This is a genomic window from Azospirillum sp. UENF 111221 (genome assembly GCF_058780625.1).
On record NZ_JBSNCH010000005.1, the window covers coordinates 1,242,128 to 1,354,332 of the forward strand.

The following is a 112,205-nucleotide window of genomic DNA, read 5'->3' on the forward strand; positions in this document are numbered from 1 at the left end:
ACTGTTCGCCCACGGCCTGATAGACGCCGACGGCCGGCCGACGACGGCACGCGCGTGGGCGGATGCGCGCAAGAAGGTGCTGGAGAGCGTCTGACGTCTCCGAAAAGGCTGGCAGCTGGACCGAAAAACGCCCTCTCCCACACAATGCGGGAGAGGGCGTTTTTCGTTTTACCTCACCGCCACACCCCCACCATCACGCCGCGGTGATGCGGGTGATGAAGGCTTCGATCTCATGGTCGAGGCGGTTGAAGCTGCGCGACAGTTCCTCGGTCGTGTTCTGCACCGATCCGGCGGAGTGGCCGGTGGTTTCGGCGGCTTGCTGGACCAGACGCATCTCCTGCATCACCGCCATGGTGTCGACGGCGGCACGCTGGGACCGGGCGCTGATGTCGCGGGTGGCGGCATCCTGCTCCTCCACCGCGGCGGCGACGGTGCCGAGGGACTCGTCGACCTGACGGATGGTGCCGACGATGGCGCGGATGGCGCCGACCGCCGCATGGGTCGCGGCCTGGACCGCGGCGATTTCAGCACCGATCTCCTCGGTCGCCTTGGCGGTCTGGTTGGCGAGGCTCTTCACCTCCTGGGCGACCACGGCGAAACCCTTGCCCGCCTCGCCGGCGCGCGCCGCCTCAATGGTGGCGTTCAGCGCCAGCAGGTTGGTCTGGCCGGCAATGGACTGGATGAGGCCGACGACCTCCTCGATCTTGCGGCTGGCTTCGCTCAGCCCCTGGACGATGCTGTCGGTGCGGCCGGCCTCATCCACCGCACCACGGGCGAGCAGCGCCGACTGGCTGATGGAGCGGGTGATCTCGTCGATGGAGGCGCGGAGCTGTTCGGCACCGGCCGCGACGCTTTCGACCTCGCTGGTCGCCTCCTGCACCGAATGGGCGACGCTGTCGCTGTGGTGGCTGGTCTGCTTGGCGTTGTCGAGCATCGAGTTGGCTTCGTTGCGCATCGACGTCGCCGACCGCACCACCTCGCCCATCATCGCCTTGACCGATGCCTCCAGGTCGTTGGCGAGCGCCGTCATCGCCTGCCGCCGCTCCTGCTCGTTGCGCAGGCGCATCGCCTCCTGCTCCCGCGAGAGTTCCTGCACGCGGACGGCGTTTTCCTTGAAGACCTGAACCGTGCGGGCCATCTGGCCGATCTCGTCGCCGCGCTCCGCAGCGGGGATGTCCGCCTCCAGGTTGCCGCGGGCCAGCCGCTCCATCACGTCGGTCAGGCGCACGATCGGGCGGGCGATGTTCATGCCGATGAACAGCGCGACGCCGACCGTCACCAGCAGGGCCGCCGCGGCCACCGCCATGAAGGCCTGGGTGGTGTTGTCGACCGATGCGTTGACCTCGGCGTAGGCGTCGGTCGACACCTTGCGCTTGTAGGTCAGATAGTCGCGGCTGGTTCCCTGCAATCGCGTATAGGCGGCCTGGACCTCCTGCAGGAAGTCCAGCGGATCGACGCCCATCTTCAGCAGGTCGAGGAAGCTGCCCACCTTCGCCAGATAGGTGGCGGCGTCGGCACCGAACCGCTCGAAGAACTTCGCCTCCTCGTCGGTGTCGGCGGTGGCGCCCTTCAGCGCCTCCGACTGGCCCTTCAGCTTGCCGAGCTGGTTGCTGAGGGCCTTCATCTCCTCTTCCACCGCCTTCGGCGAGGCGTTCGCGCTGCTGAGGATCACCGTCCGGTACATGCCGGCGTGGGCCACCGTCAGGGTGTCGGTCAGCCCCTGGATTTCCGCTTCCCGCGTGAAGGAACGGTTGAACAGGGCGTCGAGCAGCGTCGACTGCTGGGTGATCGCCGACCAGCCGAGCAGCGCGATCACCAGCATGCCGATGATCGCCGTCGTCGCCGGAATGGCCATCTTGACGGGGATGTGGAAGTTGTTGAGGAGGGTCATGGGGCACCTGCGTCGGCCGGCTGTCCGTGGCGCGAACGATCCGGTATGGCATTGGGGCGGAGGAACGTGCGGCGGCCGCGCGACGCCGCTCCGGTCGATGAAAGCCTGCGGGGACGGACTCCCGCGCCGGTTCCGGGAATGGCATCGAGGCGGCCTGCCCGCCGGCACGGCCATCGCTGCGCCATCTCACCCGGAAAATCTTTTGCAATGATTAACGCGCTTATTTTTATGCGAGTCTTTGATATGACACAATTGCTATCAATTTTCTTCGGTCCTGAAGCGTTCAGAGTCTTGAGCATACTATGATATGCGACAGAAGAGGCGGATTTATTGTTATCCGGAAAGATGCCGGCCAGTTCCCGCTGCCGAACCGGCGGCTTATCATATTCCGTGTTCTGGAAGATCAAGACACAGCCTTACCGATATCATGATGCTTAGAAATTCATACAATTAGAGGCTAACAGGATTTTTCTCTCCCATCAATGGCGGTAACAGCGGCCACACTGCCGCATGCGGCGTGGAACACGCCGCCGCCCCCTTCGGATGGATCGACGGACCCATCAAGTAAATTCAGCGTATTTGAAATTTCTCCGGCAATACCCGTGGGTCGTTCCGGTCCGGCGTCATCCTGCGGACGACACCATGAAGGCAATGGAGATCGACACCGGCGACAGCAGGGTTGAGATCAGCAGAGACATCGACACTACCTCGCGCCCGGCATTGTAGCGCTCCGCGAAAACATAGGCGTTGATGCCGATGGGCAAGGCCGCGGCGGTCACGGCCGGGGCGACCCACAGTGGCGGCAGGTCGAAGACCTGGGTGGCCAGCAGCCAAGTCAGCAGCGGGTGCAAGCCGGTCTTCAACAGCGCCACCACGGTGGCCGGCAGCACCGCGCCCGAGGCCGGGCTGAGCGCCAGCGACGCCCCCAGCGTGAAACAGGCACAGGGAAGAACCGTCTGCGCCATCATGGTGAAGCTCTTCATCACCATGGGCGGGATCGCCAGATGGATCAGATTGGCGGCCAGCCCCAAAATGACCGACACCACCAGCGGGCTGGTCAACGTCGCCTTGGCGGCGTCCAGCGTCGCCTTCACCGGCCGCCCGGTCCGACCGTTGCGCGCCGATCGCTGGGTTTCCGCCAGCATGGTGGCCGAGGTGAACAGCAGGGGCGATTGGAAGACGATCAGCAGCATCACCGGCACCGCCACGGTCGGCCCATAGGCCTCCATGATGATCGGCGATCCCAACAGCGCGATGTTGGAAAAGGAACTGGCAAGGCCGATGGGAGCGATCTGCTCCCGCCGGCCGGCCATCCGCATCCACAGCCCGCCGACCAGGAAGACCGCGACCGCCGCGATGTAGAAGGAGCCCAGCACCGCCCATTCCAGCGGGTCCGGGATGTCCGCCCGCGCCATGTTGGAGAACAGCAGCGCCGGCAGCGCATAGATGCCGAGGAAACGGGAAAGCCCCTGGACCATCGCAGTGCTGAAGCCACGGTAGCGCGCCGCCCAGAAGCCAAGGGCGATCAGGCCGAACATCGGCAGGACGATCTGGAAAATCAGCGACATGGACTCGGCACCATGGGGGCGGGGTCGGCAGCGGCCGGCAGTACGGCCGACGATGCGGGGGCTTTCCTTTACACGGTTCCGCTCAGTCGGCGGGAACGATCTCCAGCGGCGGGACGCCCAGCACGTCCACCAGGGTGGCGCCGGCCTCGATCTGCTCGGTCCATCTGCGCTCGCGCTCCAGCAGGGCGAGGCTCTGGGTCAGGGCGGCGTCGGCGAAGGCCAGCGGCACCACCACCACGCCATCCTCGTCACCCAGGATCAGGTCGCCGGGATTGACCGGCACGCCGCCGATGGCCGCAATGACGTCCATCTTGCCGCCGAAATTCTTGTGCGGGCCGCGGGCCACGGCACCCTTGGCGAAGACCGGCAGGCCCAGCCCGCGGATCTCGTGCAGGTCGCGGACAGAACCGTCGACAACCAGACCGCCCAGCGCACGCCGCTTGCAGCAGCGCACCACCCATTCGCCGGCCAGCGCCACGTCGTCCAGGCCGCCGCCGGCCACCACCACCACGTCACCCGGTTCCGCCAGGCTGACGGCGTGGTGAACCATGCTGTTGTCGCCGGGCATGGTGACGACGGTGCGGGCCTGACCGCAGATGCGCATACCGGGGACCATCGGCTTGATCCGCGAATCCATGCTCTGACACCGGTTCATCGCGTCGGAGGCGACACTGCTGGGAACCGACGACCATTTGGCGAGGGCATCGGTGGACAGCCGGGGATAGTCGACAAGATAGCGCTGCATAGCCATGACGGTTTCCTTTCCTGGTATCTGGGTCTTGGTATCCGGGCTTCGCATCCGGGTCGGGAGGTCGGGGTCGAAGTCCGGAGAGGCGGAGGTCGGCAGAGGCCCCCGGTGAGGGACCGTCTCTCGAGTCCGGCGAGGTTGGACGGAGGTGGGGCGGGGGCGGAGCCGAACGGTGCTTTCAGCCATCCCGAATTCCTGCGCCGAATTCCTGCCGGAACCACGGCGGTGAAGCGGTGCCGGCCGGGCGAAGGCAAATGGCCGGAGCATCCTTTCACGGGAATGTTTCTGAATTTTGACCCGATTTTCCGCAGAGTGTTTTCGTTCGCTACAACCCCCGGAGCCTTAGACGCTATTTATTTAGATTTTGAAGTGTACCTTCCCATGCGGTCATACGCAAGGAGGTTGACAATCTGTAAATAGGTCATAGGAAATTTTGCATCCCCTTTCGGGTTATACAAACACGGTGTACAGCCTAAACGAGAAATCATTGGAAAATCGCAACGGTCACTGACAACGGGCACAACTGCGGCCATGCTGGACGGCCTTTGGCCGGAATGGGAGGAACATCATGCTGTTTCACTCCGACCAGCCGCCTACAATTGTATGATGATCGGGCTTTGACTTGCCGCAATTGAAAGCTGAAAGAATGAGATGGATCGTCGATCCCGCCGGTCAGCGATCCCATGGGCGATCATCCCCCCACGGAGGGCTTGTGGACCGCAAGCCGGCAAGTCCGGATGGACTGAAAACAGGGGGGAGAAAATGCGAAAGGCCGGCACCCGAAGGTCCGGCCTTTTGAAATCGCATACTCCAGCTTGAAGTCTGGAGGAAATTGGAGCGGGCGAAGGGATTCGAACCCTCGACCCCAACCTTGGCAAGGTTGTGCTCTACCCCTGAGCTACGCCCGCGCTCCATTCCATCGTCCGGCGTTTCATCGGTTCAGACCGTTGTCGCTGCCGTCCGGCGGTGTGCGGCGGACTATACTCATCGGCCGACGCAATGCAAGGGCCTTGTTTCAGTTTTTTTCACCGGCTGGACGATTTTCCGCGCACCCGGTACAAGGTCTGTCATGGACACCGCATCGACCTCCCGTCCGGACGCCTCCCTTCCCGATGGGGACGCGCCGCTGCCGACCTCGCCGGATCAACTGCTGGCGCGGCTCGACGCGCTGGGCATCCAGGCGACCACGCACAGCCACCCGCCACTGCACACGGTGGAGGAGAGCAAGGCCCTGCGTGGCGCCCTGCCCGGCGGCCATTGCAAGAACCTGTTCCTGAAGGACAAGAAGGACCAGCATTGGCTGGTGGTAGCGCTGGAGGACGCGAAAATCGACCTGAACCGGCTGGACAAGGCCATCGGGTCGGCGCGGCTGTCCTTCGCCTCGGCGGAGCGGCTCTGGCGCTTCCTCGGCATCCGGCCGGGATCGGTCACGCCCTTCTCCCTGGTCAACGACACCGGACAGAAGGTGCGCGTGGTCCTGCAGCAGGCGATGATGGAGCATGACCTGCTGAACTATCACCCGCTGCTGAACGACCGCACCACCGCGATCCGGCGGGACGATCTGATGCGGTTCATCCGCGCCTGCGGTCACGAACCGGCGGTCGTCGAGTTCGGCCGCACGCAGGAGTGACGGGCCGGCGCCTCTCCGCAGCGCCTGTCCACACAATGCTTGCCCACGCAATGCTTGCTTGAGCCGCCCTGCGCGCTCACATATGTCGCCAACGATGAGGATCCGGGCCGGCCGGATCGGCAACTCCATGGCCCACCGGGATGTCCTAATGGGCCAGGCATCACCAACGGGACCGAAACACGCCATGTTCTCCATGCCCCCCGCCAATGGCTCCAAGCCCGCCGCTCCTGCCGGTGCCGCCCCCGGTGCCGCTGAGATCGTCAAGGACACCACCGACCGCGCCTTCATGGCCGACGTGATCGAAGCCTCGCGCGATGTCCCGGTGATCGTCGATTTCTGGGCGCCCTGGTGCGGCCCCTGCAAGCAGCTGGGCCCGATCATCGAGAAGGTGGTGCGCGCCGCCAAGGGCGCGGTCCGTCTGGTGAAGATCGACACCGACGCCAACCCGATGATCGCCTCGCAGCTGCGCGTGCAGTCGATCCCAGCGGTCTATGCCTTCTTCCAGGGTCGCCCGGTCGATGGCTTCATGGGCGCCGTGCCCGAATCGCAGGTGAAGGCCTTCGTCGACAAGCTGGTGGCGCTTGCCAAGCAAGCCGGTGTCGGCGGCGACGACATGCTGGAGGAGGCCTTCGCCCAGGCCAAGGAGATGCTGGAGGGCGGCGACCTGCAGGGCGCGCTCGACCTCTACAGCCAGATCCTGCAGGCCGAGCCGGAGAATGCCCAGGCCTATGCCGGCATCGTCCGCTGCCTGATCGCCGCCGGCGACTTGGAGAACGCCAAGCAGATGCTGGCCCAGGCTCCGGAAGCCGTCGCCAAGGATAAGGAGCTGGCCAATGTCCGCGCCGCTCTCGACGTGGCGGAACAGGCCGCCAACGCCGGCCCGATTCCGGAGCTGATGGAGAAGGTCGCCCACGACCCGAACGACCATGCCTCGCGCTTCGACCTCGCCATGGCGCTGTTCGCCGCCGGCAAGCGCGAAGCGGCGGTGGACGAGCTGCTGGAGATCTTCAAGCGCGACCGGACCTGGAACGACGACGGCGCCCGCAAGCAGCTGGTGAAGTTCTTCGAGGCGTTCGGCCAGAACCGACCCGCTGACGGTGAAGACCCGCCGCCGCCTGTCGACCATGATGTTCAGCTGACGCTTTTTCCGAAAAAAGGACGGCTGTTCCACCGGCGAAGGGGTTCTATCTGATTGGCATGACCAGAAACCCCTTCGACCCCGAGTTCAGCCAATTGCCGGCGATGATGCCGATCTTCCCGCTGGCCGGCGTCCTGCTGCTGCCGCGGGCGCGGCTGCCGCTGAACATCTTCGAGCCCCGCTATCTCGCCATGGTCGAGGATGCGCTGGGCAGCGGCCGCATGATCGGCATGATCCAGCCCCTCGACCCCGCCGGGCGGGAACGCGAGCCGGCCGTCTATTCCTGCGGCTGCGCCGGCCGCATCACCAGCTTCTCCGAGACCGACGACGGCCGGTGCCTCATCACCCTGACCGGGGTCGCCCGGTTCGAGATCGGGCGGGAGGTGGAAGGTGCGCGCGGCTATCGGCGGGTCGTGCCCGACTGGCGCCCCTTCCGCGCCGACCTGGAACCCGAGTCCTGCGGCGACATCGACCGCACCCGGCTGCTCGGCGCCCTGAAGACCTATTTCCGCGTCCAGGGCCTGTCGGTCGACTGGAAATCCATCGAATCGACGCTGGACGAACGGCTGGTCAACTCGCTGGCGATGATCTGTCCCTTCACGCCTGGTGAAAAACAGGCGCTGCTGGAGGCGCCGACCCTGGCGGACCGTGGGAAGCTCTTGATCGGGCTGGTCGAGATGGCCATTCTCGACAGCCATGACGGGGACGGTCCGCCGCCCAAGCATTGATTCCTTCCAATCACCACGAGACACGACATGGCGACGCCCGAGGACAAGAGCAGCGAAGCGAAAACCAACGCCCGCGTCGATCCGAAGCTGCTGGAGATCCTGGTCTGCCCGCTGACCAAGGGTCCGCTGCGCTATGACGCCGAGCGTGCGGAGCTGGTCAGCGAGCGTGCCGGTCTGGCCTATCCGATTCGCGACGGCATCCCGATCATGCTGATCGACGAGGCCCGCAGCCTGGACAAGGCGGGGGCGGCGCGATGAGTGCAGGGGCCGAGACAGGAGACGGGTTCGGCACGGTCCACTGGCCGACCGAGATCCGCCTGAAGAAGGAGGAAAAGCGGCTGGAGGTCGATTTCGACGACGGCCGGACCTTCTCCTACCCGGCGGAGTTCCTGCGCGTCGTCAGCCCCTCCGCCGAGGTGCAGGGCCACAACCCCAGCCAGAAGCAGACGGTGGCCGGTCGCCGCCATGTCGGCATCATGCGGCTGGAGCAGGTCGGCAACTATGCCATCCGCATCGTCTTCGACGACCTGCACGACAGCGGCATCTTCACCTGGAAATATCTCTACGAGATCGGCACCGAACAGGAAGCCCTGTGGGCCGAGTATCTTGAAGAGTTGCAGTCCAAGGGCCTGAGCCGCGACCCGCGGCGCTGATGGACTCCCTCTCCCGACCCAGGCCGGGAGAGGGTGGCCCGCTCATTTCTTCCAGATCGGCTTTCCGCTGCCCGGCAGTCCGTACAGGTCCCATTTCCGGCTGACCGCGTCGACGACCTCCTCGGTCATGTGCAGCTTCTCGCCCCACTCGCGCTTGGTTTCCGGCGGCCATTTGTTGGTGGCGTCGAGGCCGACCTTGCCGCCCAGCCCCGATTCCGGGCTGGCGAAGTCGAGATAGTCGATAGGCGTGCCTTCGATCACCGTGATGTCGCGGGCCGGATCCATGCGGGTGGAGATCGCCCACATCACGTCCTTCCAGTTCCGCGCGTCGATGTCGTCGTCCACGACGATCACCCACTTCGTGTACATGAACTGGCGCAGGAAGGACCAGACGCCCATCATCACCCGCTTGGCATGGCCGGGATAGGCCTTCTTCATGCTGACCACCGCGATGCGGTAGGAGCAGCCCTCCGGCGGCAGCCAGAAATCGACGATTTCCGGGAATTGCTGGATCAGCAGCGGGATGAACACCTCATTCAGCGCCTCGCCAAGCACCGACGGCTCGTCGGGCGGCCGGCCGGTGAAGGTGGACAGGTAAATCGGCTTGCGCCGCATCGTCATGGCGGTGACGGTGAAGACCGGGAAGGGCTCGACCGAATTGTAATAGCCGGTGTGGTCGCCGTACGGCCCCTCGTCGGCATACTCGTCCAGGCTGACATGGCCTTCCAGGACGATCTCCGCCTGGGCCGGCACCTTCAACGGCACCGTCTTGCACTCCACCAGCTCCACCTTCTTGCCGCGCAGCAGGCCGGCGAACTGGTATTCCGACAGGGTGTCGGGCACCGGCGTCACCGCGGCCAGGATGGTGCCGGGATCGGCCCCCAGCACGACGGCGCAGGGCAGCGGCTCGCGCTTGCCGCTGGCGGCCCAGCGGTGATGGTGCTGGGCGCCGCCGCGGTGTTTCAGCCAGCGCATGATCGTCTTGTTCTTCCCCAGCACCTGCATGCGGTAGATGCCGAGGTTGAAATCATCCTCCCGCTTCCCCGTCGGCCCCTTGGTGACCACCAGCGGCCAGGTGATCAGCGGCGCCGGCTCGCCCGGCCAGCAGCTCTGCACCGGCAGGCGGCCGAGGTCGATGTCGTCGCCGGTCAGCACCACCTCCTGGCAAGGGGCCGATCCGACCGTCTTCGGCTTCATCGACAGCACGGTCTTGGCGAGCGGGATCAGCTCCAGCGCCTCGCGGAAGCCGCCCGGCGGTTCCGGCTGCTTGAGGAAGGCCAGCGTCTCGCCGACCGCGCGCAGCTGGTGCGGCTCGCGGTCCATGCCCCAGGCGACCCGCTCGACCGTGCCGAACAGGTTGACCAGCACCGGCATCTCCGAACGCGTGCCGTCGGCCTTGATGACATTCTCGAACAGCACCGCCGGGCCGTTCTCGGCCAGCAGGCGGGTTTGAATCTCGGTCATCTCCAGCACGCTGGACACCGGCTCCTTCACCACCACCAGCCGCCCCGCCTTCTCCAGCCGGTCGATGAAGTCGCGCAACGAGGTGTAGGGCATCGCAGGGTGTCCAATGTGGTGGTGCGTCCGAAATGGACGATAACCTTCAACTCGGCGGCCGGTCCGTCAAGTGCGGTGGAGGCTAATGCAAAAACAAAACCCCTTCCCCACCCCGGGTGGACCAGGGGTCCGGACAGGGGCGGGAAAGGGGCTTCGTCAAACCTCATGAACCAGGGTGCGAGACCCGGTCCGGGATCAGTACATGTGCTGGCCGCCGTTGACCGACAGGGTCGAGCCGGTCATGAAGCCGTTGTCGTCGTCGACGAGGTACAGCACGGCCTTGGCGATCTCCGACGCACGGCCGAGACGGCCGACCGGGATGCGGGCGACGATCTTCTCCAGCACGTTGGCCGGCACCGCGCGCACCATGTCGGTGTCGATGTAGCCCGGCGCGATGGCGTTGACGGTGATGCCCTTGGCAGCGCTTTCCTGCGCCAGCGCCTTGGTGAAGCCGTGGATGCCGGACTTCGCCGCGGCGTAGTTGACCTGACCGTACTGGCCGGCCTGGCCGTTGACCGAGCCGATGTTGACGATGCGGCCGAACCCACGCTCGCGCATGCCGTCGATGACGTTGCGGCACATGTTGAAGCAGGAGGAGAGATTGGTGTGGATCACCTTCTCCCACTGATCGTAGGTCATGCGGTGCATCACGCCGTCACGGGTGATGCCGGCGTTGTTGATGAGCACGTCGACCGGGCCCAGGTCGGACTCGATCGCGGCGATCCCCTTCTTGCAGGCGTCGAAGTCCGCGACGTCGAACTTGTAGGTCGGGATGCCGGTGCGGGCGGTGAATTCCTCGGCCGCCTGATCGTTGCCGGCATAGTTGGCGGCGACCTTGTAGCCGGCATTCTTCAGGGCGACGGCAACCGCCTCGCCGATGCCGCGGGTGCCACCAGTGACGACTGCAACACGAGCCATAGTTCTTCTCCCCAGATTTAGTGATGGTTGGTTGGTTTCTTTGACTTTTTATTGTTGGGCATGGGACTCCCTCCGCAGGTCCGGCGGATGTCCCAAGCCTTCGAGCGAAGCGGGCCGCTTCCGTTTCCAAAAGCGGCCCGTCCGGTCCTCAGTCGCGCTGGACGCAGAGGGCGATGCCCATGCCGCCACCGATGCACAGGGTGGCGAGGCCCTTCTTCGCATCACGCTTCTGCATTTCAAACAGCAGCGTGGTCAGCACGCGGGCGCCGGAGGCGCCGACCGGATGGCCGAGCGCGATGGCCCCGCCATTGACGTTGACCTTGCTGGTATCCCAGCCGAGGTCCTTGTTGACGGCCAGCGCCTGGGCGGCGAAGGCCTCGTTCGCCTCGATCAGGTCGAGGTCGTCGACGGTCCAGCCGGCCTTTTCCAGCGCCTTGCGCGAGGCCGGGATCGGGCCAGTGCCCATGATCGCCGGATCGACGCCGGCGGTCGCCCAGGAGACGATGCGGGCCAGCGGGGTGACGCCGCGCTTGGCCGCGTTCTCCGCCGTCATCAGAACCAGGGCGGCGGCGCCGTCATTGATTCCCGACGCGTTGCCGGCGGTCACCGTGCCGTCCTTCGAGAAGGCCGGGCGCAGCTTGGCCAGCGATTCCTCCGTGGTGCCGTGCTTCGGGTACTCGTCGTCCGAGACGACGACGTCGCCCTTGCGGCCCTTGATGGTGACCGGGACGATCTCGTCCTTGAAGCGGCCGGCCTTCTGGGCGGCTTCCGCCTTCTGCTGGCTGGCGGCGGCGAAGGCGTCCTGCTCCTGCCGGGTCAGCTGCCACTTCTGGGCGACGTTCTCTGCGGTGGTGCCCATGTGATAGCCATGGAAGGCGTCGGTCAGGCCGTCGCGCAGCATGGTGTCGAGCAGTTCGGCGGAGCCCATCTTGGTGCCGTTGCGCAGGTGCATGACGTGCGGCGCCATGCTCATGCTTTCCTGGCCGCCGACGACCAGGACATCGGCATCGCCGTTCTTGATCGCCTGATAGCCGAGCGCGACGGTGCGCAGGCCCGACCCGCAGAGCTGGTTGACGCCGACGGCGGTCGCCTCAACCGGGATGCCGGCGTTGACGGCGGCCTGACGGGCCGGGTTCTGCCCCTGGCCGGCGGTCAGGATCTGGCCAAAAATCACCTCGTTCACTTCCGCCGCATCGGTCTTGGCGCGGGCCAGCGCTTCGCGGATCGCGACCTCGCCCAGGACATGGGCGGGAACGGCGCTGAGGGCGCCGTTGAAGCTGCCGATGGGCGTACGGGCGGCACCGGCGATGACAACCTCGGTCATTGAACGCTCCTCGAAATAGGACAGTTTTATTATAGCGCTGGTGGGACGCTCGGAGTGATTCTTACCTTAAGTCGGGCAATATGATGGGTGCAAGCTGGCTGAAGGTCGCGGCGCTAACCTGTCGCAGCAAGCCATTCGGCCAGAGGATTCCACACTCCGGTTTCGGCACCGGCGCTCACCACCATACCGATATGGCCCAGCGGCGGCCTCAGGATTCTGGCGCCGGGAATCGCGGCGGGCAGCGCCAGGGCCGAGGCCGGCGGGACGATGCGGTCGCGCTCCGGGATGAGGGCGAGCGTCGGCACGCGGATGGCACCGGGATCGACCGGCAGCCCGGCGACCATCCAGGCCCCCGCCATCGTGTCGTTGCGCCCGTACCAGCCGGCCAGCGCGTCGCGCGCCACACCGGCCACCAGCGGCACCCCGTCGTTCAGCCAATCCTCCAGCGCGACGAAGGCGGTGGCGGCACGGGAGCCGGGCGCCATCCGGGCGAAGCCCGAGAATTTCTTCAGCGCCAGCAGCGGGTCGAGCTGGGCGAACAGCGCCTGCAGGGCGTCGGTCGGCAGTTCGCCCCAGCGGTCCAGCACCGGTCCCCAGGGCTGGATGAAGGTCGCCACCCGGCGGGCGGTCGCCGCATCCTCCGCATGGAAGTCCCAGGGCGTCGCCATCAGCCCCAGCCCGGCGAGCGAGCGCGGCCGGCGCTGCGCCAGCGCCGCGGCCAGCAGCCCGCCCATGCAGTAGCCGACGACCGGCACCGGCGCGCCGGCCGTCTCCACGGCGAAGTCCAGCGCGCGTTCCAGCCGTCCGGCGATGTAGTCGGTCAGGGTGAAGCGCCGCTCCAGCGGCCCCGGCCTGCCCCAATCGAGCATGAGCGGCCGGAAACCATGCGCCGCCAGCCAGCGCATCAGGCTCTTGTCGCGCGACAGGTCGAGGATATAGGCGCGATTGACCAGCGACGGCACGAACAGGACCGGCCGCCCGCCCCCTCCCTGGCCGTAATCAAGCAGGCGCGATCCGCCTTCCGTCCAGACCGCCGGCGGATCGGGCAGGTCGCGGCGGTAGGGGTGGCTGCGGTAGCGCTCGATCCCGGTCAGGACGGCGTCGATCCGGCGGCGAACCTCGCGGTCAACCTCCCTTGCCAGACGGTCGCCGGGACCTTGCGCCCTTTCCCACGTTCGGTTTTCCCACTTTTGGGCGCTCTGCAGCCGGTCCGCCCGCGCCATCTCCTCCCGAAGCGCCGCCGCCCGGCTCCGCAGGGCCGGGTTCCAGGGAAGCGAGCCGTTCCTCAAGTGCGGCAATGCGGCCGAGGAGCTGAGCAAGCTGGCCAGAGCCGCCGTCAGATGCAGCGCCAGCGGGCGCGGTCCCTGCCGTTTCACCGGTCCCGCTGCCGGATTGGGCGGAGCCTCGCCCGTCTGCCTGTCGTCCGCCAGACGCTCGCTCATCGGAAGGCTGTCCGTGTTGGGGGGAGCCGCTGTTCGGGAATGGCCAGGGGTGGGGGTCCCAGCCAGTGCCGGGCATGGAACCGCCGCCGAACGCACCGAACCCCGCCTGACCGAAGCCGAACGGCCCCGCCCCCTGCCCCATCATCTGGAACATGCGGGTCATCATGTCGGCCATTTCCGGATCGGCGGCGCAGGCCGTCCATTGGTCCTGCCACAGGTCCAGGTAGCGGCGCGCCAGCGTTTCGTAGGAAGGCGGGTCGGCGGCGGACGGATCGGAGGGTCGGTCTGGATTCGACGGGTCGGCCATGGCCGGAGTATAGGGGCCGCCGGGCCGGCTTGACCAGTCCGGCATGGCCCCTTACCTGACCTTTCGGGTATCGGCGGTAGGCAGCCGCTTGCGCACCGATCCTCCATCCGCACCACCGGGCCGGGCGCAACCGCGGCGCTATGCCGCGGCGCAACGCTGGACAAATTGCTATCCCTTCGAGTAGTCCTAATGACGGAACAATTTCCGCCGCCAGTCACGCGTGTTCCGGAACTCCATGACCTGGAACGTGACCTGGAACGCGTCCCTTCTTGAAAGACTTAGCGATGGCCGACAAGGAAGACCAGAAGTCCGCTCCGATCACGATCAAGAAGTACGCCAACCGGCGGCTCTACAACACCGCCACCAGCAGCTACGTCACGCTCGACCATCTCTGCCAGATGGTGAAGGACGGGCTGGACTTCGTGGTCTATGACGCGAAGACCGGGGAGGACATCACCCGGTCCGTTCTGACCCAGATCATCGTGGAAGAGGAAAGCAAGGGGCAGAACCTGCTGCCGATCAGCTTCCTGCGCCAGCTGATCGGCTTCTACGGCGACAACATGCAGTCCGTGGTGCCGCGCTATCTGGAATATTCGATGCAGGCCTTCTCGCGCAATCAGGAGCAGATGCGCGACTATTTCCAGAACACGCTGGGCGGCATGTTCCCGTTCGGCCGGCTGGACGAGGTCAGCAAGCAGAACATGGCGATGTTCGAGCGCGCCATGCGCATGTTCACCCCCTTCGGCACCCCCGGCGCCGGGGACGAGGTGCCCGGCGCGCAGCGCCCGGCCGGCCAGCCCGGTCAGGGGGGCAACGCCGCGCCCGCCGCCAATCCGGGCGGCGCCACCTTCGACGAATTGCAGAAGCGGATCGACGAATTGCAGAAGCAGATTGCCAGCATCGCCATTCCCGGCAGCAAGTCGGACACGAAGTGACGGGCAGCCGGAACCGTCCGGCAGATTAGGGTCCCGGTCGACGGGAGGCGAGAAAGGCGGGGTCATACCCCGCCTTTTTCATTGCGCATGCGGGATCGGGCGCGCAGGCTTTCCCCCGTGCATAGGGGGCACCTTCTCGTCCGCGGCGCCGGTCCGGCTGATTTTTTGGATCGACCGGCCCGTCCAACCGTCAGGAGGGAACCGACCATGACCACCGAACTGACCGTTTCGATCACCATGGCCAGCGACGATCCGCGCGAGGTCGCGCGGTTTGAAAACCTTCTGCGCGATTGGCTCAGCCATCAGCCCGGCGTGGCCGGCATGGCCATCGCCGACCGCGGCAACGATGCGGCGGCCGAAAGCATCTGGCGCGCCGCCCGCAAGGCGACCTTCGGCCCGGCATTGAAGAACCCGTTCGCGCCCTGATGGGTTGTCGGGACAGTCGCCGAAAAATCGGCCCCTAAATCAGCCTCTGAACAGGTGCGGGACCATCGCCGCGTCCGGCCCGACACCGGACCCCAGCCGCGGGTCGGTGGATTCCCGCACCGCCATGCCCAGGCACTTGTCGCCGACGATCCAGGCGTGCAGGACGGCGCGGGTGTCCTCCTCCCTGAAACAGGACGGGGTTTCCAGCCAGACGGCACCATGGGCCGCGACATCCTCGCCGATGTCCGGCCCGTCGTCGGCAATCACCTCCCCATGCCGCAACATCCGGGTGGGCGCACCGTCCAGCCCGTGCAGGGCGCGCGCGGTCACCATCTCGGCACCGGCCACGCCGCTGGGATCCAGCGCCGCACGGCACAGGTTCGGGTGGCGCGGATACAGGTGGGACAGCACCGCCAGCAGGCCGTGGTTCGACCACAGCCAGCACCACAGCGGCGACAGCACGCTCATGCCGCTGCTGCGCAGACGCTGGAGAAAGCCGTCGTCGGCCAGCCCGTCCCACGGATAGAGCTTCGCCAACCAGGAGATCGGCTGCCCCTCGTCGTCGAGGAAGCGGCGGCCGTCCCAGGCGATGGAATGGAGCGGCAGCAGACGGGTGTCGATGCCGGCCTCCGCCGCGGTGGCGGCGAGATAGACCAGTTCGCCCTCGCGCACCGGGTCGGGGGTGGCACAGGTCGCATGCATGCGGCCGCGGCCGGGCACGCCCGTCGCCAATTCCTCCCAGCGCTCCACCAGCGCCTCGTGCAGGCCGTTGAACTGGTTGGCATCCGGCGCCATCGCCTCGCGCCAGTTGCGCTGGATCATCGAGGCGGCGAACAGCCCTTCGGTGGTGTCGTAGTTGCACCCGAGCAGCTTGACGCTGTCTCGCCCGTCATAGGCCAGCGTCAACCGGCCGGCCAGCCCACCTGCCCGTTCGTTGCGCCGTCCGCCGGCCCAGTAATCGACCCAGGACGCCTCCAGCATGCGCGCCAGATCGCCACGGATGCCGAGGGAGGCGAACAGCTTGTGCTCCATCACATGGCGCACGGCGACGGCGATCATGCTGTGCAGTTCGTCCGCCACGCTTTCGATCAGGTCGATCTGCGAGGCGGTGAACTCATAGACGGTGTCTTCCCGCCAGCCTGCCCCGGCCGACATGGCACGCACACCATAGGGGAATTTGCGGAGACCCGGGCGCCAGTCGGCCCGCGGCTTCATCGTCGTCCTGCGCATGCCGCCCCGACCGTCAGTGCCGGCAAGCCGCGCGGCACGTAGCCGAGGCGCGGCATATGAAAAGCCACAGGGAAAAGGTGACGGGCGGCAGGCTGGTCAACTGTCCACTGGTCAACGGTCAACTCCGGGGGAGGCCAATCCGACGCAGACGCGGATGCTCGCGACGCAATCGCTGCGACGCAAGCGCAGCCTTGCGTATGTAGCCTGCCGCGCCGCAGCGCGCCAGCACGCATCCGCAATAGTCCTCCCCAAGTGCGCGCACCGCGGCCGCATGAGAGGGGCCGCATGGGACTGGGGTCAGCCACGGACCCTACTCCGGGGCGCCTGCCGCGCAACTCCGGCCGCTGCGGTGAAAGGCAGCGGCGGCCCCTTGCCGGCGGGAACCGGTCGCCGGCACGGGACCGCTGCCTGTCAGCCAGCGCGCGTCAGATCAGCGGCGCCGACGGATGCCGTGCCAGCGAGCGCATCGCCCACAGGGCCAGACGGCCGCGGCGCGGCTTCATCGCAGCAACCGCCCGATGCAGCGACGGCAATGGCGGAACCGCCGACAGGCCGGGAACCAGCACCGGGCCATCGTCACGCGAGCCGCCCATGCGCTGGAGACGGCGGGCCGACAGCACGATGCGCAACACCTCTTCCTCGGACAGGCTCCGGCGGGCCGGGCCGGACGCGAGGCTTGCGGCCTCGCTCAAGGCCGCCCGTTCGGCCAGCAGCCCGGTCAGGCCCTTGGCAGCCGCCGTCAATGCAGCTTCATCGTAAAGGGCGAGGACAAGCGTCCTCAACCCGTGTTCCATCCGTGTGGACATGGTGGGCGCTCCGGAAAAATCGGAATGGCGTGCGATGTGGGTGCGTGTTTGCGTCGAAGCGTGCAGAAGAGAGTTTGCGGTTCGACAGGCGCGATTATCCGTGCGCGGCACCCGTTCGGCCATGCGCCCCAAGGTGGTAACACCCTGTCTGCGCCTTCCTGATGCGGAAAGGCCACAGTGGCTGTACCGATAAAGATCCCGGCTGGTTCGGCTCGGATCTGGATGAATTTTAACGATCGGGGATTGGCCGGGATTTTCCCGCCCCGGCAGACGGAAGAGAATGGTGGAGCCAAGGAGGATCGAACTCCTGACCTCTACAATGCCATTGTAGCGCTCTCCCAGCTGAGCTATGGCCCCACTATACTTCTCTTACTCTTCACCAACACTGAAAGTGTTGGTGCGCTTGGAGGGACTCGAACCCCCACGGCCTTTCAGCCACTAGGACCTGAACCTAGCGCGTCTACCAATTCCGCCACAAGCGCATCCGCGTTTCTTGGGGTCACGCGGGGCGCTCTATGTACCCAGGGCAGCCGCCGCGCTCAAGTAAAAAAATGCAATCGCGCAAAAGTTTTTCGGGAGACACGGCCGGGAGCTGACGCCCCCTACTCCGCCGGCTTGATCGCATAGAAGCGGTAGACCCGCACGCCGGCCTCGATGGCAGCGACGCGGCGGGCCCACAGTTCGACCTCCTCCATCACCGCCAGCTTGGTCGGGGTGTCGAGCTGGAATTTCTCCAGATGCTCGACCAGCCCCTGGATGGCGGACAGGATCAGGCCGCGGTGGGTGTCGGTGATGTCCTCGGCGATGCGCAGGTCGAGGTTGCGCTGGGCGAACGCATTGGCCATGCGGTCCTTGGGCCAGAGGTTCGGGGTCAGCGGCTCCTTGTCGCACCAGCTCTGCACCGCCTTGGCGCCCATTACATCCGCTTCGGCGATGTAATCTGTGATCAGCAGATGGCCGCGCGGCTTCAGCGCCAATTCCATCCCGTCGAACATCTGCTCCTTGTCGCGGACGAAGAACAGGCCTTCCTTGTAGACGATGGCGTCGACGCGCTTGGGATAGCCGAAATGCTCCGGATTGAAGGTCTCGACCGGCGCTTTCTTCTCCAGCCCCAGCTTGAAGGAGCGGACCATGCCTTCCTTCGCCAGCAGCTCCGACGCCTCCAGCCCGGTGACCCAGCAGCCGTATTTGCCGGCCATGGTGCGGCTGGTGCCGCCCAGCCCGGCGGCGAGATCCAGCACGCTCATCGCCGGGTTCAGGCCCAGCGGCTTGACCAGATAAGGGATGTGGTCGGCGCCGCCGGGGGTGTTGAAGCCCTCGCCCCACATCTTCTCGGCCACCTCGATGCGAGTGGCTGTCCACAGCGGCTTACCCCAGCGATTCATGCCTGGACCGGGAGCGGCGGGCTGCGGTTGCTCCGGTGCAGGCGCCGGCTCATCGCCTTTCTTCGCCTTCATGCCGGACAGGTCATAGCCTTCCCACCACGCGTACAGGCGCGTCTTCAGGCTCGGTCCGTGTCCGGACGCTCCGTCCTTGTCCGTCATTTCCGCATATCCGTCATCGCCGTGGCACCCCATCCGCCGAACGACTCCCGGTACCGCCGATCACCCCCGACCGGCAGCACCCGGCACAGCATCCCTGCGGTTGTCCGGCATGGACCGGACACACCATCCGCAAGAATCTGGCCAGTCTCAGGTTAGACGGACGCTAATTGCATGCAAGTGGAAAAATTTCTCCGCGGAAACACGCCAACCCGTCAGCGCGCGGCCTTGGCCGGCGCCGCGGCGGTATCGGCCAGCGACGCCATGCGGGTGCCTGCCGCGTTCAGCACAGGAGCGCAGGCTGCCGGCATCTTGCGGACCACCCGAGGCTCGGGCTTGTATCCCGGCGGATGCTCGATGGCGGGAGCGGCGCTGTCCAGCCAGGACATCAGCTCGTCCCCGCAGCCGTCGCCTTCGGGCTGGGCATCCTGCTGCTCGCACTGCGGACTGCCGGCGGGGCAGCCCAGCCGGATGTGCATGTGGCCGTCATGGCCGTGCCAGGGCCGCAGCTTGTTCAGGAAGCTGCGGTCGGCCCAGCTGCGCTGGCACATCGCCAGCTTGATCGCCGGATTGACGAAGATGCGGGTGACACGGGCATCGCTGGCGGCGATCTGGACCATCTTCGCCTGCCGGTCCGACCAGTCGCCGCTAACCCGCATGCGGTCGTAATCGACATATTTGATCTCGTCCAGCCGCTCGCGGCCGGAGCGGCCCATCGGCGGCAGATCCAGACGCAGCCAGACGTCGGCATCCAGGCCGATCTGGTGGCTGGCATGGCCCGACGGCATCGGCCCGCCACGCGCCTGTCCCATGTCGCCGATCAGCGCGGTACCCAGCCCGGCGAGCGCCACCCGCTGTCCGAAGTCGCGCAGCATGTCGACCAGCACCGGATGGCCGTAGTTGCGCTGGCGCGACAGGCGGATCACTTGATAACCGACACCCTCCGGCGGCAGGGCACGGGCTCCGGCGATGCAGCCGGCGGCATAACCGCCGATGGATTTGGCGGCCCCCAGCGAGGGGCCGGTCACCGCCCCCCAGGCGACGCTGGTGGCATAGGCCGGGATCGGCGCCGGCTTTTTCTTCCGGGACTTGGCGTCGGCCTCGCCCGCCGCCAGCAGCGCAACGGCCAGCCCGACGGCCAGCCCGACGTGGGCGACCAGTTTGCAGGCACGTCCGCCAAAAGCGCGAAAACCCATCTCTGCCCCCCGCATCGCCGTCGCCAGCACCGCCACTGTTACGGCTATAGCGGAGTCGTGGTTAAGGAATGATGGAGGAGGCACCCGGGCGGCACAACCGAACGGACAGGCGCAAAGCCGGGCCATCGGTGGTGCGCCCCATGGCGGTTCCTGCGGCTCAATCCAGCGTCTGGCGATAGCGTTTCAGCGCCACCACCGTGACCACCGTCAGGAACAGCGCCAGCGCCAGCACCTCCGCCGCGATCTCGGCCAGCCCGTTCCCCTTCAGCAGGATGCCGCGGACGATTCGCAGGAAATGGGTCAGCGGCAGGATCTCCCCCACCGCCTGCGCCCAGCCGGGCATGCCCCGGAAGGGGAACATGAAGCCGGAGAGCAGCATCGACGGCAGGAAGAAGAAGAAGGACATCTGCATCGCCTGCAACTGGTTGCGCGCCAGTGTGGAAAAGGTGAAGCCGACGGCCAGGTTGGCGGCGATGAACAGGATCAGCACGGCGGACAGCAGGCCCAGGCTGCCGACGATTGGCACGTCGAACAGCAGCCGCGCCGCCACGACGATCAGCAGCACCTGGACATAACCGACGACGACGAAGGGCACGATCTTGCCCAGCATCACCTCGAACGGGCGCACCGGCATCGCCAGCAGGTTCTCCATGGTCCCGCGCTCCCGCTCGCGGGTGACGGCGAGCGCCGTCATCATCACCATGGTCATGGTCAGCACCACGCCCATCAGGCCGGGCACCACATTGTACTGGGTGATGCCTTCCGGGTTGTAGCGGCGGTGGACGCGCAGTTCGACCGGGTCGGGACCGGTTCGCATGCCCGCCAGCGGACCGGTCAGGTCGGGGTTCAGCGCCTGGCGGGCGATGGCGGTCAGCGCCGACAGGGCGTTGCTGGTCGCCGCCGGGTCGGTGGCGTCGGCCTCCACCAGCAGGACCGGGCGGGTGCCGCGCTGGAGGTCGCGGGCGAAGCCGGGGGGATGGTGACGGCGAACTGCACCTCCCCTTCCGCCAGCAGCCGGTCGATCTCGACCTCGGACGCGGCGCTGCGGGTGATGGCGAAGTAGCGGGAATTCTCCATCGCCGCGACCAGCGTCCGGGCGAATGGGCTGGAGTCGGCGACCAGAAGCGCGGTCGGCAGCGCCTTCGGGTCGGAGTTGATGGCGAAGCCGAACAGGATCAGCTGCAGGATCGGCACCCCCACCATCATGGCGAAAGTCAGCCGGTCGCGCCGCATCTGGATGAACTCCTTCACCATCACCGCCATCAGGCGGCCCGCCGATATCCGCGCCATCGCACTGCCTCATGGGGGCTGGGGATGGCGGCAAGGGTAGCGCGGTCGGCCGGAGGCGTCGATGCGCCCTTACGTCCCCCTACGCCACCCCGTCCGCGCGGTCGAACTGCAATGCCGCCAGCCTTGCATAGAGGCCGCCCTGCGCCACCAGCTCGCCATGGGTGCCGGTCTCAACCACGCGGCCCTTGTCCATCACCACGATGCGGTCGGCGTTCAGCACCGTCGCCAGCCGGTGGGCGACGATCAGCGTGGTGCGCCCATGCATCAGCCGGTCGAGCGCGTCCTGCACCATCCGCTCGCTTTCGGCATCCAGCGCGCTGGTCGCCTCGTCCAGCAGCAGAACCGGCGGGTCGCGCAGGATGGCGCGGGCGATGGCGAGACGCTGGCGCTGGCCGCCCGACAGCCGCACGCCCTTCTCGCCCAGGAAGGTGCCGAACCCCTCCGGCAGCGCATCGAGGAAGTCCAGCGCATGGGCGGCCTCGGCGGCGGCGCGCACCTCGGCATCCGACGCGTCGGGTCGGCCGTAGCGGATGTTCTCCCAGGCGTCGGCAGAGAACACCACCGGGTCCTGGGCGACGAGGCCGAGGCGTCGGCGCACATCCACCGGATCGGCGTCGCGCACATCGACGCCGTCGAGTCGCACCGAACCGGCCTGCGGATCGTAATAGCGCAGCAGAAGCTGGAACACCGTCGACTTGCCCGCCCCCGACGGGCCGACCAGAGCCACCCGCTCGCCCGGTTTCACATTTAGCGAGAAGCCTTCCAGCGCCGCCCAATCGGGGCGCGACGGGTAGTGGAAGCGGACAGCGTCGAAGGACAGCGCCCCTGCCGCCGGGCTGGGCAACGGCTTCGGGATGGCCGGTGCACGGATTTCCGACTCGACGGACAGCAGGCTGAAGAGACGCTCGGTGGCGCCGGCCGCGCGCTGGAGGTCGCCGATCACCTCGCTGATAGCGCCGACCGATCCGGCGACCACCACGGAATAGATGACGAAGGCCGACAACTGGCCCGGCGTGATGCGTCCCGCCACCACGTCATGGCCGCCGATCCACAGGATGATGCCGACCGCACCGAACACCAGGACGATGACGATCACCGTCATCACCGCCCGCACCCGCACGCGGCGGATGGCGACGTCGAACGCCTCCTCCACCCGTTTGCCGAACAGGGTGCGGTCGATGGCCTCATGGGTGAAGGCCTGGACCGTGCGGATGGCGGCCAGCGTCTCCTCGACGAAGGAACCGATGTCGGCGATGCGGTCCTGGCTGTCGCGCGACAGCTTGCGCACCCGCCGGCCGAAGAAAATGATCGGCGCCACCACCAGCGGGACCACCAGCGCCACCAGCCCGGTCAGCTTGGGCGAGGTGATCAGCAGCATGCCGGTACCGCCCAGGAACAGCAGCGCGTTGCGCAGCGCGATGGAGGCGGACGAGCCGACCACCACCTGCAACAGCGTGGTGTCGGTGGTCAGGCGCGACAGGATCTCGCCGGTCTTGGTCGTCTCGAAGAAGCCTGGCGACAGTGTCAGCACATGGTCGTAGACGGCGCGCCGGATGTCGGCGACCACCCGCTCGCCGATCCAGCTGACCAGATAGAAACGGCCATAGGTCGAGGCCGCCATCAGTGCGATCACCGCCAGCAGCACCAGAAGCGAGCGGTCGAGCAGCGAGGTGTCGCCGCCGGCGAAACCCTGGTCGATCAGCACCCGCATCCCCTGCCCCAGCCCCAGCACGGTGCCGGCGGCCACGGTCAGCGCCACCATGGCGCCCAGGATGCGCCACTTGTAGGGAAGCAGGAACGGCACCAGCCGGCGCAGGGGACCGAGGTCGCGGCGGCGGGCATCCGCCTCGCCACGGGCGGAGGCGGCGATCATGTCGGGGGAGGGTTGGCGAGCCACGCGGTTCCCGCTTGTCTGTTGGGGTTATTGATGCGGATCGGTGGCATATAGCGCGGTGCGGCGACGCCAACAAGGCGATGGACGGGCGAAACCGCCGCGGAAATGGCCTTGGAACCCGCCCGAGACTCCCCGAACAGGGCTCGATTCCGGGGTTGCACCGGCGAAGGCGTTTTGGTATAGACGCCGCTCGCTTTGCAGGAACCCCGGCCATGAAGACTGACATCCATCCCGACTATCACGAGATCACCGTGGTCATGACCGACGGCAGCTCGTTCACGACCCGCTCCACCATGGGCAAGCCGGGCGACACGCTGCGCCTCGACATCGACCCGAAGTCTCACCCGGCCTGGACCGGTGTGCAGAAGCTGCTGGACACCGGCGGGCAGATCGCCAAGTTCAACAAGCGCTTCGCAAACTTCGGCCTCAAGAAGTAAGCGTTACCGCACTTCTATCCTGCCGATGCGAAAAGGGCGTCCGACCGGTTCGGGCGCCCTTTTCGTTTGTGCTTTTCCGTTTGCGCATGGGGCGGTGGCTGCCTTCCCCCACCGCAAGCTTATCCGACAGCGGCGGCGGCGGCCTCGCGCTCCACATCGGCGCGGACCATGGCGTCGAGCCGGTGGACACGCATGTAGAGGCTGTGGCTGCGTTCCAGCAGGCTGCGCAGGCCGGACGGCAGTTCCTCGTTGTCGGGGCCGCTGGGATCGGAGCAGATCTCGCCGCCGGACAGGGCGAAATCCTCGCTCGCCGCCTGCTCCTTCGACATCTCGCCCGCGTGAACGGCCTTCTGCGCCAGCAGCCACGCCATCACCTGGGTCAGGCGGCTGGTCACCCGCATGGATTCGTAGGAGATCTGCAAGCGGACCTGCGGCGGCAGCTTCCGGTGCTCGGCCGCATCGTGATAGGCGATGTAATTCCGCGCCTCGATCAAGAGGGCCATGGTCTCGTCGTAGGGACCGTTGAAGAAGAAGGTGTGCAAAGTCATGGTCGTCGGCCCCCTCCCGCGGACTTACGGCCCTAGCGTGAGCCTTGCCGCAACTGATTAACAATTGGTGACTGGGCGGTACCCGGCAACCCCAGGCGGGGTCTGGCCGGCGTTTGTGCGACCGCCCTCTTGAACAGGGAAAAGCGTCGATTATCTCTCGCTCGTCAGGCGGATGCCCATACGGGGTCCGCCTCCAACCCCACCTTCGAGGACCGACCAGACCGTGGTCCTCGATGGCCGTATCGCTCTTTCGGAGGATATGTCATGCGTAGCTACGACCTTTCGCCGCTGTTCCGTTCCACCGTCGGTTTCGACCGCCTGTCGCGTCTGCTGGAGACCGCGACCACCGGTGACGAGGCGGCGTCCTATCCGCCCTACAACATCGAAAAGCTGAGCGAGGATTCGTACCGTATCACCATGGCCGTTGCCGGCTTTGGTCTGGACGACCTCAACATCGTCGCTCACCAGAACTCGTTGACCGTCACTGGTAAAGCTAAGAAGGACGAGCCGACCGGCCAATTCCTCTACCGGGGTATCGCCGGGCGCGCGTTCGAGCGCCGCTTTCAGCTGGCAGATTTCATCAAGGTGACCAGCGCGTCTCTTCAGAATGGCCTTCTGCACATCGAGCTGGCGCGCGAGGTACCCGAAGCGATGAAGCCGCGGAGCATTCCGATCGTCACCGCCGCCGGCAACCAGGCGGTGGAGGTCGAGACGCCCGCTCCGGCTCCCGCCCTGACCCAGCAGGCGGCCTGACGCCCTGACACGGTCCGTCCGCTTTTGAAGCGGACATGAGAACGGCGCCCCGGACCATCCGGGGCGCCGTTTGCTTGGTCGAACCGCCGCTGTGGGTGGCGCCTATTGGCCCAGCTTCGCGGTGTCCAGAACGATCATCGCAACGCCGATCTTCTGCTTGCCGGCCGGGTCCATCACCGGAACGCTGGCCTCGGTCAGCATGGCGCCGGTCTTGTCGTCCGTCTCCGGGTCGGTCATGTAGAAATCGGCATTGCCGGTGAAGATCTTCTGCCATTTCGGCTCGTCGCCCTGCCAGAAATCGGAGGTCCCGGCGGTCTGGCCGACATTCAGCCCATGATCGTCCATCAGAAGGATTTCGACGATCCGGCCGTTGCTGCCGGCGACGACCTGCTTCAGCTGCTTGGACAGCGCGTTCGACGAGACCTCATCGAAGGCCGGATTGGCGCCTCCCGCCTTGGCCGCCGCCTTCCATGTGTTGTCCATCTCGTCGATCTTGGCCTGGGCGATGCCGGCATTCTTGCTGTTCTGCGATTTCACCGCCCCGACCACCGCCGGATCGGCCAGCCAGGGCTGGGCCTGCTGGCTGACCGCCTTGCGCACCGCGCCCTCCAGGGCGGGATCCGCGGCGGACGCCATCGAGAGCGTGCCTGCGCACAAAAGGGAAACCGCGCAGCCGGCGATCCAGTATCGAGCCTGCGTCATGTGATGTCCTCCCAGTCGTTTGGCCCAGTCATGGGCGGGGCGATGGTCGGACTCCCGATGCCGGCGCCACAGCGTCGGGCCTTGTTTTTCCGTCAAACGGAAGATCCGTGATACGGATCAAATGCCGGAGATCACTGGCGCGGAAAGCTCTCCGGCGGCGCCAGCACCCACTCGGCGTAACCGGCGCGCAGCAGTTCATAGGCGGCGACCAGCCCGGCGGCCCCGGCATAGGCGGTGACCAGCACCTGTTCAGGCGACACCTGCGCCCCGAAGACGATCAGCAACGCGCCGAGGAAAGGCCCGCCCAACAGGAATGCCGCCAGCCACAGCGGTTCGGCCGACAGCCATGCGTTGAGAACCGCACGGGTCCGTTGCGACAGGCGCAGCAGCCCGCCGGCCTTGGCGTCGAGCGCTTCCAGGCTGCCGGCGCGCAACTCTGCCAGCCGCCGGCCGTCGCCGTCGATGAAGATCACCTCCACCTTCATGCCATGGCGGCGGACGGAGGCGCGCACCGAGTCGCCGAGCCGCGTCTCCAGCAGGATCGCGTTGCCGCCCAGCGCCGGCAAGGCGTCGCGCACCTCCTCCGGCGGCTCGCCCCATTCGCGCAACGCCGCCAGGATGACACGGGGGTCGTCGCAGGGAATCGCATCCATATGGATCACCCGCCCCTGCGGCGCCGTCACCTTCAGGACCAGCACCTGCTCCGCCGGATCGTGGGTGCCTTCGACGCGCAGGCCACCGTCGACGACATAGGAGAAGCGCAGGCACCCATCGTGACGGCCGAGCGTGTTCATGGCGGCACCCCTCCGGTCGCATCCCTGGCGGATCGCACCGAAGGGATCTGGGCGTTGGCGTTGAGATGACCAACAAACCAGCCGGGGGAACGGCCATCGCGACGGTCCGGAGAAAAAGGAGATGCCCAACCGGAAAAGACCGGGGCGGCCGGGAGAAAGGCAGCCGAGGCAAAGCCGGCCGGAAGCCGGACAAGAAAAAAGCGCCTAGCCGGTCCGGCTGGCGCTTTGCAATTTACTCTCCCGTGAGAGAGAATGGCGGATGGGGGGAGATTCGAACTCCCGATACCCGTGAGGGTATGCCGCATTTCGAGTGCGGTGCATTCAACCGCTCTGCCACCCATCCGCTGCCCCGTTTGGCGGGGTGGGCGGAACCTATATAAACGCCTCCGGCCGCGCAAGCCTTTTTTGCAGAAAAATGCGAAGCTTTTCGGCCGTATCCCTGTTGACTCTCAGGCCACCTTGAGTATAGATCGTCGCTCCCATGAACGGGCTTGCGCATCGAACGGTGGGCGAGAAGCCCGCCGTTTGTTTTGACATAGGCAGTGACGACAATGTTTGCAGTGATCCGCACCGGCGGCAAGCAGTACAAGGTCGCCAATGGCGACGTGATCCGTGTTGAGAAGCTCGAGGCCGATGCTGGCGCCTCCATCACGCTCGATGACGTGCTGATGGTCGGCGACGCAGGCAACACCACCATTGGCACCCCGACCGTGGCCGGCGCCTCGGTTGTCGCCGAGGTCGTCGCCCAGGATCGCGGCCCGAAGATCATCGTCTTCAAGAAGAAGCGCCGCCAGAACTACCGCCGTAAGAACGGCCACCGCCAGGACCTGACCGTCCTGCGCATCACCGGCATCAACGGCGCGGCCTGATCCGGGTCTTCCGGTCAAGCTTCCAGGCGCATCTTCAGTATTAGGAGCAACACCCCATGGCACACAAAAAGGCAGGCGGCTCGTCCCGCAACGGCCGTGACTCCGCCGGTCGCCGTCTCGGCGTGAAGCGTTTCGGCGGCGAGAACGTCGTCTCCGGCAACATCATCGTCCGTCAGCGTGGCACGAAGTTCCACCCGGGCGAGAATGTCGGCCTCGGCCGCGACCACACCATCTTCGCGATGGCCGACGGTCAGGTCTACTTCAAGCACAGCTCGAACGGCCGCACCTTCGTGAACGTCGTTCCGGCCAACGACCAGGAAGTTCCGGCCGTCGCCGCCGAGTGATCGGGCCGAACAACCAGTAAGGTCGTTGCGCGGCCTGTGTCGCAGGCCTGCACGCTTGTGGGATAAAATCGGGGGACCGGGCGACCGGCTCCCCGATTTTCGTTTTCAGTCCGGTGCCGTCCCGCCGCCGGTTTCCCTTCCGTTTACGGGCAAGGTCCCCCGATGAAGTTTCTCGATCAGGCCAAGGTGTTCTTGAAGAGCGGTGACGGCGGCCCCGGTGCCGTGGCGTTCCGGCGCGAGAAGTTCATCGAGTTCGGCGGCCCGGACGGCGGCGACGGCGGTCGTGGCGGCGACGTGATCATCGAGGCGGCGGACGGCCTGAACACGCTGATCGACTACCGCTACAAGCAGCACTTCAAGGCGCAGCGCGGCCATCACGGCATGGGCAGCAACCGCAACGGCGCGCGTGGCGAGGATGTCGTCCTGAAGGTGCCGGTCGGGACCCAGAATCCTGGACGAGACCCAGGAAACCGTGCTGTGCGACCTGACCGAGGCCGGACAGCGCCGCGTCTTCCTGCGCGGCGGCGACGGCGGGCACGGCAACGCGCACTTCAAGACGCCGACCAACCGGGCGCCGCGCAAGTTCCACCCCGGCTGGCCGGGGCAGGAGCAGTGGGTGTGGCTGCGGCTGAAGCTGATCGCCGATGCCGGCCTGCTTGGGCTGCCCAATGCCGGCAAGTCGACCTTCCTGGCCGCCACCACGGCGGCCAAGCCGAAGATCGCCGACTACCCCTTCACCACGCTGGCTCCCAACCTGGGCGTCGTCCGCGCCGGTGACGAAGAGTTCGTCATCGCCGACATTCCCGGCCTGATCGAGGGCGCGCACGAGGGCCATGGGCTGGGCGACCGCTTCCTCGGTCACGTCGAACGCTCGCGCATCCTGCTGCATTTGATCGACGGCACGGCGGATGACGTCGTCGCCTCCTACCGCACGATCCGCAACGAGCTGGAAGCTTATGGCGGCAACCTCGCCGACAAGCTGGAGGTGATCGGGCTGAACAAGGCCGACGCCCTGCTCGACGAAGAGATCGAGGAGAAGAAGGCGGCCTTGGAGGAGGCATCGGGCGCCGAGGTCATGGTGCTGTCCGGTGCCACCGGCCAGGGCGTGAAGCAGGTGCTGTACCGCCTGCTGACGGTCATCAAGGAATCGAAGGAAGAAGAGCCGGAGGTCATCCACGCCCCCGCGACCCGGTCCATCCCGCGCCCGCCGGTCGGCCAGAAGCTGCCCGACGACGGCGAGATGCAGTGGGACGATGAAACCGGCGAGTGGGTCGGCGGCGAGGAAGACAATCTCGAGGACGAGGACTTCGAAGAGGACCTGGAAGAAGGCGATCTCGAAGAGGGCGAGGAGCTGGACGGCGAGGAGCAGGAAGGCGACTCGGACGAAGCTCTTGACGGAGAGGAGCCGGAGGGCGAAGAGGACGGTTCGGACGACGATACGGACGGAACCTCCCGCCATGGCGCTTGACGCCCCTACCCTTCTCGAATCCCGCCGGCTGGTCGTAAAAATCGGCTCGGCCCTTCTGGTCGACGGGGAGACCCGGCAAATCCGCCGGGATTGGCTCGACGCGCTGGCCGACGACGTCGCCGCCTGCCGCAAGCGCGGACAGGAGGTGGTTATCGTCACCTCCGGCGCCGTCGCCTGCGGGCGGGAGCATCTTGGCCTCGTCGGCCGGGCGCTGAAGCTGGAAGAGAAGCAGGCCGCCGCCGCCACCGGCCAGATCCGCCTTGCCCACGCCTACCAGGAAACGCTGGCCCGCCATGACGTCACCGTCGCCCAAGTGCTGGTGACGCTGGAGGACACGGAAGAGCGGCGGCGCCACCTGAACGCCCGCAACACCATCGACACGCTGCTGAAGCTGGGTGCAGTTCCCGTCATCAACGAGAACGACACCGTCGCCACCGCCGAAATCCGATTCGGCGACAACGACCGGCTGGCCGCCCGTGTCGCGCAGATGGTCAGCGCCGACACGCTGGTGCTGCTGTCGGACATTGACGGCCTCTACACCGCCGACCCGCGCAAGGACCCGGACGCCCGCCACATCCCCACCGTGCGCGAACTGACGCCGGAGATCGAGGGCATGGCCGGCGAGCCGCCCCCCGGCTACAGCAGCGGCGGCATGGTGACCAAGATCGCAGCGGCGCGCGTCGCCCTGTCGGCCGGTTGCCGGATGGTCATCGCCAAGGGCAAGCGCATGAACCCGCTGGCGGCGCTGGAGCAGCGGCCGGAGGATGGCGGCGCGCTCTGCACCTGGTTCCTGCCGTCGGCCGAGCCGACCAGCGCCCGTAAGGCCTGGATCGCCGGGCATGTCAACGCCACCGGCGTGCTGGTGGTCGATGACGGCGCCATGCGCGCCCTGTCCCACGGCGCCAGCCTGCTGCCCGCCGGTGTCACCGCCGTGCAGGGAGACTTCGACCGCGGCGACGTGGTGATCGTCCGCACGCAGGAGGGGCGCGAGGTCGCCCGCGGCCTCGTCGCCTACAGCGCCGACGACGCCCGCAAGATCCTGCGCCACAAGAGCACCGAGATCCCGGAGATCCTGGGCTATCAGGGACGTGACGAGATGATCCACCGTGACGATCTGGTGGTGCGGTGACCGCGATGTCGCGCAGCCCGATCCGCGCCATCCTGTGGGACATCGACGGCACGCTGATGGACAGCGAGCCCTGGCACCAGCAGATCACCGTCGACGTCTGCCGCGGCTATGGCCATGAGCTGAGCGAGGAGGACTGCCGGTCGATGCACGGCGTGGCGTTCCGCGAGATTTACGCCGCCCTGCATGCCCGCCGCCCCTTCCCCATCGACCTGAAGGTCTGGGCCGACGAGATCAACGCGCAGTATGTCGCCAACGTCGATCGCGTCCGCCCGCGCGAGGGTGCCTTCGCCCTGGTGGAAGCCTTCGCCGCCCGCGGGCTGGCCCAGGCCTGCGTGTCGAACGGCGGGCGCATGATCGTCGACGCCAACATGCGGGCGATGGCGATCCCGCATTTCCGCTTCAGCATCGCGCGCGAGGACGTTGCCAACGGCAAGCCCCATCCGGAGCCCTACCTGTTGGCGGCGAAGATGCTGGGATTGCCTCCGGAAGCCTGCGCGGTGATCGAGGACAGCCCCACCGGCGCCCGCAGCGCCAAGGCCGCTGGCATGCTGACCATCGCCTGGCCCCAGCACCCCGCCGTGGTGTTCGACACGGTGGACCATCTGGTGGAGGATCCGGGGTCGCTGGATTGGGATGCGCTTTGCGGGTGAGGAAGACGGGGGGTCGGCGACCGACCCTCCCTGAGTCCGTCATTTCTGGATATTGACCACAGCCGACACCGGGGCCAGCGCGATGCCACGATCGGCGAGAGCGGTCATCCAAAGATTTCAGACGCTCGATCGTCGTCGGATAGGGGGAAGCGAAGCCGACGGCGGCACCGTTGGCCTTGGCAAGCTCCTCCAACTCGCGCAGCTGGTCGTCGATGGCGCCGCGCGACAGGTCGCGGTCGATGACCCGGTCGCCCAGCGCCCGCGGCACGCCGGCCAGATTGGCGAGCGGCCCGGCGACGCTCTTGGGGTTGGCGCGGGCATCGACCAGCAGCAGGCCGCGGGCCTTCAGCGCGTCCACCACCGGCTGCATCGCCGCCGGGTTGGCGGTGAACTTGCTGCCGGTGGTGCTGGTGATGCCGACATAGCCCACCGCCTTGCCCAGCGACCATTCCAGCCGCTCCACATTGCGGTCGGGGCCGAGCATGGTCAGCAGCGCATTGGGGCCGGGATCGTCGCGCGGGTAGTTCAGCGGCTCCATCGGCACCGACAGCATCACCTCGTGCCCCTTGGTGCGGGCCCGCTCGACCCAATCGTCCAGCCGCTCGGCATAGGGCAGGAAGGCCAGCGTGATGCCGGGCGGCAGCTTCGCCAGTGCGTTGCCGGTGGTGACGCCGCTGAGCCCCAGGTCCGACATCACGATGGCGATGCGCGGCCGCTTGTCGGTCGCCGGGAAGGGCCGGGCATAGACCTGCCAGGGCTTGCGCCCGTCCTGGGCGATGCGCGGCAGCGGGCCGTTGCGGCTGTCCTCCACCAATCCCGGCACCGGAGCCGGGACCAGAGTCACCGCCGCCGCCGGAACACCCGGCAGCGGCAGCGGGGCGCCATCGGTCGGCAGCGGCGGCGGAACCGCCGGGGCGGCAACCTTGGGCTCCGGCGGTGGCGGTGGCGGCAGCGGTGCGACCGCGACCGTCGTCGACGGAATCGACGCCTGCCAGGCCTCCCGCGTCGCCCCGCCGTTCAGAGCCAGCCAACCGGCCAAGCCGGCATAGGCGACCGCCACCACGGCGACGGCACCCAACAGGGCTTTGGAAAGCGGCTTGCGTGGTTCTCCCGCCGAGTCGTTTCCATTACGACGGAAACGGCGCAGCCAGCCGAGCCCGGGGCGCAGGCCCCGGACATCGAACCGCAGACGACCGAACAGGGCGGGAGCCTTCACTGTCGTTCGCTCCGGTCAGCGCGCCGCGGAGCGCTGCTGGAACAGGGCGACGCCACGCAGCAGAATCCAGCGCGCGGGCGAGCTGGAAGTCGAAGGGCGGCTCCGCCCCCTCCGCCGCTGCACCCTCGGCCGGGGCGGGGGCGGCACCCGGAGCAGGGGCAGCACCGGGTGTCGCACCGGGAGCACCGGGAGCCACTGGGGCGGCACCCGCCCCCGGTCCCGGAGCCGGCGCGGCCGGGTTCGGGGCCGCCGGCGTGCCGGGAGCGGCCGGGTTGGTGGTTGCCGGACGCGGCGCCTTGCTGGCGGCGTCGGGGTTGACCAGCGCACCCTTCAGGTCGGCCTCGCGGCGGCGGATGACGTTCTTGTCCAGGTCCTCCACCTTGGCGACATGCACCTCGATGTCCGGAGTGATGCCGAGCTGCTGGATCGAGCGTCCCGACGGCGTGTAGTAGCGCGCCGTGGTCAGACGCATGGCGCCATGGCCGGGCAGCGGGATGATGGTCTGGACCGATCCCTTGCCGAAGCTCTGGGTGCCCATGATGATCGCGCGCTTGTGGTCCTGCAGCGCGCCGGCGACGATTTCCGAGGCCGAGGCCGAGCCGCCGTTGATCAGCACCACCAGCGGCATGCCCTTGATCAGGTCGCCCGGCTTGGCGTTGAAGCGGGTGCCTTCCTCGGCGCGCCGGCCGCGGGTCGACACGATCTCGCCCTTCTCCAGGAAGGTGTCGGAGACCGAAACCGCCTGGTCGAGCAGGCCGCCCGGGTTGTTGCGCAGATCGAGCACGAAGCCCTTCAGCTTGTCGCCCAGCTGCTGCTGGATGGAGGAGATCGCCTTCTCCAGCCCGCTCTGCGTCTGCTCGTTGAAGCTGGTGACGCGGATGTAGCCGATGTCGCCTTCGGTGCGGAAGCGGACCGACTGCACCTTGATGACGGCGCGGGTCAGCGACACGGTGAAGGGCTCTCCCGCCTCGCCGCGGCGGACGGTGACCTTCAGCTCGCTGCCCACCGGACCGCGCATCTTCTCCACCGCCTCGTTCAGGCTGAGGCCCATGACCGCCTCGCCGTTCAGCTGGACGATCAGGTCGCCCGGCTGCAGGCCGGCGCGGAAGGCCGGGGTGTCGTCGATGGGGGAGACGACCTTCACCAGGCCGTTCTCCATCGTCACCTCGATGCCCAGCCCGCCGAACTCGCCGCGGGTCTGGACCTGCATGTCCTGGAAGCTTTTCTTGTTCAGATAGCTGGAATGCGGGTCGAGCGAGGTCAGCATCCCGTTGATCGCCGATTCGATCAGCTGTTCGTCGGTCACCGGCTCGACATACTCGGCGCGGACGCGCTCGAAGACGTCGCCGAACAGGTTCAGCTGCCGGTAAGTGTCCGACGAATTGCTGGACTGAGCAGTGACGGTGGCGACGCCGGCGCCCAGAAACACCAGAGCTGCCGCCGTTGCGGCGCGCTTGAACATCCTCATCTACCCTTGTCCTTTCCCCTCCGGGGCGCCGAACCCGCGTTGCGGATTGATCGGCTGGCCGTTTCGTCGCAGCTCGAAATAGAGATCCGGATTGCCGTCCGGCGGCATGACCGCCAGCGGTTCCCCGCTGGCCACCTTACGCCCGACGGCCGTTTCGATCCGGCCCAAACCCGCAATCAAACTATGATATCCGTTGCCGTGTTCCACGATCAAGATGAGGCCATAGCCCTTGAACGGGCCGGCGAACACGATCGTGCCGCCGCGCGGCGCCACCACGGCGGCCCCGGCGCGGGTCTGGACCGTCACGCCGCGGCTGGTCGCGCCATAGCGGTCGGCCTCGCCGAAGCGGGTCGTCAGCTTGCCGGCCGCCGGCAGAACCATACCGGAGACGGCCGGAGGTCCGTCCGGAGACTTCGCGGCCAGCTCGCGTTCGCGTGCCGCCTCCCTGGCGGCCTCGTCCTTCGCGCGCTTTTCCTCAGCAGCCTTCTGTTCGGCGATTTTCTGTTCGGCGGCGCGCAGTTCGGCCAGCTTGCGTTCGGCCTCCTTGCGCTCCGCCTCCTTCTGGGCGGCGAGCCGGCGTTCGGCCTCGCGCTTCTCCGCTTCGCGCTTGGCGGCTTCCTTGCGCTCCGCCTCGCGCCGCTCGGCTTCGCGGCGTGCAGCCGCCTCGATGGCGGCGCGGCGTTCGGCCTCGATGCGCTCCATCAGCTGGCGGAGATCGGTGGCCTGCCCCGACGAATCCGCCATGCGCTGGCCGACCTGGACGCGCTCCTCCTCCGTCTGGCGCGACAGCTCCTCGCGCCGGGCGATCAGGCGGTTCATCTCATCCTGCTTTTCGGTCAGCGCCACCCGCGCCGCCAATGCCTTCGCCCGCTGGTCGACCAGCTTGCCGCGGGTGTCGGCCAGCGCGGTCAACGCCTGGGACAGCGCATCGGCCCGCGCCTTCAACGCCGGCACGGCGTCGCGCAGCAGCAGGGCGGAGCGCAGGGTATCGACGGGGCTTTCCGGCCGGGCCAGTGCTGCCTCCGGCGGGATGCGCGCCAGCCGCTGGAGGGCGGCCAGCAGGGTGGCGATCTGCTGCCGTTCGGCGTCGAGACCGGCGGAGCGCTCGCGTTCCTCCCCCTCCAGGGCGGACAGCGACTCTTCCAGCTGGTCGAGCGTCTGTTCCTGCCCGCGCGCCTGGTCGGCCAGCGCGATCAGCCGGCCGCGCAGGGCATCGAGTTCGCTCTGGAGCGCCTGGGACTGGCGTTCCAGCTGCTGCTGGCGCTGCTTGCCGGTCTGGAGCTGCTGTTCGACCCGCTTGAGGGTGTCCTTGGGGGCTTCGGATTGAGCATTCGCCGGCTGAGCGAGAATCAGGCCGGCGATGACCACGAAGCCGGCGAACAGACCCTCTCCTACCCCGGATACCCTCTCCCCCCTGGGAAGAGGGCTGGGTGAGGGGGAGGCGATGCGGGATGCAAATCGCGATGCAGGACCAAGCACCGGACTTCCCGCAACTCCACGCCACGCGCCCCCCTCACCCCGACCCTCTCCCCGGGGGGGAGAGGGGGACAAAGAGGTGAAAGGGACGGGCGCCATCCGTTATTCCGCCGCCGCGCGGGCGGCGGTGCGGACCAGCAGGTTGCGGCCGGTCATCTCGGCCGGCTTCGGCAGGCCCAGCAGGTCCAGCAGTGTCGGGGCGATGTCGGCCAGACGGCCGCTGTCGATCCGGGCGCCGGCCGGGCCGTTGACCAGCACCAGCGGAACCTTGTCCAGCGTGTGGGCGGTGTGCGGCCCGCCGGTCTCCGGATCCTTCATCAGCTCGCAGTTGCCGTGGTCGGCGGTGATCAGCATGGTGCCGCCGGCACGGCGCACCGCAGCCTCCACCTGACCGACGCTGCTGTCGACCGCCTGCACCGCCTTGATGGCGGCGTCCAGCATGCCGCTGTGGCCGACCATGTCGGGGTTGGCGAAGTTGACGACGATCAGGTCGTACTTGCCCGAGTCGATGGCGCCGACCAGCTTGGCGGTCACTTCCGAGGCCGACATCTCCGGTTGGAGGTCGTAGGTGGCGACCTTCGGCGACGGGACCAGGATGCGGTCCTCGCCCTCATAGACCCGCTCTTCGCCACCGTTGAAGAAGAAGGTGACGTGCGGATACTTCTCCGTCTCGGCGATGCGCAGCTGCTTCAATCCGGCCTCGGAAACCACCTCGCCCAGCACCTTGGTCAGGGTTTTGGGCGGAAAGATGGTGGTCATCAGCTTCGCCAGCGCCGACGAATATTCGACCATGCCGACAACGGCGGCCAGCTTCGGTGCCCCATCGACGGGGAAGCCGCCAAAATCCTTCTCGACATAGGCGGCCAGGATCTCGCGGGCGCGGTCGGCGCGGAAATTCGCCATCAGGATGGCGTCGCCGTCCTTCATGCCGGCGTAATCGCCGATCACCGTCGGCAGGATGAACTCGTCATGCTTGTCGGCGGCATAGCTCTGTTCGATGGCCTGGATCGGGTCGGCGGCGCGCTCGCCTTCCGCCCTGGTCATCGCGGCATAGGCCTTGGCAACGCGGTCCCAGCGCTTGTCGCGGTCCATCGCGTAATAACGGCCGATGACGGTCGCCACCTCGACACCCGGCAGCTCGAAGACGTCGGCCATGAACTCGGCGACCTGGTCCTTGGCGCTCTGCGGCGGAACGTCGCGGCCATCGGTGAAGGCATGGACCGCCACCGGCACGCCCTCGCGCGACAGCACGCCGGCCAGTGCCGCGATGTGGTCCTGGTGCGAGTGGACGCCGCCCGGCGACAGCAGGCCCATCAGGTGGACGCGCCCACCGGTCTTGTGCATCTCCTTGACCAGATCGTTCAGCGCGGCGTTGCGCTCAAGCTCGCCCTCGACGATGGCATGGTCGATCATCACGAGATCCTGCATGACCACCCGGCCGGCGCCGAGATTCATGTGCCCGACCTCGGAGTTGCCCATCTGGCCCTTGGGCAGGCCGACCTCCTCCTCGCTGGCGTCGAGGAAGGCCGTCGGTTCGGCCGACCACAGGCGATCCCAGTTCGGGGTCTCGCCCAGCGCAATCGCGTTGTCGGACCGCTCCTCGCGATAGCCCCAGCCGTCCAGGATGCAGAGGACGACGGGGCGGGGTCGGTTGGTCTCGGTCATCGCGCTTACCTTTCTCGAAAGGTTGTGGTCTCGGAGTTTCGTGTTTTCAGCTCCGGCGCTTTTCCGCGCGCCGGATGCGACGCTCGGAATCAGGACCTGTGATAGGGGTGACCGGCAAGAATTTGTTGAGCGCGATAGAGTTGCTCCGCAAGCATGCCGCGCACCAGCATGTGGGGCCAGGTCATCGGCCCGAAGGCGAGCAGGAAGTCGGCCCGCGCGCGCACCGCGTCGCCATGGCCGTCGGCACCGCCGATCAGGAAGGCGAGGTCGCCGGCGCCGCGGTCGCGCCAGTCGCCGATCTTCGCGGCGAAACTCTCGCTTGGCAGCGCCTTACCGCGTTCGTCCAGCGCCACGACGATGGCGCCGGCCGGCACGGCGGCGAGCAGCAGCTCGGCCTCCTGCCGTTTCAATTCGTCGGAGGAGAGGCGCTTCTTCACCTCGACCTCCTTCAGGGTGAAGGGCCAGCCGAGCCGTCCGACATACTCGTCGAACAGGTCGCGGGTCGGTCCACCCCGCGACCGCCCGACGGCGGCGAGCCACAGACGCATGATGCGGCCCTCCGCCGTCGTTTCCGTCCTCTGCCCGTCAGGCGCTCAGCCGCGCCGTGCCCGACGGCGTCGGCAGTTCCAGGCCCCACATCTTTTCGATGTTGTAGAAGGTCCGGACTTCCGGCTTGAACAGGTGGACGATCACGTCGCCGGCATCGACCAGCACCCAGTCGCACTGGGCCATGCCTTCCATCTCGACGCCGCGGACGCCGGCCTGCTTCAGCTTCTCGGCCAGCTTCATCGCCATGGCGCCGATGTGCCGCGTGTTGCGGCCCGACGCCACGACCATGTAATCGGCGAAGGTGGTTTTCCCGGCAAGATCGATGACGGTCACGTCATCTGCCTGGTCGGCGTCGAGCGACGCCTGGATGAGCGCCTTCAGATCCTGCGGTTCCAGGATCTGGGGAACGGCGGCTGGCCGCGGAGCGGTCGCGGCCGTTTCGGTGTGCGTGGTGATGGCTCCAACCTCTTGCAACGGTTTCACGACCCGGCGGCCCGTGCCTGCCGGATCGCCGTCGCCGAGGCCGGGTGCAAGGGATTGCGTAAGAACGCCCAGGCCGGCCGCCTGCGGCGCGCCAGCCCTTTTACCCCAGACACCGACACCCGCCGACGGGTGTAGCGCTGGGCGGCCTTGCCGCTCAACGCACCAAGAGAATAGGTTGGACGGGCGAAAACCGCAACGGCCACCGAGTCGAAGATTCGATTCCAGTGCTTCCAGCGTGGAATTTGCCGCAAATTGTCCGCCCCCATCAACCAAACGAAGCGGGTTTTGGGGAAGCGGCGCTGAAGCTTGGCCAGCGTATCGGCGGTGTAGCGGGTGCCGAGCGCGGTCTCGATGGCCGTCACTTCGATCCGTGGATGAGCGGCGACGGCCCGCGCCTCCGCCAACCGCTCGGGCAGCGAGCCCATGCCGGACGTGGACTTCAGCGGGTTCTGCGGACTGACCATCCACCAGACGCGGTCGAGCCCCAGCGCTTTCAGCGCGAACAGGCTGATGTGCCGGTGCCCGGCGTGGGCCGGGTTGAACGACCCACCGAGAATGCCAACGGTCAGCCCCGCATAGAGCGGGCCGGAGTAGAGCTGGGGGGCGTGGTGTCCCTCTCCCGCCCCGGGAGAGGGAATGGGCCCATGAGAAGCATGGGAAGGGTTAGGGGTGATGCAAGGATCGGGGGATCCATGTCCGGATCGCCCCTCACCCTCCCCGCCTCCGGCGGGTCCCCTCCCTCTCCCGGGGCGGGAGAGGGCCTGATCCTTAAGGCCGCGTCTGGCCATCGCCGCGCACGACATACTTGTAGCTGGTCAGCTGCTCCGCGCCCACCGGGCCGCGGGCGTGGAACTTGTCGGTGGAGATGCCGATCTCGGCACCCATGCCGAACTCGCCGCCGTCGGCGAACTGGGTGGAGGCGTTCCACAGCACGATGCCGCTGTCGACGCGGGACAGGAACCGCTCCGCCACCGCCGGATCCTCGGTCAGGATCGATTCGGTGTGGTGGGAACTGTGGGTGTTGATGTGGTCGATGGCCCCATCCACCCCATCCACCACGCCGCAGGCGATGATGGCGTCAAGATACTCGGTGTCCCAATCCTCCGGCGCCACCGCCGTCACCCGCGGATCGACAGCCTGGGCCGCCGCATCGCCGCGCACCGCGCAGCCGGCATCCAGCAGATCCTTCACCAGAACCGGCAGGACCGTGCCGGCGATGGCGCGGTCGACCAGCAGCGTCTCGGCTGCGCCGCAGATGGAGGTCCGGCGCATCTTGGCATTCAGCACCACCTTGCGCGCCTTCTCCAGGTCGGCGGCGGCATCGACAAAGACGTGGCAGTTGCCGTCCAGATGCTTGATGACCGGCACCCGGCTCTCGTCGGCGATGCGCTGGATCAGCGACTTGCCGCCGCGCGGAATGATGACGTCGATGTAATCGCGCATGGTCAGCATGTGGCCGACGGCGGCGCGGTCGGTGGTCGGCACCAGCTGGATCGCCGCCTCCGGCAGCCCGGCCTCGCGCAGCCCCTGGGCCAGACAGGAGGCGATGGCGCGGGAGGACCGGATGCTCTCCGACCCGCCGCGCAGGATGGCGGCGTTGCCCGACTTCAGGCAGATACCGCCGGCATCCGCCGTCACGTTGGGCCGGCTTTCATAGATGATGCCGACGACGCCCAGCGGCACGCGGACGCGCTGGATGCGCAGGCCGTTGGGCCGCGTCCACTCCGCCAACACGCCGCCGATGGGATCGGGGAAATCGGCAATGTCCTCAAGCCCCTTGGCCATGCCCTCGATGCGCGTGTCGTCCAGCATCAGCCGTTCGCGCATGGGGCCGGAAAGGTCGCGGGCACTCGCCATGTCCTCGGCATTCGCTGCCTTGATGTCGGCGGCGCGGGCGCGGATGGCCGCCGCCGCCGCCCTCAGCGCCCGGTCCTTCGACGGTCCTGGCACGGTCGCCAGCGCGGCCGCAGCGGCGCGTGCGGCGCGGCCGAGGGCGATCATCTGGTCGTGCAGGGCGTCGGTGGTGTCGAGCAGGGCGGACATGGAGGTCTCCGGACACTCTATCCGTTGAAGGGACGACGACCTTAACGAATTGTTCGGGGTTGCGAAAGCCGCGCGGTTGTGGGACTTCGGCGTTGCGGTATGGGCGGGCGTGTGCAAAACGCAACGCGCAGCCCCGCGCCGGGCACGGTTTTCGGGTAAGGTGACATGCTGACGCTGCTGCTGATCGTCTCCGCCTTCTTCGCGGGCGTGCTGAACGCCGTGGCCGGGGGCGGCAGCTTCCTGACCTTCCCGGCGCTGATCCTGGCCGGCGTGCCGCCGCTGAACGCCAACGCCACCAGCACCGTCGCGGTGTCGCCCGGCGCGCTGGCCAGCGCCTTCGGCTACCGGCGGGAGCTCGGCCGCATCCGCGAGGTCCACCTGCCCTCCTTCCTCGGCATCAGCCTCGTCGGCGGACTGCTGGGCGCGCTTCTGCTGTTGTGGACGCCGCAGCGGACCTTCGAGGTTATCGTGCCGTGGCTGCTGCTGTTCGCGACGCTGCTGTTCGCCATCGGCCCGACCGCCTCGGCCTGGGTCCGCCGCAATTTCACCATCGGCCACGGCACGGTGCTGGCGGTGCAGTTCCTGATCGCGGTCTATGGCGGCTATTTCGGCGGCGGCATCGGCATCCTGATCCTGGCGACGCTCGGGGTCTTCGGCCTGACCGACCTGCATGCGATGAACGGGCTGAAGTCGCTGGTCTCCGGCTGCCTGAACGCGGTGGCAGTGGCGGCCTTCGTCGCCGGCGGGGCGGTCTATTGGACGGAGGCACTGATCATGCTGGTCGCCGCCATGGCCGGCGGCTATGCCGGCGCTTCGGTAGCCCGCCACATCCCGCCGCCGGTCCTGCGCAAGCTGGTGATCCTGGTTGGGGCGGCGATGACCGTCTATTTCTTCCTCACGAAAACCTGACCCGAACGGAGCCTGCCGGCATGACCGCCCCCATCGACCGCACCCCTATTGATCGTGGCTCCCTGCCCTACCGTCCCTGCGTCGGCATCATGCTGCTGAACGACCGCGGCGAGGTGTTCGTCGCCAGGCGATGCGGGTCGGAAGCCGACTGGCAGATGCCCCAGGGCGGCATCGACGATGGCGAGGATGCCCGCAGCGCCGCCTTCCGCGAGCTGGAGGAGGAAATCGGCACGGCGAAGGCGGAGTTCATCGCCATGACCGCGGCCCCCCACCGCTACGACCTGCCCGACGATCTGCTGGGCAGGGTGTGGAAGGGCCGCTGGCGCGGGCAGGAGCAGATGTGGATGCTGGCCCGCTTCACCGGCGACGAGGCCGACATCCGGCTCGACACCGACCACCCGGAATTCGACGACTGGAAATGGATCGACGCCGAAGAACTGCCGGGCCTGATCGTCGCCTTCAAGCGCCCGGTCTATGAGTCCGTCCTCGCCGAATTCCGTCCGCTGATCGCGCCGGCAAGAGGCTGACGCATCCTGCCGAGCGCCAGCCTCTCCGCCATGTCCCATTTTTGATTGCGGTTATCCCCAACTTCCCGCCGCCGCCCCCTCCGTCCGAAGCTTGCGCTTAACGAATCCTTGAGACGCAGTCTGGCAACGTCGCTGCTGCAACCGGAATGCGCAAGAATGTGCCTGCCGTAGACGGAGGGGTGGCGTGTCGCTGATCAAGTGGACGGAGGAGGATGACGGCCGGCTCCGCCTGGGCCTGCCGAGCGACCTCGATTTGCCCATGGCGCAACCTCTGCTGGACAGTTTGCGCGCCGCCTTCAAGGCGTCGGCCGACGTCACCGTCCAGGCCGACGCCGTGGAGCGCATCAGCGCCGCCTGCATCCAGGCGCTGGTCGTCGCTGCCCGCGATGCGGCCGAGCGCGGGACCGCCTTCGTCCTCGCCGCCCCGTCCGAGGTGCTGTCCGAAGCGTGCGAGGATCTGGGACTCGCCGCCTGGCTGAAGCAATGGAGCCGAGCGTGAAGAAGAAAGTGATGACGGTGGACGATTCGCGCACTATGCGCGACATGGTGTCCTTCACCCTGCGGGGCGCCGGCTATGACGTGGTGGAAGCCGCCGACGGCCAGCAGGCGATGAGCGCCATCGCCACCAACAAGGTGGATCTGGTCATCACCGACCTGAACATGCCGGTCATGGACGGGCTGACCCTGATCCGCAGGCTGCGCGCCATCCCGGCCCACCGCACCCTGCCGATCCTGATGCTGACCACCGAGGCGGACGAGAGCAAGAAGGCGGAAGGCCGCGCCGCCGGCGCCACCGGCTGGATCGTGAAGCCCTTCAACCCCGACAAGCTGGTGTCGGTGGTGCAGAAGGTCTGCGGCTGACCGCAAGCCGCCGGATTCAGGAAGGGGTGCAGCCGTGGACGATCTCAGCCGCTTCAAACAGACCTACTTCGACGAGAGCGCCGAACTCCTGGCGGTCGCCGAGGCCGGGCTGCTGCGCCTTGCCCCCGGCGAAATCGACATGGACGAGGTGAACGCGATCTTCCGCGCCGTCCATTCGATCAAGGGCGGTGGCGGCGCCTTCGGCTTCAACGACCTCGTCGCCTTCGCCCATGAATTCGAAACGGTGATGGACGGCGTGCGCAACGCCGAAATCCCGGTCAGCACCGAACTGGTCGACACGCTGATCCGCGCCAACGACGTGCTGGCCCGCCTGCTCGCCCACGCCGCCGACGAAACCGAGGCGCCGGCCGGCACCACAGACGACACCGTCGCCGCCCTCCGCCGTTTCCTGGACAAGACCGGGGAGCAGGCGAACGAGGCCGCGCAGCCTGCCGCCATCCAGGCCGCCGCAGGCTTCCATCCCGACGACGAGGATGACGAGGCCGGCATCTTCGGCGACGCGCTGGCCGCCATCCAGGCCGCGCGCGACGACCAGCCGGCGCCCGCCGCCGGCCCCGTTCCCGAAGGCAAGGTCCGCTGGACCATCGTCTTCCGCCCGAAGGCCGAACTGCTGCTGTCGGGCAACGAGCCGACCTACATGCTGCGCGCCCTGCGCCGCCTGGGCGAGGCGGAGGTGGTCTGCCATCTGGACAGGCTGCCCTCCCTGCGCGACCTCGACGCCGAACTGCTGCACCTGTCCTGGACGGTGACGCTGCTGGCCGACCCGCAGGTGGACCGCGCCCAGATCGACGATGTGTTCGAGTTCGTCGCCGACGACTGCGACATCCGCATCAGCGCCGAAGCCCCCCCGCCTGCGATCATCCCCCCCGCGCTCATTGCGCCGGCGGAGTCTGTCCCGGCCGCCGCGCCCGCCCCTGCCGCCAATCTGCCGCAGCCGGCCACCCCCGCCGCCACCACATCCGGCGCGGCGGGTGCGGCGAAGCCCGGCGACGGCGCCAAGCGGACGAACGGCGGTACCGGGGGCAGCGACCATGCCGGGCCGACCACCCACACCATCCGCGTCGACCTCGACAAGATCGACCGGCTGGTCAACATGGTCGGCGAAATGGTCATCACCCAGGCGATGATCGCGGAGCATCTGCGCGACCTGCCGCCGGGCCAGTTCCAGGAACTGCTGGAAGGGCTGGAGGGCCTTGCCCAGCACACGCGCGAACTCCGGGAAAGCGTGATGTCGATCCGCGCCCAGCCGGTTTCCAGCGTCTTCTCCCGCATGCCGCGGTTGGTGCGCGAATGCGCCGCCGTGACCGGCAAGGAGGTGATGCTGGTCACCACCGGCGAGACGACCGAGGTCGACAAGACGGTGGTGGAGAACCTCGTCGACCCGCTGACCCACATGATCCGCAACTCCATCGACCATGGTCTGGAAGGCCCGGATGAGCGGGAGCGCGTCGGCAAGCCGCGCGCCGGCACCGTGCATCTGTCGGCCGCCCACCGGTCGGGCCGCATCGTGATCGAGGTGACCGACGACGGCCGCGGCATCAACCGCGCCAAGGTGCTGTCAAAGGCCATCGAAAAGGGCCTGGTCCAGCCGGGTGCCAGCCTGTCGGACGAGGAGATCGACCACCTGATCTTCCTGCCCGGCTTCTCCACCGCCGATCAGGTGTCGAACCTGTCCGGCCGCGGCGTCGGCATGGACGTGGTGCGGCGGAACATCTCCAGCCTGGGCGGGCGGATCGGCGTCTATTCGACGCCGGGCGAAGGGTCGCGCTTCGTCCTGTCGCTGCCGCTGACGCTGGCGGTGCTGGACGGCATGGTGATCTCGGTCGGCGAGGAGCGCTTCGTCCTGCCGCTGACCAACATCGTCGAAAGCCTGCGCCCCAAGCCCGCCGACCTCCATGGGCTGGTCAACAAATGCGATGTCATGATGGCGCGCGGCGAATATGTCCGGCTCGTCCATCTGCACCGGCTGTTCGGCATCCCCAAGGCCATCGACGACGCCACCAAGGGGCTGGTCGTTCTGGTGGAGACGGAGGACGGCTCCCGCCTCGGCCTTGTGGTGGACGAGGTGCTGGGCCAGCAGCAGGTCGTCATCAAGAGCTTGGAAGCCAATTTCCGCCGGCTGGACGGCGTCGCCGCCGCCACCATCCTGGGCGACGGCCGGGTCGCCCTGATCCTGGACGTGGCGGGCTTGCGCGAAATGAGCCGGCATGGTGCAGGCAATGGAAACGCCCCCGCCGACAGCACCCCGCCTTCCCCGTCCCTGCCCGCCCCGGCGGACAAGTCCGACCAGCGTCAACGCCAAACGGTTTGAGGTTCAGCGATGAGCAGTTCCACCGCAATCGCCCCCATCAGCTCCCGCACCGATCTCCAGCCGTCCGGCGCCGCGAACGGCAGCGAGGAGCAATACGTCACCTTCACCGTCGGCAGCGAGGAGTACGGCGTCAACATCCTGGCAGTTAGGGAAATCCGCGGCTGGACGCCGGAAAGCAGACTGCCCAATCTCCCCGACTATGTCCGCGGCGTGATCAACCTGCGCGGCATCATCATCCCGATCTTCGACCTGCGGGCCCGCTTCGGCGGCGGCCTGACCCAGGTGACGAAGCGCCATGTCGTGGTGGTGATGCAGGTGGGGGAGCGAACGCGCGGCATCCTGGTCGACGCCATTTCCGACATCCTCGCCATCGGCCATGACGCCATCAAGCCGCCGCCCGATGTCGACAGCGGTCTTATCGACGCCGAGTATCTCAGCGGCCTCTACACCGCCGAGAACCGGATGGTGACCCTGCTCAATGTGGGGAAGCTGTTCGCCGGCGAGCATGTCGACCAGGACGCCACCCGCGCAGCGCTGGAGCCGACCTGATACCGGTTGGCGATCCCCCGGCTGCGCAGGCCGCAACGAGAAGCCATAAAAAGAGGGAACGTCAGCGATGGCCACCGACGGCACGACTGCCAAATCCGGCACCTTCCTCAGCAACATGCGCATCGCCAAGCGGCTGTGGCTGGTCTTCGGCCTGCTGCTGGTTCTGATCGCCGCGCAGTCCGGCACCGGCATCTATGGGCTGGATGGGTTGAACCGGCGCATCGACAGCGTCATCGCGTCGGGCGACCTCGCCGTCTTCGCCAAGGATCTGGAAAGCCGCCTGGGTGCACAACGGCTGCAAACCCGGGAATACATCAATATCGGCACTACCGAGGCGCTGGACCGGCTGCGCGTCCTGCGCGGGGAGTTCGAATCGGCGATGGCGGACCGGCAGGCCATGATGAAGGCCTCCCCCAGGCCGCCGCTTTCGCCGACCTCAACAGCCTGCACGGCGCCTACCACGAGAAATTCGATGCGGTGCGGACCGTGCGCGAGCGCGCCGACCGGACACTGCGCGAGCGCATGGACCCGCTGGGCACCCAGGTGACCAAACGGCTGGAAGAGGCGGTGGCCGCGGCCGACGCCTCCGGCGACAAGGACGTCGCTTTCGGCATGCAGGAGGTGGAGAAGCGCTGGTTGCTGACCCGCTTCTACGCCAACCGCGCCATCGGCCTGCGCGATCCGGCCGCCGCCGCCCAGCTGGAGGCGGAAGGCAAGGCGATGGGCGACGGGATCGCCCGTCTGTCCGCCCTGCTGCAAAACAACGCCGCCCTGTCCGTGGCCCTGCGCGATGTCGAGACCCGCGGCGCCGAATACCGCAGCGCCTTCCGCGAGATCGTCGCCGCCAATGACGAGGCCAAGCGCCGCACCGACGATCTCGTCGCTGCCGCATCCGCGGTCAACCGTGCCATCGACGGCATCGTCGCCTCCATCGCAGCCGGCTCCAGGGCCATCGAGCAGGAGGCCGGCAGCGAGGCTGCCTTCACCATCCGCCTGACGGTCGGGCTGGGCCTGCTGTCGCTGGTGATCGGCATCGTCGCAGCCAACCGCATCGCCGCCTCCATCGTCGGACCGGTCACCGGCATCCGCCGGGTGATGACCGAACTCACAGAAGGCAAGCTGTCGGTCAGCGTCCCCCACACCGGCCAGCAGGACGAGCTGGGCGACATGGCCCGCGCCGTCGACGCCTTCAAGGACGAGGCGGTGGAGGCCCTGCGCTCCCGCATCGCGCTGGAACGGGTGTCGGCCAACATCATGATGGCCGATGCCGACGGCCGCATCCTCTACGCCAACGACTTCGATCATGGGCATGTTCCGCCACGCCGAGGCGGACCTGCGCACCGCGCTGCCCGGCTTCGACCCGGGCAGGCTGGTCGGACAGAATTTCGACGTCTTCCACCGTGACCCGACCCACCAGCGCCGGCTGCTGGCCGATCTGACCCACACCCACCGCGGCTTGGCAAAGACCGGCGGCCGCACCTTCCAGGTCATCGCCAACCCGGTGGTCAGCCGCCAGGGCGAGCGGCTCGGCACCGTCGTCGAATGGCGCGACCTGACCGAGGAACTGGCGATCGAGGCGGAGATCGGCGCCATGGTGGAGAATGCCGTGCGCGGCGACTTCACCCACCGCATCCCGCTGGACGGCAAGAGCGGCTTCTTCCGGCTGGTCAGCGAAGGCATCAACCGCCTGTCCGGAAACATCGCCGCCGTCACCGAGGATCTCGCCACGGTGCTGGAATCGCTGTCGCGCGGCGATCTGACCAGCCGCATCGACAAGCAGTATGAGGGCGTGTTCCAGCGGCTGAAGGACGATTTCAACGGCACGGTCGGCCGCCTGTCCGAGATCGTGCAGCGCATCGACCATGCCGCCGGCTCCATCGCCATCGCCAGCCGCGAGGTGGCCGAAGGCAGCATGGACCTGTCGGAGCGGACCGAGCAGCAGGCCTCCTCGCTGGAGGAGACCGCGGCCAGCATGGAACAGCTCGCCGCCACCGTGCGCTCCAACGCCGACAACGCCCAGCAGGTCAACGGCTTCGCCACCGAGGCGCGCACAGCGGCCTCGCGCGGCGGGCAGGTGGCGACCAGTGCGGTGGAGGCGATGCGCCGGATCGAACAGTCGTCGCAGAAGATCTCCGACATCATCGGCGTGATCGACGAGATCGCCTTCCAGACCAACCTGCTGGCGCTGAACGCGGCGGTGGAGGCGGCGCGGGCCGGTGACGCCGGGCGCGGCTTCGCCGTGGTGGCGCAGGAGGTGCGGCAACTCGCCCAGCGCTCCGCCCAGGCCTCGAAGGAGATCAAGGCGCTGATCATGGACAGCGGCGGGCAGGTGCGCGAGGGCGTCGACCTCGTGCGGTCGGCCGGCAGCTCCCTGACCGAGATCGTGTCGGGCATCGGCCGCGTCGCCGATCTGGTGTCGGAGATCGCGCGGGCGACCGCCGAGCAGGCATCGGGCCTCGACGAGGTCAACATCGCCATCGCCCAGATGGACGAGATGACCCAGAAGAATGCCGCCCTGGTGGAGGAAAGCACCGCCGCCGCCCGTTCCCTGGAGGATCAGGCCGACCAGCTGCGCCAGCAGATGACCTTCTTCACCCTCGCTCGCAAATCAGCCTGAGCCGAGATCTCTCGATGATGCCCCCGGTGCCGCGATGACCGACCGCTCGCCCGCCTCACTGACCGAACCCGAAACGCTGCGGCGCCCCCCGGCCGCCCCGGCGGCGGTTTTCGGTGGCGCGCGCGAATTCCATTTCGAGCGGCACCATTTCGACCTGATCGCCGGCCTGCTCTATCAGCTGGCCGGCATCGCGCTGGCGCCGCACAAGGCGGAGATGGTCTATGCCCGGCTGGCGCGCCGCCTGCGCGAGCTGCGGCTGCCCGATTTCGACGCCTATTGCGCCCTGCTGCAAAGCGACGGCGTGGCCGACGAGATCGGCTTCCTGGTCAATGCGCTGACCACCAACCTGACCAGCTTCTACCGCGAATCGCATCATTTCGACTTTCTCGCCTCCACCGTCCTGCCGGAACTGCGGGAGTTGAACGCCCACAAGCCGAAGCCGCGGTTGAGGCTGTGGTCGGCCGGCTGCTCCTCCGGGCCGGAGCCCTACACCATGGCGATGGTACTGGTTTCCGCCATGGGGGCGGATTCTGCGCCGCTGGGATGCCCGCATCCTCGCCACCGACATCGACACCCACATGGTGGAGACCGCCCGGCGCGGCATCTACCCGCTGTCGGGCGCCACCGGCATTCCGCCGGGGATCCGCCAGCGCTTCACCACCGACACCCGGCTGGACGGCGAGCCTGCTGTGGCGATGGGCGAGGAGCTGAAGCGCCTCGTGACCGTCAAGCCGCTGAACCTGCTGGAACATTGGCCGATGTCCGGCCCGTTCGACGCGATCTTTTGCCGCAATGTCCTGATTTATTTCGACCGCCGTGGCCGGATGCAGGTGATAGAAAACTTCGCCCGGATGCTCCGCCCCGGCGGGTATCTGTTCCTCGGCCACTCAGAGAGCCTGTATGGCGTGTCGAACCTGTTCCGGCAGGCCGGTCCGACCATCTACCGGAGGGAGTGAGCGATGAACGCCGAACCCCTCCCCCGGCAGGAGCCAGCCAGCCCGACGCTCCGCAACCGCATGGGCAGCGGGCGCTACTTCAACCGGGAATTCAACGCCGACACCGTCAAGATCGGGCTGGGCCAGCAGGCGGTCAGCGACCGTCCCGACCTGATGATCGCGACGACGCTGGGTTCCTGCGTGGCGGCCTGCATCCATGACCCGGTGCGCGGCATCGGCGGCATGAACCACTTCATGCTGCCCGACCTGCCGGCGAGCGAGCTTGACGGGGCCGGCATGGCCGCGCGCTATGGATCGGTCGCCATGGAGCGGCTGATCAACGCGCTGCTGGCCGCCGGTGCCGAACGCCAGCGCCTGCAGGTCAAGCTGTTCGGCGGCGGCCGCGTCATCGAATCGAGCTACGACATCGGCGGGCTGAACAGCCGCTTCGCGCTGGATTATGTGCAGACGGAGGGGCTGACGCTGGCGGGCCACGATCTGGGCGGAGGCTCCGCCCGGCGGGTGCATTACTTCCCGCACAGCGGACGTGCGCTGCGCCGCCTGCTGCGGCCGGAGGCGGCGGCCGACACCGTCACCCGCGAACGGCGTTTCATCACGCACCTGAGCCAGACCCCCGAGGAGGGCGACGTCGAACTGTTCACCCCCGCCGATCCGGAAGGGAGCTGACCCATGCCCAGACCGATCCGCGTCGTCATCGTCGACGACAGCGCCCTGATGCGCGAGATGCTGAAGGACATCCTGACCCGGGAGGCGGGAATGGAGGTGGCCGGCGTCGCCCGCGACCCCTTCGAAGCGCGCGAGGTCATCAAGGCCACCAACCCCGACGTCATCACGCTGGACGTCGAGATGCCGAAGATGGACGGGCTGTCCTTCCTGGAGAAGATCATGACCCTGCGGCCGACGCCGGTCATCATGGTCTCCTCCCTGACTCGCGAGGGGTCGGACGCCGCCATCCGCGCACTCGAACTGGGGGCGGTGGACTGCGTCGCCAAGCCCGGCAGCTCCGACGGGCAGGGCTTCGAGGCGACGGCGATGGAGCTGGTCTCCAAGATCCGCGTCGCCGCCACCGCGCGCCTGACCATGCGCCGCCCGGCTGCCACCCATGGCGTCCTGCCGACGCCGCGGCGCGCCGGCTCGGGCAAGCGGCTGATCGCGGTCGGCGCCTCGACCGGCGGGGTGGAGCGCATCCGCGACGTGCTGGCCGCCATGCCGGCCGACTGCCCGCCCATCGTCATCACCCAGCACATGGGCCCCAGCTATGTGCCCAGCTTCGCGGCACGGCTCGACCGGCTGTCCGCCCCCACCGTGCGGGTCGCCGTCCATGGCGACCGGCCGGCCCAGGGGCTGGTGCTGATCGCCCCCGGCGACCGCCATCTCGCCATCGTCCGCGACACCGCCGGCTTCATCTGCCACATCCAGGACACCCCCGCGGTCAGCGGCCACCGCCCGTCGGTCGACGTGCTGTTCGCCTCCGTCGCCAAGGCGGCCGGCAACAACGCCGTCGGCGTCATCCTGTCCGGCATGGGCCGCGACGGCGCCATCGGCATGAAGGCGATGCATGAGGCCGGCGCCTTCACCATCGGCGAGCAGGAATTGAGCTGCGTCGTCTATGGAATGCCACGCGCCGCCAAGGAGGCCGGCGCGGTCACGGTCGAACTGCCGCTCACCCAAATCCCCGCCGAAATGCTGCGCGCCTTCGACGCCGTCGGCGAACGCCCCCGCACCGCCCCGACCTGATCGGGAATCCGGGTAGAGTTTCCAAGGAGCACCAGTATGTTCAAGTCCGCTGCCCACGACGCCGTCCAGACCGGCTCCCGGAATGCCGCGCCCCGGGACGTCTCCGCGACGCCGGACGGCGACGCCAAGGTCGCGGTCACCGCGGAGCTTCTGTCCACCTGGCTCGGCTTCGCCGATGTGCAGCGCCGCACGCTCGACATCGTGCAGGGCGAGCTGACGCGCACCTCGGACCATGTGGAGACCTCCACCCTCGACCTGTCGGAGCGCTTCCGCGAACTGGCCCGGAAGGCGCTGGAGCAGTCGGAACGGGTGGCCCAGATCGTCGACACGGCAGGGTCGGTCGACATCGACGGCGAGCGGGTGCCGCTCGACAGGCTGGTCGTCGGCATGCAGGACGTGATCACCGACATGGTGACCAACATCGTCACCCTGTCGCGCCATGCCATGAGCATGGTCTATCTGCTGGACGACGTGCAGAAGGACGTGGCCGAGCTGGAGAAGTCGATCGGCGACATCGATGGCATCAACCGCCAGACCAACTTCCTGGCGCTGAACGCGACCATCGAGGCCAGCCGCGCCGGCGAGGCCGGGCGGACCTTCGCCGTGGTGGCGCAGGAGGTGCGGCACCTCTCCCGCTCCACCGGCGAACTGGCCGACCGCATGCGCGGCACCGTCACCGCCGTGGTGAAGGGCGTGCGCAACGGCCACGACATCCTGCGCCAGATCGCCAACACCGACATGTCGCCGCAGATGCTGGCCAAGGAACGCGTCGACAAGACGATGGACAGCCTGGTGGCGCAGACCAACCATTTCCAGTCGGTGCTGGAAACGGCGGCGTCGGTGTCGTCCGATATGTCGTCCACCATCGCGCACGTCATCACCGGCATGCAGTTCCAGGACCTGACCAAGCAGCGGATCGAGGCGATCAACGACAGCCTCGCCATCATGAGCGCCGGGCTGGGAGAGCTGGAAACCCGGATCCGCGCCCAGGTGCCGCCCGCCATCGGCGCGCGCGAACCGCAGGAATGGCTGAACCAGCTGATGAGCCGCTTCACGCTGAGCGAGATGCGCGAGCGCTTCGTGCGCAGGCTGCTGCTGGAAGGCACGGCCCTCGACGAAAACGGCGTGCTTGACCTCGATGCCGCAGGGGGAAGCAGCGCCGGCGGTGATATTGAACTCTTCTAGTGCGGTGCCCCCCGCCTGTACACTGAACCATATTTGCGGAAAGACGGGCCTATGGACTACGGCATCGAAGTGCGCGATCAGGAGGCGGTCATCCGCCTGCGCGGTCGCCTGACCTTCAACGACCACGCGAAGTTGCGGGCACTGATCGGTGAAATGGGACAGAACAAGCTCAAGCGCCAGGTGCTCGACCTGTCGTCGCTCGAATTCGTCGATTCCGCCGGCATCGGCATGCTTCTGATCGCGCGGGAGGAGATGGACCGCGCCGCCAAGCAGTTCATCCTGCGCGGCGCCGCCGGTCAGGTCAAACGGGTGCTGACCGTGGCGCAGATCGCCAAGATCGTTCCGATCGAGGACTGATCCCGGTGATCGACGGGACAACCCAGGGCACGACACAGGAGGCGGACCAGACCGCCGGCTGCCGCACCCGCTTCGCCGGTCTTCTGGCGCCGGGGTTGGCGGCCGACCGGCTGACCCGGCTGGCGCTGGCGCTGCGGCTGTCCCCGGTGCAGGCGCCCGCCGGACCGGCGCCGCTGGCGGTCCTGCTGGCCGGAGACGGGAGCGCCGTCCCCGAGTCCGACGCGCTCTGGCTCCCGCCGGTCGCCGCCTGGATCGAGCCGCCAACCGATACCGGGGCTTCCGATACCGCCGACCGATTGGCGCCATTCCTGGCGGAGGCGGCGACAAGCGATCTCTACCTGAACCTGACCACGGCCACCGCGCACGACCTCCAGCTTGGCGGCAGGCTGCTGGCCGCGCTGAGCGCCCGCCATCCGCTGGAGGGGGACCGCCGCGACGACGTCGAGCTTGCGTTGCACGAGGCGGTCAGCAACGCGCTGGTCCACGGCAACCTGGGTGTCGCCGGCATGAAGGAGCTGAGCGCCCAGGAGCTGGAACGTTTTTCCCGCGACCTGGGCGACCGTCTGGCCGATCCGGTGCTGGCGGGCCGCCGCATCGTCGTCACGCTCCGGATCGACCCGGCGGAGGATGGCCGGCGGGTGGCGACTGTGGAGATCGCCGATGAGGGCGCCGGCTTCACCCCGGGCCCGCGCGCCAGCTCGGGAGCGTCCGGCCGCGGCCTCGACCTGATCGGCACCATCGCCGACGGGCTGACGATCGAGGATGGCGGCCGCCGCATCCGCATGAGGTTCCGGCTGTGACCGCGGATGGCTGGCATAATCCCGGCTGTGGAGCGATCCCGCAATCGGATGCCGGACGCTCCGATGTGCAGGGTTCCGGCGACCGGCTCTGCGAGTGCCGGATCCCCGACTGCACCGTCCTGGACTGCCCGATCCTGGTGGTGGACGACACCGCCTTCAACCGCACGCTGATCGGCGCCTTCCTGGCCGAGGCGGGCTTCCGGCAGGTTTCCTTCGCCGCCAGCGGGTTCGCGGCGCTGGCGATGATCGAGGCCGCCATCCCAGACCTGCTGATCCTGGACATCATGATGCCGGGAATGGATGGGTTCGAGGTCTGCCGCCGCCTGCGCGCCATGCCGGAGACGGCCGACCTGCCGATCCTGGTGCAGACCGCACTGTCGTCGGGTGAGGACCGCAACCGCGCCTTTGCCGCCGGCACCACCGATCTGGTGTCGAAGCCGCTGGAGCGCACGGAGCTGCTGGCCCGCGTGCGCATCCATCTGGAAGACCGGGTGCTGATCCGCCGCCTTCAGACCTATCGGGCGCGGGTGGAGGCCGAGCTGTCCATCGCCCGGTCGATGCAGGAGCATCTGCTGCCGACCCCGGCGCAGAGCGCCGCCGTGGCCGCCGCCGCGGGCTGCCGCCTGCGCGCGCACAGCGTGATCTCGCCCCATCTCGGCGGCGATCTCTGGGGGTTGCTGCCGCTGGGCGGGCGGCGCTTCGGCGCCTATCTGCTGAACGTCGCCGGCCGCGGAGTCTCGGCGGCGCTGAACGCCTTCCGGCTGCATGCCCTTCTCCAGGAGCTGGGTCCCGCCCATGGCGAGGACGCCGCCGTCCTGATGACCGCGCTGAACGACCGCGCCGCCGGGCTTCTGGCGCCGGGCGAGAAGGCCACCATGACCTATGGCGTGGTGGACGGCGAGGCCGGGCGCTTCATCCACGCCTCGGCGGACGGGGCGCCGCCGATGATCCTGAGCGGCGACGGCGGACCGTCGTTCGGTGCGGCCGCCGGCCTGCCGATCGGCATCGCGCCCGGCACCCGCTACCGCAGCGACGTGATGGAGTTGCCGCGGGGCAGCGTGCTGGCGCTCTACTCCGTCGCGGTTCTGGAGGCGTTGGACGCCGGCGGGACCGGGATCGGACTCGGCTGGATGATCGGCCGTGCCGTGGCGGAGGGTGAAGGCTTCGACGCCGTGGTCCGCTCGCTGGGCTCCGCCCTGGGCCGGGTCAGCGGCGACGACCACACGCTGCTGTGGATCGAACGGGAGGCGGCGGCATGAGCGATTCTCCGCCATCCGACCTGCTTCCGGCCGAGGCGGGCGATGTCGTCGACGGGCTGGCCGGCGCCCGCGTGCTGATCGTCGACGACAACCGGATCAACCGTCACCTTCTGCTGGCCCTGCTGGAGCGCGGCGGCATCACCCTGATCGAGCAGGCGGAGGATGGGCAGGACGCGCTGGTCCTGATGGAGCGCTTCAAGCCGGATCTCGTGCTGCTCGACCTGATGATGCCGCAGATGGACGGGTTCGAGATGTGCCGGCGCCTGCGTGCCGACCCGCGCTGGAAGTCGTTGCCGGTTCTGGTGCAGTCCAGCCTGAGCCGGGCGGAGGACCGAGCCCGTGCCTTCGCCGCCGGCGCAACCGACTATGTCACCAAGCCGATCAATGCGGTGGAGCTGATGGCCCGCGTGCGCATCCAGCTGCGCAAGCGGGCCATGCTGCGCGATCTGGAGCAGTATCACAGCCGCACGGAAAACGAACTGGAACTGGCCCGCGCCATGCAGGCCCGGATGCTGCCCGGTCCAGACCGGCTGGCCGAGTTGGAGGAGGCGACCGGCATCGCCGTCCAGGCGCATTTCGCACCCTCCTCCGAACTGGGGGGCGATTTCTGGGGAATCGAGCGGCGGCCCGACGGTCGGGTCGCTGTCTATCTGGTCGATTTCTCCGGCCATGGGGTCGGCGCCGCGTTGAACACATTCCGGCTGGACGCCATCTGCCGCCAGATCGGCAGCACCGACCTGACCCCGGCGGCGTTCCTGGAGACGGTGAACCGCCGGCTGTGCGGGCTGCTGCCCAGCGGCCAGTTCGCCACCATGCTGACCGGGCTGATCGATCCGGTGGCCGGGGAGTTCCACTATGCGTCCGCCGGATCGACGGCACCGATGGTCTGGCATCCCGGCGACGAGGCGCCGCGGTTGGGCGACGGCAGCGGGCTGCCGCTCGGCCTGCTGTCGACAGTCACCTACGACGCCCGCCGGCTGCCGATGCCGCCCGGTGCCCGCCTGCTGCTCTATTCCGATGCGGCCATCGAAATCCCGATCGAGGGCGTTGAGAGCCACGGGGTTCTTGACGAGTACGGCCTCGCCACCCTGCTTGCCCTGCGCCTGCATGAGCCCGACGACGCCGCCCTGCTGTCCGGCCTGCTCAACGACCTGACGGCGACCGGGCCCATCGACGACGACCTGACGGCAGTGCTGCTGACGCGCCGGCGCTGACTGCCGGGCTGCCGGCCCGACCACACCGGAACGCTGCGGCCCCAAAAGCAAAAAGGCCGCCCCCGAGGGAGCGGCCTTTCGCGTTCGGCAGGAGCCGACCGATCAGCGCGAGTAGAATTCGATGACCAGGTTCGGTTCCATCTGGACCGGGTACGGAACGTCGGCCAGCAGCGGGGCGCGGACGAAGCGGCCCTTCAGGGCGCTGCCGTCGACTTCCAGATAGTCGGGGATGTCACGCTCGCCGGAGGCCGAGGCTTCCAGGATCAGCGCCATCTGCTTGGACTTGGCGCGCACCTCGACGGTGTCGTTGTCCTTGATGCGGGCCGAAGAGACGTTCAGGCGGCGGCCGTTGACCAGGATGTGGCCATGGTTGACCAGCTGACGGGCGGCGAACGGGGTCGGCGCGAACTTCATGCGGTAGACCACGGCGTCCAGACGGCGCTCCAGCAGGCCGATCAGGTTCTCGCCGGTGTCGCCCTTGCGGCGGACGGCCTCGGCATAGATGCGGCGGAACTGCTTCTCGCCGATGTTGCCGTAGTAGCCCTTCAGCTTCTGCTTGGCCATCAGCTGCAGACCGTAGTCCGACGGCTTCTTGCGGCGCTGGCCGTGCTGGCCGGGGCCATACTCGCGCTTGTTCAGCGGGCTCTTGGCGCGGCCCCACAGGTTGACGCCAAGGCGGCGGTCGATCTTGTATTTGGACTCTTGACGCTTGCTCATAGCTCTCAGGCCTCGTTGGACACGAGTTGATGTTGTCCCGGTAGTTCCGGCCGCCCTGTTCAGGCGGCGGACGGGGCGTCAAAAATTGCGCGCGCCCGCTTTCCCAGGAGGTGAAGGCGCGCACAATACCCATTGGCGCGGCCGAGTCAAGCCTGACGCATATGCGGGCCCGACGGCATATCCGGAACCTCTTGCACGCCCCGCCCTTTTCCGCTCCCCTTCCCGGCGGCGCAAGCGGCAGGCGGGACTGAGGCGATGGAACGGGTGGAGTGCGTGGTCGTCGGGGCGGGCGTGGTCGGTCTGGCGGTGGCGCGGCGGCTGGCGCAGGCGGGGCGCGAGGTGATCGTGCTGGAGGCGGAAGAGGCCATCGGCACCGGCACCAGCTCGCGCAACTCCGAAGTCATCCATGCCGGCATCTATTATCCGACCGGCAGCCTGCGCGCCCGGCTGTGCGTGCCCGGCCGCGACGCGCTCTACGACTACTGCACCGCCCACGGGGTGGAGCATCGCCGCATCGGCAAGCTGATCGTCGCGACGGAGGAGGCGCAGCTTCCGAAGCTGGCGGCGATCCGCGCCCAGGCGGCGGCCAACGGCGTCACCGACCTGACGGAGATCGACGCCGCCACCGCGATGCGATGGGAGCCGAACCTGCGCACCGTCGGCGCCCTGCTGTCGCCCTCCACCGGCATCATCGACAGCCATGGGCTGATGCTGGCTTTGCTGGGCGACGCGGAGGACCTAGGGGCGATGCTGGCACTGCTGAGCCCGTTGGAGCGCTCCCACCGCACCGCGGCCGGATTCGAGCTGGAGGTCGGCGGGGCGGAGCCGATGCGCATCGCCTGCTCCACGCTGGTGAATGCCGCCGGGCTGGGTGCCTGGGCCGTCGCCCGCGGCCTGGAGGGGCTGGACGCCGCCCACGTGCCGCCGAGGGTGCTGGCCAAGGGCAATTACTATGCGCTGGCCGCCGGCCGTTCCCCCTTCTCGCGGCTGGTCTATCCGGTGCCGGTGGAGGGCGGGCTGGGGGTCCACCTGACGCTGGACCTTGGCGGACAGGCCCGCTTCGGTCCCGACGTGGAATGGCTGGGCGACGTCAATGGCGGCATCGATTATGCCGTCGACCCCGCCAGGGCCGACTCCTTCTACGGCGCGGTCCGCGCCTATTGGCCGGGGTTGCCGGACAATGCGCTGGTGCCGGCCTATTCCGGCGTGCGGCCGAAGCTGAGCGGCCCGGGACAGCCGCAGGCGGACTTCCTGATCCAGGGACCGGGCGCCCATGGGATGGCCGGGCTGGTCAACCTGTTCGGCATCGAATCGCCGGGCCTGACCTCCTGCCTTGCCATCGCCGACGCGGTGGCCATGGAGCTTGGCGAGGCGCCTGAGATTCTTAACCATTCCAGAGTCGCACAGGGTTCTTGACCGCAGCCGCGGCTCTCCCAATCTATAGGCATGGCGGCGCCGGTAGATGCTGGGCCGCCGAGCCGCCGGGCGCCGGAAACGGGCCCACCTTCCGCAACTCGCTCCCGTCGTGAGGAGGATGCGTCGTGACCACTCGCCTTTCGCTCTTCAACAGCCCGCTTCTGCTCGGCTTCGACCAGTTCGAGCGGACGCTCGACCGGATCGCCAAGAATTCGGCCGAAGGCTATCCCCCATACAACATCGAGCAGATCGGCGACGACGGCCTCCGCATCACGCTTGCCGTGGCCGGTTTCACCTCCGATGACCTGTCGGTCCAGATCGAAGACAACCAGCTCGTCATCCGCGGCCGCCAGACCGACGACAAGTCGCGCGTCTATCTGCACCGCGGCATCGCCGCGCGGCAGTTCCAGCGCAGCTTCGTGCTGGCCGAAGGGATCGAGGTGGTGGGCTGCTCGCTCGACAACGGGCTGCTCAACATCGACCTGACCCGCCCGATGCCGGAGCCGAAGGTCCGCACGATCAAGATCGAACAGCCGAAGAAGACCGCCGCCGGTGCGATGCCCCGCACCATCGACGTGTCCGCCGACGGCCGGGACGACTGATCCCCCTTCCCGCTGTCTTCCCTGATACCCTCGCCCCCGATACTCTGCACGCGCGGCCGCCCATGACGGGGAGCCGCGGGAGACCAAGACCATGATGAACGATACCCACAGCCAGCTGCGCCAGCTGTCGACCCAGGATTTCGCCAGCTTCGGCCTGGGCGACGTCGCCTATGTCCGCCCGGTGGAGGTGGACGGCGCCGCCGCCTTCGCCATCCACGCCGCCGACGGCACGCCGCTGAGCGTCGTCGCCGACCGCGAGCTGGCCTTCGCCGCCATCGTCCAGAACGACATGGAGCCGGTCAGCGTCCACTGACCGCCCGCCGCGGCGCGCCGGCAGGAGGACACCCGCGCCTCTCGGCCTGCCGCGGCCTGTTGTGCGGCAATCCGCCACATCTCGATCCTTGTCAGCCCTGACTCCTGTTGTAAGGTGCGCTCTGCGATAATCGCCGGCACGGGACGCGAGACGGCAGTGGGAGACGGTCGGTTGGACGGTGGGGCAAGCGATACGGCGGCGGACGCGAAGTCCACGCCCGATACTGAACAGCGCAAGACCTGGGACGACGAGGCCCGCGACTCCCTTCACATCCTGCCTTTGTCGGCGATCCCGCTGGAAACGCCTGGTCTTCAGCACGCGCGCCTGATCAAGAATGTCCGGCTTCAGACCGTGGTGGAGATGTTCCGCGACGCCCAGGCCGGCAGCGGCCAAGTATCTCCCCGCCACATCCCCTCCTATTTCGAATCCTACAAGGACGAGATCGAACGCGACCTGGTGAAGCTGGAGAAGATCGGCGCCGCCTCCAGCTTCGACGTTTATTCCTCGCGGATCGAGCTGCGGCGGTTGAACATCGACGTCAACAACGTCGAATCGCTGACCCTGTCCGACCGCAAGAAGGCCGAACTGACCAGCTACATGCGGGTCTTCACCCGCCCGCTGATGGAATATGTCTATGGCACGGAGGAGCTTCAGGTCGCCGACGTGACCGACATCATCCAGCTGTTCGCCAACCCCAACCGGGACGAGGCCCTGCGCAACCTGCGCATGATGGCCGACCGGCTGGACATCGGGCTGAACGACATCCCGAAATTCCTCGAGGAATATGGCGACATCTTCCTGTCGCTCGCCTATTTCCGCAAATGCCTGGACGAGATCGTGCCGGAGGTTCAGCGCTTCGTCAGCTGGATGGAGGAGATCCGCAGCTCCGCCGAGGTCAAGCGCGATTCCCGCCAGATGCGCATGCTCGACGAGATCGCCCGCGACCTGACCGACATCGCGACCTCCATCACCGGCCGGTTCGAAAGCTTCGACAACCGCTCCAAGGATTTCTGGAGCGACATCAACGCCGACACCTTCCGGTCGATCCGCGAGCTGATTGCCTCGCACCACGTCACCATTGGCGGTGTGCTGTGCGGTCTGGCGGTGAAGATGAACCTGTGGAAGCACCGCTTCGCCCGCGGCGGCGGCGGTCCCAACCGCCGCATGGAATTCGTGAAATCGGAGATCCTGCCCGGCCTGTCCCACATCAAGGCGCTGGAACAGTCAGCACGCACCGGGCACATGTAGGCCCCGTCAAGCCCCAACATCAGTCCATCGACAGCATCTTGCCCATGCCGTTGTCCAGCAGGATGGTGGCGAACAGCGTCAGGATCGGGACAAGGAACATCAGCCCGATGACGCAGCGCACCACCAGATCCTTGCGCCGGGCGGACCGGCAGAGCGGGCAGTCGTTGGGACCATGCCCGTAATCGGACCCGCAATAGGGACAGGCGGTGGTTTCGACCATGGCGCAGAGGCTTTCAGAACGGGCGGGCAGCCCAGGAACCGCCGCCATTCTGAACCCGGCAACCGCCGAACCGTCATGAAATCACTGTCATAATTAAGGTTATTCCCTGACCGCCGCAGGGCAGCCGCTAGCCGGCAGCCGCAACCGTTCAGGCGGCACGGTCGAGCGCAGCCAGCCCGGCGACGCTGCGGCCGAACTGCGCGGCAAAGCGGTCGCGCTCGGCGCCGGACAGGGTGAAAGTGACATGCAGCCGGCCGGCGCCGCCGCGATCCAGCCCCCGGACAACGGCAGCCACCGGCTCCAGCCCCGGCAAGGCGATGCGCAGCGCGCTCCCCTCCGCCAGACCGGACCATGCCTCCTGCGGCAGCCCGCTCAGCTGGGCGCCACCCTCCGACGCGTTGTCCACCGTCACCGGCAGTTCGCGCCCGCCCACCGACAGCCGGCCGGGACGGTTCAGCGGATAGCGCGGGGCGGACCGGCGGTTCACCTCCGGCGTCGCCGTGCGGATCGCTTCGATCAGCACGCGGCGGAGCTGGTCGATGCTGGCGGCGACATTCACGGACAGGCTGTTGACCTCGTTGGCACGCTCGCCGGTCGCAGTCGCCTCCTGCGAGACGGCGGCAATGCGGGTCGCCACCTCCTGCGCGGCGTTGGAGGTCTGGACGACATTGCGGGCGATCTCGCCGGTCGCCGCTTCCTGCTCCTCGATGGCGGCGGCGACGTTGGCCGACACGGTTTCGACGCCGCGCACCCGCTCGGCGATGGCGCGCACGGCGCGCACCGCCTCGGACGTTGTCGCCTGGATGGCGGCGATCTGGCTTTCGATCTCGTCCGTCGCCCGCGCGGTCTGGCCGGCCAGCTGCTTCACCTCGCTGGCGACGACGGCGAAGCCCTTGCCCGCCTCGCCGGCGCGCGCCGCTTCGATGGTGGCGTTCAGCGCCAGCAGGTTGGTTTGGCCGGCGACATCGTTGATCAGGTCCGTCACCTCGCCGATACGGGTCACCGCCTCGGCCAGACGCTGGATGGTCTCCTCGGCCCGGATCGAGGCGCCGACGGCGTCGCCGGTCATCGTGGTCGCGGTGCCGATCTGGGTCGCGATCTCGCGGATGGAGGCGCTCAACTGTTCCGATGCGGCGGCGACGGTCTGGGCGTTCGACAGCGCCTGGGTCGCGGCCGCGGCGACGGTCTGGCTGTTGTCGCTGACCGCGCGGGCCGATTCGGCCATGCGGGTGGCATTGCCGGCCATCTGGCTGGTCTGGCTGGCCACCACGTCAACGGCGTTCGATGCCTCGATCTCGACCGTTTCGGCCATGCGCAGCAGGGCTGCCTGCTTTTCGCGCTCCGACCGCTCGCGCTCCTCATCGCGCAGGCGGTGCAGGCGCCGGGCCTCCTCCGCATTCTCCTTGAAGACGCGCAGGGCCTGAGCCATCGCCCCGACCTCGTCACCGCGGTCGGCCCCGGGAATGGCGACGGTCAGGTCGCCCTGCGCCAAGGCCCGCATCGCCACGGTCAGCTCGCCCACCGGCCGCACCACCCGGCGCCGGATGCCGAACACGCCCAGCACCACGACCGCCAGCACCAGGGCCGAGACGCCCCACACCGCGGTCATGAACAGGTCCTCGCGTCCGGTGGCATAGACCTCCGTCTCGCTGTTGTAGCGGTTGGTGTCCTCGACGATGCGGTCGACGATGGCGCGGTGGGCGGCATAGGCCTCGGCGATCACCGCGTAGGAGGCACGCGCCGCCCCCTCGTCCTTGCGGGCCAGCGCCGGCAGGAACTTGGTCTCCACCTCGGTCCAGAAGCGCATCACCGGCGTGTGGGAGGTCCGGGTCAGTTGGGTGAGCAGCGACGGCTCGAAGCTCTCCTTGAGCCAGTACTCATGCCGCTCGTCATAATCCTTGCGCAGTTGCGCCAGCCGCCCTCGGCGCTGCCCGACCGACGCCGGGTCGTTCATCGCCAGCGTCGCCTCCAGATAGGCTTCGATCACATATTCCGGCGGCGGCAGGATGTCGGCGATGAGATCCTTGCCCAGCACGATGCGCTGGTAGATCGGGCCGCCCACCTTCAGCTCGCGGATCGCCAGCGCACCGGTGACGACCACCGCCAGGAAACCCAGCGTGACCACCACCCCGAACAGGTTGGTAAGCGCGGCAATCCGGAGGTTTCTCAGCATTATGCAACCCCTGCGCAGAAACGACGGCATGGGGTTGCTTCTCAAAATAACCCTAATATGACAAGCAAAAAACTTGCTCGATTATCGGGGAAAACAGCAATGATGTTTCGTTGTGCGCGTTGCCCGCAGATTGTGCAACGTCTGCGCAAAGACCATCCAAAGTGCCGGCGTAGATCTCAGGTCAAGACCAAAGTGCCGACCCAGCCAACCAGGGCCAGGATCACCAGCATCACCAGCAGCGCCACGATGACGGCGTTGGTGCGGCGAATCGACCGGCAGCGCGGGCACCCTTCCTCGGCGGCGGGATAGCGGTGGGCACAGCGGTCGCAGCGGACGGTCTGTTCGGTTGCCGTTTGGCCGGTTGCTGCATGGTCAGTCATCGGCGGATTCCATCGCATCTATAAACCTGTCAGGCCGCAGGGATAGCACGCCGACGGTTCTGCATCCATCGGTCGGAATGCCTCAATCGGCCGCGGTGGTCTCGACCGGTGGCACCGCGCGCAGTTCCGTCGCCTGCAGGCGGCGCGGGCTGTGGTCCAGCGGCTCGAGCAGGGGCATCTCCGCCGTCCCGTCCGGCGCGGCATGCAGGTCGCGGAACCGGCGCGCGCTGACCAGCACCCGCGATTCCAGCGTGCCGACCGCGCTGTTGTAGGAGCCGACGGCCTTGTCCAACTGCCCGCCCAACCGGTCCATATGGCCACCCAGGTCGGACAGCCGCTTGTACAGCTCGGCGCCGAGCGCGCTGATTTCGCGGGCGTTGTCGGCCAGCCGCTCCTGCCGCCAGCCATAGGCCACGGCGCGCAGCAAGGCGATCAGGGTGGTGGGCGTTGCCAGAATCACGCGATGGTCGATGCCGGCCTCGATCAGCGCCGGGTCCTGCTCCAGCGCCGCCGAGAAGAAGTTCTCGCCGGGCAGAAACAGCACGACGAATTCCGGGCTGTCGTCGAACTGGTCCCAATAGCCCTTGGTGCCGAGCTGCTTCATGTGGTCGCGCACATGGCGGGCATGGCGGACCATGCCATCGCGCCTGACCGTGTCGTCGACCGCCTGGATGCCGTCCAGATAGCCTTCCAGCGGGGTCTTGGCATCGACCACAAGGGTCTTGCCGCCGGGCAGCGTAACGATCAGGTCGGGGCGCAGCCGGCCGCTGTCGACCGATACCTGCTCGACGAAATCGCAGTGGTCGAGCATCCCCGCCATCTCGCAGACCCGGCGCAGCTGGATTTCACCCCAGCGCCCGCGCGCCGCCGGCGTGCGGAGAGCCCGGACCAGGTTGCCGGTTTCCGCCCTGAGCGCGCTCTGCGTCTCCACCAGCGACAGCACCTGTTGCTTCAACCCCTCATAGGCTCCCGCCCGCGTGCTTTCCAGGTCGCGGATCTGCCGGTCCATCGCCTCCAAACTCTGGCGCACCGGATCGACGATGGCGGCGATGGCCGTTTGCCGCTTGTCGAGGTCGCCCTTCGCCTGCTCCTGGAAGCCGGCCAGCGTCTCCCGCGCCAGATCGAGGAAGCTGCGGTTGTTCTGGTGCAGCGCCTCCGCCGACAGCGCCTTGAAGCTGTCGGCCAACGCCGCTTGCGCGCGCTCCAACAGCGCCATCTTCTCCGCCGCCGCGGTCCGTTCGGCCTCCAGCCGGGTGGACAGCTGGGCATGGCGTTCGCGGGCGCCGGCGACCTCGCCATGCAGGCGGGCGATCTGGTGGTCGCGCGCCTCGATCTCCTCGCGCAGGTCGCCCTCGGTCCGCTCGGCGAGGTCGAGGCGGGTGGCGAACTCGGCATGCAGGACGGCAGCGGCCGCCTCGGCCCGGCCGGCAGCGGCGCGCAGCACCGCCCAGGCGACGGCGGCGCCCAGCAGCAGACCGGCCGCCAGCCCGATGCCCAGCGACAGACCGTCCACCACCATCCCGTTGACCAGGAACTGCGTCACCCCAAATCCCCTCAGCTCTGGAATGGGAGCAGCCTATCGGAACGAATCGCGAATTGGAACAGGGCGCGAACGTACCAAGGACCGCGCCGGCCCGGCTTTCGCTTTCTCCGCTTGCCCAACCAAGGAGGCCGCGCCATATCGGAAGCCATGCCCGACGATACTCTCCCCGACGACAAATCCCCCGATAACGGCAAGTACGATTGCAGCCCGGACTGCGGTGGCCCGCGTGTCCGCGCCATCCCGCCCGGCGAGGATCGGGAGCGGCTGATGTGCCCGGACTGCGGCTACATCGCCTATCAGAACCCGCTGATCGTGGTGGGTGCCGTGGCGACCTGGGAGGATGGCCGCATCCTGCTCTGCCGCCGTTCCATCGAGCCGCGCAAGGGCTACTGGACCCTGCCGGCCGGCTATATGGAAGAGCGCGAGAGCACCCGCGACGGCGCTGCCCGCGAGGCCTGGGAAGAGGCGCGGGCGCGCATCGACATCGACCATCTGCTGGCGATCTACGACATCCCGCGCATCAGCCAGGTCCAGATGATCTTCCGCGCCCGCCTGCTCTCGCCCGATGTGGAGCCCGGCCCGGAAAGCCTGGAGGTCGGCCTGTTCGAGTGGAAGGACATCCCCTGGGACGAGCTTGCCTTCCCCACCGTCGTCTGGGCACTGCGCGAACATCATGAGCGGCTCGGCCGCTCCGACTGCGCACCTGCGGTCAACCCCACGCCGGACGCGCTCGCCCGGTGGGAGAAGATGCTGTAAGGGCCAGGTCAGGGTTGGGGCGGGTGCGCTGCCCCGTCCACCGGGAACTTCGCCACCAATTCCTGCTCCGCCCCGTCGCGCCGGATGGTCAGCGGCAGCCAGGTGCCCGGCGCCTGCCGGCGGATCACCGCGACCAGATCGGCTGGCGCGCGCACCGGCATGCCGGCGGCGATCAGGATGCGGTCGCCGGTGCGCAGGCCCGCCGCCGCGGCCACGCTGCCGCTGCTCACCGCCCCCACCATGATGCCCTCCGGACCGGGGTCGAGTTGCACGCCCAGCTTGGGGCGCTGCGGCTCCGCATCCTCCCGTTCCGGCCCCAGGCCGAACACCGCATCGGCGATGCGGCCATCCAGCTCGCCGCAGTCGCGGTCGGCGTCCCAAGGCAGCAGCACGGCCGCATCGGCGATGCCGAGATCGGCCAGCTGGTGCGGAACGCCGTCACGGCGGGCGATGTGCCCCTCCCCCAGGATGCCAACCACGAGACGGCCGGTGTTGCGGCGGGTCTCGGCGATCTTTTCCGCCATCGCACGGTCCCAGACGCCTTGCGCCTCGATGAAGCGCTTGACCGCGCTGTCGGGCGCGTCGGCAGGTGCGGCGGAACGGGCTTCGGAGCGATCGTGCGCCGCCAGCGTCTCGGTCAGGCGGTTGCGGTAGGCCTCCGTCGGGGCGGCCGGATTGCCGACGCCCTCGCGCTCCGCCTCCGGGACGGTGGCCCAGCCGTTGCGTGCGGTGCGGCCGATCAGCGACCGTTCCACATTCAGCGCCACCACCGGCAGCCGATGCAGGCGGGCGAATTGCAGGATCGGCAGGTAGAATTGCGGGTCGAAGCCCCAGACCGTGCGCCAGTCCGTCGTCTTCAGGAACTCGCCCTCCGTCATCTCGCCCACTGCCCAGCGGTCGAGCACCGGTTGCAGCCGGCGCGGCAGCATCTCCATGCCCACGGCAAGGTCGGGGTTCAGCGCATGAAGGCCGGCAAGGGTGTGCAGTTGCCAGCGATGGTGGTCAGCCTTGTCATGCTGCTCCCCCAGCAGGACCACAGGCGCCTCGGCAAGGCGGCGCAGCAGCGGCACCGGCTCCACCGCAGCACCGGCACTGTCGGCCCAGACGCCGGGCGGCACGCAGGCGACCCGCACCGGCTCCGCAGCCCAGCCGGCCGCCGCCGTCATGGACAGCGCCGTGACGGTCATCAGGGCAAGGCGACGGCGCAATAGGGACGCAAGGGGACGGAAGGGCTGGCGCGGCAAGGGCTGGCTCCGTCTTGCGGGGATTCGCCAAGGTTGGCGCTGCCGGACGCAACGTCAATGGACAAGGCCGCGGATTGCGTCGTTCTGCCGCGCCTTCCGCCGCGCCATATGCCGCCCCCGGAGCCGACCGGGGAGCCGGGAGAAGCTGGCATACTGGCGGATGACAGGCGATGCGGCGGCGGGTAGGATCGCCGCAGGCGGTGGACCACCGGCGGATGAGGGGCCTTCGATCCTCCCATCCGGAACTCCCGAGGCCGTTCCCAGGGCGTCCGCTTTCCCCGCCGACCGCAATCATTCGTGAAGCGCAGCCCCCCATGCCGCACCGCAAAGTCGTCATTCTCACCGGCGCCAGCCGGGGTATCGGACACGCCACCGTCACCCGGTTCAGCAACGAAGGCTGGCGCGTGATCTCGTGCTCGCGCGAGGATGTGCCGGCCCATTGCCGCCGCGATCCCAACTGGACCCACCACATCCCGGCCGACCTGTCGGACCCTGCCAGCCGCGCCGCCTTCGTCGAGGAGGCGAACAAGGCGCTGGACGGCGCACCGCTGCACGCCCTGATCAACAACGCCGGCATCTCGCCCAAGACGCCGATCAAGGAGCGGCTCGGCTGCCTGAACGGCTCGATCGAGGGCTGGCACCGGGTGTTCGAGCTGAACTTCTTCGCCGCCCTGGTTCTGGCCCGCGGCTTCGCCGCTCCGCTGTCGCGGGGGAAAGGGGCGATCGTCAACGTCACCTCCATCGCCGGCCATTCGGTGCATCCCTTCGCCGGCTCGGCCTATTCGACCTCGAAGGCGGCGCTGTCCGGCCTGACCCGCGAAATGGCGGTGGAGTTCGCGGAGATCGGCGTCCGCGTCAACGCGGTGGCTCCTGGCGAGATCGAAACGGCGATGACCGGCCCGGAATATGATGTGCTGATCCCGCGCATCCCGCTGAAGCGCATGGGCACGCCGGAGGATGTCGCCGCGGTGATCTTCTACTTGTGCGGCTCGGACTCGGCCTATGTGACGGGGACGGAGACCTTCATCACCGGCGGCCAGCATCTGTTCTGAACGAGGGAAAGGCGGGGGCCGCCGCAGCGAAGGCCCCCACCGGAAAACGTCCTACTTCCCGCCCCGCCAGGCGATCAGCCGCCGCGCCGCCTCGGCGATGGTTGCTTCCGACCCGGCGAAGCTGAAGCGCAGGAAACGGCGGCCACGGGCGGTGTCGAAATCGATGCCGGGGGTGCAGGCGATGCCCGTCTCTTCCAGGATCTGCTTCGCCAGCGCCTCGCTGTCGTCGGTCATGTCCGACACGTCGGCATAGATGTAGAAGGCGCCGTCGGCCGGGGCCATCTTGGTGAAGCCCGCCTTCGGCAGTTCCTCCAGCAGCAGCGCGCGGTTGCGGGCATAGCGGGCGACGTGGCCGTCCAGCTCTTCCGTGCAGTCGAAGGCGGCGACCGCCGAGACCTGGCTCAACGTCGGCGCCGAGATGAACAGGTTCTGCGCCAGACATTCGACGGAGCGCAGCAGGTCGTCGGGAACGATCATCCAGCCCAGACGCCAGCCGGTCATCGAGAAATACTTGGAGAAGCTGTTGACCACCAGAGCCTGATCGTTGACCTCGGCCGCGGTGACCGCGTCGGTGCCATAGGTCAGGCCGTGGTAGATCTCGTCCGACACCATGCGCACGCCGTTGGCGCGGCACCAGTCGGACAGGGCGGTCAGTTCCTCCCGGCTCAGCATCGTGCCGGTCGGGTTGGCCGGGCTGGCGACGATCAGCCCCTGCACCGGCTCGTCGAGCGCCTCAAGCAATTCGATGGTCGGCTGGAAGCGATGTTCCGGCCCGGTCGGCAGCTCGACAGGAATCACGCCGGCCGCGGTCAGGGTGTGGCGGTAGGCCGGATAGCTGGGCGATGCCATCGCCACCCGGTCGCCCGGATCGAAGGCGGCGAGAAAGCCCAGCTGGAACGCACCCGATGACCCGGTGGTGACGACCACCCGGCCTTCAGGCACCTCGACGCCGTAGCGGTCCCTGTGCCATTTGGCGATGGCGGCGCGCAGCGGCGGGATACCGAGCGCCCCGGTGTAGCCCAGCGGATCGCTGCCGACCACCGCGCTGGCCGCCGCCTGCACCACGCCCTTCGGCGCGCCGCTGGACGGCTGCCCCACCTCCATGTGCAGGACCTCCAGGCCGGCGGCCTCGCGCTCGGCCGCGGCGCGCATCACTTCCATCACGAAAAAGGGCGGAATGGCGCCCCGCTTGGAAACCTTGGGCTGCTTGCTCATGATCGTCCGTCTCTACCTGTCGCCGGCCTTGGGCCGGGCCATTATTGTCCGGGACTCAGTCCCGCTTGCGCTCGCTTTCCACCGTCAACGCGAGGCTGCCGGCACGCGGATCGTTCGCCGCCTGGCAATAGCGGATCCCATCCTCCACCGAAACCCGGCAGCCGACGAAGCTGGCGCGTCCGGGGATGGATTGCGGACGGGCCGCCTGGATCTGGGCGGCGGTGGACTTGTCCTCCAGGCCGGCGGGAAGGGCAACCGACAGCAGAGCCGCCGGACCAGCCGCCGGGCCGTCGTCGCCGTTGGCGGTGCCGACCCCGGCGAACAGGGTGCGGCCAATGATGGAGTTGGCGATCAGGGCCGGCGCGCCGAAGCCGCCGCGGTCCACGTCCTGGGCCACCAGCATGCCGGTTCCGGCAATGCCGCGGCCGGTGCCGAAGGGCGCCCCCTGTGTAAAGGCACAGGCCGCACCGTTCTCGTCGGGATCGATCACCATCACGCCGGCCCCGGCAGCGGTCGGCCCCTTGCCGGTGGCGCCCAGCAGCTGCGCGGCACGCGTGGCGCGCTCGGCCGGCGGCAGAGAGGCGACAGCCTTCCAGGCCTGGACCAGGGCGGCGCCGAACTCGGGCTCGTTCAGGTCGGGAACATGCAGGTCGGAAATGTCGAAGGGCACGGTCAGCGTGCCGCCGACGCGCGGCTGGTAGGCCCGCAGCTGCGCCGGGTCGATGCCGGTGCCCTGGGCCACCGTCGCGGCGAGCGGCCCGTTGTAGAAGGCACCCACCCCCTGGCGGCGCAGGACCGACAGGGTTGCCGCCAGCTCCGGCTGGCCGACCACGGCGCCAACCGCCGGAGTGCCGCCGCCGAGGAAGCGCCGCCTCGTGTCCGAGTCGGGCGCCAGCCGCCCGCCGAAGCTGCCGAGATCCTGCACCAGCGCGCGGCTGAGACCGGGGGAGAACTGGGCCAGCTGTTCGGCCGGGGCGACGACCTGCTCCCAGCGCATTACGCCGGCCGCCGCCTGGACGGCGAAGAGGCCGCGCGCCATCGCCGGCATGGCGACACCGCCGGCACCGGCCGGGCGCGGCAGGAAATCGATGGTGCGGGCCTTTTTCGAGGCAGCGTCGAACAGCACGCAGACGCCGCCGCCGGCCAGCCCGACGCGCGACGGCAGGCTGGCAGTCATCGCCAGGGCCATCGCCGCGACCGCGTCGCCGGCCTTGCCGCCCTGGGCAATGACGTCACGACCGACGCCGGCGGCATAGGGCTCGTCGGCGACGACGAAGCTCTGCACCGTGGCATCGGTCTTGAACTTGGTGTTGACGCAGCCTGTCAGCAGTGATGCAGCTATGGCAACCGCGCCCAACCGTTGCCAGATTTGCAAGCGAGTGTGTCGCGGGCTCCGCCGGTCGTGCGGGGGAGTCCGCTGTTCCAAGCCGGAGGTCGTCACGGTGCGCAAGCCCAGCAGGCTGGTTTCGGTCGTCGCCATCATGTCCGTATGTCTGATGTCGCTGGTGTGGGGAGCGCCACCGGCGAGCGCGCAGCGCCGCTCCGAGATGCAAATCCTCAGCGACGCCGAGACGGACCATATCATCCGCAAGATGGCCCGGCCAATCTTCCAGGCGGCCGGCATCGACCCGGACTCGGTGCAGATTCTGTTGATCAACGATCCGACGGTGAACGCCTTCGTCGCTGGCGGACAGAACATCTTCATCCACACCGGGCTGCTGCTGGACGTCGACAACGCCGACCAGTTGCTGGGCGTCATCGCGCATGAAACCGGCCACATCTCCGGCGGCCATCTGGTCCGCGGGGCGGAGGCGATGGACAACGCCTTCCTCGCCTCGCTGCTCGGCATGGGTCTCGGCATCGCCGGCGGCTTGGCCTCGCGGAATGCCGGTGCCGGTGCGGCCGGCGTCATGCTGGGCCAGCATCTGGCGGAGCGGAACTACCTGTCCTTCTCCCGCACGCAGGAGGCGTCGGCCGATCAGGCCGGCCTGTCCTTCCTGGAACAGTCGGGCATCTCCGCAAAGGGCATGGAGACCTTCCTTGAGAAGCTGGGCGTCAACGACCCGCTGATGAACGACCGCGACGCCGGCTATCGCCTGACCCACCCGCTGACGCGCGAGCGCATCGACGCGGTGAAGGCCTTCGTCGCCCGCTCCCGCTACAGCAATGCCCAGCTGCCATCGGCGACGGAGGCCGACCTGCGGCGCGTCCAGGCCAAGCTTTACGGCTATCTCGACCCGCGCGGCGCCCTGGTCCGCTACAAGGTGAACGATCCGTCGCCGGCCGCCCGCTACGGTCGCGCCTATGCTTATTTCCGCCAGGGCGATGTCAAGCAGGCGACGCCGCTGGTCGACGGGCTGATCGCCGACGAACCGAAGAATCCCTATCTCTACGAGATGAAGGGCGATTTGATGCTGCAGACCGGCCGGGCGCCGGATGCGGTGGCCCCCTATCGGAAGGCCGTGGAGATGGCCGGTTCCGATGCCGGAACGATCCGGGTCTCCCTCGCCCATGCCCTGCTGGAACAGCATGACCCCCGTCTGGCCGACGAGGCGCTGAAGAATTTGCAGATCGCGTCCAAGGGCAAGGCGCAGTCAGCCTTCCTGTGGCGGCTGACCGCCCAGGCCTGGAGCATGAAGAAGAACGACGGCATGGTCGCCTACGCCACGGCGGAAGAGGCGCTGGCCAGAGGCGACATGCCGATGGCCAAGGCCCAGGCAGAGCGGGCGGAAAGGATGCTGCCTGCCGGATCGCCCGGCTGGCTGCGCGCCCAGGACATCCGCGGCCAGACCGGCGGGGCCGACAAGCCGGAGCGCTGACGGGATTGCCGGCGAAGCACGGGTCATATGACTAAAGCGTCCTTCCGGTAACGCAACGGTCATTGAACCGTCCCGGCCACGTCATCGCCGCTTGCTATTCCGCGGACATCGAGCGCGCCTGAGTGAAACAGGGCGCGCGGTTCCGTCCACGGAGTACACCGCATGCCGTCAGTCCGCCTGCCGTCCTGGCGCCTCCCGTCCTGGCGCGGCACCCTGCTTGCCACCGTCGCCCTGATGTCCGCCAGCCTGACCGTTGCCGCGGCCCAGGCGCAGGACCAGCAGGCCAAGCGCTATCCCGCCACACTCGCCGGCCATGCGGTGTTGCCGGCCGACACGCTGGTGCAGGCGCCGGCCGATGCCGGTCCGCTGTTCGCCACCGCCGGCAAGTTCACCAATGCCGACCGCAAGCGCGTCGATGCCGTGGGCACCATCCGCGCCACATCCTTCGCCGCCGACCCGAAGGCTCCGCGAGAGACGGAAATCCTGCTGCCGGTCGCAGGCCAGGCGGTCCAGGGCTTCTCCGCCGTCGTGCCGCAACCGAATGGCGAGTTCCTGGCGCTGACCGACAACGGCTTCGGCAGCAAGGTGAACTCGGTCGATGCGCTGCTGATGGTCCACCGCGTCAAGCCGGACTGGCGGAGCGGCGCCATGCAACGGCTGGAAACGACCTTCCTGCGCGATCCCGACCGCAAGGTCCCCTTCGCCATTGTCAACGAGAACACCGGCAGCCGCTACCTGACCGGTGCCGATTTCGATCCGGAATCGCTGGTGGTCCAGAACGACCGCCTGTTCATCGGCGACGAGTTCGGCCCCTATATCCTGGAGCTGAGCCGGGACGGCGTGGTGATCGCGGTGCATGAGACGGTGATCGACGGCAAGCCGGCGCGCTCGCCCGACCATTACCGCAACAACGGCCTGCCGGCGGTGCCGGGCACCGTCAGCTTCGAGGTCCGCCGCTCCCGCGGGTTCGAGCCGATGGGCGTATCGCCGGACGGCAAGACGCTGTACCCGTCGCTGGAAGGCCCGCTGTGGAATGCCGCCGCCAATGCCTTCGAGAGCAAGGACGGCCGAGCGTACACCCGCGTCCTGGAGTTTGACGTCGCCAGCCGCACGTACACCGGCAAGTCGTGGAAGTACAGGCTGGAGGACAACGCCAACGTCGTCGCTGACATGGCGATGATCGACGCCGGCAGCGCCCTGGTGATCGAGCGCGACGACACCACCGAAGGGGCGAAGACCCAGGCCTGCCAGGGCGAAATCAAGCCGGACTGCTTCAACGCGCCGGCCGCCTTCAAGCGCATCTACAAGATCGACATCGCCGGGGCGGATGCCGACGGCTTCGTCCGCAAGGTCGGCTACATCGACCTGACCGACATTGCCGACCCCGACCACAAGGCCCGCGCCGACCAGGCGCCGGAAGGCCGCTTCGTCATGCCCCATCTCGGGCCGGAGGGGGTGAACATCGTCGATGCCGACCACATCGTCGTCGTCAACGACAACAACCTGCCCTATTCCACCGGCCGGACCATCGGCAGGGCAGACGGGGACGAGATGGCGCTGCTGTCGGTGGGCGAACTGCTGCGCGCCCGCTGACGGCTGACGGCTGACGGCTGAAGACTGACCGCTCGCTGAAACGTGAGGTCCGGGCAGGCGTTTTGCGCTTGTCCGGGCCGGATTGTCGGTCCAGTGTGGGCGGCCTTCGGCCCAATGTCCTTCGCGTTTCGGAGACCGCCCCCCATGCGCCGCCTTATGCGCCCCGCCCTGCCGTTCCTGCGTTCCGCCCTGCTCGCCCTGCCCGTTGCGGCGCTGGCGCTGTCCGCCGTCGCTCCGGCCCATGCGCAATCGGCGAGCTTCGACGGCAACCAGAAGGCCGCCATCGAGAAGATCGTCCGCGACTACCTGATGGAGCATCCGGAGGTGATCCTGCAGGCCGTTGACGCCATGCAGGAGCGCCAGAAGACGGCGGAGGCCGAACAGGCCCGCAAGGCGCTGACCGAGAACAAGCAGGAACTGCTCCGCAACCCCGCCGATCCGGTCATCGGCAACCCGCAGGGCGACGTCACGGTCGTGGAGTTCTTCGATTACCAGTGCGGCTACTGCAAGGCGGTGCAGGCCGACACCCAGTCGCTGATCAAGGGCGATCCCAAGCTGCGCTTCGTGCTGAAGGAATTCCCGATCCTGGGGCCGGCCTCCCTGGTCGCCTCCAAGGCGGCGCTCGCCTCCCGTGGGCAGGGCAAATATGTCGAATTCCACAATGCCCTGATGGCCCAGCGCGGCCAGCTGGACGAGGCGGTCATCATGCGGCTGGCCAAGTCGGTCGGGCTCGACACCGACCGGCTGAAGAAGGACATGGAATCGCCGGACGTGCTGAAGGTGATCGCCGCCAACCAGGCGCTGGCCGAGAAGCTGAGCATCCGCGGCACCCCCGCCTTCATCTTCGGTGACGAGCTGGTGCCGGGCGCCATCAAGCTGGACGACATGAAGCGGCTGACCGACGCCGCCCGTGCCAAGGGTTGAGGCGGATCGTTCGATGACCGGAATGACCGAGCGGGCCAAGCCGTCCATCGTCGTTTTCGACGTCGGGCAGGTGCTGATCGAATGGGATCCGCGGCATCTCTACCGCGAGCTGTTCGATGGCTACGAAGACCTGATGGAGGATTTCCTCGACGGGGTCTGCACCCCCGCCTGGAACCTTGAGCAGGACCGCGGCCGCCCCTGGAAGGATGCGGTCGCCCTGCTGACCGAAGAGCATCCGGATTGCGCCGAGCTGATCCGCGCCTATGACGACATGTGGGAACGCATGGTGCCCCGCCCGATCCCCGGCACCCCGGAGATCCTGGCGGAATTGAAGGCCCGCGGCGTCCCCGTCTATGCCATCACCAACTTCTCGGTCGACAAGTTCGAGCTGACGCGCAAGCGCTTCGACTTCCTGAACGGCTTCGACGGAATCATCGTTTCGGGTGCGGAACGGCTGGTGAAGCCCGATCCGGCGATCTATCGGCTGCTGACAGATCGTTACGGACTCGAACCGAAGGACTGCTATTTCATCGACGACAACCCCGACAATGTCGAGGCGGCGAAGTCGGTGGGCATGTCGGCGCACCTGTTCATGGGCGCCGAGGCGCTGCGGCGGGACTTGGAGTCGCTGGGAATGCTGTGACGCGGGGGAGCCGTTGCTCCCGCCGGATCACGTCGTCCAGATCACTCCGCTGCCGCCTCGCGGTCGGTGGCGGAGTTGAACGCGTAGGTCTTCCAGGTCGGCTCATAGCCGTCGTCGGCCTGATTGCCCCAGACCGACCAGTTGGGCCGGGCGCCGCGGGCGAACATCTCCAGATAGGGGCCGGGGCTGCACGCCTCGATCAGTTCATACTGCTCGTCGGGCTTGCGGCTGTGCTCCCGCTTGCGGCTTTCGATCAGATTGACCTGGGTGCGGCCGGGGGACAGCGTCCGGGCCTTCTTGCCACGCACACCGAACAGGATCAGTTCTGTCACGTTGCGGAAATAGAAGCCGACGCCGCGCCCGTCCGACCCGCCATCCTTGCGCACCTTGTGCCAGATCAGGTTGGTCTTGTACTCGAACCCCCAGCTGCGCATGACCTGCAAGCCTTCCGGCAGCAGGGCGTTGGGGACCCAGAGATAGAGATGAGCGGTCGGCGCGGCGATGTCGGCGACCGGCAGGGCACAGATGTCCTCCACCGTCATGGTGCCGTAGCGCGACAGGCGGCGGTGCTCCGGCGCCATCTTGCCGGTGCGATTGACGAAGCGCCAGGGCGGGTCCGCCATCACGGTGGCGAAGCGCCGGTCACCGGCGAAGGCCACCAGATTCCTGCGCCGGATCCGATGTCGTCTCCACCGTCTTGCTGTCGCCCATCGCTGCCTCGAAATCCTGAACAAATGCGGTACCGGAAGGGGTGCAAACTCGCACGGGGGGACAGCGCCGTCAATCCGGTCTGAACCGCGGAGCCGATGCTGTCACAGCCGCCGGTGCCCGCAATCCCGTCACTCCTCCTCGCCGGCCTCCGCCATGGCGCGCAGGGCGGCACGCTCGGAAACGTTGACGGTCAGCCCCTGGGTTTCCACGCCCACGGCCCGCAGCTTGGCCAGTGCCCGCGACAGGGTTTCCGGCTGCATGCCCAGGCGGCGGGCGATCAATGCCTTGTCGAAGGGAAGCTGGAACTGTGCCGGCCCGTCGCCCGGCGGGCAGACGCGCATCAGGAAGGCGGCGACCCGCTGCGGTGCCGGCTGGACCTGGAGCTGTTCGATCTGCGTCACCAGATGGCGCAGCCGGACGGACAACGACCCCAGCATGCCGAAGGCGATGCGGTCGTCCTCGCGCAGGCAGCGGGCGAATCCGTCGGCGGTCAGGGTCATCACGCGGGCGTCGGTCACCGCCTCCGCACAGACCGGGAATTTGCCGTCGGCAAACATGGCGGCCTCGGCGAAGCTTTCCGCCGGGCCGATGACATGCACCACCGCCTCCGTCCCGTCGCGGGTCAGGCGATACAGCTTCACCCAGCCGTCGAGCAGGACGAAGAAACGGTCGGCGGTCTCGTCCTGCAGAAACAGGGTGGTGCCGCGCGACACCGGCCGCACGATGGCGGCGCCGCCGAGCAGCGACACCGCACGGTCGGTCAACTTGGCGAACAGCGGGATCGCGCGCAGTGCGGCGGCGTCTTCCGCAGACAGGTTCGAATGGTTGACGGTCATGGCAGCTTCCCCTCCCCGCTTGACGACGGAATTGGTGTTGGTGGGGCCATCGGTGTCGCCATTGGTGTCACTATCGATGCCGATGAGGCCGCCATCCCGGTGCCGCGCAGCAGCATCCAACCATTGACGACGATCCCGGTGACGTCTGAGATCATCCCCGGCACCGATCCCACCAGACTGTTGTGCACGAACCAACAGGGCAAAGCCACCAGCATGGTGCCGCGGAAACGCGCAACCTGTGTTTGGTACCGGGCGAGGCTGATCAGCGCCATTCCCGCCGCGGCGAAGGCCGAGGGCAGACCGGACCAGGTGAGGGCCATCACCGTGGCGATCACCGGCAGAATCAGCAGATAGGCGATGCGGAAGGCCGGCCGGCCGCCGATCGCCAGCGCCGCCATCACCTGAAGCGCCGCAAGCCCGTTCAGCGCTGCCGCCGTCGGAGAGCCCACCATGGCGAAATGCAGGGCGAAACAGAGGCAAGGCACCAATTGCACCAGCAGCATGCCGGTACGGCTGCGGAAGAAGGGCCAGAGCATGCCGCCGAGCATGCCGCAAAAACCCACCAGCTGCGCCAGGGACCACCCGCCGCCCTCAGCGGCCGGAAGCAGGACGGTCAGCAGCTCGTTCATGCCGAATCGCGCCTTCGACAGCTTGGGGCGGCAGAAGAGAGGCCGGCAAGCCAGCCTGGACAAGCCGGCTGATTCACCAGCGCCGGCCGCCCCGGAGGGCGGCGCCAAAAAAGCAGGCGGGAGGAAACAGAAAGGAGCGGAGAAGACACACGCAACGAACAGCCGGGCCGAACTGGAGCCACGGCCGGATCACTCACGAGCCAGGACCGCAAAAGCAGCAGATTAAAAGACAGGAACGCACGGCGCACCCCAAAAGGGAGGCACCGTGCGCTGAAAGTCCGGACTCTCACCGGGAAGCCCGGAGCCAAAGCGGCTCGGGGCTTCGTCAGGCTTTTCAGCCAAGCGGAGCCGGCCGAGGCGGCGTGCATCCGGAGAGGACGAACGCCATACGGCCGAGGCCCGGATATTCCGGAGCCTTACAGGTACTCGACCTTGCCCGCTTCCGGACCCTTCTGGCCCTGGCGAACGGTGACGCGCACCTGATCGCCTTCCTGGAGGGTCTGCATGCCCGAACGGCGCAGCACGTTGACGTGGACGAAGACGTCCTTGCCACCGGTGCTGGGCGTGATGAAGCCAAAGCCCTTATCGGCATTGAACCACTTCACGGTGCCGTCGACTTCTTCGCCACCGGCGCCGCCGCCGGCATCGTAGCCGCCGCGGTCATAACCGCCACGGTCGAAGCCACCGGTCGTCCGCGGACGGGCCGAACGCTGAGCGGTCGACGTATCGACCGTGTGGATGGAGGCAACCTGCGGACCCTTCGGCCCACGGGCCAGGTCACAGGTGATGGTGGTGCCTTCGTCCAGCGCGTCGTAGCCGGCGGCCTGAACCGCAGAGACGTGCAGGAAGGCATCGGGCGAACCGTCCTCAGGCGACACGAAGCCGAACCCCTTGGTGGGGTTAAACCACTTCACGGTGGCGGTGACGTTGGACTTGGTGATCTCGGGAGCGCGGAAGCCCTGGCGGGGCGGGCGGTCGAACATGTGTCTTCAAGCTCATAGAGTGTGCCGAAAGTCTGTTGTCACAGGTATCCGATCCCAGGTCAAGCCTTCCAAAGGAAAGATGACCGAATCGCCGTTAATTGCCCCACCCCAGGCTCACGCTTCCCCACCCGCCGGCTCGTCGGCCGGGCGAAGGCGGCACCGAAGTGCCGCTCCGTCCCCGTCTCCGGCACTCCCGTACCGCGACCGGCGGCGCGAACTCGGACGGTTTATGCACGCCCCCCGTGCGCCGCGGTATCAGCCGGCCGACTGCTCCAATGTGGGATAGTCGGTGTAGCCGTGGCGGTCGCCGCCGTAGAAGGTCTTCTGGTCCGGTTCGGCCAGCGGGGCGTCGATGCGCAGCCGCTCCACCAGATCGGGGTTGGCGATGAAGGGCCGGCCGAAGGCGATCATGTCGGCATGACCGTTCGCCGTCGCCTCGATCGCCATGGCACGGTCATAGACGTTGTTGGCCATGTAGCGGCCCGTGTAGAGCCCGCGCAGTTCGGCGAGATCGCCGCCGAATCCGGGATGCGGGCCGCGGGTCACGCCCTCGATCATGTGCAGATAGGCCAGACCGTAACCGTTCAGGCGGCGGATCACCGGGCTGAAGGTGCCGACCGGGTCGCTTTCCTGGGCATCGTTGGCCGGGCTCAGCGGCGACAGGCGGATACCGACGCGGTCGGCCCCGGCCTCCGCCACCACGGCGTCCAGCACCTCGAACAGGAAGCGGGCGCGATTCTCGACGGAACCGCCATAGGCGTCGGTGCGCTTGTTGGTGCCGTCGCGCAGGAACTGGTCGATCAGATAGCCGTTGGCGGCATGCACCTCCACCATGTCGAAGCCGGCGGCCAGCGCATTGCGGGTGGCGCGGCGGTAATCCTCGACGATCCCCGGCAGTTCCGACACATCGAGCGCCCGTGGAGCCGGGATATCCTTAAAGCCGTCGACGGTGAAGGCCTTCATCTCCGGCTTGACCGCCGACGGGGCCACCGGCAGGGCGCCGCCCGGCTGCAGGTTGGGGTGGGAGATGCGGCCGACATGCCAGAGTTGCAGGCAGATGTGCCCGCCCTTCGCATGGACGGCGTCGGTCACCAGCTTCCAGCCCGCCACCTGTTCGGCGCTGTGGATGCCGGGGGTGTAGGCATAGCCCTTGCCCTGCGGCGAGATCTGGGTCGCCTCCGCGACGATCAGGCCGGCGGTGGCACGCTGGGCGTAATATTCGGCGTTCATCGCGGTCGGCACGCCGGTGGCGTTGTCGGTGCGGCTGCGGGTCAGCGGCGCCATGGCGATGCGGTTGGGCAAGCTGTAGCGCCCGATCGTCACCGGCTGGAACAGGGGGGCCGCGTCCTGGCTGTCCGTCATGTCCGATCCATTCTGCTGATTGGAAACTCGACAGGAAAGTGTGGCGCGCCATCGGCATCCGGCAAGGCTCCGCTGCACCGCAGCAACCCAAAGGGCGGCATGGCTGCCATACCGGGTCGGTCGCTCCAGCGGGACCTTTCCGGCTCTCCAGCGGTTATTCCCGGCAGATTTCCTTCAGAAAACGGGACCGCCGATGCAGCACCCGCCGTTACAGCACCCTTGGCCCGACCGCCTCTGGATCGTCCGCCACGGTGAAAGCGCCGGGAACGTCGCCCGCGACGCCGCGCACGCCGCCGGGCTCAGCCGGATCGACATCGCCGAACGCGACGTGGACGTTCCGCTCAGCCCGCTGGGCGAGCGGCAGTCCGACGCGCTCGGCCGCTGGTTCGCGGCCATGCCGGCGGTGGAGCGGCCGGACGTGGTTCTGACCTCCCCCTACCGGCGGGCGATGCGCACGGCGGAACGGCTGCACCAGTCGGGCGGAATGCCGGTCCACCCCAACGACTTCGTCGTCGACGAACGGCTGCGCGAGAAGGAATTCGGCGTGCTCGACCGGCTGACCACCGCCGGCATCCGCCAGGAATTTCCCGAGCAGGCCGAGTTCCGCCGCCTGCTCGGGAAATTCTATCACCGGCCGCCGGGGGGCGAGAGCTGGTGCGACGTGATCCTGAGGCTGCGCAGCGCGCTCGACACCGTCAGCCTGCATCACGGCGGCCGGCGGGTGCTGATCGTCGGTCATCAGGTGGTGGTGCTGTGCCTGCGCTACCTGTTGGAGAACCTGACCGAGCAGGAAATCCTGGCCATCGACGCGGCCGGCGACGTCGCCAACTGCTCCGTCACCGAATACCGATTCGACGCCCAGGCGGGCCCTCGCGGCGGACTGCTGCTGCACCGCTACAACTTCGTCGCCCCGCTGGAGGAGGCCGGCGCCCCGGTCACCGCCGAGCCGGATGCCGCCATCGCCGCGCGCTAAGCCGCCATCTCCATCACTTGCACCCGACGAGGAGGAGCGATTGGACGCCCCAGCCGAGGAAATCCCCGTCACCGCCGAGCTTCTGCGTGGCATGCCCCTGCCCCAGCCGGACGGTCACGGCGACAAGGAAACCCGCGGACGGGTGCTGGTGGTGGCCGGCAGCGTTCCGGTTCCGGGCGGCGCCCTGCTCGCCGGGATCGGCGTGCTGCGGGCGGGGGCCGGCAAGCTGCAGATCGCCACCGCAGCCAGCATCGCGCCCCATCTGGGCCTCGCCCTGCCGGAGGCGCTGGTCGCCGGATTGCCCGAGACCGCCGACGGCGAGATCGCCCCCGACTCGGCTGCGGTGTTGTCCGAGCGGGCCTCACGCTGCGACACGGTGCTGATCGGTCCGGGCATGATGAACGAGGAGGCCGTCGCCGACCTGACCGCAGAACTGCTGAGCCATCTTGAGGCGGGCGCGGACGGGCCGTGCTTCGTGCTGGATGCCGGGGCGCTGGCCGGGTTGCGCCGGAACGCGGCGGCGCTGCACCGTCATGAGGGCCGCGTGGTGATCACCCCCCATGCCGGCGAGATGGCCGGGCTGCTCGGCTGTTCCCGCGACCGGGTGGACGCCGATCCGCTCGGCTGCGCAAGACAGGCGGCTGACCGGTTGAAGGCGGTGGTGGCGTTGAAGGGAAGCTGCACCCGCATCGTCGCCCCGGACGGCCGCGCTTGGGCCTACCGCGGCGGCACGGTGGGGCTGGCGACCTCCGGGTCCGGCGATACGCTGGCCGGGATCGTCACCGGCCTGCTGGCACGCGGCGCCAGACCGGAACAGGCCGCAATCTGGGGCGTCTACCTGCATGGCGAGGCCGGCAACCGCCTGACCCGCCGCATCGGCCCGCTGGGCTTCCTCGCCCGCGAACTGCTGGCGGAGATCCCGGCGGTGATGGCGGCGCTGGCGAGCGAATCGGATGGCCGCTGAGCCTTACCGCAGCGGGGCGCCGACACTGGCCGGGGCCGGTGCTGGAGCCGGCGGCAGGGCCGGGGTGGCCGGGGGCGACATGCTGCGGCGCGGCTGCGACGGCGCCACCTCGGCCGACAGGGCCGCGTCGCGGTCGCGGCAGCGGTCGACAACTTTCTGGCCGCAGGCGACGAAGCCCAGCTCCTTGTTCAGGCAGACCCGCACCTCCGACACGTCGCGGCGGGAGCAGATGACCGCCACCCCTTCCGCCGTCAGGCCGGGATTGGCGTCGAGGAACAGCCGCTCGACCTGGGTCGCCGGCACGGTCGGGCCGGGCGCCCTGATCGTCTCGGGAATCGTCACCTTGGCCGCTGCGGCGCGCAGCTTGGCGAAATAGTCGGCCGCGGTCAGGCCCGAGCATGTCCCGTGCTTGCGCCATTCATGCATCATCAGGCCAACGCTCGGCATCACCGGCATGGTCTGGTCCACCACCGTCTTGGGCAAATTGCGGTCGCGGGTGCAAGTGGCGGGATAGCTGCCGTCATTGTACTGCGGCCACAGGCCATGGACGACGAAGCCGTATTTCCGGTCGCCGCACTGATCGGGATCGGGACCGTTCCTGTCGCGGGCACAGTAGGTCGGCGTCCAGGACAGCGACAGGATGTAGTAATCGAAGGTCCCCGGCTCCGCCCGCCTCTGCGCCCAGGAAGGGCTTGCGGTGAACAGTCCGGCAACCAGGACGGACAGAATGGCGGCGGCGGCATTTCGCATGACGGTCTTCCCCCAGGGATGTGCTTCCCTGCGTTGCATACCATGGAAGGATGTTTCTGTCGCGGGGTCTCGACGCCGGCATCACCCGGCCAATTCTCACTGTGCCGAACGTTTGCGCGTTCCGTCCCGGCAGAGGGTATAGTGACCGGCATGTTCACCCTGTCCGCCCCGATTCTGCTGCGCGCCTATGCCGCCGGCATCTTCCCGATGGCCGAAAGCGCCGAATCGCGGGAGCTTCACTGGTTCGACCCGGAACGCCGCGGCATCCTGCCGCTGGACGGCTTCCATGTGGCGCGCAGCCTGCGCAAGACGCTGCGGCGCTGTCCCTTCGAGCTTCGCTTCGACAGCGCCTTCCGCGCGGTGATCGAGGGTTGCGCCGAAGCGACGGAAGAACGGCCGAAGACCTGGATCAACGACGACATCGTCCGCCTTTACGGCGATCTGTTCGACGCCGGCTTCGCCCACAGCGTGGAATGCTGGCGCGACGGCCGGCTGGTCGGCGGGCTGTACGGGGTGGCGATCGGCGGCGCCTATTTCGGCGAGAGCATGTTCAGCCGCGAGACCGGGGCCAGCAAGGTGGCGCTGGTCCATCTGGTCGCCCGGCTGCGCGCCGCCGGCTTCGCCCTGCTCGACACCCAGTTCGTGACCGAGCATCTCAGCCGGTTCGGCGCCGTCGAGATCCCGCGCAACGAGTACCGCCGCCGCCTTGCCGCGGCGATGGAGCGCAAGACCGACTTCCGCGGCGTCCACCAGCCGGCGGCGCTGGCCGAACTCCTCGAGTCGGCAGTCACGCCACCCGGCTGAATCGACGGGCTGACGGGGCATCCCGCCACCGGGGGTCATGCCCGGAAGCGCCGCCCCATGTACCCGCTCTACCCCGCCCGATCCGTTGTGCGCCGCAACGGGGACGGCCATCCTCCGCGCATCCACCGCCATGGCTGGAAGGCGCCCATGCGCTTCTGGAACGCATCCTGGATTTCGCCTGCCCTTCTTCTAATCCTGGCAGGAGTTCTGATCGGCGCACCGTTGCTGGTGCTGAACGGCTTTCCGCTGACCTTCGACGACACGCCGGGCTATCTGGAGCCGGCCTTCAACATCCTGCACCGGGCGGCCCAGCCCGCCTGGACGCCGCCGCCGGACCTGTCGCCGCACGGCCTGCCGTCGCCCAACATCTTCTTCCTGCGGCCCTTCGGCTACATGCTGTTCCTGCTGCCCTTCGCCGGCGGCTGGGGCGTCTGGCTGATCCCGCTCGCCCAGGGCATGCTGGCGGCGGCGGTCCTGCGCGCGGCCCTGAGTGCGGCGGGAGCACCGGACCGGCCGGGATTGTTCATCGGCATTGCCGCGGTGCTGGGGCTGACCACCAGCCTGTCGCTGCACGCCGCGACGATCATGCCGGACTTCCTGACCGGGCTGGTGATCCTGCTGGTCTATGTCGTCGTCGTCCGTTGGCCTACCCTGACCGCCGTTCAGCGGCTGCTGACCGTTGCGGCGCTCACTGGAACGATCGTCTCCCATCTCAGCCATCTGGCGATCCTGGGCGGGATGATCGTCCTGCTCGGGCTCTGGGCGCTGTGGCACGACCGCGCGATGCTGCGGTCGCTGGCCTGGGGGGTGCTGTTGCCGATGGTGTTGGCGGTCGGGCTGCTGACCGGCTCCAACCTGCTGACCGCCGGCCGGCCGGTGCTGTCCGAAAGCTCGCCCGTCTTCCTGCTCGCCCGGCTGATCGGCGACGGTCCGGCGCGCGACTATCTGGCAGAGGCCTGCCGCAACCGCGATTACCTGCTGTGCGGCAGCCTCGATGTGCTGGACCGCAGTGCGCCCGGCTACGTCACCTCCGACTATTTCCTCTGGCATCCCGACGGCGCCCGCCGCCGCTTCGGCGACCAGCCCCGCTTCGTGGCGGAGGCGGCCGAGATCGCCCACAACACCATCGCCAGCCGTCCGGCCGCGGTCGCCGAACATGGGCTGGCGAATGCCGCCGGCCAGTTCGTCGAGGTCCAGCCCGACGACACCCTCAACGACCCTGTCAAGCCGCTGACCCGCCGTCTGTTCAGCCGTTTCCCGTCAGCGGTCTATGCCGCCTTCGACCGGTCGCTGCAAACGCAGCAGCGCTTTCCCCGCGACGGGCTGGCGCTGGTCCAGGATCTGTCGCTGTCGCTCGGCGTTCTTGGGCTGGCCGCGCTCGGGCTGGGGCGCTGGCGGCGCGTCGACAGGCGGGTGCGGATGCTAATTCTGGTGATCGGCATCGGGCTGACGCTGAACGCCGCCGTCACCGGCGGGCTGTCGGCCGTCCATGACCGCTATCAGAACCGCGTGATCTGGCTCGTGCCCTTCGCAGCATTGGTTCTGCTCGCGACGGCCCGCAGCCGCGACCCTTTGCCTGCCGGCCGGACGGGGCGCACCGGATTGGGTCAGCCGACCGGGTGGAACACGCCGCCGGGCATGGGCACCGGCACCCCGGTAGTCGCCGGCAGGCTGAGCGGCAGCCCCAGCCTGCTGCGCACGGCGAGGTAGCCGAAGGCCTGCGCCTCCAGCGCGTCGCCGTCCCAGCCGACCGTGTCGGCCGGTTCGACGGGCACGCCCAGCCGGTCGGCCAGCATCGCCATCAGCGTGGCGTTGTGGCGCCCGCCGCCGCAGACCAGCCAGCGCACCGGCGGCGCCGGCAAATGGGGCACGACGGAGGCGACCGATGCGGCGGTGAAGGCGGTCAGGGTGGCCGCACCGTCCTGCGGCGACAATGCCGCCACCGGCGCCGGGTCGAAGGCGTCGCGGTCCAGCGACTTGGGCGCCGGACAGCCGAAATAGGGATGGCCCATCAGTGCTGCCAGCGCCGAGTTCGTCCACTTGCCCCGCCGCCGCCAGCGCACCGCCGGCATCGAAGCGGCCAAGCCCATGGCGCAGCACCCAGTCGTCGATCAGGGCATTGCCCGGCCCGGTGTCGCAGGCGATCACCTCGGCCTCTCCCTCCTGCGGGTCGGGACCGATCCAGCTGACATTGGCGACGCCGCCGATGTTGAGGACGGCGAGCGGGCGCGGCAGCCCATGGGCCAGCGCCCGGTGGAACAGCGGAACCAGCGGCGCGCCCTGCCCGCCCGCGGCGACGTCGGCGCTGCGCAAATCGTTGACCACGGCGATGCCGGTCGCCGCGGCCAGCCGGGCACCGTCGCCGATCTGGCAGGTCAGGCGCCGGCCGGGATCGTGATGGATGGTATGGCCGTGGAAACCGATCAGCTCGACCTCCGCCGCCGCGACGCCCGCCTTGTCGAGCAGGCGGCGCACCGCGTCGGCATGAGCGTCGGTCAGGTCGCGCTCGACCTCCGCCACCGGCCCGCCGCTGACATCGCTTTTGCCGAGGCAGCCGCGCAGCCGGGTCCGGAAGCCGTCATCATAGGGGATGGTCAGGAAGTCCAGCGCCTCCACCCGGTCGCGGCCGTCGGTGCGCAGCAGAGCGGCGTCGATGCCATCCATCGACGTGCCGCTCATCAGGCCGACGACCGTGCGCAGCCCCTCCTTCGCTTCCATCATCCGCTCCGCATCCCCTGTGGCGATGCGGCGCACTCTAGCTCAGCTGAGCCAGAGCTGCAGCATCAGCCGCTCGCGGCTGGCCGGTGGGGTGGCGCGGTGGTAGCAGGAGGTGTCCTCCAGGAAGCCGGTGCCGGCAGGCCCTTCCACCACCAGGATGCGGTCGCGGTCGAAGTGGGTGAACAGTTGCTCGTCGCGGACGTTGGCGGAGCCCATCAGCATGCGCAGCGACTTGCCGTGATGGCTGCCGCGGACCAGCGCATGCTCCCCGGCGCCCGGCCCGACATCGGTCAGGTAGAACTGCGCCGAACAGAAATGAAAGTCGTGGACGTCGAAATGCCAGTCGATGGTCTGGCCCAACTGGCGGCGCTCGTCGTCGGTGGCGTCGGTGACGAAGCTCCAGAACAGGCGCGGAATGATCTTGGTGGCGGGGAAACCGAGGAACTTGCCGGCGCACTCCATCAGCAGCGGATCGCGGCAGACCCGGCGCACCGCCGGGCAGTCCAGCGGATCGGGGACGATGCCCATCACCGCGGGCGATCCATCCTCCAGCCGGCCCTTGCGGACGTCGTGGCGATAGAACATGCGGTCGTCGCGCAGCCGCCGCTGCAGGGGGGAGTGGGTGGCGAACTCCACCATCTCCTCGACCATCGACCAGGGCAGGTCGAAACCGAATGCGATCGAGTCGCGACGCAGGTCGCCCAGCGCGCGCTCCACCGTCTGGCCAGCGAACAGGGTGGCCGGCAGCGGAGGCAAGGCGATGGGCGGGCCGGCCGGCGCCCGCTGGCGCGACCGGGGAGACAGGCGGCGCAGGGCACTGTACCCACGCCGGACCGACTCGAACCGGCCCAGCGCATAGTGAAGCTCTCCGGCGACGAGGCGCCGGGCAATGTTCGCAACGTTCATGGCATGTGCATCCCTGGGGGCAGCCGAAGGACCAAAACCGCGGTGGGTTGCGCGGCCTCTGGTGCCGGAATGCACGAAGTGTAGGCAGGTTTGGGGCGATTCTAAAAATACCCTTGTGGCGTACGCCCACACGCCGCAGGAATAGCCGGGCCGGCGGAGCGTCTTCCCCTACGGTCCACGCCGGGAGAAAAAGCGCCCCGCCCTCCCGCTTACGGTTAAAGGGCCTGCACCGCCTTCAGAACCGCGGCGACATGGCCGGTGACCTTCACCTTGCGCCAGACGTTGCGCACCACGCCATCCTTGTCGATCAGGAAGGTGGCGCGGTCGATGCCCATGTACTTGCGGCCGTACATGCTCTTCTCGACCCAGGTGCCATAGGCCTCGCAGACGGCGCCGTCGGTGTCCGAAGCCAGCGTGAAGGTCAGCTCGTGCTTCGCCTTGAACTTGTCGTGGCTGGCGACGCTGTCCTTGGACACACCGATCACCACCGCATCGACGGCGGAGAAGTCGGGCAGCTGGTCACGGAAACCGCAGGCCTCCGAGGTGCAGCCCGACGTGTCGTCCTTCGGGTAGAAATACAGAACCACCGGCTTGCCGCGCAGGGCCGACAGCGTGACGCTGCCCCCGGCATCGGTCGGCATGGTGAAATCCGGGGCGGGCGTTCCGACGTCTACGGTCATGGCTGCTCGACTATCCTTCTTCTTGCCGGCCGGGAAACAGGGTCTCAGGCCGGAGGCGTGGTGGCGGGTGGGGCCAGACGGCCCGCCGGCTCCTCGACCAGGGCCTTGAAATGACCATGGGCGCGGGCGGCGACGGCACGGATTCTGTGGTCCAGCTCGGGGAAGTCAACAGTGCCAGGCTCACGCTCGCCCTGAAAGTCGGCGGGAAAGGCGGCGCGGACCAGCCCGGCCAGCAGGCTGGGCGACACCTGGTTGGGATCGAGCACCCCGGCGGTGGTCAGCCGCAGGAAGCCCTGCACCCGCCGCCACAGCCGCAGCGTCGTCTCCAGAATCCTCCGCCACCTCCGGCGCCAGCGCGCCAGTCCGGGCGGCGCAGCCCAGCGCCTTGGCGGTGCCGATGTGCAGGATGTCCGGCCGCTCGTGACCATGGCGCAACTGCAGGTACTGGGCGATGAACTCGATGTCGATCAGGCCGCCACGGGCGTATTTGACGTTCCAGACATTGGTCGTCCCGAACTCCTTCTCGATCCGCCGCCGCATGTCGGCCACGTCCCACAGCAGCCGGTCGGCATCGCGCGGCGCCGTCAGCACCGAGCGGATCGCCGCAGATACCCGCCCGGCCAACTCCGCATCGCCGCCGATCACCCGGGCGCGGGTCAGGGCCATATGCTCCCAGGTCCAGGCATCTGTCGCCTGATATTTCAGGAAGGCGTCCAGCGAGGTGGCGAGCGGCCCGGCATTGCCCGACGGGCGCAGTCGCATGTCGACCTCGTAGAGCCGGCCGTCGCCCATCGGTGCGGTGATGGCGTTGGTCAGACGCTGGGTCAGCTTGATGTAATACTCGTTGGGCGACAGCGGCTTGGTGCCATCCGAAAGACGGGGACCGTCCCCCGGTGCCACGTCGTAGATGACGATCAGGTCGATGTCGGACGTGATGGTCAGCTGCCGGCTGCCCAGCTTGCCCATCGCCACCACCACCCAGGCGCCGCCGGGAATATGGCCATGGCGCTGGGCGAACTCCTCCTCCACCCGCCGGGCGAGGTCGGGGACGACGATGTCGGCCAGATCGGCCAGGAAGGCGCCGCAGCGGTCGCCGTCGGTGATGCCGCGCAGGATATGGACACCGGCGCGGAAACGCTGGTCGTTGGTCCAGCGCCGCGACAGGGTCAGCGCATCCTCGAAATCGCGGGCCGCCGCCATCACGCGGGCATGGTCGTCGGCCAGCCCATCCTCTCGACCCGGCAGCGGGTCGAAGAAGTCGGGCGACAGCACGGCGTCGAGCAGCGACGGGTTGCGCGACAGGGTCTGCGCCATTTGCGGCGCGATGCCCATGATCTCCGCCACCAGCTCCAGCAGCCAGGGATTGGCGACGAACAGGGAGAACAGGCCGACGCCGGCCGGCAGCTTGCCAAGGAAATCGTCGAAGTTCATCAGCGCCGAATCGGGGGCCGGCGTCTTCGCCAGCGCGCTCAGCAGGGCCGGCGTCAACTCCGTCAGCAGCTCGCGCGCCCGGCCCGACCGGGTGGCGCGGTAGCGGCCGCGATGCCAGGCCGACACCACGCTGATGACGCGGGCCGGGTCGGCGAAGCCCATGCCCGTCAGCGTCTCCACCGTGCCGGGATCGGGGTCGGTGCCGGTGAAGACCAGATTGCCGGGACCGGACAGCGACGGCGCCTCCTCGAACAGCTCGGCATAGCGGTCCTCCACCTGCCCCAGCGTCGCCAGCAGCTCCGCCCGGAAGGCGGTGGGGTCATCATAGCCGAGGAAGGTGGCCAGATGCGCCACCCCGGCATCGTCGGCGGGAATACGGTGGGTCTGCTGGTCGTCGATCATCTGGATGCGGTGTTCGACACGGCGCAGGAAATGATAGGCCCCGGCAAGCTCCTCCACCGTCTGCGGCGGCACGCGGCCGACGTCGCGCAGCGCCTCGTTCGCCATCAGGGTCGGGGCGATGCGCACGCGCGGGTCGCGCCCGCCGAAGATCAGCTGCTGGGTTCTGGGCGAAGAACTCGATCTCGCGGATGCCGCCGCGGCCGACCTTGATGTCGTGGCCGTTGACCGTCACCTCGCGGTGGCCCTTGTGGGCGTTGATCTGGCGCTTGATCGAATGGATGTCCTGGATGGCGGCGAAATCCAGGTTGCGCCGCCATACGAAGGGCTCGAGGAATCGGATGAAGGAAGCGCCCGCCTCCGGATCGCCGGCGATGGGACGGGCCTTGATCATCGCCGCGCGTTCCCAGTTCTGCCCGACGCTGCCGTAATAAATTTCGGCCGCGGAGACGGAAACCGCCAGCGGCGTGGCGCCGGGGTCCGGCCTAAGCCGAAGGTCGGTGCGGAAGACGTAGCCGTCCTTGGTCCGTTCATCCATAATGCGGACAAGATCGCGTGCGAGCCTGATGAAGGTTCGCGCGAGGTTGTCCGGCTGGGGCGTCTGCACAACAGCGTCGTCGTACAGGACGATCAGGTCGATGTCGCTGGAATAGTTGAGTTCGCGCCCGCCAAGCTTACCCATGCCCAAAACGATCAGGCCCGAACCGACCCACGGTCGCTGCGGATCCGGCAGCGTCAGCGTCCCCGCCTCCCCGGCGCGGCGCAGCAGGAAATTCGCGGCCAGTTGGACCCCCGTCTCCGCCAGCTCCGACAGGGCGCCGGTGACGCGGAACAGCGGCCAGACGCCGGCGATGTCGGCCAGCGCGATCAGCAGCGCCGCCCGCCGCTTCGCCACCCGCAGGCCGGCCATCAGCCGGTCCATCGACTTTTCCTCATCATGCTCGGCATGGAGGGCGGCGATCAGCGCGGCGAAGCTGTCGTCGAAGCCGTCCTGCATTGTACGGGCGACGAAGGGCAACTCCCGCGTCAGGCTGTGGCCGAGATACGGGCTGTTGCCGCAGACCGCCCCGATCAGCGCCCGGCCGGTCTCCGATTCGGCGAAGGCCTCCGCCCAGGCGCGGGTCTCCGGCTCCGCAGCGGCGGCATGCTGGCGCCAACGCTCCATCCCCAGCGCCGCCTGCGCGCTGTCGAAGGGCTTCGGCAAGGGGCTTGAGAACGCGATGGGACTCGGCATGACGGCGGTCTTTCCTGCTCAAAACATGTGCAGAAAGCTGCACGTCTCGGACGGGAAGGTCAATCGGGCCGATTCGCCCTCTCTTGCTCATGGCGTCCGATGATCCGGCGCACCGCGAAGATCATCGGCTTGACGCTGACCGGGATCGGCGCCATTGCGCTGGCGGCCGGCGGGCTGTTCGCCTGGCGCCTGTCGCAGGGGCCGGTGGCGCTCGACCCGCTGATCCCCTATGTCGAACGGGCACTGAGCGACCGCGACGGCCGTTTCCAGGTCGATATCGGCGAACTGGTGCTGTCGCTGGAGGAAGAGGACGGGCTTGAAGCGTCGGGCCGCCGTCTCGACCTGCGCGCCCGGCGGGTGCAGGCGCTGAATGCCGACGGGACGGAACTGGCCGCGGTGCCGGAGATGGGCATCGGCTTCTCCATCCCGGCGCTGTTCCGCGGCACGCTGTCGCCGACGCGCCTCGATCTGGTCCGGCCGCGCCTGTCCGTGCTGCGCCGGGCCGACGGCAGCCTCGCCTTCGACGTGCGGTCGGACGCGCAGTCCACCCGCAAGGCAGACGACGGCGGCCCCGACCTGATCGATGAGGCTCTGGAAAGCCTGCGCCGCCCGCCCGACATCGACCGGCCGCTGGGGCTGCTGCGCCGGCTGTCGGTGACGGGAGCCGACCTTCGGGTCGAGAACCGCATGCTCGATCTGGCCTGGCACGCCACCCGCGCCGACATGGTGCTGACCCGCGATGCCGAGGGCGCGCAGGGCCGTGCCCGCGTGACGCTGGACCTCGGCAATGCGGGCGGAACGGCGCCACAGCGCGCCGTGACCGTCTCGGCCGCCGGCCGCTACAACATCGCCGACACCACCAGCGACCTGACTATGTCGGTCGACGGGCTGGAGCCGGCGGCAATCGCGGAGTTCGGGCCGGCCCTGGCACCGCTGTCGGCGGTGAAGCTGCCGCTGTCCGGCACCGTCACGGCGCGCCTCGACCGCCGCTTCGAGCCCCTGACGGTCGATCTGAACCTGCGCAGCGGCGCCGGCATCGTCGCCCTGCCTGCGCTGCGGCCGGAGCCGGTCGCCGTGCAGAGCCTTTCCTTGCGCGGCAAGCTGGACGTTCCGGGCCGGCGCCTGCGGGTCGAGGATTTGTCACTGAAGGCAGGATCGCCGGACGGCGGCGAACCGCTGGCGTTGAGCGCCCAGGGCCAGCTGGCCGAATCCGACCGCGGCCGCGACCTCCAGGCCCGCCTGTCGCTGACCGCCGGTGGACGCACCGCCGGGCTGGAGCTGTCGGGACAGCAGGGGGTGGACAAGGTCGGCCGGGCAACCGCGCGGCTGACCGGCCTCGTCCCCGCCGCGTTCGCCGATCTCGCCCCGGTGCTGGCGCCGCTGAAGGCCGCGGACCTGCCGCTGTCGGGCACGGTGGAAATGGCCTTCGATCCGTCGCTCCAGCCGATTTCCGGCAAGGCCGACATCACAGCCGACCGCGGCCGGCTGCTGCGGCCCGACCTGTTCGAAGGGCCGGTGCCGGTGGACAGGGCCCGGCTGCGCCTGCATGGCGACCGTGACCGCATCGAGCTGGACGGATTCGACGCCGTGCTGGGCGAGGCCGGCGGACCGCAGCCACGGGTGGAGGCCACCGCCACCGCCCGGCGCCAGGGCAACCGCATGGCGGTGGAGACGCAGGCGACCGCCAGCGGCGTGGCGCTGGACGAGCTTCGCCGCTACTGGCCGAAGATTGCCGGTCCCAACGCGCGCGAGTGGGTGACCCGCAACCTGTCGCACGGAACGGTGACGCAGGCGCGGGCGGAGGCGGCGCTGTCCGTGCCGCTCGATGGAACGGGGATGCCCGAGCAGACCCGCTTTCTTGCCACCATCGCCGGCGAGGACATCAACGTCCGCTATTTCCACAACCTGACGCCGGTCACCGGCGCCAGCGTGGAGGCGACGACCGACGGCAAGACCTTCACCGTCCTGACCAAAGGCGGCCGGATCGCCGATGCGAAATCGGGCGACATCGAGGTCGGCGAGGGCAAGGTGGTGATCGGCGGGCTGGACATCGGCAAGGAGACGATGGACATCCGCCTGCCGGTGCAGGGACCGGTGCGCTCGATCCTGACCCTGATCGACATGCCGCCGCTGGGCTATCCCACCAAGCTGGAGATGGACCCGGCGCGCACCCAGGGCACGGCCGAGGCGAAGCTGCATTTCGCCTTCCCACTGCTGGCCGACCTGAAGGTGGAGCAGCTCGACCTCGACGTGACGGGCAAGCTGCGCAAGGTGGCGGTGGAGAAGGTGGCGGCCGGGCTGAATGCCACCGATGGCGAGCTGTCGCTGGCGCTCGACCTCAAGGCGATGCAGATCAAGGGTGCCACCAAGCTGGACGGCATCCCGGTCACCATCGACTGGAACGAATCCTTCGACAGTGCGGCCAAGGGCCCGCGCACCCGCATCGCGGTGAAGGGTGACGCCACCGCCGACGATCTGCGCGCCCACGGCATCGATCTGGAAGACCGGGTGCAGGGCCCCTTCGGCGCCGACATCCTGTTCACGGTGGACCGCAAGCACAAGCTGCTGCTGACCGGCAACTTGAACCTGGAGAAGACCCGGCTGTCCATCGAGGAACTCGGCTGGGCCAAGCCCGCCGGCAAGCCCGGCACCGGCAAGCTGACGCTGGAGTTCGACAAGGACCGCCCGACCCGCATCAGCAACCTGACCGTCGATGCCGGCGGACTGAAATCCGTCACCAACCTGGAACTGGCCGACGGCGGCAAGCGGGTGGCGCGGGTGCAGACCCCCAGCTTCAAGCTGGGCCAGACCGACCTGCGCGCCGACCTGACCGTGCTGCCCGCGCTGAAGCCCGGCGGCCCGGCCGGTGGTTATGCCGGAACCATCACCGGCACCAGCCTGGACGCTCGCGGCCTGACCGGCAAGACGCCGTCCGGCGAGGGCGCGGTTACGCCGCCCAAGAAGCCGCCGTCCCCCGCCGACGACGGCCGCAAGACCCCGCTGGACATTGCCATCAAGTTCGACTCGGTGGTGTTCGGCGACGGCCGGCGGCTGCGGCAGGTCGCGGGTTCCATGAAGCGGGACACCACCGCCTGGACCCTGCTGGACCTCACCGGCCGCAGCGAAGGCGGCGGCGTGTCGCTGAAGTGGCGGCCGGGTCCGCAGGGTGTCTACGACCTTGCGATCAACGCCGAGGATCTGGGATCGGCCCTGCAGGCGATGGACCTGAACGACCGCATGCGCGGCGGGCGGCTGACCCTGACCGGCCGGTCGGCGGAAGCGCGGGCCGATGCGGCCATCGTCGGCAAGGTGGAGATCCGCGACTACACCCTGATCGACGTGCCGGCGCTGGCGCGCATCCTGAACGCCATCTCGCCGTCCGGCTTCGCCGAGCTGCTGGGCGGCGGGAAGGGCGTCAATTTCGGCCGCATGTCGGCGGATTTCCGCAAGGAGGGCCGTCTCCTGACCCTGAAAGACCTGCGCACCTCCGGTTCGGCGCTCGGCCTGACCTTGGAGGGACAGATCGATTTGGAGACGGAAACCGCCAACCTCCAGGGCACCATCGTCCCGGTCTATGGCCTGAACCGCCTGATCGGCCAGAATCCCGCTGCTGGGCGACGTGCTGAGCGGCGGCGAGGGCCAGGGCATCTTCTCCGCCACCTGGCATGTCCAGGGCCCGCTGTCCGACCCGGACGTGTCGGTCAACCCGCTGGCGGTGCTGGCGCCGGGCTTCCTGCGCAACCTGTTCTTCCTGGGCGGCGACGGCACGCCGACGCCGGACACCAGACCGCCGCCGGAGGCGCACACACGGTGAAGGACAGGGGCGCCGGCAGTTGTCTGCCGGCGCCCCTCCCCTGCAAAGCCGTCAGCCCACCTTCACCAGCGCGTGGCGCTTCTTGCCGGCGCTGAGCTTCACCACGCCGTCGGCGTTCAGGTCCGCCGCGGTCGCCTTCACCGTCTCGTCGGCGATCGGCCCGTCGTTCAGCTTGGCCCCGCCGCCCTTGATCAGGCGGCGCGCCTCGCCCTTCGACGCGGCCAGACCGGCCGACACCAGCAGGTCCACCACCGGCAGGCCGGCTTCCAGATCGGCGCGGGCGACCTCGATGCTCGGCAGCCCCTCTGCCGCAGCCCCTTCCTCGAAGGCGCGGCGCGCGGTCTCGGCAGCCTCCAGCGCGGCCTCCTCGCCATGGGCGAGCTTCGTTACCTCGTTGGCGAGGATCTTCTTGGCCTCGTTGATCTCGGCGCCCTGCAGGCTTTCCAGCCGGGCGACCTCGTCCAGCGGCAGTTCGGTGTAGAGGCGCAGGAAGCGGCCGACGTCGGCATCCTCGGTGTTGCGCCAGTACTGCCAGAAATCGTAGCTGCTGAGCTTGTCGGCGGTCAGCCAGACCGCGCCGGCCGCCGTCTTGCCCATCTTGGCGCCGGACGAGGTGGTCAGCAGCGGCGTGGTCAGGCCGAACAGGTCGGCACCGTCGGTGCGGCGGCCGAGTTCGACGCCGTTGACGATGTTGCCCCACTGGTCCGACCCGCCCATCTGCAGGGTGCAGCCATGGCGGCGCTTCAGCTCCACGAAATCGTAGGCCTGGAGAATCATGTAGTTGAATTCCAGGAAGGTCAGCGGCTGCTCACGGTCCAGCCGCAGCTTGACCGACTCGAAGCTCATCATCCGGTTGATGGTGAAATGACGGCCGATGTCGCGCAGCAGCGGGATGTATTTCAGCTCGTCCAGCCAGTCGGCGTTGTTCACCATCACCGCGTCGGTCGGCCCATCCCCGAAGCTCAGGTAGCGGCCGAAGATCCGCTTGATGCCAGCCATGTTGTTGGCGATGACCTCGTCGGTCAGCAGCTGGCGCGCCTCGTCCTTGCCCGACGGGTCGCCGATCTTGGTGGTGCCGCCGCCCATCAGGACGATCGGCTTGTGGCCGGTCTTCTGCAGCCAGCGCAGCATCATGATCGGCAGCAGGCTGCCGACATGCAAGCTGTCGGCGGTGCAGTCGAAGCCGATATAGGCGACGATCGGCCCCTTCGTCGCACGCTCGTCCAGCGTAGCGAAGTCGGTGCACTGGTGGATGAACCCGCGATCCTGAAGGGTGCGCAGGAACTCCGAGGCGGGAGCCGAGGGGGTGGTCGTCGTCATGGCCGCAATCCGGCTGTCGTTGGAATGAAGGGCGGAGAATTCCCGCGGTCTGTTAGCACGGAACGGCCCCTGCCTCAATGCGGCGCCCCCGGTCGCCATGGTTGGAACCGGCCCGCGGGACGGCCCATTCTACCGCTCAAGCATCGCTGCACCGCCACAAGTCAAAACCCTGAGCAGGGGCCGGGCATTTCGTGGAAATCCGCTCCAAACGCAATTGACATTGATTCGCAAAACAGCAGTCCCGGCCTGACTGTATTTTGGGCAGACCGCCCGGCACCAATTGATAGTGACTATCAACTACATCTTTGTTTCAAAGGGAGATTTTTATTGTGCGAGTCCTTCTGCTGTGCCAAGGTGCGACAAATCGTCTATTTCGGAGTATCGCATCATGCAAGGCGATCAAGGGGTCCTGGACCGTTTGAACAAGCTGCTCACCGGTGAACTGAGCGCGGCCGACCAGTATCTGTCCCATGCCCGCAGCATGGAGGACATGGGCCTCAAGGCGCTGAGCGAGCGCATCTCGCACGAGCGGGTGGAAGAGCTGGAGCACGCCGACAAGCTGATCCGCCGCATCCTGTTCCTGGAAGGCACGCCCGACGTCGCCAGCCGCGACCCGATTCACATCGGCAAGACCGTGCCGGAGATGATGCGCAACGACCTGACCCTCGAATATGAGGTGGTGGCCGCGCTCAAGGAGGCAATCGCCTATTGCGAGCAGGTGAAGGATTACGACACCCGCCGCATCCTGCTGGAACTGCTGGTCGACACCGAGGAAGACCATGCCCACTGGCTGGAACAGCAGCTTGGCCTGATCGACATGCTCGGCCTGCAGAATTACCTGCAGTCGGCCATGGGCGGCTTCCCCACCTGAGCGGAGGACGGATCATGAAGGGCAACAGCGACGTTATCGTCCAGCTTCAGATCGTCCTGAAGGACCAGCTGACGCAGATCAACCAGTATTTCCTGCACGCCCGCATGCTGAAGAACTGGGGCGTCAAGGCCCTGGGCAAGTGGGAGTATCACGCCTCCATCGAAGTGATGAAGAGCGCGGACGAGATCATCGAACGCATCCTGTTCATCGAGGCGATCCCCAACCTCCAGGACCTCGGCAAGCTGCACATCGGCGAGGATGTGCCGGAGATCCTGTCCAGCGACCTCGCCGCCGAGCGCGAGGCCCGCGACCGCATCGCCCACGCCATCTCCGTGTGCGAGGAGAAGGCCGACTACGTGTCGCGCGACGAGCTGTCCGAACTGCTGGAAGAGTCGGAAGAGCGCATCGACTATCTGGAAACCCAGCTGAGCCTGATCGACGACATCGGTCTGCCCAACTACATCCAGTCGGCGATGGGCGAGTTCAAGGACTGAGGTTGAGCGGGGGCTGACTCTGCGAGGAGCGCCCCCTCAAACCCGCCCACTCAAGCCCGCAGCAAAATCTCTTCCGCCAGCGCCTGCATTTCGGCTGCCGCCTGGGTCTTGCGTGCGGCCTCCGTCACCGAAAGCCCGGTCATCAGCGTGCCGGCATAGGCGGTGCGGTTGCCGACCTGCGCCGTCGCCAGTTCCACCGCCGGCGGCGCGACCAGCTCATGCACCCTGCCGACCAGTTCGTCGGCGATGCGGGCGCGCGGCGGCACCCGGTTCAGCACCAGCAGCAGCCGGCGCCTCTCCTGCGCCGCCAGATCGATGGTCGGATGCACCGCCCACAAATCCATCGGGCTCGGCTGCACCGGCGCCACCACCAGCGTGGCGGCGCGGACGGCGATGCGCGCTTCGGTCTGGGCATGGGGCGGGCTGTCGATCACCACGATGTCGTGGGAGCGGGCCAGCTTCTCCACCTCGGCCTGGGTGCGCCAGCCGGTGATCTGCACATGGGTGAAGCCGGGTTGACCGCCGGTGGCCTCCGACCGCACGGCATGCCAGCGGGTCAGGCTGCCCTGCGGGTCGATGTCCACGGTGGCGACCTTGTAACCGAGCTGCGCCCAGGCAATGGCGAGGTGGGCCGCCAGCGTGGTCTTGCCGGCGCCGCCTTTCTGCTGCGCCACGGTGAAGACCTTGCCCGTCATGCCCGCACCCATCATGTTGTGTTGGTTGATTGCGCACTCCCCTCATAACCTTGGGCATGGCACCGGTGCAACCGCGCGAATTGACACCGGTGCTGCACGGGCTAGAAAGACGCCGTGACCGACCATTCCGCACCCGATACCGGTGAGAAGCGCCCGGCGCTGATCCCGGCCACCCCGACCGGCATCGCCCGAGCGGCCGAACTGCTGCGCGCCGGCCGTCTGGTCGCCTTCCCGACCGAGACGGTCTATGGGCTGGGCGCCGACGCCACCGACGACCGCGCCGTGGCCGCGATCTTCGCCGCCAAGGGCCGGCCGCAGTTCAATCCGCTGATCGTCCATGTCCCCGATCTGGTCGCCGCCCATTCCTGGGGCCTGTTCGACGACCGCGCCCACGATCTGGCGACGCAGTTCTGGCCCGGCCCGCTGACCATGGTCGTGCCGCGCCCGGCCAACTCCGCCCTGTCGCTGCTGGTCAGCGCCGGGCTGGACAGCATCGCCATCCGCGTGCCCAACCACCCGGTGGCGCAGGCGATCCTGCGCGCCGCCGGCAAGCCGATCGCCGCCCCCAGCGCCAACCGCTCCGGCGCCGTCAGCCCGACCACGCCGCATCATGTGCTGGAAAGCCTGGGCGACCGGGTCGACGCCATCGTAACCGGCGGCAAATGCATGGTCGGGCTGGAGTCGACCGTCATCGATCTGACCGGTCCCGACGCGGCGCTTCTGCGCCCCGGCGCCGTTCTGCCCGACGAGATGGAGCGGCTGATCGGCCCGGTCCGCCTGTCGGCCGGCGATCCGACTGCACCGAAATCGCCCGGCCAGCTGGAAAGCCACTACGCCCCCAACGCCGCGGTGCGCCTGAACGCGTCGTCGGCGGAAGAGGACGAAGCCTTCCTGACCTTCGGCCCCGACCGCTTCGTCTTCGGCGGCACCACGCGGCTGAACCTGAGCCTGGAGGGCGACCTCAACGAGGCCGCGGCCAACCTGTTCTCCCACCTGCGCAGCCTGGACCAGAGCGGCTCCCGCCGCATCGCGGTAATGCCGATCCCCGATGTGGGGTTGGGTCTGGCGATCAACGACCGCCTGCGCCGGGCGGCGGCGCCGCGGGGATAAGGGCGCTGCCGGCCTCTGCCCTGATCCAGCGGAGAAAGGCGGCCACCGCCGGCTTTTCCTCCGCCCCGCCAGGATAGACGAGGTGATAGGCGAGGCCGTTCGACAGGCGCTGGTCGAACAGGACGACAAGCCGCCCCGCTGCGAGATCGTCGGCGGCAAAACGGTCCCGGACCAGCGCTACACCCAATCCGGCCTTGGCAGCCTCCATCACCCCGTTGCCATCGGCGAAAACCGGCCCGCGATCCGCGCCCGCATCCGGCACGCCGGCGGCCCGGAACCAGAGCGCCCAATCCCCGCGGTGCTCGTCATGCAGAAGCCGGTGAGCCGCTGGCCCTTCTGCCGGATCGGCTGCCAGATCGGCCGGATGCCGAACCGGCGGTGCGGTGCGCAGATAGTCGGGGCTGCACACCGGAACCAGCTCGTCGTCGATCAATCGCTCGGCACATAGGCCTTCGTAGGCGCCCAGCCCGTGACGCACGGCGACGTCGACGCGGTCCTGCGCGAAATCGACGAGCCGGTTGGTGACCCCGATCCGTACATCGATCCCGGGCGCCGCCTCCTCGAACCGCGGCAGACGCGGAACCAGCCATTGAACGGCGAAGGCCGGGGTGCAGGACAGCGTCAGTTCCGGCCTGCGGCGCCCTGCCGTGAGTTCGGCGGTCGCGTCCCGCATCAGGCGGAAAGCGGTCCGGATGGCCGCATGATAGGCCGCCCCCTCGGCGGTCAAGGCGAGGCTGCGCGGCCTGCGTTCGAACAGCCGCAAGCCAAGCACCGTTTCCAATTCCTTGACCTGGAGGCTGACCGCGCCTGGTGTGACATTCAACTCCCGCGCGGCAACAGTCATGCTGAGGTGACGCGCAGTCGCTTCGAAGGCGCGCAGGCCCGCAAGCGGCGGCAAGGAAAGCATCATGATTTAAGAAATCTCAACTGAATTTGGAAAAAGGCTCGTTTGCACAACACCGGAGTTGGACGTTAATTTTAGCTCAGCTCGATTGAGCAGGGAAGGCCGCCCAATGGCGGGACGCTCGGGTCAAGCCCGAAATCATGGCACGGGCGCCTGAAACATCCGTTTCGAGGGCGATGGCAATTCCACCGCAAGAAACGGATCGCGACCGGCCGGCACCGCCGTGCAGGATGCCGGAACCCGGCATGTCCAGCCCCGGACACGGATACGGACGAACACTCATAAGCCATCAATGGAGGCTGCCCGATGACCGCACCGAGCCACAAGCCGATGGACCTGACCGACTGGGGCCTCCTGGTCGCGCTTTCGATCCTGTGGGGCGGTTCCTTTTTCTTCGTCGGCATCGCCGTACGGGAATTGCCGCCGCTCACCATCGTCGCCATGCGGGTCGCGCTGGCGGCCCTGGCACTCGGCGGGCTGTTGCGGATCCTGGGACTGCCGATGCCGCGGGACCGCCGGACATGGGTCGCCTTCTTCGCCATGGGGGTATTGAACAACCTGCTTCCCTTCTGCCTGATCGTCTGGGGACAGACGCAGATCTCCAGCGGCGTCGCTTCGGTCCTCAACGCCACCACCCCGCTGTTCGGCGTACTGGTTGCGCATGTCCTGACCAGAGATGAGAAGATGACCGGCAACCGGCTGGCCGGGGTGCTCGTCGGCTTCGCCGGCGTGGCGGTCATGATCGGCCCGACGGCACTGGCCGGGCTGGGAAACGGGTTGCTGCCGCAGCTTGCGGTGCTGGGTGCCGCCCTGTCCTACTCCTTCGCCGGCATCTTCGGTCGCCGGTTCAAGGGCATGGGAGTGTCGCCGCTGGTTACCGCGACGGGGCAGGTCACCGCCTCCACCCTGATGCTGGTGCCGGTGGCCCTGCTGGTTGATCGTCCCTGGACCCTGCCGATGCCCAGTACGGCCGCCTGGGGTGCCGTCGTCGGCATCGCCCTGCTGTCCACCGCCCTGGCCTACGTCATCTTCTTTCGCGTCCTGGCTTCCGCCGGGGCGACCAACCTGATGCTCGTCACGTTCCTGATCCCGGTCAGCGCCATCCTGCTGGGCGGCCTGTTTCTCGGCGAGCGGCTGGCGGTGCGGCATGGGATCGGCATGGCGCTGATCGCCGGCGGCCTTGCCGCCATCGATGGAAGGCTGTTCGCACGGCTGGGGCAACGCAGAATCCGCATCGGCCGCCAAAGGATAGAAAATGGTCGGCGAAGACGTTAGAAGGGACCGATTGCAAGCCCCTCAACCTGCCCTGGACGCCTTGCCATGACCGTCGCCGCCGCCCTCGACCAGATCCGCGCCATCGTCGGCCCGTCCGGCATCCTCACCGACGCCGCCGACATGGCCCCCTACCTTGCGGAGTGGCGCGGGCGTTTCAAGGGCAACAGCCCGGCGGTGGTCCGCCCGGCCAACACCGCCGAGGTGGCGGCGGTCGTGAAGATCTGCGCCGAGGCCGGCATTCCCATTGTGCCGCAGGGCGGCAACACCAGCCTCGTCGGCGGCTCCATCCCGTATGAGGACGGGCGCGAGATCGTTCTCAGCCTGTCACGCCTGAACCGCATCCGCGACATCGACACGCTGAACTACACCATGACTGTCGAGGCCGGCGTGGTGCTGACCGCCATCCAGGAGGCCGCGGCCGACGCCGACCGCCTGTTCCCGCTGAGCCTGGGGGCGGAGGGCACGGCGCAGATCGGCGGGCTGATCTCCACCAATGCCGGCGGCATCAACGTCCTGCGCTACGGCAACACCCGCGACCTCGTGCTGGGGCTGGAGGTGGTGCTGGCCGACGGCCGCGTCTGGGACGGCATGCGCCGCCTGCGCAAGAACAACACCGGCTATGACCTGAAGAACCTGTTCATCGGCGCCGAAGGCACGCTGGGCATCGTCACCGCCGCGGTGCTGAAGCTGTTCCCGCGCCCGCGCCAGTCGATCACCGCCTTCGTCGCAGTGCCGAGCCCGGCCGCCGCCATCGAGCTGCTGGCCCGCCTGCGCGCCGCCTCCGGCGACGCCGTCTCGGCCTTCGAGCTGATGTCGCGCCGCTGCCTGGATTTCGCGCTGAAGCATGTTGCCGGCACCATCGACCCGCTGTCGGAGCCGTCGCCCTGGTATGTCCTGACCGAGCTGACCGCCGGCACCAAGTCCGACGCCTTCCAGGAGACGGTGGAGACCGCGCTGGGCGAGGCGTTCGAGGCCGAACTGGCGACCGACGCCACGCTGGCCCAGTCCGACGCCCAGGCCAAGCAGCTGTGGTTCATCCGCGAGGCCATCGTCGAGGCGCAGAAGTTCGAGGGCGGCTCGATCAAGAACGACGTGTCGATCCCGGTGTCCCGCGTCGCCGAGTTCATCGACCTGGCGGAAGCGGCGGTGGCCGAGGCATGCCCCGGCATCCGCCCGACCCCCTTCGGCCATGTCGGCGACGGCAACATCCACTTCAACCTCAGCCAGCCCGAGGGTGCCGACACCAAGGCCTATCTCGACCGCTGGGACGAGATCTGCCATGTGGTGAACGAGGTGATCTTCAAGCTCGACGGCTCGATCTCCGCCGAGCATGGCGTCGGCCGCTTCAAGAAGGACGAGATGCCGGCCATCAAGGGCCCGGTCGAGTTCGACATGCTGCGCGCCATCAAGGCGACGCTCGACCCCAACGGTCTGCTGAACCCCGGCAAGATGCTGCCCTGAGCACCCCCTCACCGGCCCTCTCATCGGCCTCCAGTGTCATAATATTGCGGGGGACAGGCTTGCGACGACAGACGTAGCGCAATGCTTGTCCCCGGCACGACACAAGGCTATGGTGCGGCCTCCGTTTCTTCTGCGCCTGTCGTACCGCGAGAGAGAGTTTTTCCGATGTCCAAGCCGCGCACTCTGTTCGACAAGATCTGGGACAGCCACGTCGTGCATCGCCAGGACGACGGCACCTGCATCCTCTATATCGACCGCCATCTGGTCCATGAAGTGACCAGCCCGCAGGCGTTCGAAGGACTGCGTGTTGCCGGCCGCCAGGTGCGGCGTCCGGAAGCCACTCTCGCCGTGCCCGATCACAACGTCCCCACCACCGACCGCTCCAAGGGTATCACCGAGGAGGAGAGCCGGATCCAGGTGGAGACGCTGGACAAGAACGCCCGCGACTTCGGCGTGCGCTATTTCCCGATGGACGACGTCCGCCAGGGCATCGTCCACATCGTCGGTCCGGAACAGGGCTTCACCCTGCCCGGCGCCACCATCGTCTGCGGCGACAGCCACACCGCCACCCATGGTGCCTTCGGCGCCCTGGCCTTCGGCATCGGCACGTCGGAGGTGGAGCATGTGCTGGCCACCCAGACCCTGCTGCAAAAGCCGGCCAAGAACATGCTGATCCGCGTGGACGGCAAGGTGAATCCCGGCGTCACCGCCAAGGACATCGTGCTGGCCATCATCGGCAAGATCGGCACCGCCGGCGGTACCGGCTACGTCATCGAGTTCGCGGGCGAAGCCATCCGCGACCTGTCGATGGAAGGCCGCATGACCGTCTGCAACATGGCCATCGAAGGCGGCGCCCGCGCCGGCCTGATCGCCCCGGACGAGAAGACCTTCGAGTATGTGCAGGGCCGCGCCCTGGCGCCGAAGGCCGGCGCCTTCGAGCAGGCCGTCCAGTACTGGAAGACGCTGCCGTCGGACGAGGGCGCGGTCTATGACGCCACCGTCGTGCTGAACGCCGCCGACATCGCGCCGCAGGTCACCTGGGGCACCAGCCCGGAAGACGTGCTGCCGATCACCGCTACCGTCCCGAACCCGGCCGACATCGCCGACGAGGGCAAGCGCGCCGCCGTCGAGCGCTCGCTCGCCTACATGGGCCTGACCCCCGGCCAGCCGCTGTCGAGCGTCAAGGTCGACACCGTGTTCATCGGCTCCTGCACCAACGGCCGCATCGAAGACCTGCGCGCCGCCGCCGACCTCGCCAAGGGCCGCAAGGTCGCCGAGGGCGTCCGCGCCCTGGTGGTTCCCGGTTCGGGTCTGGTCAAGGAGCAGGCCGAGGAAGAGGGTCTGGACAAGATCTTCACCGAGGCCGGCTTCGAGTGGCGCGAGCCGGGCTGCTCCATGTGCCTGGCGATGAACGCCGACCGTCTGGCTCCAGGCGAGCGCAGCGCCTCGACCTCGAACCGCAACTTCGAAGGCCGTCAGGGCCGCGGCGGCCGCACCCACCTCGTCAGCCCGGCGATGGCCGTGGCGGCGGCAGTGACCGGCCACCTGACGGACGTCCGCACGCTGTAAGGGCTCTTCGCCCCCTCTCTCCGACTGCGGAGGGAGGGGGCGCCCACGCCAAAGCTTTCTCGCTAGTCCCCCCTGCCCCTTGCCTGCCCCATCAGTCCCTGCGGCCGATAGATCAGGAAAAGCGTCAGCAGCCCGAACGCCACGATGTCCTTGTAGGCGAGCGCGAAATAGGCTGACCAGAAGGTCTCGACCAGCCCCAGCAGGGCGCCGCCGAGCATCGCCCCCGGCACCGAGCCGATGCCGCCGACCACCGCTGCGGCCAGCGCCTTGAAGCCGATCAGGTAACCGGTGAAGAAGTTCACCCCGCCGTAATAGAGCGCGATCACCGCCCCCGCCGCCGCGGCCAGTCCGCCGCCGATGGCGAAGGTCGCCGCCACCGTGCGGTTGACGTCCACCCCCACCAGTTCCGCCGCCGCGATGTCGTCGGTGCAGGCGCGATGCGCCCGGCCGAAGGCGGTGCGCTGCATGATTCCCCAAAGCGCGGCATAAAGCCCGCCCGTCAGCACCAGGATCGCCAGCTGCGCGGTCAGCGCGGTGACGGTGAAGGCGCCGTCGCTCAGCAGGTCGTAGCGTCCGGTCAGCACCGGCGCCGGCCACCAGTCGCGCGCGCCATGCAGCAGCCGTACCCCCTCCTGATAGGCAATGGACAGCCCGACCGCGACGATCAGCGGCGTGTGGCTGCGCACCCCGCGCAGTCGGCGGAAGACCAGCCGGTCCATCGTCCAGCCCTGTACCGCGGTGAAGCCGATCACCAGCACCAGCACGCCCAGCAGCGCCGGCGGCCATGTCGCCCAGCCGGCCATGCCGAGCCCGGCCGCCGCCATCGCCGTCACCATGGCGCCGACCATCGTCAACTCCCCCATCGCCAGATTGATCTGGCCGAGGATGGCGTAGACCAGCGTGTAGCCCAGCGCGAGCAGCCCATAGACGCAGGCGACGGTGGCGGCATTGATGATTTGTTGGGCCAGAAACAGGGCGGGCGTCCAGCGCGTCGGCGGCGGCCTTTCAGTCTCGACGACCCCGCCGATGGCGTCGCGCGGCGGCTTGATGCGCAGCCATTGCTGGAGCATGGCGAAGCGCATCTCGGTCAGCCAGCCGCTGCGATCGGTCGCCACCGCCACCAGGGTGCGCCGCCCCTCCTCCATCGACGTGCCGGCGAAACGGCAGGCGATCCAGTGGGACTGGCTGCCGCTGCGGTAATCGACGCGCAGCACCCGCTTGTCCTCAGTGTAGCTGCGGGTGGACAGGTCGGTGACGCGGCCGGGTTCGAAGGCCGGGATCAGTTTCCGGCACAGCACATCCTGGTCGGCATCGACGCCGCACCCGGTGAGCATCAGCAGGACGAGGCACAACAGCGGCAGAATGCGGAGCACGGAACCGCCCGGTCAGGTGGGACGGTTCAGCCTACCGACAATTTGGAAGGGTGGGAAGCGCCGGCACTGTGCCCCCACCCGTCCCTTCACTCCACCATGTAATCGCGCACCAGCAGCTCGGCGATCTGCACGGCATTCAGCGCGGCGCCCTTGCGCAGGTTGTCGGCGACGCACCAGAAGGACAGGCCGTTCTCCACCGTGATGTCGTCGCGGATGCGGCTGACGAAGACCGGGTTTTCGCCGGCGATCTCCACCGGGGTGACATAGCCGTCGCCGGTCTGCAGGTCGATCACCGAGATGCCGGGGGCGGCGCGCAGGACGAGGCGGGCCTCCTCGGCGCTGATCGGTTCCTCCGTCTCGATGTTGATCGACAGGGCATGGCCGATGAAGGTCGGCACGCGGACGCAGGTGGCGGCGACCTTGATCTTCGGATCGAGGATCTTCTTGGTCTCCACCGTCATCTTCCACTCTTCCCTGGTGGAGCCGTCCTCCATGAAGCTGTCGATGTGGGGGATGACGTTGAAGGCGATCTGTTTGGGGAAGACGCTCTTGGCGACCGGATCGTTGACGAAGATGGCGCGGGTCTGGGTGAACAGCTCGTCCATCGCCTCCTTGCCGGCGCCCGACACCGACTGGTAGGTCGACACCACGACGCGGCGGATCTTGAAACGGTCGTGCAGGGGCTTCAGCGCCACCGCCATCTGGATGGTGGCACCGTTGGGGTTGGCGATGATGCCGCGCTTGCGATAGCCGACCAGCGTCTCCGGGTTCACCTCCGGCACCACCAGCGGCACGTCGGGATCCATGCGGAACTGCGAGGTGTTGTCGATCACCATGGCCCCGGCGGCGGCCGCCCGCGGCACATGGATGGCCGACACCTTGGCGCCGGGCGACGACAGCACGATGTCCACGCCATGGAAGTCGAACTTGTTGAGATCCTGGACCTTGAGGATCTCGTCCTCGCCATAGGACACCTCCTGGCCGATCGACTTCTCGGAGGCGAGCGCGATGACCTTGTCGGCCGGGAACTTCCGCTCGGCCAGCGTTTGCAGGATCTCGCGCCCGACATTGCCGGTGGCGCCGATGACCGCGACGGTATAGCCCATGACGGGGGTTTCCTTCTGCCGAATATCCGCGAAAACAAGAATGGTGCCGGAGGGCGTTAGGAGCTAGGCACTTTCCCTGCGAATTGCAACCCGTCCCACATCAAACCTGCCTTCCAGCCGGGTTGACATGCGATGGAAGGCGGCGGGAAGATTCCGTCCCTCAACAGTGCCCGAACGGGCCTCCAGGGAGACTTCACGGATGACCAGCTTCAAGCGCGGCCTCATTGCGCAGACAGTTCTTGGTGCCGCCGCTCTCGCCCTCGCCGGTTTCGCCGCCCCCGCCCTTGCCGACACGCCGAAGGACGCGCTGGTGATGGCGTGGCAGTTCGACGACATCGTCAGCCTCGACCCCGGCGAGATCTTCGAGCTGTCGGGTGCGGAATACAGCGCCCAGGTCTATGACCGGCTGATCCATTTCGACGTCAACGACGTCAGCAAGATCGAGGGCGAGGCCGCAGAAAGCTGGACCGTGTCGCCGGACGGCAAGACCTTCACCTTCAAGATCCGTGATGGCATCGCCTTCCATTCCGGCAACCCGATGACGGCCGAGGATGTGGCGTGGTCCTTCTCCCGCGCGGTGAAGATGAACAAGGGTCCGGCCTTCATCCTGACCCAGTTCGGCCTGACGCCCGAGAATGTCGACCAGATGGTGCGCGCCACCGATCCGAAGACTCTGGTCTTCACCACCGACAAGGTCTATGCGCCGACCTTCGTGCTCTATTGCCTGACCGCCGACGTGGCCTCCATCGTCGATTCCAAGCTGGTGAAGGGCAAGGAGAAGGACGGCGATTTCGGCGCCGGCTGGCTGAAGACCAACTCCGCCGGCTCCGGCCCCTTCATCCTGAAGCAGTGGAAGGCGAGCGAGCTGCTGACCTTCGACGCCAACCCGAAATACTGGCGCGGCGCCCCGAAGCTGAAGCGCGTGCTGATCCGCCACATCCCGGAACCGGCGACCCAGCGCCTGCTGCTGGAGAAGGGCGACGTCGATGTCGCGCGCAACCTGAAGCCGGAGCAGTTCGAACCGCTGAAGTCGAGCGACGCCATCCGTCTGGTCCAGGCGCCGAAGGGCACGCTGTGGTATCTCAGCCTGAACCAGAAGAACGCCACCCTGGCAAAGCCCGAGGTGCGCGAGGCCTTCAAGTATCTGGTCGACTATGACGGCATGGCCGGAACCATCATGAACGGCATCGGCGCCGTCCATCAGGCCTTCCTGCCCAAGGGTTTCCTGGGGGCCGTCAACGACAACCCCTACAAGTACGATCCGGCCAAGGCGAAGGAGCTGCTGGCGAAGGCCGGCTATCCCGATGGCTTCACCGTCAGCATGGACGTCCGCAACACCAATCCGACCCAGGACATGGCCCAGGCGATCCAGGCCAGCGCCGCCAAGGCCGGCATCAAGATCGAGATCATCCCCGGCGACGGCAAGCAGGTGCTGACCAAGTACCGCGCCCGCAACCATGAGCTGATGATCCAGCAGTGGGGTGCGGACTATCAGGACCCGAACTCCAACGCCGACACCTTCGCCTCCAACCCGGACAACGGCGACAACGCCAAGTCCAAGCCGCTGGCCTGGCGCAACGCCTGGGACATTCCGGAACTGACCAGGAAGACCGCCGCCGCCATCGAGGAGCGCGACGGCGCCAAGCGCGCCCAGATGTACGAGGAGCTTCAGCGCTCGGTCCTCGCCGACTCGCCCTTCGTCATCATGTTCCAGCAGACCGAGATGGTCGCCGAGCGCAAGAGCGTCAACGGCCTCGTCTGGGGCCCGAGCTTCGACACCAACTACTACTGGAAGGCCGAGAAGAAGTAAGATGCGGGGGGCTCACCGCCCCCCTCTTTCTTGGGTCCATGGGCTCACCCCCAGGCGCGCACATCCTCGACCACCACGGCGAGGCTGTCGGACAGGCCGGTCAGCACGCCGCGCTGGATGTCGGCCGCCGGCACCACGCCGCCCTTGCCGTCCGGCAGATCGCGGGTGGCAGTGGCCGACGCCACGACCGTCACTCGCCAGCCATGGTCCACCGCCGACCGCGCCGTGCTGCTCACGCAGTTGTGGGTCATGAAGCCGGCGACGATCATCTCCGTCCGCCCGCTGTCGCGCGCCACAGTCTGCAAGTCGGTCCCGGCGAAGGCATTGGCGAGCTTCTTGACGATCACCGGTTCCCCGTCGCGCGGGGCGACGGCCGGGACGATCTGCGCCAGCGGCCCGGTGGGGTCGAACACCGGGGCGCCCGCCGCAGTGTGATGGACGATGTGGATCACCGGCACGCGGTTGGCACGGGCCAGCACCAGCAGTTCCGCGGCCCGCTCCACCGCGGCATCGACACCCGACAGCCGCAGGGCGCCGTCGGTGTATTCGCGCTGAAGGTCGATCAGCACCAGCACCGCCTTGTCCAAGGGGGCGGGGGTGGCCGGCGCACCGACGATCTGGCGCAGGGTCCGAGCAGGAAGAGTCGTCATCGCGAGAGGCTCCGTGGTCGCTGAAAATCGATGACGGCGATGCTGCCCCGTTCACCGATGCTCAGCCATCCGCTATGCTTGCACGATGGCTGTCCAAAAATTCACAGGCCCGCTCGATTGGGACGATTTGCGTGTGTTCCTGGAACTGGCCCGCGCCGGCAGCCTGTCGGCGGCGGCCCGCAGCCTGCGGCTGAGCCACGCCACGGTCGGGCGCCGGCTGGCCGCGCTGGAGGCAACGCTCGGCCGCAGCCTGATGGAGCGCCGGCCCGACGGCTATGTCCTCACCGGGGACGGTGAAGGCGTCCGCGCCCTGGCCGAGGCGATGGACGAACGGGCACAGGCGATCAGACGCCGCGAAGGCGACGCGGCCGGGCTGACCGGCACCGTGCGGCTGACCATGACCCAGGCGCTGGCCGACATCTTCCTGATCCCCCGGCTGGGACCGCTGCGGACAGCCAACCCTGGCCTGGACCTGGAGATCATCGTCGACAACCGCACCCTCAGCCTCGCTCGGCGGGAGGCCGATCTGGCGATCCGGCTGGCCCGGCCGCAGCGCGGCGATCTGGTCGGGCGGCGGCTGGCGACGCTGGGCTATGGGCTGTATGCGGCACCGGACGCGTCCGACACCCTGATCGCCTACGACGAGTCGATGGCGGAATTGCCGGAGGCTTTGTGGCTGGACCGTCATGGCGGCGGCCGGCGTGTCGCCTTCCGCTCCAACAGCGTGCAGGGGCAGCTTGCGGCGGCGGTCGCCGGCTTCGGCACCGCCTTCCTGCCCTGCATGCTGGCGGACGGCGTGCCGGGACTGGTGCGGCAGCCGTTGTCCGGTCCGCCGCCCTGCTCGCCATTAACCCGCGAGGTCTGGCTGCTGGTTCACCGCGACCGCCGCGACGTGCCGCGGGTACGCACGGTGATCGAGCATCTGGTGGCCGTCTTCACCGCGGAGCGGGAAAGGCTGGAAGGCGGTTGACGATGCCCCGCCACCTCCACCACCCTCCTTCAGCTGTCGCCACAAAAGGCTTGTCCGCCATGTCGTTCCGCTCCCTGTGTCTGGTGGGCCTCGCCATCGTCGCGGCAGTCCCCGCCCACGCGCAGTCCCGGCCCAATGACGAAACCTTCACCAACACGGTTGTCGCAGCCGGGAAAAGCGTCACCCGCACGCAATGCGCCGAGTTTGAGGCGCTGGAAACCGCCAGCTGGGTGGAGGTCGACGGTCGCGGCGAATGCCTGCGCTATTACGCGGCCGGCCTGAAGCCCGGCTCAAATCCGATCGTCGCGGCCTGGATGCATGGCGACGTGATGGGTTCCAGGCCGCAGCAGATCGGGCATCAGGAGGGGTTGAGCGTCGCCGGCATGATCGAACAGGAACGGGTCTTGTCGGCACGCTTCGGCGTGCCCTTCATTTTCCTGGCCCGTCCGGGAGCTTATGGCAGTTCCGGCAAATTCTGGACCATGCGCCATACCCCGCGCGAGGCGGCGCTGATGAACGCCCATCTCGATCTGCTCAAGAAGCGCTATGGCATCGGGCAATGGTCGCTCGGTGGAAGCAGTGCCGGAGGCACGCTGACGGCCGAATTCCTGGCCCGCCGCACCGACCTGAAATGCGCCGTCATCTCGTCCGGTGCCTCCGCTTACGAAGCCTACCTCCAGGCGCATGGCGTCAAGACCCGCTTGGCAAAGCCGGAGACTTGGTTCGATCCCTACCGCTCGCTCGACCTGATTCCCAACAATCCGGCGCGCCGGATCTTGGTCATCGGAGATCCGCGGGAAACGAATGTGCTGTTCCGTACCCAACGACTGTATTTCGACGGCTTGGCGGCACGGGGGCACAAGGCCTGGTTGGTCCCGCTCGAACGGGCCCGGCCGCCCCGCTACCACGGTCTGGTCGATTTCGGCGAAACCGCCACCGGCCTCTGCGCCCAGGGCGTCGAAACGGACAGTCTGTTGAAGACGCTCCAATTCATGCCCGAGCAGCCGGAGCGGATCAGCAATTGACCCAATTCAGTAACGCGCCGACATGAAATACAACCCGTCCGGCGGACAGGTCGGCCCCGCCTTGGCACGGTCGCGGGCATCCAGCGCACGGCGGACGTTGTCCACTGTCCATTTGCCGGCACCGACCAGTTCCAGCGTGCCGACCATGTTGCGGACCTGATGGTGCAGGAACGAGCGCGCGGCGGCATGGACGCGGATCTCTTCGCCCTGCCGCTCCACGGCCAGCCGGTCCAGCGTCTTCACCGGCGACTTGGCCTGACACAGCGCGGCGCGGAAGCTGGAGAAGTCATGCTGGCCGACCAGCACCTGCGCCGCTTCATGCATCGCCTCGGCGTTCAGCGGACGGGTGACGTGCCAGGCCCGGCCGGCATCGAGCGCCAGCGGCGCGCGGCGGTTGACGATGCGGTAGACATAGGCGCGGCCGGTCGAGGTCAGGCGGGCGTGGAACTCCTCCGTCACCGCCTCCACCTCCAGCACCGCGATGGGCGCTGGCTTCAGGTGGAAGTTCAGGGCGTCGCGCAGCTTCAGGCCGGTGAAGGGCTTTTCCAGATCGAAATGGCAGACCTGACCCAACGCATGCACGCCGGCGTCGGTGCGGCCGGAGCCATGGACCCGCACCACCTCGCCCGACAGGCGGTGCACCGCCTCCTCCAGGCTCTGCTGGACAGAGGGGCCGTTGTCCTGGCGCTGCCAGCCGACGAAGGGGCGGCCGTCATACTCAACGGTCAGTTTCCAGCGCTGCACGATGGTCAATCCGCCACGGGTTCGGCGGCTTCGGAAGCGGAGACCGGCTGCCCGACCGCCAGCGCGAATCCGCGCAGGAAGGCCGCACCATCCACCGGAGCCTTGCCCGGCCGCTGCACCCTGGTCAGCCGCACCGCCCCGTCGGCGCAGGCGACCGTCAGCCGGTCGTCGAGCAGCGTGCCCGGCGTGCCGGTGCCGGAGGCGGGTTCGGCGGCGAGAACCTTGATGCGCTCACCATTGGAAGCATCGAACCAGCAGCCGGGCCAGGGGGTCAGGGCGCGAACCTGCCGCTCGACATGGGCGGCGGGTTGGTTCCAGTCGAGCCGGCCATCCTCACGCGTCAGCTTGGCGGCGTAGGTTACGCCCTCTTCCGGCTGCGGCACGGCGGCCAACGTGCCGGCGGCCAGCCCGTCCAGCGCCGGGACGATCATGCGGGCGCCGAGTGCGGCCAGCTCGTCATGCAGGCTGCTGGCGGTGGTGGCGGGGGTGATGGCCACCGCTTGCCGAGACAGCATGGCGCCGGTGTCGAGCCCGATGTCCATCTGCATGATGGTGATCCCGGTCTCGGCATCGCCGGCCAGGATGGAGCGCTGGATCGGCGCCGCCCCGCGCCAGCGCGGCAGCAGCGAGCCATGGACGTTGACGCAACCCAGCCGCGGCGCGTCGAGGATCGGCTGCGGCAGGATCAGGCCATAGGCGGCGACCACGGCGGCATCGGCCTTGAGATCGGCGAACTCGGCCTGGGCCTCGGCATTGCGCAGGCTCTTGGGCGTGCGCACGGGGATGCCCTGCTCCTCGGCGAAGCGGTGGACGGGCGATTTCTGCACCTGCTGGCCGCGGCCGGCCGGGCGCGGCGGCTGGCTGTAGACGCAAACGACCTGATGCCCCGCCTCGATCAGCGCGGCAAGGCTGGGCACGGCGAAATCCGGCGTACCCATGAAAACGAGACGGAGCGGGGTCATTGGATTTTTATCGCCGATCTGCTGCGCGGCTGGTCAGGCCGTGGCCTTCTGCATCTTCTGGACCTTCTTCAGCAGGATGTTCCGCTTCAGCATCGACAGGTAGTCGACGAACAGAACGCCGTTCAGATGGTCGATCTCGTGCTGGATGCAGGTGGCGAGCATCCCGTCGGCCTCGATCTCCTGCGGCTGGTTCTTTTCATCCAGATAGCGGACGCGGATGCGCACAGGCCGGGTGACGTCGGCGTACTGTTCCGGCACCGACAGGCAGCCTTCCTCGCACACCGCCTTCTCGTCCGACGACCAGACGATTTCCGGGTTGGCGAGGCGGATCGGGTTCGGCGGCTCGCCCTTCTCATGGACGTCGACGACGATGACACGGTCGAGCACACCGACCTGCGGAGCGGCCAGACCGATGCCGGCGGCGTCGTACATGGTCTCCACCATGTCGTCCATCAGCTTGACGACGCGCGCATCCACTTCGGCGACGGGTTGCGCCTTGCGCTTCAGGATCGGATGCGGGGCGACGAGGATCGGAAGACGGGCCATGGGTGCTCGATGCTGGTAAGGGAAAGTTCAAACGGACAAAGTAGGCGGACCGAGCGTTTCGGTCAAGGAATCGGACCTATGCGAACGATGCAGAACCGCCCGCCGTGCGGGGTTGCGCCCGGCGCCGGTTGGGCGTAGTCGATGCCGAT

The 112,205-nt window shown here is 68.1% G+C and carries 102 protein-coding genes, 4 tRNA genes and 8 pseudogenes (2 of these 114 running past the window's edge); 58 read left to right on the top strand and 56 right to left on the bottom strand.

Going from position 1 to position 112,205, the window contains the following annotated elements; all coding sequences use genetic code 11:
* Positions 1-94, top strand: partial view of an elongation factor P hydroxylase gene (locus ACWPN3_RS20385; RefSeq protein WP_109445782.1) — the 3' portion only. Its footprint begins 572 nt before the window's first position; only the last 94 of its 666 coding nucleotides appear in the window; its start codon lies off the left edge, out of view; the stop codon is at positions 92-94.
* 99 nt (positions 95-193) lie between these two features.
* Here ACWPN3_RS20385 and ACWPN3_RS20390 read toward each other — a convergent pair whose 3' ends face one another.
* The 4 genes from ACWPN3_RS20390 to ACWPN3_RS20405 form a co-directional block, all read right to left on the bottom strand.
* On the bottom strand, positions 194-1,891 hold the full coding sequence (locus ACWPN3_RS20390) for a methyl-accepting chemotaxis protein (protein WP_492240958.1): 1,698 nt from the start codon (positions 1,889-1,891) through the stop codon (positions 194-196).
* Positions 1,892-2,514: 623 nt separating this feature from the next.
* Complete coding sequence (locus ACWPN3_RS20395) at positions 2,515-3,459, bottom strand: AEC family transporter (protein WP_109445777.1); 945 nt, start codon at positions 3,457-3,459, stop codon at positions 2,515-2,517.
* Positions 3,460-3,541: 82 nt separating this feature from the next.
* Positions 3,542-4,210: an RraA family protein gene (locus ACWPN3_RS20400; protein WP_109445775.1), complete on the bottom strand. Its 669-nt coding sequence runs from the start codon at positions 4,208-4,210 to the stop codon at positions 3,542-3,544.
* 830 nt (positions 4,211-5,040) lie between these two features.
* Positions 5,041-5,115: transfer RNA gene (locus tag ACWPN3_RS20405), tRNA-Gly, on the bottom strand.
* Positions 5,116-5,276: 161 nt separating this feature from the next.
* Between ACWPN3_RS20405 and ACWPN3_RS20410 the strand changes: the two genes are divergently transcribed.
* From ACWPN3_RS20410 to ACWPN3_RS20430, 5 genes are all read left to right on the top strand, one after another.
* Positions 5,277-5,837 carry a prolyl-tRNA synthetase associated domain-containing protein gene (locus ACWPN3_RS20410; RefSeq protein ID WP_492240959.1) on the top strand — a complete coding sequence of 187 codons (561 nt, stop codon included), beginning with the start codon at positions 5,277-5,279 and terminating at the stop codon, positions 5,835-5,837.
* Positions 5,838-6,021: 184 nt separating this feature from the next.
* Positions 6,022-7,029: a tetratricopeptide repeat protein gene (locus ACWPN3_RS20415; RefSeq protein WP_492261709.1), complete on the top strand. Its 1,008-nt coding sequence runs from the start codon at positions 6,022-6,024 to the stop codon at positions 7,027-7,029.
* 5 nt (positions 7,030-7,034) lie between these two features.
* The gene (locus ACWPN3_RS20420; RefSeq protein WP_109445769.1) at positions 7,035-7,703 is read left to right on the top strand and encodes an LON peptidase substrate-binding domain-containing protein; all 669 of its coding nucleotides are present in this window, start codon (positions 7,035-7,037) and stop codon (positions 7,701-7,703) included.
* A 27-nt stretch (positions 7,704-7,730) separates the two neighbouring features.
* Complete coding sequence (locus tag ACWPN3_RS20425; RefSeq protein WP_109445767.1) at positions 7,731-7,961, top strand: Trm112 family protein; 231 nt, start codon at positions 7,731-7,733, stop codon at positions 7,959-7,961.
* Positions 7,958-8,356 (top strand): gamma-butyrobetaine hydroxylase family protein, encoded by a 399-nt coding sequence (locus ACWPN3_RS20430; RefSeq protein WP_109445765.1) that lies wholly within the window; start codon positions 7,958-7,960, stop codon positions 8,354-8,356. Before ACWPN3_RS20425 ends, ACWPN3_RS20430 begins: the two co-directional genes overlap by 4 nt.
* Before the next feature lie 42 nt (positions 8,357-8,398).
* On the opposite strand, the gene ACWPN3_RS20435 is transcribed toward ACWPN3_RS20430, so the two are convergent.
* From ACWPN3_RS20435 to ACWPN3_RS20450, 4 genes are all read right to left on the bottom strand, one after another.
* Complete coding sequence (locus ACWPN3_RS20435) at positions 8,399-9,913, bottom strand: UbiD family decarboxylase (RefSeq protein ID WP_109445763.1); 1,515 nt, start codon at positions 9,911-9,913, stop codon at positions 8,399-8,401.
* 195 nt (positions 9,914-10,108) lie between these two features.
* The gene (phbB, locus tag ACWPN3_RS20440) at positions 10,109-10,831 is read right to left on the bottom strand and encodes an acetoacetyl-CoA reductase (protein WP_063635164.1); all 723 of its coding nucleotides are present in this window, start codon (positions 10,829-10,831) and stop codon (positions 10,109-10,111) included.
* Positions 10,832-10,979: 148 nt separating this feature from the next.
* On the bottom strand, positions 10,980-12,155 hold the full coding sequence (locus ACWPN3_RS20445; RefSeq protein WP_109445761.1) for an acetyl-CoA C-acetyltransferase: 1,176 nt from the start codon (positions 12,153-12,155) through the stop codon (positions 10,980-10,982).
* Between the two features lie 113 nt (positions 12,156-12,268).
* Positions 12,269-13,597 carry an alpha/beta fold hydrolase gene (locus ACWPN3_RS20450; RefSeq protein WP_492240963.1) on the bottom strand — a complete coding sequence of 443 codons (1,329 nt, stop codon included), beginning with the start codon at positions 13,595-13,597 and terminating at the stop codon, positions 12,269-12,271.
* Between the two features lie 591 nt (positions 13,598-14,188).
* On the opposite strand from ACWPN3_RS20450, the gene phaR reads away from it, so the two are divergent.
* The gene (phaR, locus tag ACWPN3_RS20455; RefSeq protein WP_109445757.1) at positions 14,189-14,839 is read left to right on the top strand and encodes a polyhydroxyalkanoate synthesis repressor PhaR; all 651 of its coding nucleotides are present in this window, start codon (positions 14,189-14,191) and stop codon (positions 14,837-14,839) included.
* Between the two features lie 207 nt (positions 14,840-15,046).
* On the top strand, positions 15,047-15,265 hold the full coding sequence (locus ACWPN3_RS20460) for a hypothetical protein (protein ID WP_109445755.1): 219 nt from the start codon (positions 15,047-15,049) through the stop codon (positions 15,263-15,265).
* A 39-nt stretch (positions 15,266-15,304) separates the two neighbouring features.
* On the opposite strand, the gene ACWPN3_RS20465 is transcribed toward ACWPN3_RS20460, so the two are convergent.
* The 8 genes and pseudogenes from ACWPN3_RS20465 to ACWPN3_RS20500 all read right to left on the bottom strand — a co-directional run bounded on the left by ACWPN3_RS20465 (position 15,305) and on the right by ACWPN3_RS20500 (position 23,201).
* Positions 15,305-16,495 (bottom strand): glutathionylspermidine synthase family protein, encoded by a 1,191-nt coding sequence (locus ACWPN3_RS20465; protein ID WP_492240965.1) that lies wholly within the window; start codon positions 16,493-16,495, stop codon positions 15,305-15,307.
* A gap of 425 nt (positions 16,496-16,920) precedes the next feature.
* Positions 16,921-17,301 carry a hypothetical protein gene (locus ACWPN3_RS20470; protein WP_492240966.1) on the bottom strand — a complete coding sequence of 127 codons (381 nt, stop codon included), beginning with the start codon at positions 17,299-17,301 and terminating at the stop codon, positions 16,921-16,923.
* Between the two features lie 281 nt (positions 17,302-17,582).
* Positions 17,583-17,658: transfer RNA gene (locus ACWPN3_RS20475), tRNA-Ala, on the bottom strand.
* Positions 17,659-17,696: 38 nt separating this feature from the next.
* Positions 17,697-17,783 (bottom strand) — tRNA-Leu (locus ACWPN3_RS20480).
* Between the two features lie 120 nt (positions 17,784-17,903).
* Positions 17,904-18,845, bottom strand: coding sequence for a methyltransferase domain-containing protein (locus tag ACWPN3_RS20485; protein ID WP_247872927.1), 942 nt, complete (start codon positions 18,843-18,845; stop codon positions 17,904-17,906).
* Positions 18,846-19,057: 212 nt separating this feature from the next.
* Complete coding sequence (gene mepA / locus ACWPN3_RS20490) at positions 19,058-20,038, bottom strand: penicillin-insensitive murein endopeptidase (protein WP_247872926.1); 981 nt, start codon at positions 20,036-20,038, stop codon at positions 19,058-19,060.
* Between the two features lie 157 nt (positions 20,039-20,195).
* Positions 20,196-21,328 (bottom strand): annotated as a pseudogene (locus ACWPN3_RS20495) (ABC transporter permease).
* Positions 21,329-21,407: 79 nt separating this feature from the next.
* A complete protein-coding gene (locus ACWPN3_RS20500; protein ID WP_199237784.1) occupies positions 21,408-23,201 on the bottom strand; it encodes an ABC transporter transmembrane domain-containing protein in 1,794 nt (597 codons plus the stop codon).
* A gap of 233 nt (positions 23,202-23,434) precedes the next feature.
* Between ACWPN3_RS20500 and rpmE the strand changes: the two genes are divergently transcribed.
* On the top strand, positions 23,435-23,659 hold the full coding sequence (gene rpmE, locus ACWPN3_RS20505; protein WP_012974887.1) for a 50S ribosomal protein L31: 225 nt from the start codon (positions 23,435-23,437) through the stop codon (positions 23,657-23,659).
* Between the two features lie 119 nt (positions 23,660-23,778).
* Here the strand turns inward: rpmE and ACWPN3_RS20510 are convergent, their stop codons facing one another.
* Positions 23,779-24,207, bottom strand: coding sequence for a DUF1465 family protein (locus tag ACWPN3_RS20510; RefSeq protein WP_492240968.1), 429 nt, complete (start codon positions 24,205-24,207; stop codon positions 23,779-23,781).
* A gap of 264 nt (positions 24,208-24,471) precedes the next feature.
* Between ACWPN3_RS20510 and ACWPN3_RS20515 the strand changes: the two genes are divergently transcribed.
* Positions 24,472-24,960, top strand: coding sequence for an Hsp20 family protein (locus ACWPN3_RS20515; RefSeq protein ID WP_109445664.1), 489 nt, complete (start codon positions 24,472-24,474; stop codon positions 24,958-24,960).
* Between the two features lie 102 nt (positions 24,961-25,062).
* Here ACWPN3_RS20515 and ACWPN3_RS20520 read toward each other — a convergent pair whose 3' ends face one another.
* From ACWPN3_RS20520 to ACWPN3_RS20530, 3 genes are all read right to left on the bottom strand, one after another.
* A complete protein-coding gene (locus ACWPN3_RS20520) occupies positions 25,063-25,596 on the bottom strand; it encodes a PDC sensor domain-containing protein (RefSeq protein WP_492240970.1) in 534 nt (177 codons plus the stop codon).
* Positions 25,597-25,793: 197 nt separating this feature from the next.
* On the bottom strand, positions 25,794-26,456 hold the full coding sequence (locus ACWPN3_RS20525; protein ID WP_492240971.1) for a hypothetical protein: 663 nt from the start codon (positions 26,454-26,456) through the stop codon (positions 25,794-25,796).
* Positions 26,457-26,709: 253 nt separating this feature from the next.
* A tRNA-Ser gene (locus ACWPN3_RS20530) sits at positions 26,710-26,799 on the bottom strand.
* A 208-nt stretch (positions 26,800-27,007) separates the two neighbouring features.
* On the opposite strand from ACWPN3_RS20530, the gene rplU reads away from it, so the two are divergent.
* The 5 genes and pseudogenes from rplU to ACWPN3_RS20555 all read left to right on the top strand — a co-directional run bounded on the left by rplU (position 27,008) and on the right by ACWPN3_RS20555 (position 30,916).
* On the top strand, positions 27,008-27,325 hold the full coding sequence (rplU, locus tag ACWPN3_RS20535; RefSeq protein WP_012974890.1) for a 50S ribosomal protein L21: 318 nt from the start codon (positions 27,008-27,010) through the stop codon (positions 27,323-27,325).
* Positions 27,326-27,381: 56 nt separating this feature from the next.
* Positions 27,382-27,669 carry a 50S ribosomal protein L27 gene (gene rpmA / locus ACWPN3_RS20540; protein ID WP_109048977.1) on the top strand — a complete coding sequence of 96 codons (288 nt, stop codon included), beginning with the start codon at positions 27,382-27,384 and terminating at the stop codon, positions 27,667-27,669.
* A gap of 162 nt (positions 27,670-27,831) precedes the next feature.
* A pseudogene (gene obgE, locus ACWPN3_RS20545) lies at positions 27,832-28,822 on the top strand (GTPase ObgE); the annotation flags it as partial.
* 304 nt (positions 28,823-29,126) lie between these two features.
* Positions 29,127-30,266 carry a glutamate 5-kinase gene (proB, locus tag ACWPN3_RS20550; protein WP_492240973.1) on the top strand — a complete coding sequence of 380 codons (1,140 nt, stop codon included), beginning with the start codon at positions 29,127-29,129 and terminating at the stop codon, positions 30,264-30,266.
* A 5-nt stretch (positions 30,267-30,271) separates the two neighbouring features.
* Positions 30,272-30,916: an HAD family hydrolase gene (locus tag ACWPN3_RS20555; RefSeq protein WP_109452639.1), complete on the top strand. Its 645-nt coding sequence runs from the start codon at positions 30,272-30,274 to the stop codon at positions 30,914-30,916.
* A gap of 169 nt (positions 30,917-31,085) precedes the next feature.
* On the opposite strand, the pseudogene ACWPN3_RS20560 reads toward ACWPN3_RS20555, so the two are convergent.
* The 8 genes and pseudogenes from ACWPN3_RS20560 to ACWPN3_RS20595 form a co-directional block, all read right to left on the bottom strand.
* Positions 31,086-31,610, bottom strand: a pseudogene (locus ACWPN3_RS20560) (divergent polysaccharide deacetylase family protein); the annotation flags it as partial.
* 537 nt (positions 31,611-32,147) lie between these two features.
* A pseudogene (locus ACWPN3_RS20565) lies at positions 32,148-33,600 on the bottom strand (S41 family peptidase).
* A complete protein-coding gene (locus ACWPN3_RS20570) occupies positions 33,601-34,968 on the bottom strand; it encodes a murein hydrolase activator EnvC family protein (RefSeq protein WP_492261710.1) in 1,368 nt (455 codons plus the stop codon). It lies immediately after the preceding pseudogene.
* A gap of 210 nt (positions 34,969-35,178) precedes the next feature.
* The gene (gene gpmI / locus ACWPN3_RS20575; RefSeq protein ID WP_492240976.1) at positions 35,179-36,741 is read right to left on the bottom strand and encodes a 2,3-bisphosphoglycerate-independent phosphoglycerate mutase; all 1,563 of its coding nucleotides are present in this window, start codon (positions 36,739-36,741) and stop codon (positions 35,179-35,181) included.
* Positions 36,742-36,830: 89 nt separating this feature from the next.
* Positions 36,831-37,289 (bottom strand): 23S rRNA (pseudouridine(1915)-N(3))-methyltransferase RlmH, encoded by a 459-nt coding sequence (gene rlmH / locus ACWPN3_RS20580; RefSeq protein ID WP_014248610.1) that lies wholly within the window; start codon positions 37,287-37,289, stop codon positions 36,831-36,833.
* A gap of 37 nt (positions 37,290-37,326) precedes the next feature.
* Complete coding sequence (gene rsfS, locus ACWPN3_RS20585; RefSeq protein WP_109445646.1) at positions 37,327-37,773, bottom strand: ribosome silencing factor; 447 nt, start codon at positions 37,771-37,773, stop codon at positions 37,327-37,329.
* On the bottom strand, positions 37,770-38,576 hold the full coding sequence (locus ACWPN3_RS20590; RefSeq protein ID WP_492240977.1) for a nicotinate-nucleotide adenylyltransferase: 807 nt from the start codon (positions 38,574-38,576) through the stop codon (positions 37,770-37,772). The genes rsfS and ACWPN3_RS20590 overlap by 4 nt, the downstream gene beginning before the upstream one ends.
* Positions 38,542-39,816 carry a glutamate-5-semialdehyde dehydrogenase gene (locus ACWPN3_RS20595; RefSeq protein ID WP_492240978.1) on the bottom strand — a complete coding sequence of 425 codons (1,275 nt, stop codon included), beginning with the start codon at positions 39,814-39,816 and terminating at the stop codon, positions 38,542-38,544. The genes ACWPN3_RS20590 and ACWPN3_RS20595 overlap by 35 nt, the downstream gene beginning before the upstream one ends.
* Before the next feature lie 165 nt (positions 39,817-39,981).
* Between ACWPN3_RS20595 and ACWPN3_RS20600 the strand changes: the two genes are divergently transcribed.
* The 18 genes and pseudogenes from ACWPN3_RS20600 to ACWPN3_RS20685 all read left to right on the top strand — a co-directional run bounded on the left by ACWPN3_RS20600 (position 39,982) and on the right by ACWPN3_RS20685 (position 55,119).
* Positions 39,982-40,725, top strand: coding sequence for a sulfite exporter TauE/SafE family protein (locus tag ACWPN3_RS20600; RefSeq protein ID WP_109445642.1), 744 nt, complete (start codon positions 39,982-39,984; stop codon positions 40,723-40,725).
* Positions 40,726-40,745: 20 nt separating this feature from the next.
* Complete coding sequence (locus ACWPN3_RS20605) at positions 40,746-41,252, top strand: RNA pyrophosphohydrolase (protein WP_492240980.1); 507 nt, start codon at positions 40,746-40,748, stop codon at positions 41,250-41,252.
* 184 nt (positions 41,253-41,436) lie between these two features.
* Positions 41,437-41,751 (top strand): STAS domain-containing protein, encoded by a 315-nt coding sequence (locus ACWPN3_RS20610; protein ID WP_109445638.1) that lies wholly within the window; start codon positions 41,437-41,439, stop codon positions 41,749-41,751.
* Positions 41,736-42,113 (top strand): response regulator, encoded by a 378-nt coding sequence (locus ACWPN3_RS20615; protein ID WP_109048963.1) that lies wholly within the window; start codon positions 41,736-41,738, stop codon positions 42,111-42,113. The genes ACWPN3_RS20610 and ACWPN3_RS20615 overlap by 16 nt, the downstream gene beginning before the upstream one ends.
* 34 nt (positions 42,114-42,147) lie before the next feature.
* Positions 42,148-44,445: a chemotaxis protein CheA gene (locus ACWPN3_RS20620; protein ID WP_492240982.1), complete on the top strand. Its 2,298-nt coding sequence runs from the start codon at positions 42,148-42,150 to the stop codon at positions 44,443-44,445.
* 9 nt (positions 44,446-44,454) lie between these two features.
* The gene (locus ACWPN3_RS20625) at positions 44,455-44,994 is read left to right on the top strand and encodes a chemotaxis protein CheW (RefSeq protein ID WP_492240984.1); all 540 of its coding nucleotides are present in this window, start codon (positions 44,455-44,457) and stop codon (positions 44,992-44,994) included.
* A gap of 67 nt (positions 44,995-45,061) precedes the next feature.
* Positions 45,062-45,541 (top strand): MCP four helix bundle domain-containing protein, encoded by a 480-nt coding sequence (locus ACWPN3_RS20630; RefSeq protein WP_492261711.1) that lies wholly within the window; start codon positions 45,062-45,064, stop codon positions 45,539-45,541.
* Complete coding sequence (locus ACWPN3_RS20635) at positions 45,472-46,398, top strand: HAMP domain-containing protein (protein ID WP_492261712.1); 927 nt, start codon at positions 45,472-45,474, stop codon at positions 46,396-46,398. Before ACWPN3_RS20630 ends, ACWPN3_RS20635 begins: the two co-directional genes overlap by 70 nt.
* Positions 46,298-47,611, top strand: coding sequence for a methyl-accepting chemotaxis protein (locus ACWPN3_RS20640; protein ID WP_492261713.1), 1,314 nt, complete (start codon positions 46,298-46,300; stop codon positions 47,609-47,611). The genes ACWPN3_RS20635 and ACWPN3_RS20640 overlap by 101 nt, the downstream gene beginning before the upstream one ends.
* A gap of 34 nt (positions 47,612-47,645) precedes the next feature.
* Positions 47,646-48,068: pseudogene (locus ACWPN3_RS20645) on the top strand (protein-glutamate O-methyltransferase CheR); the annotation flags it as partial.
* A gap of 121 nt (positions 48,069-48,189) precedes the next feature.
* Positions 48,190-48,567: a CheR family methyltransferase gene (locus tag ACWPN3_RS20650; protein WP_492261714.1), complete on the top strand. Its 378-nt coding sequence runs from the start codon at positions 48,190-48,192 to the stop codon at positions 48,565-48,567.
* 3 nt (positions 48,568-48,570) lie between these two features.
* Positions 48,571-49,233: a chemotaxis protein gene (locus tag ACWPN3_RS20655; protein ID WP_109445627.1), complete on the top strand. Its 663-nt coding sequence runs from the start codon at positions 48,571-48,573 to the stop codon at positions 49,231-49,233.
* Between the two features lie 3 nt (positions 49,234-49,236).
* Entirely contained in the window at positions 49,237-50,304 is a 1,068-nt protein-coding gene (locus ACWPN3_RS20660) for a protein-glutamate methylesterase/protein-glutamine glutaminase (protein ID WP_492261715.1), read from the top strand.
* A gap of 504 nt (positions 50,305-50,808) precedes the next feature.
* A pseudogene (locus ACWPN3_RS20665) lies at positions 50,809-51,489 on the top strand (methyl-accepting chemotaxis protein); the annotation flags it as partial.
* A 51-nt stretch (positions 51,490-51,540) separates the two neighbouring features.
* A complete protein-coding gene (locus ACWPN3_RS20670) occupies positions 51,541-51,846 on the top strand; it encodes an STAS domain-containing protein (protein WP_109048956.1) in 306 nt (101 codons plus the stop codon).
* Positions 51,847-51,851: 5 nt separating this feature from the next.
* Positions 51,852-52,646, top strand: a complete 795-nt coding sequence (locus ACWPN3_RS20675) for an ATP-binding protein (protein WP_492240990.1) — start codon at positions 51,852-51,854, stop codon at positions 52,644-52,646.
* A 65-nt stretch (positions 52,647-52,711) separates the two neighbouring features.
* On the top strand, positions 52,712-53,905 hold the full coding sequence (locus ACWPN3_RS20680) for a response regulator (protein WP_492240991.1): 1,194 nt from the start codon (positions 52,712-52,714) through the stop codon (positions 53,903-53,905).
* Positions 53,902-55,119 carry a PP2C family protein-serine/threonine phosphatase gene (locus ACWPN3_RS20685; RefSeq protein WP_109445621.1) on the top strand — a complete coding sequence of 406 codons (1,218 nt, stop codon included), beginning with the start codon at positions 53,902-53,904 and terminating at the stop codon, positions 55,117-55,119. Before ACWPN3_RS20680 ends, ACWPN3_RS20685 begins: the two co-directional genes overlap by 4 nt.
* Positions 55,120-55,221: 102 nt before the next feature.
* Here ACWPN3_RS20685 and rpsD read toward each other — a convergent pair whose 3' ends face one another.
* Complete coding sequence (rpsD, locus tag ACWPN3_RS20690; RefSeq protein WP_109445619.1) at positions 55,222-55,836, bottom strand: 30S ribosomal protein S4; 615 nt, start codon at positions 55,834-55,836, stop codon at positions 55,222-55,224.
* 255 nt (positions 55,837-56,091) lie between these two features.
* Here rpsD and ACWPN3_RS20695 point away from each other — a divergent pair, with 255 nt between their 5' ends.
* The 4 genes from ACWPN3_RS20695 (at position 56,092) to ACWPN3_RS20710 (ending at position 59,415) form a co-directional block, all read left to right on the top strand.
* Positions 56,092-57,252: an NAD(P)/FAD-dependent oxidoreductase gene (locus tag ACWPN3_RS20695; protein WP_492240993.1), complete on the top strand. Its 1,161-nt coding sequence runs from the start codon at positions 56,092-56,094 to the stop codon at positions 57,250-57,252.
* Between the two features lie 125 nt (positions 57,253-57,377).
* A complete protein-coding gene (locus ACWPN3_RS20700; protein WP_098739184.1) occupies positions 57,378-57,854 on the top strand; it encodes an Hsp20 family protein in 477 nt (158 codons plus the stop codon).
* 91 nt (positions 57,855-57,945) lie between these two features.
* The gene (locus ACWPN3_RS20705; RefSeq protein ID WP_109445615.1) at positions 57,946-58,167 is read left to right on the top strand and encodes a DUF1150 family protein; all 222 of its coding nucleotides are present in this window, start codon (positions 57,946-57,948) and stop codon (positions 58,165-58,167) included.
* Positions 58,168-58,338: 171 nt separating this feature from the next.
* On the top strand, positions 58,339-59,415 hold the full coding sequence (locus ACWPN3_RS20710) for a hypothetical protein (RefSeq protein ID WP_492240995.1): 1,077 nt from the start codon (positions 58,339-58,341) through the stop codon (positions 59,413-59,415).
* Positions 59,416-59,434: 19 nt separating this feature from the next.
* On the opposite strand, the gene ACWPN3_RS20715 is transcribed toward ACWPN3_RS20710, so the two are convergent.
* From ACWPN3_RS20715 to ACWPN3_RS20730, 4 genes are all read right to left on the bottom strand, one after another.
* Positions 59,435-59,635 (bottom strand): hypothetical protein, encoded by a 201-nt coding sequence (locus tag ACWPN3_RS20715; protein WP_247879685.1) that lies wholly within the window; start codon positions 59,633-59,635, stop codon positions 59,435-59,437.
* Positions 59,636-59,783: 148 nt separating this feature from the next.
* Complete coding sequence (locus tag ACWPN3_RS20720) at positions 59,784-61,808, bottom strand: methyl-accepting chemotaxis protein (RefSeq protein WP_492240997.1); 2,025 nt, start codon at positions 61,806-61,808, stop codon at positions 59,784-59,786.
* A gap of 176 nt (positions 61,809-61,984) precedes the next feature.
* On the bottom strand, positions 61,985-62,188 hold the full coding sequence (locus ACWPN3_RS20725) for a hypothetical protein (protein ID WP_492240998.1): 204 nt from the start codon (positions 62,186-62,188) through the stop codon (positions 61,985-61,987).
* A gap of 82 nt (positions 62,189-62,270) precedes the next feature.
* The gene (locus ACWPN3_RS20730) at positions 62,271-63,731 is read right to left on the bottom strand and encodes a DNA recombination protein RmuC (protein ID WP_492241000.1); all 1,461 of its coding nucleotides are present in this window, start codon (positions 63,729-63,731) and stop codon (positions 62,271-62,273) included.
* Between the two features lie 147 nt (positions 63,732-63,878).
* Here ACWPN3_RS20730 and ACWPN3_RS20735 point away from each other — a divergent pair, with 147 nt between their 5' ends.
* Complete coding sequence (locus tag ACWPN3_RS20735) at positions 63,879-64,487, top strand: NUDIX hydrolase (RefSeq protein ID WP_109445605.1); 609 nt, start codon at positions 63,879-63,881, stop codon at positions 64,485-64,487.
* 8 nt (positions 64,488-64,495) lie between these two features.
* Here the strand turns inward: ACWPN3_RS20735 and ACWPN3_RS20740 are convergent, their stop codons facing one another.
* Entirely contained in the window at positions 64,496-65,731 is a 1,236-nt protein-coding gene (locus ACWPN3_RS20740) for a ChaN family lipoprotein (RefSeq protein ID WP_492241002.1), read from the bottom strand.
* A gap of 314 nt (positions 65,732-66,045) precedes the next feature.
* Here ACWPN3_RS20740 and ACWPN3_RS20745 point away from each other — a divergent pair, with 314 nt between their 5' ends.
* Entirely contained in the window at positions 66,046-66,783 is a 738-nt protein-coding gene (locus ACWPN3_RS20745) for an SDR family NAD(P)-dependent oxidoreductase (protein ID WP_109445603.1), read from the top strand.
* Positions 66,784-66,834: 51 nt separating this feature from the next.
* Here the strand turns inward: ACWPN3_RS20745 and ACWPN3_RS20750 are convergent, their stop codons facing one another.
* Together ACWPN3_RS20750 and ACWPN3_RS20755 are read right to left on the bottom strand one after the other, a co-directional pair.
* Positions 66,835-67,998 carry a pyridoxal phosphate-dependent aminotransferase gene (locus tag ACWPN3_RS20750; RefSeq protein WP_109445601.1) on the bottom strand — a complete coding sequence of 388 codons (1,164 nt, stop codon included), beginning with the start codon at positions 67,996-67,998 and terminating at the stop codon, positions 66,835-66,837.
* A gap of 55 nt (positions 67,999-68,053) precedes the next feature.
* Complete coding sequence (locus ACWPN3_RS20755) at positions 68,054-69,373, bottom strand: gamma-glutamyltransferase (RefSeq protein WP_492261716.1); 1,320 nt, start codon at positions 69,371-69,373, stop codon at positions 68,054-68,056.
* A 67-nt stretch (positions 69,374-69,440) separates the two neighbouring features.
* Here ACWPN3_RS20755 and ACWPN3_RS20760 point away from each other — a divergent pair, with 67 nt between their 5' ends.
* From ACWPN3_RS20760 to ACWPN3_RS20775, 4 genes are all read left to right on the top strand, one after another.
* Complete coding sequence (locus tag ACWPN3_RS20760) at positions 69,441-70,817, top strand: M48 family metalloprotease (protein WP_098739175.1); 1,377 nt, start codon at positions 69,441-69,443, stop codon at positions 70,815-70,817.
* 162 nt (positions 70,818-70,979) lie between these two features.
* The gene (locus ACWPN3_RS20765; protein WP_492241004.1) at positions 70,980-72,410 is read left to right on the top strand and encodes an esterase-like activity of phytase family protein; all 1,431 of its coding nucleotides are present in this window, start codon (positions 70,980-70,982) and stop codon (positions 72,408-72,410) included.
* A gap of 144 nt (positions 72,411-72,554) precedes the next feature.
* On the top strand, positions 72,555-73,334 hold the full coding sequence (locus ACWPN3_RS20770; protein WP_492241005.1) for a DsbA family protein: 780 nt from the start codon (positions 72,555-72,557) through the stop codon (positions 73,332-73,334).
* 13 nt (positions 73,335-73,347) lie between these two features.
* Positions 73,348-73,977: an HAD family hydrolase gene (locus ACWPN3_RS20775; protein WP_492241006.1), complete on the top strand. Its 630-nt coding sequence runs from the start codon at positions 73,348-73,350 to the stop codon at positions 73,975-73,977.
* A 41-nt stretch (positions 73,978-74,018) separates the two neighbouring features.
* Here the strand turns inward: ACWPN3_RS20775 and ACWPN3_RS20780 are convergent, their stop codons facing one another.
* The 5 genes from ACWPN3_RS20780 to ACWPN3_RS20800 all read right to left on the bottom strand — a co-directional run bounded on the left by ACWPN3_RS20780 (position 74,019) and on the right by ACWPN3_RS20800 (position 78,498).
* Positions 74,019-74,636, bottom strand: coding sequence for an MT-A70 family methyltransferase (locus ACWPN3_RS20780; RefSeq protein ID WP_492261717.1), 618 nt, complete (start codon positions 74,634-74,636; stop codon positions 74,019-74,021).
* A 180-nt stretch (positions 74,637-74,816) separates the two neighbouring features.
* Complete coding sequence (locus ACWPN3_RS20785) at positions 74,817-75,524, bottom strand: Crp/Fnr family transcriptional regulator (protein WP_492241007.1); 708 nt, start codon at positions 75,522-75,524, stop codon at positions 74,817-74,819.
* Entirely contained in the window at positions 75,521-76,153 is a 633-nt protein-coding gene (locus ACWPN3_RS20790; RefSeq protein WP_492241008.1) for a YgjV family protein, read from the bottom strand. The genes ACWPN3_RS20785 and ACWPN3_RS20790 overlap by 4 nt, the downstream gene beginning before the upstream one ends.
* 416 nt (positions 76,154-76,569) lie before the next feature.
* Positions 76,570-77,136: a cold-shock protein gene (locus tag ACWPN3_RS20795; RefSeq protein WP_109445593.1), complete on the bottom strand. Its 567-nt coding sequence runs from the start codon at positions 77,134-77,136 to the stop codon at positions 76,570-76,572.
* 255 nt (positions 77,137-77,391) lie between these two features.
* On the bottom strand, positions 77,392-78,498 hold the full coding sequence (locus tag ACWPN3_RS20800; protein ID WP_492241009.1) for an alkene reductase: 1,107 nt from the start codon (positions 78,496-78,498) through the stop codon (positions 77,392-77,394).
* A gap of 193 nt (positions 78,499-78,691) precedes the next feature.
* On the opposite strand from ACWPN3_RS20800, the gene ACWPN3_RS20805 reads away from it, so the two are divergent.
* Together ACWPN3_RS20805 and ACWPN3_RS20810 are read left to right on the top strand one after the other, a co-directional pair.
* Positions 78,692-79,471: a histidine phosphatase family protein gene (locus ACWPN3_RS20805; RefSeq protein ID WP_109445589.1), complete on the top strand. Its 780-nt coding sequence runs from the start codon at positions 78,692-78,694 to the stop codon at positions 79,469-79,471.
* A 40-nt stretch (positions 79,472-79,511) separates the two neighbouring features.
* Positions 79,512-80,435 (top strand): NAD(P)H-hydrate dehydratase, encoded by a 924-nt coding sequence (locus ACWPN3_RS20810; RefSeq protein ID WP_492241010.1) that lies wholly within the window; start codon positions 79,512-79,514, stop codon positions 80,433-80,435.
* A 3-nt stretch (positions 80,436-80,438) separates the two neighbouring features.
* On the opposite strand, the gene ACWPN3_RS20815 is transcribed toward ACWPN3_RS20810, so the two are convergent.
* On the bottom strand, positions 80,439-81,185 hold the full coding sequence (locus ACWPN3_RS20815) for a ribonuclease T2 family protein (RefSeq protein ID WP_492241011.1): 747 nt from the start codon (positions 81,183-81,185) through the stop codon (positions 80,439-80,441).
* A 150-nt stretch (positions 81,186-81,335) separates the two neighbouring features.
* Here ACWPN3_RS20815 and aat point away from each other — a divergent pair, with 150 nt between their 5' ends.
* A complete protein-coding gene (aat, locus tag ACWPN3_RS20820) occupies positions 81,336-81,989 on the top strand; it encodes a leucyl/phenylalanyl-tRNA--protein transferase (RefSeq protein WP_492241389.1) in 654 nt (217 codons plus the stop codon).
* A gap of 57 nt (positions 81,990-82,046) precedes the next feature.
* Positions 82,047-83,699, top strand: a complete 1,653-nt coding sequence (locus ACWPN3_RS20825) for a hypothetical protein (protein WP_492241012.1) — start codon at positions 82,047-82,049, stop codon at positions 83,697-83,699.
* On the opposite strand, the pseudogene ACWPN3_RS20830 reads toward ACWPN3_RS20825, so the two are convergent.
* The 5 genes and pseudogenes from ACWPN3_RS20830 to ACWPN3_RS20850 all read right to left on the bottom strand — a co-directional run.
* Positions 83,597-84,710 (bottom strand): annotated as a pseudogene (locus ACWPN3_RS20830) (anhydro-N-acetylmuramic acid kinase). The gene ACWPN3_RS20825 and the pseudogene ACWPN3_RS20830 sit on opposite strands and share 103 nt — an antisense overlap.
* Positions 84,711-84,749: 39 nt before the next feature.
* Positions 84,750-85,613, bottom strand: a complete 864-nt coding sequence (locus ACWPN3_RS20835) for a phytanoyl-CoA dioxygenase family protein (RefSeq protein ID WP_098739165.1) — start codon at positions 85,611-85,613, stop codon at positions 84,750-84,752.
* Between the two features lie 215 nt (positions 85,614-85,828).
* The gene (gene bcp, locus ACWPN3_RS20840) at positions 85,829-86,293 is read right to left on the bottom strand and encodes a thioredoxin-dependent thiol peroxidase (protein ID WP_109445579.1); all 465 of its coding nucleotides are present in this window, start codon (positions 86,291-86,293) and stop codon (positions 85,829-85,831) included.
* A gap of 180 nt (positions 86,294-86,473) precedes the next feature.
* Positions 86,474-88,252 (bottom strand): [protein-PII] uridylyltransferase family protein, encoded by a 1,779-nt coding sequence (locus ACWPN3_RS20845; RefSeq protein WP_492261718.1) that lies wholly within the window; start codon positions 88,250-88,252, stop codon positions 86,474-86,476.
* Positions 88,253-88,340: 88 nt separating this feature from the next.
* Positions 88,341-89,357, bottom strand: a pseudogene (locus tag ACWPN3_RS20850) (bifunctional [glutamine synthetase] adenylyltransferase/[glutamine synthetase]-adenylyl-L-tyrosine phosphorylase); the annotation flags it as partial.
* 99 nt (positions 89,358-89,456) lie between these two features.
* Between ACWPN3_RS20850 and ACWPN3_RS20855 the strand changes: the two are divergent.
* Positions 89,457-93,266 carry a YhdP family protein gene (locus tag ACWPN3_RS20855; protein WP_492261719.1) on the top strand — a complete coding sequence of 1,270 codons (3,810 nt, stop codon included), beginning with the start codon at positions 89,457-89,459 and terminating at the stop codon, positions 93,264-93,266.
* Here the strand turns inward: ACWPN3_RS20855 and tyrS are convergent.
* Complete coding sequence (tyrS, locus tag ACWPN3_RS20860; protein WP_109445573.1) at positions 93,223-94,491, bottom strand: tyrosine--tRNA ligase; 1,269 nt, start codon at positions 94,489-94,491, stop codon at positions 93,223-93,225. The two genes, ACWPN3_RS20855 and tyrS, sit on opposite strands and share 44 nt — an antisense overlap.
* Positions 94,492-94,879: 388 nt before the next feature.
* Between tyrS and bfr (ACWPN3_RS20865) the strand changes: the two genes are divergently transcribed.
* Both bfr (ACWPN3_RS20865) and bfr (ACWPN3_RS20870) read left to right on the top strand, forming a co-directional pair.
* The gene (bfr, locus tag ACWPN3_RS20865) at positions 94,880-95,362 is read left to right on the top strand and encodes a bacterioferritin (protein WP_109445571.1); all 483 of its coding nucleotides are present in this window, start codon (positions 94,880-94,882) and stop codon (positions 95,360-95,362) included.
* Between the two features lie 14 nt (positions 95,363-95,376).
* Positions 95,377-95,856 (top strand): bacterioferritin, encoded by a 480-nt coding sequence (bfr, locus tag ACWPN3_RS20870; protein ID WP_109047945.1) that lies wholly within the window; start codon positions 95,377-95,379, stop codon positions 95,854-95,856.
* 50 nt (positions 95,857-95,906) lie between these two features.
* Here the strand turns inward: bfr (ACWPN3_RS20870) and parA are convergent, their stop codons facing one another.
* A complete protein-coding gene (gene parA, locus ACWPN3_RS20875) occupies positions 95,907-96,551 on the bottom strand; it encodes a ParA family partition ATPase (RefSeq protein ID WP_492241017.1) in 645 nt (214 codons plus the stop codon).
* A gap of 114 nt (positions 96,552-96,665) precedes the next feature.
* Here parA and ACWPN3_RS20880 point away from each other — a divergent pair, with 114 nt between their 5' ends.
* A complete protein-coding gene (locus ACWPN3_RS20880) occupies positions 96,666-97,661 on the top strand; it encodes an L-threonylcarbamoyladenylate synthase (protein WP_492241018.1) in 996 nt (331 codons plus the stop codon).
* Here the strand turns inward: ACWPN3_RS20880 and gcvA are convergent.
* Complete coding sequence (gene gcvA / locus ACWPN3_RS20885; RefSeq protein ID WP_492241019.1) at positions 97,621-98,571, bottom strand: transcriptional regulator GcvA; 951 nt, start codon at positions 98,569-98,571, stop codon at positions 97,621-97,623. The two genes, ACWPN3_RS20880 and gcvA, sit on opposite strands and share 41 nt — an antisense overlap.
* Positions 98,572-98,871: 300 nt before the next feature.
* Between gcvA and ACWPN3_RS20890 the strand changes: the two genes are divergently transcribed.
* The 3 genes from ACWPN3_RS20890 to leuC all read left to right on the top strand — a co-directional run bounded on the left by ACWPN3_RS20890 (position 98,872) and on the right by leuC (position 102,870).
* A complete protein-coding gene (locus ACWPN3_RS20890; RefSeq protein ID WP_492261720.1) occupies positions 98,872-99,840 on the top strand; it encodes a DMT family transporter in 969 nt (322 codons plus the stop codon).
* 45 nt (positions 99,841-99,885) lie between these two features.
* Positions 99,886-101,301, top strand: coding sequence for an FAD-binding oxidoreductase (locus tag ACWPN3_RS20895; RefSeq protein WP_109445563.1), 1,416 nt, complete (start codon positions 99,886-99,888; stop codon positions 101,299-101,301).
* Positions 101,302-101,466: 165 nt separating this feature from the next.
* Positions 101,467-102,870, top strand: coding sequence for a 3-isopropylmalate dehydratase large subunit (gene leuC, locus ACWPN3_RS20900; protein WP_492241021.1), 1,404 nt, complete (start codon positions 101,467-101,469; stop codon positions 102,868-102,870).
* Positions 102,871-102,932: 62 nt separating this feature from the next.
* On the opposite strand, the gene ACWPN3_RS20905 is transcribed toward leuC, so the two are convergent.
* Positions 102,933-104,243 (bottom strand): branched-chain amino acid ABC transporter permease, encoded by a 1,311-nt coding sequence (locus ACWPN3_RS20905; RefSeq protein ID WP_492241022.1) that lies wholly within the window; start codon positions 104,241-104,243, stop codon positions 102,933-102,935.
* 86 nt (positions 104,244-104,329) lie between these two features.
* On the bottom strand, positions 104,330-105,349 hold the full coding sequence (locus ACWPN3_RS20910) for an aspartate-semialdehyde dehydrogenase (protein ID WP_109445557.1): 1,020 nt from the start codon (positions 105,347-105,349) through the stop codon (positions 104,330-104,332).
* 199 nt (positions 105,350-105,548) lie between these two features.
* On the opposite strand from ACWPN3_RS20910, the gene ACWPN3_RS20915 reads away from it, so the two are divergent.
* Positions 105,549-107,159, top strand: a complete 1,611-nt coding sequence (locus ACWPN3_RS20915) for an ABC transporter substrate-binding protein (RefSeq protein WP_492241023.1) — start codon at positions 105,549-105,551, stop codon at positions 107,157-107,159.
* A 44-nt stretch (positions 107,160-107,203) separates the two neighbouring features.
* Here ACWPN3_RS20915 and ACWPN3_RS20920 read toward each other — a convergent pair whose 3' ends face one another.
* Positions 107,204-107,809, bottom strand: a complete 606-nt coding sequence (locus tag ACWPN3_RS20920) for a cysteine hydrolase family protein (RefSeq protein ID WP_492261721.1) — start codon at positions 107,807-107,809, stop codon at positions 107,204-107,206.
* A gap of 85 nt (positions 107,810-107,894) precedes the next feature.
* On the opposite strand from ACWPN3_RS20920, the gene ACWPN3_RS20925 reads away from it, so the two are divergent.
* Complete coding sequence (locus ACWPN3_RS20925; protein ID WP_109445551.1) at positions 107,895-108,779, top strand: LysR family transcriptional regulator; 885 nt, start codon at positions 107,895-107,897, stop codon at positions 108,777-108,779.
* A 2-nt stretch (positions 108,780-108,781) separates the two neighbouring features.
* On the top strand, positions 108,782-109,804 hold the full coding sequence (locus ACWPN3_RS20930; protein ID WP_492241390.1) for an alpha/beta hydrolase family protein: 1,023 nt from the start codon (positions 108,782-108,784) through the stop codon (positions 109,802-109,804).
* 6 nt (positions 109,805-109,810) lie between these two features.
* Here the strand turns inward: ACWPN3_RS20930 and truA are convergent, their stop codons facing one another.
* From truA to def, 3 genes are read right to left on the bottom strand one after another with little or no spacing between them, the layout of a single operon-like run.
* Positions 109,811-110,548, bottom strand: a complete 738-nt coding sequence (gene truA, locus ACWPN3_RS20935) for a tRNA pseudouridine(38-40) synthase TruA (protein WP_492241025.1) — start codon at positions 110,546-110,548, stop codon at positions 109,811-109,813.
* 5 nt (positions 110,549-110,553) lie between these two features.
* Positions 110,554-111,510: a methionyl-tRNA formyltransferase gene (gene fmt, locus ACWPN3_RS20940; RefSeq protein WP_492241026.1), complete on the bottom strand. Its 957-nt coding sequence runs from the start codon at positions 111,508-111,510 to the stop codon at positions 110,554-110,556.
* 33 nt (positions 111,511-111,543) lie between these two features.
* Positions 111,544-112,056 carry a peptide deformylase gene (def, locus tag ACWPN3_RS20945; RefSeq protein WP_109445545.1) on the bottom strand — a complete coding sequence of 171 codons (513 nt, stop codon included), beginning with the start codon at positions 112,054-112,056 and terminating at the stop codon, positions 111,544-111,546.
* Positions 112,057-112,197: 141 nt separating this feature from the next.
* Here def and cobS point away from each other — a divergent pair, with 141 nt between their 5' ends.
* Positions 112,198-112,205, top strand: partial view of an adenosylcobinamide-GDP ribazoletransferase gene (gene cobS / locus ACWPN3_RS20950; RefSeq protein ID WP_492241027.1) — the beginning only. It continues 829 nt past the right edge of the window; the window shows 8 of its 837 coding nt (coding positions 1-8); it begins with the start codon at positions 112,198-112,200; its stop codon lies off the right edge, out of view.

Excerpts from the sequence above, each read along its gene's own strand:
- ACWPN3_RS20410 (WP_492240959.1), top strand. The coding sequence starts at position 5,277 with ATGGACACCGCATCGACCTCCCGTCCGGACGCCTCCCTTCCCGATGGG.
- ACWPN3_RS20745 (WP_109445603.1), top strand. The coding sequence starts at position 66,046 with ATGCCGCACCGCAAAGTCGTCATTCTCACCGGCGCCAGCCGGGGTATC.
- fmt (WP_492241026.1), bottom strand. The coding sequence starts at position 111,510 with ATGACCCCGCTCCGTCTCGTTTTCATGGGTACGCCGGATTTCGCCGTG.
- ACWPN3_RS20890 (WP_492261720.1), top strand. The coding sequence starts at position 98,872 with ATGACCGCACCGAGCCACAAGCCGATGGACCTGACCGACTGGGGCCTC.
- ACWPN3_RS20750 (WP_109445601.1), bottom strand. The coding sequence starts at position 67,998 with ATGAGCAAGCAGCCCAAGGTTTCCAAGCGGGGCGCCATTCCGCCCTTT.
- ACWPN3_RS20485 (WP_247872927.1), bottom strand. The coding sequence starts at position 18,845 with ATGACGGACAAGGACGGAGCGTCCGGACACGGACCGAGCCTGAAGACG.
- ACWPN3_RS20795 (WP_109445593.1), bottom strand. The coding sequence starts at position 77,136 with ATGTTCGACCGCCCGCCCCGCCAGGGCTTCCGCGCTCCCGAGATCACC.
- leuC (WP_492241021.1), top strand. The coding sequence starts at position 101,467 with ATGTCCAAGCCGCGCACTCTGTTCGACAAGATCTGGGACAGCCACGTC.
- ACWPN3_RS20815 (WP_492241011.1), bottom strand. The coding sequence starts at position 81,185 with ATGCGAAATGCCGCCGCCGCCATTCTGTCCGTCCTGGTTGCCGGACTG.
- ACWPN3_RS20615 (WP_109048963.1), top strand. The coding sequence starts at position 41,736 with ATGGAGCCGAGCGTGAAGAAGAAAGTGATGACGGTGGACGATTCGCGC.
- gcvA (WP_492241019.1), bottom strand. The coding sequence starts at position 98,571 with ATGATGCTTTCCTTGCCGCCGCTTGCGGGCCTGCGCGCCTTCGAAGCG.
- parA (WP_492241017.1), bottom strand. The coding sequence starts at position 96,551 with ATGACGGGCAAGGTCTTCACCGTGGCGCAGCAGAAAGGCGGCGCCGGC.
- ACWPN3_RS20430 (WP_109445765.1), top strand. The coding sequence starts at position 7,958 with ATGAGTGCAGGGGCCGAGACAGGAGACGGGTTCGGCACGGTCCACTGG.
- ACWPN3_RS20525 (WP_492240971.1), bottom strand. The coding sequence starts at position 26,456 with ATGAACACGCTCGGCCGTCACGATGGGTGCCTGCGCTTCTCCTATGTC.
- ACWPN3_RS20785 (WP_492241007.1), bottom strand. The coding sequence starts at position 75,524 with ATGACCGTCAACCATTCGAACCTGTCTGCGGAAGACGCCGCCGCACTG.
- ACWPN3_RS20465 (WP_492240965.1), bottom strand. The coding sequence starts at position 16,495 with ATGCGCAGGACGACGATGAAGCCGCGGGCCGACTGGCGCCCGGGTCTC.
- ACWPN3_RS20920 (WP_492261721.1), bottom strand. The coding sequence starts at position 107,809 with ATGACGACTCTTCCTGCTCGGACCCTGCGCCAGATCGTCGGTGCGCCG.
- ACWPN3_RS20600 (WP_109445642.1), top strand. The coding sequence starts at position 39,982 with ATGCTGACGCTGCTGCTGATCGTCTCCGCCTTCTTCGCGGGCGTGCTG.
- ACWPN3_RS20930 (WP_492241390.1), top strand. The coding sequence starts at position 108,782 with ATGCCCCGCCACCTCCACCACCCTCCTTCAGCTGTCGCCACAAAAGGC.
- ACWPN3_RS20420 (WP_109445769.1), top strand. The coding sequence starts at position 7,035 with ATGACCAGAAACCCCTTCGACCCCGAGTTCAGCCAATTGCCGGCGATG.
- ACWPN3_RS20450 (WP_492240963.1), bottom strand. The coding sequence starts at position 13,597 with ATGAGCGAGCGTCTGGCGGACGACAGGCAGACGGGCGAGGCTCCGCCC.
- tyrS (WP_109445573.1), bottom strand. The coding sequence starts at position 94,491 with ATGACGACGACCACCCCCTCGGCTCCCGCCTCGGAGTTCCTGCGCACC.
- ACWPN3_RS20770 (WP_492241005.1), top strand. The coding sequence starts at position 72,555 with ATGCGCCGCCTTATGCGCCCCGCCCTGCCGTTCCTGCGTTCCGCCCTG.
- rplU (WP_012974890.1), top strand. The coding sequence starts at position 27,008 with ATGTTTGCAGTGATCCGCACCGGCGGCAAGCAGTACAAGGTCGCCAAT.
- ACWPN3_RS20500 (WP_199237784.1), bottom strand. The coding sequence starts at position 23,201 with ATGATCGCCGCCTCCGCCCGTGGCGAGGCGGATGCCCGCCGCCGCGAC.
- ACWPN3_RS20395 (WP_109445777.1), bottom strand. The coding sequence starts at position 3,459 with ATGTCGCTGATTTTCCAGATCGTCCTGCCGATGTTCGGCCTGATCGCC.
- ACWPN3_RS20695 (WP_492240993.1), top strand. The coding sequence starts at position 56,092 with ATGGAACGGGTGGAGTGCGTGGTCGTCGGGGCGGGCGTGGTCGGTCTG.
- ACWPN3_RS20790 (WP_492241008.1), bottom strand. The coding sequence starts at position 76,153 with ATGAACGAGCTGCTGACCGTCCTGCTTCCGGCCGCTGAGGGCGGCGGG.
- rpmE (WP_012974887.1), top strand. The coding sequence starts at position 23,435 with ATGAAGACTGACATCCATCCCGACTATCACGAGATCACCGTGGTCATG.
- ACWPN3_RS20715 (WP_247879685.1), bottom strand. The coding sequence starts at position 59,635 with ATGGTCGAAACCACCGCCTGTCCCTATTGCGGGTCCGATTACGGGCAT.
- ACWPN3_RS20910 (WP_109445557.1), bottom strand. The coding sequence starts at position 105,349 with ATGGGCTATACCGTCGCGGTCATCGGCGCCACCGGCAATGTCGGGCGC.
- ACWPN3_RS20720 (WP_492240997.1), bottom strand. The coding sequence starts at position 61,808 with ATGCTGAGAAACCTCCGGATTGCCGCGCTTACCAACCTGTTCGGGGTG.
- aat (WP_492241389.1), top strand. The coding sequence starts at position 81,336 with ATGTTCACCCTGTCCGCCCCGATTCTGCTGCGCGCCTATGCCGCCGGC.
- ACWPN3_RS20425 (WP_109445767.1), top strand. The coding sequence starts at position 7,731 with ATGGCGACGCCCGAGGACAAGAGCAGCGAAGCGAAAACCAACGCCCGC.
- rpsD (WP_109445619.1), bottom strand. The coding sequence starts at position 55,836 with ATGAGCAAGCGTCAAGAGTCCAAATACAAGATCGACCGCCGCCTTGGC.
- ACWPN3_RS20650 (WP_492261714.1), top strand. The coding sequence starts at position 48,190 with ATGGTGGAGACCGCCCGGCGCGGCATCTACCCGCTGTCGGGCGCCACC.
- ACWPN3_RS20390 (WP_492240958.1), bottom strand. The coding sequence starts at position 1,891 with ATGACCCTCCTCAACAACTTCCACATCCCCGTCAAGATGGCCATTCCG.
- phaR (WP_109445757.1), top strand. The coding sequence starts at position 14,189 with ATGGCCGACAAGGAAGACCAGAAGTCCGCTCCGATCACGATCAAGAAG.
- ACWPN3_RS20825 (WP_492241012.1), top strand. The coding sequence starts at position 82,047 with ATGTACCCGCTCTACCCCGCCCGATCCGTTGTGCGCCGCAACGGGGAC.
- ACWPN3_RS20640 (WP_492261713.1), top strand. The coding sequence starts at position 46,298 with ATGGGCATGTTCCGCCACGCCGAGGCGGACCTGCGCACCGCGCTGCCC.
- ACWPN3_RS20470 (WP_492240966.1), bottom strand. The coding sequence starts at position 17,301 with ATGTCCACACGGATGGAACACGGGTTGAGGACGCTTGTCCTCGCCCTT.
- ACWPN3_RS20555 (WP_109452639.1), top strand. The coding sequence starts at position 30,272 with ATGTCGCGCAGCCCGATCCGCGCCATCCTGTGGGACATCGACGGCACG.
- ACWPN3_RS20685 (WP_109445621.1), top strand. The coding sequence starts at position 53,902 with ATGAGCGATTCTCCGCCATCCGACCTGCTTCCGGCCGAGGCGGGCGAT.
- ACWPN3_RS20400 (WP_109445775.1), bottom strand. The coding sequence starts at position 4,210 with ATGGCTATGCAGCGCTATCTTGTCGACTATCCCCGGCTGTCCACCGAT.
- ACWPN3_RS20735 (WP_109445605.1), top strand. The coding sequence starts at position 63,879 with ATGCCCGACGATACTCTCCCCGACGACAAATCCCCCGATAACGGCAAG.
- ACWPN3_RS20765 (WP_492241004.1), top strand. The coding sequence starts at position 70,980 with ATGCCGTCAGTCCGCCTGCCGTCCTGGCGCCTCCCGTCCTGGCGCGGC.
- ACWPN3_RS20925 (WP_109445551.1), top strand. The coding sequence starts at position 107,895 with ATGGCTGTCCAAAAATTCACAGGCCCGCTCGATTGGGACGATTTGCGT.
- ACWPN3_RS20915 (WP_492241023.1), top strand. The coding sequence starts at position 105,549 with ATGACCAGCTTCAAGCGCGGCCTCATTGCGCAGACAGTTCTTGGTGCC.
- rpmA (WP_109048977.1), top strand. The coding sequence starts at position 27,382 with ATGGCACACAAAAAGGCAGGCGGCTCGTCCCGCAACGGCCGTGACTCC.
- def (WP_109445545.1), bottom strand. The coding sequence starts at position 112,056 with ATGGCCCGTCTTCCGATCCTCGTCGCCCCGCATCCGATCCTGAAGCGC.
- ACWPN3_RS20415 (WP_492261709.1), top strand. The coding sequence starts at position 6,022 with ATGTTCTCCATGCCCCCCGCCAATGGCTCCAAGCCCGCCGCTCCTGCC.
- bfr (WP_109445571.1), top strand. The coding sequence starts at position 94,880 with ATGCAAGGCGATCAAGGGGTCCTGGACCGTTTGAACAAGCTGCTCACC.
- ACWPN3_RS20630 (WP_492261711.1), top strand. The coding sequence starts at position 45,062 with ATGGCCACCGACGGCACGACTGCCAAATCCGGCACCTTCCTCAGCAAC.
- ACWPN3_RS20775 (WP_492241006.1), top strand. The coding sequence starts at position 73,348 with ATGACCGGAATGACCGAGCGGGCCAAGCCGTCCATCGTCGTTTTCGAC.
- ACWPN3_RS20655 (WP_109445627.1), top strand. The coding sequence starts at position 48,571 with ATGAACGCCGAACCCCTCCCCCGGCAGGAGCCAGCCAGCCCGACGCTC.
- ACWPN3_RS20605 (WP_492240980.1), top strand. The coding sequence starts at position 40,746 with ATGACCGCCCCCATCGACCGCACCCCTATTGATCGTGGCTCCCTGCCC.
- ACWPN3_RS20800 (WP_492241009.1), bottom strand. The coding sequence starts at position 78,498 with ATGACGGACAGCCAGGACGCGGCCCCCCTGTTCCAGCCGGTGACGATC.
- ACWPN3_RS20805 (WP_109445589.1), top strand. The coding sequence starts at position 78,692 with ATGCAGCACCCGCCGTTACAGCACCCTTGGCCCGACCGCCTCTGGATC.
- ACWPN3_RS20515 (WP_109445664.1), top strand. The coding sequence starts at position 24,472 with ATGCGTAGCTACGACCTTTCGCCGCTGTTCCGTTCCACCGTCGGTTTC.
- ACWPN3_RS20660 (WP_492261715.1), top strand. The coding sequence starts at position 49,237 with ATGCCCAGACCGATCCGCGTCGTCATCGTCGACGACAGCGCCCTGATG.
- ACWPN3_RS20435 (WP_109445763.1), bottom strand. The coding sequence starts at position 9,913 with ATGCCCTACACCTCGTTGCGCGACTTCATCGACCGGCTGGAGAAGGCG.
- ACWPN3_RS20445 (WP_109445761.1), bottom strand. The coding sequence starts at position 12,155 with ATGACCGAGGTTGTCATCGCCGGTGCCGCCCGTACGCCCATCGGCAGC.
- ACWPN3_RS20895 (WP_109445563.1), top strand. The coding sequence starts at position 99,886 with ATGACCGTCGCCGCCGCCCTCGACCAGATCCGCGCCATCGTCGGCCCG.
- ACWPN3_RS20725 (WP_492240998.1), bottom strand. The coding sequence starts at position 62,188 with ATGACTGACCATGCAGCAACCGGCCAAACGGCAACCGAACAGACCGTC.
- rlmH (WP_014248610.1), bottom strand. The coding sequence starts at position 37,289 with ATGCGTCTGTGGCTCGCCGCCGTCGGGCGGTCGCGGGGTGGACCGACC.
- ACWPN3_RS20625 (WP_492240984.1), top strand. The coding sequence starts at position 44,455 with ATGAGCAGTTCCACCGCAATCGCCCCCATCAGCTCCCGCACCGATCTC.
- phbB (WP_063635164.1), bottom strand. The coding sequence starts at position 10,831 with ATGGCTCGTGTTGCAGTCGTCACTGGTGGCACCCGCGGCATCGGCGAG.
- ACWPN3_RS20670 (WP_109048956.1), top strand. The coding sequence starts at position 51,541 with ATGGACTACGGCATCGAAGTGCGCGATCAGGAGGCGGTCATCCGCCTG.
- ACWPN3_RS20590 (WP_492240977.1), bottom strand. The coding sequence starts at position 38,576 with ATGTCGTGCGCGGCGATGGCCAGACGCGGCCTTAAGGATCAGGCCCTC.
- ACWPN3_RS20855 (WP_492261719.1), top strand. The coding sequence starts at position 89,457 with ATGATCCGGCGCACCGCGAAGATCATCGGCTTGACGCTGACCGGGATC.
- ACWPN3_RS20460 (WP_109445755.1), top strand. The coding sequence starts at position 15,047 with ATGACCACCGAACTGACCGTTTCGATCACCATGGCCAGCGACGATCCG.
- mepA (WP_247872926.1), bottom strand. The coding sequence starts at position 20,038 with ATGGGTTTTCGCGCTTTTGGCGGACGTGCCTGCAAACTGGTCGCCCAC.
- bfr (WP_109047945.1), top strand. The coding sequence starts at position 95,377 with ATGAAGGGCAACAGCGACGTTATCGTCCAGCTTCAGATCGTCCTGAAG.
- ACWPN3_RS20705 (WP_109445615.1), top strand. The coding sequence starts at position 57,946 with ATGATGAACGATACCCACAGCCAGCTGCGCCAGCTGTCGACCCAGGAT.
- bcp (WP_109445579.1), bottom strand. The coding sequence starts at position 86,293 with ATGACCGTAGACGTCGGAACGCCCGCCCCGGATTTCACCATGCCGACC.
- ACWPN3_RS20595 (WP_492240978.1), bottom strand. The coding sequence starts at position 39,816 with ATGTCCGCCCTGCTCGACACCACCGACGCCCTGCACGACCAGATGATC.
- ACWPN3_RS20835 (WP_098739165.1), bottom strand. The coding sequence starts at position 85,613 with ATGAACGTTGCGAACATTGCCCGGCGCCTCGTCGCCGGAGAGCTTCAC.
- ACWPN3_RS20520 (WP_492240970.1), bottom strand. The coding sequence starts at position 25,596 with ATGGCGTCCGCCGCGGATCCCGCCCTGGAGGGCGCGGTGCGCAAGGCG.
- proB (WP_492240973.1), top strand. The coding sequence starts at position 29,127 with ATGGCGCTTGACGCCCCTACCCTTCTCGAATCCCGCCGGCTGGTCGTA.
- ACWPN3_RS20510 (WP_492240968.1), bottom strand. The coding sequence starts at position 24,207 with ATGACTTTGCACACCTTCTTCTTCAACGGTCCCTACGACGAGACCATG.
- gpmI (WP_492240976.1), bottom strand. The coding sequence starts at position 36,741 with ATGACCGAGACCAACCGACCCCGCCCCGTCGTCCTCTGCATCCTGGAC.